Source organism: Aliiroseovarius sp. M344, from assembly GCF_025140835.1.
Classification (GTDB): domain Bacteria; phylum Pseudomonadota; class Alphaproteobacteria; order Rhodobacterales; family Rhodobacteraceae; genus Aliiroseovarius.
In genome coordinates, this window is the sequence record NZ_CP081153.1 from 1 (window position 1) to 112,438 (window position 112,438).

Consider the following 112,438-nt stretch of genomic DNA (forward strand, 5'->3'; position numbering starts at 1 on the left):
ATGACGAACGAAGAATGGGGACTTGTTCGAAACAAGCTGCATAAGGCTGTAGGGCAGAATAACTATACCAACTGGATCGAGCCGCTGGAATTTGCCGACTTGAAGAACGGCGTGGCAACGTTTCTGGTGCCGACCAATTTCATGGGAAATTGGGTTGACCGGAATTTTGGCGACAAGATCATGCGCCAGATGCTGGGCGAAGGCTTGAAGGTCTCTCGGCTTGAATTCTCGGCCCCCTCAAAGGCCGCAAACACGCAACCCACCAAGGTTTCTGCCGATACGTCAGTTGCTCCAGCAACCGCTGGCAAACCCAGCCAGGAAGAACTGCCCGGCGCCCCCCTGTATGACCGTTTCACATTCGACAATTTCGTCGTGGGCAAACCCAACGAGCTGGCGCATGCTGCCGCGCGCCGCGTGGGCGAAGGCGGCCCAGTGACCTTCAATCCGCTTTTCCTGTATGGCGGTGTGGGTTTGGGCAAAACCCATCTGATGCACGCGATCGCGCATGAAATGACCACGCGCAACCCTGATCTGCGCGTCGTTTACCTGTCCGCTGAGCAGTTTATGTACCGCTTTGTGCAGGCGATCCGCGAAAAACAGATGATGGATTTCAAACAGCTGTTTCGATCAGTCGACGTGCTGATGGTGGACGATGTTCAGTTCATCGCCGGCAAAGATTCGACGCAGGAAGAGTTCTTCCACACCTTTAACGCGCTGGTAGATCAGAACAAACAGATCATCATCTCGGGTGATCGGGCGCCGGGTGAAATCAAGGGCATGGAAGAGCGCATCAAAAGCCGCCTGCAATGCGGCCTTGTGGTCGACCTTCACCCAACAGATTATGAACTGCGCCTTGGCGTTCTTCAGAACAAGGTCAATTTGTATCGCGAGCAGTATAACGGACTGGTCATTGCCGACGGAGTGCTGGAATTCGTGGCACATCGGATCTCGACCAATGTGCGGGTGCTTGAAGGGGCTTTGATGCGGTTGTTCGCTTTTGCCTCACTTGTCGGTCGTGAAATCACGCTGGAGCTGGCCCAAGATTGCCTTGGTGACATCCTTCGCGCCTCCGATCGCAAGGTTACCGTCGAAGAGATTCAGCGCAAAGTCAGTGAGCATTACAACATCCGCTTGTCAGACCTAATTGGCCCGAAACGGGTGCGCACCATTGCCCGTCCGCGTCAGGTGGCTATGTATCTGGCAAAGCACATGACCTCGCGGTCGCTTCCCGAAATCGGGCGTCGTTTTGGCGGTCGCGACCACACCACCGTGATGCACGGGGTCAAGCGGATTGACGAGTTGAAGGGGGTCGACGACCAGATCGCCGAAGACCTGGAGCTTCTGCGTCGTGCACTTGAAGCCTGAATAGGCTTGGATTTGGCGGGTTTTAGGGTCCTAAAGCCTTGACCCGCCCGCGAAAGAATCGGACATTCCAAATAACAAATTGAGCCGGGCGGTGAACGTGATATGTTCGCCGCCCCGGTATCTGTCAGGAGTGGGACATGAAGATCAGTATCGAACGCGGCGCGCTTCTTAAGGCCGTGGCACAGGCGCAGTCAGTTGTTGAACGCCGGAACACCATTCCCATATTGGCAAATGTGCTGATCGAAGCCGAAGGCAACAGCGTATCGTTCCGCGCGACTGATCTGGATATCGAGGTTGTCGACAAGGCTGACGCCGTGGTCGAACGCGCGGGCGCGACAACTGTGTCCGCCGTGACTTTGCACGAGATTGTGCGCAAACTGCCTGACGGCGCGCTTGTTCAGCTGACCGATGATGGCGCAACCGGGCGGATATCAGTGGAAGCCGGCCGGTCGAACTTCTCGTTGGCGACCTTGCCCAAAGAAGACTTCCCGGTCATGGCCTCGTCCGAATACGCTGCCAACTTCTCTGCTCCCGCGCCGGTTCTGCGCCGCCTGTTCGACAAATCGAAATTTGCGATCTCTACAGAAGAGACGCGCTATTACCTGAACGGTGTCTACTTGCATGTCTCGGACGCCGATGGTGGCAAAGTGCTGCGCTGCGTGGCCACCGATGGACACCGTCTGGCGCGGATCGACGCAGACTTGCCTGCTGGCGCTGAAGAGATGCCCGGCGTGATCGTGCCCCGCAAAACCGTCGGCGAGATGCGTAAACTGTTGGACGACGATGACGCGGTCATTGCCGTGTCGATTTCTGAAACCAAGATCCGCTTTGCAACACCGGCGATTACGCTGACGTCGAAAGTCATCGATGGCACCTTTCCGGATTACACCCGCGTTATTCCCACTGGAAACACTCGCAAGCTTGAAGTTGACGCGACCGAGTTTGCGCAGGCTGTTGACCGTGTGGCGACCGTCTCCAGCGAAAGATCGCGCGCGGTTAAACTGCAATTGGATGAGGATCGCCTGATCCTGTCGGTAAATGCCCCGGATGCGGGCGCGGCCGAAGAAGAGCTGGCCGTCGCTTATGGTGACGAGCGTCTGGAAATTGGCTTCAATGCCAAGTACCTGCTTGAGATTGCAAGCCAGGTGGATCGTGAGAACGCTGTGTTCATGTTCAACTCGTCCGGCGACCCGACCCTGATGCGCGAGGGCAATGACACCAGCGCGGTCTATGTCGTCATGCCGATGCGTGTGTGATCTGGGCTTCGCAAACAGCTTGTGCCTCCGGCGTTGGATTTTTCAGTAAGAAAATAAGACTGGCTGGGTGATGCTGGCCCTACGCGAACTGACGCTCAGCCATTTCCGAAGCCACCGCGTTGCTCGGTTGTCCCTTGATGGACGGCCTGTGGCGATCCACGGGCGCAACGGCGCTGGCAAAACCAATATACTTGAAGCCGTTTCAATGCTGTCGCCCGGTCGCGGGCTGCGGCGCGCCACAGTTGACGAGATGATACGGCGTCCCGAAGGCGTCGGGTGGAAGGTCACCGCAACCTTACAAAGCCTGCACCAACTGCACGAAGTGGAAACCTGGGTCGAAGCGGGCGGTTCCCGGCAGCTGCGCATCGACGGCAAAACGGCACCCCAGGTTGCGCTGGGGCGCATCGCTCGTATTGTCTGGCTTGTCCCGGTGATGGATCGGTTGTGGGTCGAAGGCGCCGACGGTCGCAGACGTTTTCTGGACCGCATGACTATGAGCTTCGAGCCAAACCATGCCGACGCTGTTCTGACCTATGAAAAGGCGATGCGCGAACGAAACCGCCTGTTGAAAGATGGCCAGCGGGACGCACATTGGTATGCAGCACTTGAGCATCAGATGGCGGTTGCAGCGACCGAGATCATCGCCAATCGAAAGGCCGCCCTGCACCAACTGATCGCAGCGCAGGCCGAAGCGGAAACGGCCTTTCCAACGGCTGAATTGTCTCTAATCCAGCCCGACGATACCGATCTTCCCGAATCCGAGACCGATCTGGCACAGGCATTTACCGAAAATCGCCCGCGCGACCTTATGGCCGGGCGCACGCTGATTGGCCCGCACCGGACGGATCTGGGCGCCATCTATTCCAACAAGGGAATCGCCGCGCGGGATTGTTCGACGGGTGAGCAAAAGGCCTTGCTGGTGTCGTTGATCCTTGCCAACAGTCGCGCATTGGCGCGGGATTTTGGCGCACCGCCCATCCTGCTGCTCGACGAAGTGGCGGCGCATCTGGATGCTGGCCGCCGTGCCGCGCTTTACGACGAGGTCTGCGCCATAGGCGCTCAAGCCTTTATGACGGGCACTGGCCCTGAATTGTTTGCTGAGCTAGGCGACCGCGCCAGCCATATAGAAGTCAGCGAAGCCGATGGAAGCTCGCACATTGAAGAGGTGACAACATGACGACCAACCGCGTGACATTGATTACCCTCGGCGTGAAAGACATCGCCCGCGCCCGCGCTTTTTATGAGGCAATTGGATGGGTTCCCTCTGATGCGCAGGACCAAGTGGTCTTCTACGACATGAACGGGATGAAGTTCGGGCTTTACGCGCTTGAGGGGTTGGCAAAAGACACAAACCACACGGTGGAAGACCTGAAAACCGGCGCGATGACACTTGCGCAATGTTTCCCGACCGAAGCCGATGTGGACCAAGCCTTTGATGAGGCACTTGCCGCAGGCGCTAGCGAAGTCGCGCGTCCAGAGAAGGTCTTTTGGGGTGGATATTCCGGCTATTTCGCCGATCCCGACGGCCATCTGTGGGAATACGCGATGAACCCGTTTTGGGAACTGGATGAAGACGGCCACCTGAAATGACCATCACGCTGACCGAGCTCGGCTTCTACATTGTCGGGCTTTACATCCTGTTTCTGACCCCCGGACCGGTCTGGGTGGCACTGGTCGCACGTGTCATGGCCGGTGGTTTCGCACAGGCTTGGCCGCTGGCTATGGGGGTCGCGATCGGAGACATCTTCTGGTCGGTTCTGGCGGCGCTTGGCATGGGCTGGGTGGCATCCAGCTTCGGGAATGCGATGCTGATCCTAAAAATCGTCGCAGCCCTGTTCTTCATCTGGCTGGGCGTCACGATCATCCGCTCGGCCGATCACAAGATCACCAAAGACCGAAAGCTAACGCGCCCCGGCATATGGGCAGGTTTCGTCGCGGGGCTGATCGTGATCATCGCCAACCCCAAGGCGATCCTGTTTTACATGGGCGTCCTGCCGGGCTTCTTTGACCTTTCACGCCTGACCACGCCGGACATTGTGGCCATCGGCACGGCGTCTTTCATCGTGCCGCTGACCGGCAACCTTGGCATGGCGTTTTTCATCGACCGCGCCCGCAAATTGCTGTCATCGCCGACCGGCCTGCGACGGATGAATATGGCGGCAGGCAGCATGCTGATTCTGGTCGGAATCGTCATTCCGTTTACGTGAGCGGAAAAGCGGTCTGTTTGACACTAAATCTTGTGTCGGCTAGGTGACAACACCCGCGAAAATCACTATATTTTCCGGAACAAATAACAGGAAGTCCTTCATGGCTGATGACGCGCAGACCGGTGCCGAATATGGCGCCGAATCCATTAAAGTTCTCAAAGGCTTAGAGGCGGTCCGCAAGCGTCCAGGCATGTATATCGGTGACACTGATGACGGTTCTGGCCTGCACCACATGGTGTACGAAGTCGTGGACAACGGCATAGACGAGGCGCTGGCCGGTCATGCCGACGCCGTGAACGTCACAATTCACGCCGATAACTCGGTGTCTGTATCCGATAACGGCCGGGGTATTCCAACCGATATCCACCAAGAAGAAGGCGTGTCCGCCGCCGAAGTCATCATGACCCAGCTTCACGCGGGCGGTAAGTTTGACTCGAACTCCTATAAGGTGTCTGGCGGCTTGCACGGCGTGGGTGTGTCGGTGGTGAATGCGCTGTCCGATTGGCTTGAGCTTCGTATCTGGCGTGGCGGGAAAGAGCACGTCGCAAGGTTCGAGCGCGGCGAGACAGTCGAGCACCTGAAGGTTGTGGGTGATTGCGGTGATCGGACGGGAACCGAAGTGCGGTTTCTGGCCTCGACCGACACGTTTTCGAACCTCGAATACCAGTTCAAGACACTGGAGAACCGACTGCGCGAGCTGAGCTTCCTGAACTCGGGCGTGCGGATCATCATCGAAGATGAGCGGCCTGCCGAAAAACTTCATACCGAACTGCATTATGATGGCGGCGTGAAAGAGTTCGTGAAGTACCTTGACCGGTCCAAGACATCCTTGATGGAAGAACCTATTTTCGTTACCGGCGAAAAAGACGGCATCGGGGTTGAGGTCGCGATGTGGTGGAATGATGGCTACCATGAGAATGTGCTGCCCTTCACCAACAACATCCCGCAACGCGACGGTGGTGCGCATTTGGCGGGCTTCCGTGGGGCGCTGACACGCACGCTGAACCTCTATGCCAACTCAAGCGGGCTGGCGAAGAAAGAGAAGATCAATTTTACCGGTGACGACGCGCGCGAGGGGCTGACTTGTGTCTTGTCCGTCAAAGTGCCGGATCCCAAATTCTCATCCCAGACCAAGGACAAGCTTGTCAGTTCCGAAGTCCGCCCGGCTGTCGAAGGGTTGATGAACGAAAAGCTGCAAGAATGGTTTGATGAGAACCCACAGATCGCCCGCATGATCGTTGGCAAAATCATCGAGGCGGCCCTGGCACGCGAAGCTGCCCGCAAGGCGCGCGAGATGACGCGCAAGAAGTCCTCGCTAGATATCGCATCCTTGCCGGGGAAACTGGCCGATTGTCAGGAACGCGACCCCGCCAAGCGCGAACTTTTCATGGTCGAGGGTGACTCGGCCGGTGGATCGGCAAAACAGGGTCGATCCCGCCACAATCAGGCCGTTTTGCCCCTGCGCGGCAAGATCCTGAACGTAGAGCGCGCGCGGTTTGATCGGATGCTGTCCAGTCAGGAAATCGGCACCATCATCACCGCATTGGGCACCGGCATTGGGCGTGATGAATTCGACATTTCGAAGCTGCGCTATCACAAGATCATCATCATGACCGATGCGGACGTCGATGGTGCACATATCCGGACTTTGTTGCTGACCTTCTTCTTCCGGCAAATGCCTGAATTGATTGAAGGCGGCTACCTCTATATTGCGCAGCCGCCGCTTTACAAGGTCGCCCGCGGTAAATCCGAGGTCTATGTAAAAGACCAGATTGGGCTTGAAGATTACCTGATTGATCAGGGCATCGAAGGAACCGTTCTGCGCCTCGCCAACGGCGAGGAAATCGCTGGCGCGGACCTGAGCCGCGTGGTCGAGGCCGCCCGGAACTTCCGTCGCATCCTCGACGCCTTCCCAACGCATTACCCGCGCAACATCCTAGAACAGGCCGCCCTTGCAGGGGCCTTTGATCCCGGCCGGGTGGATGCCGACCTGCAAGCCGTCGCCGAAAGCGTCGCAGCGCGTCTGGACAAAGTGGCCGTGGAATATGAGCGCGGTTGGCAAGGTCGGATTACGCAGGACCACGGTATTCGTCTGGCGCGTATCCTGCGGGGTGTCGAAGAAATCCGCACCCTTGACGGTGCCGTCCTTCGTTCAGGCGAAGCACGCCGCCTGTCATCGGTTTCAAAAGATACGCGCGACGTATATCGCGAAAGCTCAAATCTTGTTCGCAAAGACCGCGAAGTTATGGTGCAGGGGCCAATTGACTTGCTGCAAGCGATCCTTTCCGAAGGCGAGAAGGGCCTGACCCTGCAACGCTATAAAGGACTGGGCGAAATGAACCCCGGCCAACTGTGGGAAACCACTTTGGACCCAGAGGCTCGGACATTGTTGCAGGTGAAGGTGGATGATCTGGCGGATGCTGACGACTTATTCACCAAGCTGATGGGCGACGTTGTTGAACCCCGCCGTGAATTCATCCAGCAAAACGCATTGTCGGTCGAAAATTTGGATTTCTGAAGCTTCGTAGGTTGGAACAAACAATCGCGTTCCATGCAATCTGTCGTTGTTGATCGGATGTTTTTAGTGGTGCCGCTGAAGGGACTCGAACCCCCGACCCCATCATTACGAATGACGTGCTCTACCATCTGAGCTACAGCGGCCCAATTTAGCTGCCGCGCCAAAACAACGCGGCAGCGATCGGGGTTTTAGACGCGGGTTAGGCGCAGTGCAAGCGAATTTCACGCCGGTTGTTTAGGCAAAATGCACATTCACCGGCAGGCAACTGATTGCCTCCGTCCACATGCGATTGCATGAAAACGAAGGCCTGCAGAAAGTCACTTATTGCAGCGGGACGGCTTACGGTTTTTGCGGGTCGTCATCCTGCGCGGCGTCGCGGTCAGCCTCAATGATCTCGGCGTCAGGTACGTCATCCGCAGACTCGATATCCGGGTCTGAAATCTCGACGACTTCTTCCGCACTGTTCGCTTCGCCGACGATCATCGGCAGCATCTCAGCCCCGCCTTGCATGGCATTGTCTGTTTCTGGTGCCGACTTCCATGCCAATGTGTCAAACCCTTTGCACCCGTCGCAGACAGGGGCCCAGGCCGCATGAACGTGATTGCAGTTCTCGCACACCCATTGCGGGCCACGCGGCGCTGTGACGGCGCGGGCCAACAACGCGCGCACGGTTTGATCATCCGCCCCTTCCCCGCGTTCGATCGCGGCCAACAGAGTCAGGGCGCGTTGACTTGGCAGAACGTCGGGCAGGTCGCCCAGCGCTTTGCGGGCTTCGGAGTAATCTTCGGCCGCGATGTTCAACTCGGTCAGCAGCATTCGAGTTTCGGGGTCGCCATCGCGATGTTTTGTCAAAGCCCGGAACCGTTTCAAACGTTCGATCGCGGATTCTTCAGGAGCAATTTCGGCGAAAGCTGCGGCAATATCCGGATGCGGCTGCGCGCTCCACGCCTTTACCAAAACGCGGGTGGCATAGCGCGCTTTTCCGTTCTCAATATAAGTCCGGGCAGCCATAACGGCAGCAGGCACCAGATCTGGCGACAGCCGGTTCGCTTCGATGGCGGCTTCCCGCGCCTTGATGTCGTTGCCCTCGTGCAAAACGCCTTTGGCTTCTGACAGCGCCAGCACGGCGTCCCGCCGTCTGTGCACATCGCGCGGTAACGCACCATATTTCAGCTTCGCGCCCAGCGTCTTGCGCGCGCCAGACCAATCGTTGTGGCGGGCCTGCAAGCCAAGCAACACATCCTGGGTTTCGGTATGCCGCGGCTTCAGGGCAAAGGCCTTTTGCGCCAGCTTCATCGCGGTTTCGGTGTCACCTTCAGCCAACTTGTGTTTCATGATGCCCCGGACGCCAACAAACTGGGTCCGCTCGTCTTTTAACAACCGCTTATAGACCTCGTCAGCTTTGCGTTTATCGCCCGACATCTCGGCCGCTTGGGCGGTCAGCAGGTTGGTCAATTCTGGGCGGCGCAGGTACTTCTCGGCCCGGCTTGCCTTGGACATGGCGGTGCTACCTTCGCCTGATGCCAGCGCGATCATACCTTCGGCTAAAGCCTCGTATCCTTTGCGCTCGCGGGACCGGTCAAAATAGCGTGAAATCGCCGTCTCATCGCCGTTCACAAAGCGCACAAAGGCTATGATCAAGCCAAGCAGAATGATCGCAAGCCAGATCGCAACCACCAAAAGCACACCGGCAATAACAGCTTGCAGTGGCTCCAAGTTGAATTCCATCGATCCGACAGCAATGCGAATTCCGCCATCAGTCTCAAGCAAATAGCCCGCACCAAGCGTCAGCAACGCGATGGCAGTCACGAAAAGAATAATCTTAAAAAGAGACCAGAGCATCGGCGCGTCCTTAGTTGCTGTTTACTTGCTGGGCCAGGGCTTGACCGGCCACCAGCGCGTCATTGCGGGCCGTAGCCTGCGCGATCCATGCTTCAAGCGCAGGTTTGCCAGCATCCGGCATGGCCTCAAGCTCGGTCAGGGCCGCATCAATCCGCCCGTCCTTCAGGGCGGCTTCCGCCCGAGACAGGATTGCGTCTGGATCAGAACCTTCCTTTGGCTCAAGCGATCTGGCGCCCAATTGGGTGCGGAAGAAGGCCGAGACACGATCCATTTGTCCATCCTCAACAGCGGCACGGATCGACGCATCCAGCGCATCACGGGCGGCAGCGGGAAAGCCTGCTTGCAGCGCGGCCAGCGTTACGATGCCTTTTTCAGAATGGTCCGCCAACGCCGCTGGTGCTTCTAAACCTGCGTTTTTGGTCAGATCGAACAAGGCATCGCCAAAGGGTTGGCCGCTTTCAAGCGCAGCCAGTACACGTGACATCGCCGCGCGCGCGGCCGCTGCTTTGGCGGTTTCCGCCGCGTTGACCTCAAGGGTTTGCGCGACATCTTGGGCGCTGCTGATTCTTTCCAGTTCTGCGTCAAGCATCTGGCGCATCTGTTGCAGCTCGCGCTCATATGCGCTGGCGGCCGCGGCTGCGGCCTCCATTCCTGACCCTTCGGGCAATTTCTCAACCGTGTGAACGCGGTTTTCCAGATCTAGCAGTTTCGACGACAGCGCTTCGAATTGCGTGCGCACCTGATCAAGTTCGCCGCCCATCTCGCCACGCAAGCGATCCAGCTCTGTATCGCCCTGCAACTCGGCCAAAGTGGCTGATTGCGACGCTGCCGAACTTTCCAGACCGGATAGGCGATTGCCCATATCGGTCAGCTTTGCTTCGACCGGGTCAACAGCAGGCTGATTTGCAAACGGCCATTGATCCGGATACCGCGCCGCGCCAAAGCCCAGCGCTGCTGCGACAGCACCGCCAAGCAACAGCGGCATAAAGGTTGATCCACCTTGCGATGCTGGGCGTTCCTGTGCCATCGCGCTTTCGGTAGGGTCTGATGTCAGCTTCGTTTCCTCAACGCTGCCTTCGGCATCATCAGCTTCAGAACCGGCATCTGCTGCTTCAATGTCCTGCTGATCGTCTTCTGGTGGAGTCTGGTCAGACTCCTCTGGTGTGGGCTCATCTTCAGCTTTTTTTGAGCCTGCAGTCTCGGGTTCGTCAATGACAACGGCATCCTCTACCGTTTCCGGCTTGTCCTTAGCTGGTTTGCGGGATCTGGCCAATTTCGGAACCTCTCGAATCTCTTAATGAAAAAACGACACGTCGATAGTTTCAGCTTAGCTTGAGACCCATCCGTTCTCAAGCAAGGTCAGTGGCGAAGGGCTGCGACAATCCTGCCCACCATCGCGTCGCCTGTGGGTTGATTGATGACGTCGCATGATCCCCCCGTCACATCCTGCCACGCATCCGCCACAGCATCGCTTATTGCAATGACTTGGAGTCGCTGGCCCGGCTGCACAATAGCCCGCCCAATCAAACGCGCAGAACGGGGCGAGAAAAGGGGAAGGATGGTCGAACCCTCCCCTTCAAGCGCTGTGCTGGCAGCTTCGGTCAGCGGCAGTTCTTCCTGTCGATAGGTATGGATGGCGCTACTTTCGATCGACAACGCACGCAACGCCGCCGGAATATCAGTCGCAACATGGGATCCGCGCAGATACACGGTCCTGCCGGGGTTCGGTTGCGACCGAATCCATGTGATCAAAGCAGCCGCATCAAGCGCACAATGGCGCACCTCGCCGCCTGCTTTCGCCGCAGCCTCAGCCGTGCGCTCGCCGACACAGAAAACTGGTTTGCCTTCCAGTGATCCTTGGATGGCATGAACAGACGTCGCAATCACAACATCAAAGGCGGAAAGGTCGGGCCAGCCGGTCGTCGGAACGATCCGCAGGACAGGCGAAAGCACGGCGCAAACCTTGTCGCCCAAACGTGCCTCGACCTGCGCCAGAAACTGCGCCGAACTTTCGTCGGGGCGGGTAAGAACCAGCGTCTTTTGGGTGGACATAGGAAGCCTGCCGGGATTGTCTCGAACTAACTGTGGTGTTACCCCGACCGAACCCCTGACCGCAAACCAATCCTGCGTGGATGCCAATCGCGATGACCAACACTGTAACCCTTCTTGGGCTGGAAAGCTCTTGCGATGATACCGCTGCGGCGGTGGTGCGTCATACGCCAGGGTCGGCACCAGAAATCCTGTCTTCGGTTGTTGCAGGGCAAACTGCGCTTCATGCTGATTTCGGCGGCGTCGTCCCCGAGATTGCAGCCCGTGCCCATACAGAGAAACTGGATATTTGCGTGGAAGAGGCTCTATTGCAGGCCGATATGCGCCTATCAGATCTGGATGGAATTGCAGTCACAGCAGGACCCGGCCTGATCGGTGGCGTCGTGGCAGGGGTTATGTGCGCAAAGGGTCTGGCGGCGGGATCAGGGCTGCCGTTGATCGGTGTGAACCATCTGGCGGGCCACGCCCTAACCCCGCGACTGACGGATCAAGTGCGGTTTCCTTATCTGATCCTGCTGGTCTCTGGCGGTCATTGTCAGTTTCTGATCGCAAAAGGGCCAGATAGCTTTACCCGCCTTGGCGGCACCATCGATGATGCCCCTGGCGAGGCTTTTGACAAGACCGCCAAGCTTCTGGGTTTGCCCCAACCCGGCGGGCCAGCGGTCGAGCAAGAAGCGAGAGCGGGCGACCCCAAGCGGTTCAGGTTTCCGCGCCCCCTGCTGGATCGACCCGGATGCGACATGAGCTTTTCCGGGTTGAAAACTGCTCTGCTGCGCCAACGCGATAGCTTGGTTGCAGAACATGGCGGCTTGCACCGCGCCGATCGTACGGATCTGTGCGCTGGCTTTCAGGCTGCCATCGCCGATGTTCTGGCAGAGAAATCTCGGCGGGCGTTGTTGGAATATATTCACCTCTCGCCGCAAGCCCCGACACTTGCGGTGGCTGGCGGTGTCGCAGCAAATATGACTATTCGGCACGCGTTAGAGACTATTTGTGAAGAAGAAGGCGCTATGTTCCTTGCGCCGCCCCTTGCCCTTTGCACAGACAACGCGGCGATGATTGCCTGGGCCGGGATCGAACGTTTCCGAGCAGGCGGTCGGGACGATATGTCGTTGCAAGCACGGCCGCGCTGGCCACTGGACCAGAAAGCGCCTGCTATGCTTGGATCAGGCAAGAAAGGAGCAAAGGCATGAGTGTATCAGTTTTGGGCGCAGGCGCGTTTGGCACGGCCCTTGCGATATCCTTGTCGCGCACGGGGCAGCCCGTGACCCTCTGGGCGCGCGATCTAGCGGATATGCCGGCGGCGCGTGAGAACAAACGGCGCCTTCCTGGTTTTTCATTTCCAGATCGTCTGATGGTAACGGACAATCTTGGCAAGGCGACGCAGGCTGACATCTTGTTGTTGGCGACGCCAATGCAGAGTTTAGCTGGATTTGTGACTGACCATGCGTCTGAATTGGACGGAAAAACACTGGTGGCGTGCTGCAAGGGCATAGATTTGAAATCCGGCCTTGGACCCGCCGAGATCATCCGTCGCGCCTGCCCTTCGGCCACCACTGCCATTTTGTCGGGGCCAAGTTTTGCAGTGGATATCGCTGCTGGGCTTCCAACAGCGCTGACGCTGGCAGTTGAAGATGGCCACGCCCTACAGGCCGCGTTGTCTACGCAAAATATCCGCCTGTACCGCAGCGCGGATCTTGTTGGTGTCGAAATCGGTGGCGCTTTGAAAAACGTCGTAGCGATTGCCTGCGGTATTACCATCGGTGCAGGGCTCGGCGAAAGCGCGCATGCTGCGCTGATGACCCGCGGCTTTGCCGAGATGCAGCGCTTTGCTTTGTCTCAAGGTGCTCAACCCGATACGCTGTCTGGCCTGTCCGGCTTCGGCGATCTGGCGCTGACCTGCTCGTCCGAAAAGTCCCGAAATTTTGCCTTTGGGTTGGCCCTTGGTCGCGGCGACCTGCCACCAAAAGGCACCACCGTTGAAGGCAAGTCCACCGCCAAAGCCGTCTCTAACCTAGCCAAGAAGATCGGTTTGGATATGCCGATCGCGGACATGGTTGTGGCCGTATTGGATAATCACCTGACAATCAACGAGGCGGTCGCCATGCTGCTCGCCCGCCCCCTGAAGGAGGAATAAAATGCTCGTAGCCCTCATCTGCACCGACAAGCCCGGCGCAATTGAAACCCGAAAAGCCAACCGCGATGCACATCTGGCATATATCAAAGAAACCGGCGTGGTCGCCCAAGCTGGCCCGTTTCTGGATGCTGATGGTATGATGTGCGGATCGCTGCTGATCCTTGATGTTGCGAACATGGACGCAGCACAGGCATGGGCAAACGGCGATCCCTATGCAAAGGCTGGCCTGTTCGCGGATGTCCGCATCGAACAATGGAATAGGGTGGTCGGCTGATGGCGTTCTGGCTTTTCAAATCCGAAGTATCGACATGGAGCTGGGACCAGCAAGTCGCCAAGGGTGACACGGGCGAAGAGTGGGACGGCGTGCGCAATTATCAGGCGCGCAATCACATGCGAGATATGAAGGTGGGCGACCTTGGCTTCTTTTATCATTCGCAGAAGGAAAAAGAGATTGTTGGTATCGTCGAGGTGATTGCCGAAAGTCATCCAGACAGCACCACTGATGATGAGCGATGGGATTGCGTAGACATCAAAGCTGTGCGGCCCCTGAAAAACGCCGTCACCTTGGCGATGTGCAAAGAGGACGAACGCTTGGCAGACATGGTTCTAGTCAATAATACACGTCTGTCCGTGCAGCCTGTTACGAAAGAAGAATGGGACATCGTCTTGTCACTTTCCGGCGACGCCGACTAAGTTCTGTGGCATAAATTCCTAACCCTAACGCGTACAGGAGAGAAACTATGTTACAGGTTTTGGTCGCAGCAATTGCGGGCTACGCATTTGGTGCCGTCTGGTACATGGCCCTTGCGAAACCGTGGGTCAAAGCCACCGGGATCGCCGTGGATGAGGACGGTCGACCCACAGATAAGTCGCCCTTGCCTTTCATCGTCGCGTTTATCAGCGCCGTTGTTGTCGCTGGGATGATGCGCCACATCTTTGTCATGGCCGGGATAGACAGCGTCGGGAAAGGTCTGACCACTGGCCTTGGGCTTGGCCTATTTGTCGCTGCCCCGTGGATTGTGAACAATGTGATGTTTGGTGATCGCGATAAAAGCCTGATCTGGATTGACGGTGGCTATGCAGCAGGCGGATGCGCAGTAATCGGGCTAGTCCTCGCCCTGTTTTAACGATCTAAAAAACGAGAAAGGAGGGGCTGACGTCTCGGCCCCTCCTTTCCACCCCACGTGCTCCCCAGCACCACAAGCGACTTTGAAATTCGGGTCCGGCCATCCTAGCCTTCAATAGAAACCTAGCGGCAGCGATCGCACTTCGCAAGCATTCTTCCGTTACAAAGATAATAAAAATCAATATGTTAACTGGTCATTAAAAAAGGCGCCGCCAAAAATGGCAGCGCCTTCTGTAATGAACCGTCCCGGCTTAACCGTAGACGGATTCTTTGCCGAAATGCTTGACCAGCATGTAATACACAACGGCGCGATACTTGTTCCGCTCGCTGCGGCCATAGGTGTCGATGACAGCGTTGATTGCTTCCATCAGCTGCGGGCCATCTGCAAGACCAAGCTTCTTAACCAGGAAATTGTCTTTGACGGTTTCCAGCTCGCTGGCCTGCGTGGCAGCGACGGTCGACGCATCATCATTGTAGATCGCCGGGCCACACCCGATGGTCACTTTGGTCAGAAGCGCCATATCCGGTGTCATACCGCATTTTGATTTCAGATCCTCAGCATACTTTGCAATCAGCTCGTCACGTTTACCCATTTTGGTCTCCCATAATTTTTGCCAGCGGGCCGAAGCCCAATTCGACAATGAGACTAGGCGCAATCGTGGATTGGTCAAAGGAAAAGTTTGCCGCGGTATTCCCCCTAGGCTTCGGCAGGAAAATCGCGCAGGATGTACGCCAGTACAATGGTTTTTTAATGGAGGTACCTATGGGTCTTTGGAGTTTTGTTAAGGGCGCAGGAAAATCGCTGTTTGGTGGCGGAGATGACGAAGGCGCATCTGCCGACACCCTGAACAAGGAAGTTGCCGATCTTGGCATCGATACGTCTGGACTGGATATCAAGGTTGATGGCGAAAAGGTCACCGTTTCCGGCGGCGAGAACCTGAGCGCGGAAGATCGTGAGAAAGTCATTCTGGCAGTTGGTAACGTCGAAGGCGTCGCCGAGGTTGAAGCCGATCTGGATAATGACCCGTCTTTCCACACCGTCGAAAAAGGCGACACTCTCTGGGCGATCGCTGAAAAAACTCTGGGTAATGGCGCGCGTTACAAAGAGATCTTCGAAGCAAACAAACCGATGCTGAAAGATCCCGACCTTATCTATCCCGGTCAGAAACTGCGTATCCCGGGCTAATCTGAGCCAGTTCGTTATTGAAGCGGCCCGTTCTTTGGCGGGCCGTTTTCTTTTGTCCAATTGGCCCCTGCGGCAATTTTTACCTTGTTACACAAGGCAAGGCACTGTCTGATCCCAAAAACTTACAAGCGAGGGCCAGACAAAGATGTCATCATATTTGAAATCCACCCCCACCCGAGACGGCATGTTCGGCGACTATGGCGGCGCCATGTTGCCGCCTCCGTTGGAGCCTCATTTCAAGGAAATCCGCGAGGCGTATGACCGCATATCGAAATCCGCCGATTTCATTGCTGAGCTGCGCAGTATCCGCAAGCATTTCCAAGGTAGACCGACGCCAATTTCATATCTCAAGAACCTTTCTAATCTTTCCGGCGGGGCGCAGATTTATGCCAAGCGTGAAGATTTGAATCACACAGGTGCGCACAAACTGAACCACTGCATGGGCGAAGGTCTGTTGGCGAAGTTTATGGGTAAAACAAAGCTGATGGCCGAAACCGGTGCAGGCCAGCATGGCGTTGCGCTGGCAACCGCTGCCGCCTATTTCGGGCTGGAATGTGAAATCCACATGGGCGAGATCGACATCGCGAAAGAAGCTCCGAACGTCACCCGCATGAAACTTCTCGGCGCCGAAGTCGTGCCGGTGGGTTTCGGCGGACGTTCGCTTAAGGAAGCCGTCGACAGCGCGTTTGAAAGCTATATGGGACAGGCAGACACCGCATTGTTTGCCATTGGTTCGGTCGTTGGGCCGCACCCGTTTCCCCTGATCGTGCGTGATTTTCAGCATATTGTCGGCGTCGAAGCCCGCGCGCAATTCTTTGAAATGACCGGTGGCCTGCCCGACATAGTGGCCGCTTGCGTCGGCGGCGGTTCAAACGCGATGGGCTTGTTTTCGGGCTTCATTGATGACGAAGACGTGGCGCTTTATGGCGTTGAGCCGATGGGTACGTCCTCGAAACTGGGCGAGCACGCCGCGACCATTTCGTTTGGCGAAGACGGCGACATCCACGGCTTCCGCACAATGGTGTTGAAGGATGAAAACGGCGACCCCGCACCAGTGCACACCGTGGCCTCTGGTCTGGATTACCCTGGTGTTGGCCCGGAACACGCGCATCTGTATCGCACGGGCAAAGCGAACTACACCGCCGCCAATGACAAAGAGGCGTTGGACGCGTTCTATGCCCTCAGCCGTCATGAGGGGATCATCCCGGCTTTGGAAAGCGCACACGCCGTTGCCTTTGCGATGCGCGAAGCTCCGAAGAACCCCGGCAAGTCGATCCTGATCAACCTTTCGGGCCGCGGTGACAAAGATATCGACTATGTGACCGAAACATTTGGCTTCGGCGACTGAACTAGCTGACCCCGCTCCCATTAAGGTGCGGGGTCTATCTACCGACAGAAGCCCCAACCGGTGTTCTCCAAGTGGAAGTGGTCGGCATGAAGTTGATTGTAATCCGGGCCAAGCACCAACCGGAACCAGTCACACGATCCCTTCCATATCCTATGTAGAAACTCCCCCTCAGCATCTGAGCCGCCCCAGTCGTTCAGCAACGTCAAACGCCGCCCATCCGCCAGTCGAACGCCGGTAATGTCGATTGCGTTGGCCATTGCATGGCTACTCCATCGTCCATTCGATCCACGGCTCGTTCGCATCTTGCGGCAGTTATAGCTGCCAATCTGCGTGATCGCGGAAACGGTCGTGCCCAGAATATCCCGCGCGGCAGGCTGCACGACATGGTGTTCCCACATAACCAATCGCAGCGCTGTGGCACAGCGCGTTTCGACCCTATTCAATCGTGATGCGGTCAAAGCGGCCAGTTGCCCGCGCCCTTCAATCCCGCAATTTTCGTCCACTGAAAGGTCTGGCATCGGCGCGAAGGACACTCCTGCTTGATCCAGCACGGCCTGGCATTCTGAAATGTCGCTCAGCGCGCGCAACATCTGCAACCGGCTGACTAATGTGACCGGAGCGGTCACCGTCAGTTGCTTGGTCGGATTCCAATGATCCGGCAGCGGCCCATCCGGTCGCAGCACCAACCACAGAAGACCCAAACCCAAAAACAGCACAGAAAAGGCGGCCGACAGAACGGACAACACCGCCCGGTGCAATACGGGGCGGTGTTGTTTTTCGTCGCTCATCGGGCGGGATTAGTAACGATAATGCTCGGGCTTGAACGGGCCTTCGGGTGTGACGCCGATATAGGACGCTTGTTCGTTGCTGAGCTTGGACAGCTTCACGCCGATCCGGTCCAAATGCAGGCGGGCGACCTTCTCATCCAGATGCTTGGGCAGGATGTAGACATCGTTGTTATATTCATCACCTTTGGTCCACAGCTCGATCTGCGCCAGAACCTGGTTGGTGAACGATGCCGACATAACGAATGAAGGGTGACCCGTCGCGTTGCCAAGGTTCAGCAGGCGACCTTCGGACAGCAGGATCAAACGGTTGCCAGACGGCATCTCGATCATATCCACCTGTTCTTTGATGTTGGTCCATTTGTGGTTCTTCAAGCTGGCGACTTGGATCTCGTTGTCGAAGTGACCAATGTTGCCAACAATCGCCATGTCCTTCATCGCGCGCATATGCTCGATGCGGATCACGTCCTTGTTGCCTGTTGTGGTGATGAAGATATCCGCATCTGAAACAGCATCTTCCAGCGTCACAACTTCGAACCCGTCCATTGCGGCTTGCAGCGCGCAAATCGGGTCGATCTCGGTCACTTTCACACGTGCGCCAGCGCCGCTTAGCGATGCGGCCGAGCCTTTGCCCACGTCACCATAGCCACAAACCACGGCAACCTTGCCGGCCATCATCGTGTCTGTGGCGCGGCGGATGCCATCCACCAGCGATTCTTTACAGCCGTATTTGTTGTCGAACTTCGACTTGGTGACAGAGTCATTCACGTTGATCGCAGGGAACGGAAGTTGGCCTTGCTTCACCAGATCATACAGGCGGTGAACGCCGGTGGTGGTTTCCTCGGACACGCCTTTGATCTGCGCGCGCATCTTGGTGAACCAACCGGGGCTTGCGGCCATACGTTTCTTGATCTGCGCAAAGACCGCGACTTCCTCTTCCGAACTCGGCGTTTCGATCAAGGCGGTTTCGCCGTTTTCAACGCGCGCGCCCAGCAAGATGTAAAGCGTCGCATCACCACCGTCATCCAGGATCAGGTTCGGCCCTTCGGGGAACATGAACGAGCGGTCGAGGTAATCCCAATGCTCTTCCAGTGTCTGGCCCTTGATCGCGAAAACCGGCGTGCCGCCAGCGGCAATCGCCGCTGCTGCGTGGTCTTGGGTCGAGAAGATGTTGCACGATGCCCAGCGCACGTCTGCGCCCAGCGCGACCAGCGTTTCAATAAGCACGGCGGTTTGAATGGTCATGTGCAACGAGCCTACGATCCGCGCGCCCTTCAAGGGTTTGCTTTCGCCATATTCTGTGCGCAGCGCCATCAGGCCCGGCATTTCGGTTTCGGCGATGTCCAGTTCCTTGCGACCGAACTCGGCAAGGTTGATGTCTTTTACGATATAATCTTTGGTCACGGTGTTTCTCCGGTGCAGAACCCAATACGTTTGGCAGGTGCCGTATCATCCTATTGCCTATCTGGCAATCAAGCCTGATTGACTTGAGCCCCAAAAACACGAGAGTGCGGCCCTGAACACGCAAGGAGGTCGCCCAATGCCCCGCCAACCCCGCGCATGGCAACGTATGCTGTCCGGTCGTCGTCTGGATTTGCTGGACCCAACCCCGATGGACATCGAGATCGAGGACATCGCCCATGGCCTTGCATTTGTTGCGCGCTGGAACGGGCAGACCCATGGTGATTTCCCCTATTCGGTCGCCGAACATTCGTTGCTGGTCGAAGCTCTTTATAGCCGAATGAACCCCAAAGCGCCGGTGAAATGGCGGTTGGCAGCCCTTCTTCATGACGCCCCAGAATATGTAATCGGCGACATGATCTCGCCTGTAAAATCGGCGGTTGGCCCTGCGTATGGAGAGCTGGACGACCGGCTGATGACCGCTATCCACCTCAAGTTCGGCCTGCCTGCCAAACTGCCCGAAACAATCAAGAAGGCGATCAAAAAAGCCGATCGGGTTTCTGCATGGCTTGAAGCAACGCAGATTGCAGGTTTCGCCATCGCAGAATCCAACAAGTTCTTTGGCACCCCGGATCCCTCCCAAATTAAGGGGCTTTCCATTTCGTTGCGCCCGCCGGCAGAGGTACGGCGCGACTTCATGGCCCGCCACAATGCCCTGTTGGATCAGATGAAATGATCACTCTGCGGCCAGCTCAACCGGCGGATGCCCAAGCGATGTGCGACCTGCTGAACCCAATTATCCGCGAGGGCTCCACGACGGCGCATCGATCCCTCTTCGATTCAGAGCGTATGCGATCCACCCATATTGACGCGCCGCTTTTGATCCGAACAACGTTGGCCTTTGACGGTGGTGATCTTTTGGGGTTTCAACTGCTGAAGTGGGCTGACCCGGCTTATGATGGGCCTGAAGCGCTGCCTGAGGGTTGGGCTGTTATCGCCAGCTTTGTCCGCGACGGTCTTCAGGGCCGCGGTCTTGGGCAACTGGTTTGGCGCGAAACATTGATTGCGGCCAAAGCTGCTAATGTGCAGGCAATTGATGCGAGTATTCGCACTGATAATGCGCCGGGACTAGCGTATTATTCGAAGCTTGGTTTCAGAGACTATTCCACTATAAAAGGCATGAAATTGTCTGACGGAACTGTCATCGACAAGATACGCAAACGCTTCGATATCGCCTAAACGCAAACCTGGCCCTGCTGGCCGCTGGTATTGCGCCAACCCACAAATCGTTCCTGCGTGAATGTCAAAACCAGATCGTCCCAACGCAATTGCCGATTTATACTCGCCGGGCAACCGTCAAGCGACAGTACTTCGTGACGGCCAAGCTCTCGGTCCAATGCGGGCAGGACGCCTTTCGGTGACCGCCCGAAGTCGATCCTTTTGCCGATCGGGTCAATCTGAAGCCCCGCCATGTCCGGGCGAATTGCGACGTTACTGCGTTGCTGAGTGGGGGACGGTCCCGGCGACACACAAGCCGACAGGCCGACGGCCACTGCAAGCGCAAGAAACCCCCGCATTACTTTGGGCTTCGCTTTGCCAAAATACGTTGAAGTGTACGGCGGTGCATATTCAACCGGCGGGCTGTCTCGGATACGTTACGATCGCATAGCTCGTAAACCCGCTGGATATGCTCCCATCTTACGCGATCTGCCGACATGGGATTTTCCGGCGGCGGGGGTAGCCCGTCAGCCTTGGCCAACAGTGCGTTGGTGATATCATTGGCGTCAGCAGGCTTTGACAGATAATCGTTCGCCCCCAGTTTTACCGCCGCGACAGCGGTTGCAATGGCACCATAACCGGTCAGGACGACAATGCGCGCATCCGGGCGTTTGTCACGAATGGTCTCAACAACATCCAGGCCGTTGCCATCGTCCAGTCGCAAATCGACGACCGCATAGGCTGGCGGACGGGCCGTCGCGATGGCTTTGCCTGCGGCCACCGAACCAGCTGTTTCGGGTGCAAAGCCCCGTTTTTCCATCGCGCGGGCAAGGCGGCGCAAGAACGGCTCGTCATCATCCACAAGAAGCAGGGTTGCGTCTTCACCGATCGCTTCAAGTTCCTGTGCCGTCATCTGACCAACCTCCGGTTCGCGTCTTATTCAACTTTACCTATGCATTAAGCGCCGTAAGGTCAATTTATACGCGGCGTTACCCGCTATTCACCAGACGCATCGATAAAGCATCCCACGCGGTCTGCCATCGACTCTGGCGTTTCGTCGCGCTTAAAGAAATCGGCAAACCCGGTTTGCGGGAACATCAGATAGGTAAAGGTCGAGTGGTCCATCAGGTAGTATTCTTCCTGACCCTCTTCCGGCTCTTGTTTGCGAAAATAGGTCTTATAGGCTTGGCTGGCAGCCTTGACCTGTTCGGGCGTACCGGTAAGGCCAATCATATCTTCGTGCATATAACTGGTAAAATCCGCCAGTTGCTCTGGCGTGTCCCGCTCCGGATCAATCGAGATAAAGGCCGCTTGGACATCATAGCCACGATCCTGCAGCAACCGCATCGCTTCGGCATTGCGCGCATTGTCCAGCGGGCAAACATCCGGACAGAACGTATACCCAAAATAGACCAGTGTTGGTTTTGTGATCACATCTGTGTCTGTGACCAGCTTGCCAGTCTCGTCCATCAGCTCAAATGGCCCACCGATTGACGCGACACCAGTGCCGACCGCGCCCGCGCGGCATTGTGCGAACTGATCTGTTTGGCCCGTGGTGACATACCAGGTTGCGCCCAGCAATGCAGCAATGGCAACTGCCCCTGTAACGGCATAGACACGCATCATTGGCTTTCTCCTTTATCGGTTGCCGGCATTGATCCGACTTTTGAGCAGGACTAACAAGGGATCAGAATGACGCAACCCAAAACAAGCAAGCGATGGATCACATGATTGACAGCAACAGCGGGTTTCTAAGCCATCGCATGTTCCAGACTGCACCGGATATCCTGCCGGGTCGTTGGGTCCGGTTGCGCACGTTGATTGTTCTGCGCTGGGCGGCGATCTTCGGGCAGATATCGGCCATCGTTGTTTCAACCTACGTTTTCTCGTTGCAGATTAACATCGGGTTGGCGGCGGTAGCTATCGGCTTGGCGATCATCGCCAATCTGGTGTCACTGACCACTTTTCCCAAAAACGCCCGGCTGAACGAACGCCAGGTAACTTGGATGCTGCTGTTTGATACACTGCAGCTTGCCTTTATGGTATTTCTGACCGGCGGGCTTCACAATCCCTTCATGGTGTTAATCGTGGCGCCGGTTACGGTCGCGGCGACCGCCCTGTCGACCCGAGCCACCGTCATCGTCGGAAGTGTGGCAATTGCCGCCACGACAGCGGTGGCTGATTTCAACATTCCACTGCGCACTTTCACGGGTGCCGTCGTCCTCATGCCTGACTTGTTTGTATTCGGCATTTGGGTGGCTGTAGTGACATCAATTGGATTCGTGGGGCTATACACCCGCCGAGTTTCGTCAGAGATGCGGTCAATGTCCGAGGCGCTTTTGGCCACGCAAATGGCCCTGTCGCGGGAACAGAAGTTGACCGATCTTGGCGGTGTTATCGCAGCCGCCGCGCACGAACTTGGCACACCGCTTGCGACTATTAAGCTGGCTGCGTCGGAACTTGCCGATGAACTGGACGACCAAACTGATCTGCTTGAAGACGCGACCCTGATCGGTCAGCAGGCAGATCGTTGTCGCGATATTCTTCAATCCATGGGGCGTGCAGGCAAAGACGATATGCTGATGAAAAGCGTCCCCCTTGTTACCCTGCTTGAGGAGGCCGCCGAGCCCCATATCGACCGCGGTAAAGTGTTGGAGATCTCGGTGGTTTCGAAGCTGAACGACCCGTCAGACGAGCCGATCATCGAACGTCGACCCGAGATCATCCACGGGTTACGCAACCTGATCCAGAACGCTGTCGATTTTGCCATGACCACAGTTTGGATCGAAATCGACTGGACTGCTGATGAGATCAAGCTGCGGATTATCGACGATGGGCGCGGGTATTCACCTCAGGTCATTGGCTGGATCGGCGACCCATTTATCCGTGGCAAGAAGCCTACTCAAGACAAGGGTCAGCGGCGCGAATACAAAGGAATGGGGCTTGGGCTGTTCATCGCGAAGACCTTGCTGGAGCGCACCGGCGCTCGGTTAAGTTTCGCAAACGGAACTGAACCTTATACCGGTCGCCCCCACCCTCGCGAAAAATCGGGAGCGATCGCACAGGTCGTCTGGCCCCGGATTACGGATGGGATCGAGCTCAAGCCATCTGAGGGTGGGTTGGGCGAAAACATCCTGTTTGGATGAGTCGCATGACACCGCGAGACCCAGATTAAGCGTTCATTAACCAACAGGTGATTACCTAGGGGCCGACTGCCAAGCAGGGCGCGACAGGTGCGCCGAGGCAAATGGGTGCGCAAATGTATAACACACTCCTTTCATTCGGGATTGTTCTCGTCGCTTTTTTGACGGCCTTCACCGCGTTGTTGGCTTTGTCAGTTGTCGAAATTCGTCGTCGGAAAAGCCTGCGTCAGGATGCCAAGGCCGCTGATGGATCCATGGTCTTTCTTTTTGATGACGAAGCCATCTGTGACGCAACCCCGGCCGCTCAACAGATGTTGCTGGCTGGCCGCCATACCGGCGCAAGTTCCGACTGGCAGCAATTTGCACAATTGCTTCAATCCCGCTTTCCGAACCTGACAGAACGCATGGGCGAGCTGGCCGATCTTGGCAGGCTTAGCCTGCTGTCGAAAGATGGCAGCAACCGGATCGACGCTGAATGGCGCGATGGCTTGGCCAAGATCGAGCTTGTCGACACTGAAAGCCACACCACCGCCAAAGCCATGGATCGGCTTAGCTTCGAAGCAATGCAGCACGAATTGGAAAGCCTGCGCGCGACGTCAGAACGCCTTCCCTTGATGGTGTGGCGCGAAGACGAGGGCGGCGCAATTACCTGGGCGAACAAGGCCTATCTGGATCTTGCCGAGAAAATGAGCGCGCCAGACGAGATCGCAACTTGGCCGCCGGTGAAGATTTTTCATCGGCGCCTACTTGTCGACGCCGAGGATCTGACCCAACCTGGGCGGGTTGCCGTTCAGTTGCCGGGTGATGAAACGCGCCATTGGTTCGACCTGCATGATGCACAATTGGGTCAAGATAGACTCTATACTGCCGTTCCTGCGGACGAGATTGTTCAGGCAGAAACGTCGCGCACCGAATTCATCACCACTCTGACAAAGACATTCGCCCATCTGCCTATTGGGTTGGCAATTTTTAATCGGAAACGACAGCTGACCTTGTTCAACCCTGCGTTAACGGACCTGATCGCACTACCTGTCGACTTTCTTGTCGCCAAGCCGCTCCTGTTCAGCTTCCTCGACCGCCTGCGTGAAAAGCGCATGATGCCTGAGCCAAAGGACTATATCTCATGGCGGCAGCATATGTCCGACCTTGAAGCCGCCGCTGTGAACGGAACATATGAAGAAACATGGTCCCTGCCGACGGGGCAAACTTACCGCGTCACCGGGCGGCCCCACCCTGACGGGGCCGTCGCGTTTCTATTTGAAGATATCAGTTCAGAAATTTCGCTTTCCCGTCGCTTCCGCTCCGAGTTGGAGATGGGTCAGGCCGCATTGGACTGCATCGACGATGCCCTCGCGATCTTCAGTGCGGGCGGCGTTTTATCTATGTCAAACAAGGCCTATAGCGCGCTTTGGGGTGTCGATCCGTCTGTCACTTTGGCAGACATCCATCTGGGCGACGCTGTGAAAACATGGCGCCAAACCAGCCCTGACACACACATCTGGCAACAACTGAAAGAGTTCGTTGCAGCAAGCGGCGATCGCGAAGCATGGCGCGGGGAGATACCGCTGATAGATGGGCGACAGTTGATCTGTACGGTTACACCAATGATGCGGGGCGCGACCATGGTGCGCTTTGGATCGACCCCGGTGCAGAACCAACCTGTCTTCAGCTCTGACAGGTTACTGACCGCCGAAGCATGATCGGGCTTGCGTCACCCTGACAGAGCGATAAAACTCCTGCCATGTCGCAGGCGTTTTCTCATCAAGTCCATTTTTCCACTGCCGACCAAACCCGCCAGTTTGCCGTTACCCTGTCAGATCACCTGAAACCGGGCGACGTCGTTCTGTTGCAAGGTGAGATTGGCGCGGGGAAGACGCATCTTGCGCGCTCCCTCATTCAAGCCCGGCTGGCAAAAGTTGGGATCGAAGAAGATGTCCCATCGCCAACGTTCACGCTCGTTCAGACCTATAACGTTGGCACTGCCGAGATCTGGCACGCCGACCTGTATCGTCTGACCCATCCGGACGAAATCGAGGAGCTTGGACTGACGCAAGCCTTTGACGACGCGATTTGCCTGATCGAATGGCCCGACCGTCTGGGGGAACTACAACCTGATAACGCTCTGCTGATATCAATTGAATCAACCCCCGATTCCGACCAAGAAGACCATCGTGTGATCACATTTTCCGGAGACGCGGATATCTGGCGAGATCGTGTTCTCGACGCGTTGCCAGCATGAGCGCCCGGACCGAACTCAAGTCGGATTTCCTGACCGCCGCTGGCTGGCCAAATGCCGCTACCTCGCCAATCACCGGCGATGCGTCGTCACGCTCATATCAGAGACTAATGAACCCGGAAACGCAAGAAACTGCCGTTTTAATGGACGCTCCACCCGATCATGCCGGGTCGAGCGCACCCTTTGTCGCGGTTGCGTCCTACTTAGCCGGCACCGGCTTGTCCGCTCCGACCATTTTTGCGCATGATCTAGATCACGGGTTTTTGCTGTTGGAAGATTTTGGAGATAATCTTTTTTCAGATGTGATCACAAAATCCCCAATGTCAGAGCGGCCGCTGTACGAAGCCGCGATTCACGTCATTTGCCACCTGCAAGACCACCCCAATCCTGACCTGCCCCGCTTTGATGCCGTCCGCATGGCGCAAGCATGTGATCTGGCCTTTCTGCATTATCGGCCAATTCCGGCAACGCATCTGGATGACGATGCCCAACGCGCAATCGAGCAACTGTCCGATCAGTTGTCGCAGCTTGACGACTTCAGCAGGGTTTCATTGCGCGATTTCCATGCGCAGAATCTGATGTGGTTGTCAGAGAGAGCAGGCCTTGCCCGTGTTGGGTTGCTGGACTTTCAAGACGCCGTGCAAACCCATCCGTCATATGACCTGATGTCGCTGGTCAAGGACGCGCGGCGTGATGTTTCACCTGAACTCGCTGATCACCTCATACAGCTGTTCTGCCAGATCAGAAGTTATGATGAAACGACGTTCCGTGCCGAGGCCGCTTTGATCTCGGCCCAGCGCAATCTGCGCATTCTTGGTATTTTTGCCCGCCTGTCGCGCAACATGAGCAAGCCGCATTATATCGACATGGTTCCGCGCGTCTGGACCCACCTTCAGACCGATCTCGCGCATCCTGCCCTTGCCAAATTACGCCGTACATTGAACGGTATTTTACCGGAACCAACCCCGGACTTACTGAACAGACTAAGGACGCCATGCCAAACTCAGTCATGATATTTGCGGCAGGCCGCGGCACGCGAATGGGTGCCTTGACCCAGACAATGCCAAAGCCGTTGATCCCGGTGGCCGGCAAGCCTTTAATTGACTATGCGCTAGCGCTCGTTGACGACAGCCCGATTGAACGGACCATCGTCAATTTGCACCACCTAGGGGATCAGTTGATTGATCACTTAGCCGATCGTGACGTTGTCTTTTCCCATGAGGCCGCTCAGCTTCTTGAGACCGGCGGGGGCTTAAAAAAGGCTCTAACGCTGCTTAACCAAGACGATGTTGTGACGTTGAACTCCGACGCCGTTTGGGCCGGTCCGAACCCCATACAGGCGGTTCTGGACGCGTGGGATCCCGACCGGATGGATGCGCTACTGATGCTTGTCGCGCCGCAAAACACCGTTGGTCACAAGGGCAAGGGTGATTTCCTGATGGCTCCCGACGGGCTGCTGCGCCGGGGTGCAGGACTGACATATACCGGATGCCAGATCATCAAAACCGACCCCGTCGCGAGTGTGACCGAGGATGTTTTCTCGCTCAACCTCGTGTGGGATCGGTTGTTGGCTAGTAATCGCGTTTACGGCATCGAATATGCAGGTCAATGGTGCGATGTTGGACATCCCGAAGGGATCACCCTTGCTGAAACAATGCTGAGGGATAATCGTGTTTGAACCCACTGACAAAGCGCGCTTCTTTGGGACGCCGCTGGGCGTTGATTTCCCGCTGGCTTTGGTCGACGGCGTACTAAATCGCACGACACCTGCCGCGCCCGATGCGCTGGCTCGGGTCGAGATTTTCGTAAACACCAGCCGTATGCAAACCCGGGTGCGCGCCCTTTTCGATGGGCAGACGCGGTTCTTGCCGCGACTCCGGCTGATCACAGACCTTGCCCGTGATCCAACCCTGCACGATGTGCCGCAACCCGTCGCGCCCTTGCGTCGTCGGCTTGAGTTGCGCCAGCTGATCGCCGCCTTGGTTGAGCGTGAGCCCGACCTTGCGCCGAAGGCCGCCGCCTTCGACCTTGCCGACAGCCTTGCGGACCTGATGGACGAGATGCACAGCGAAGGCGTCCACCCGCGGGTTCTGCAAACGCTCGATGTTGGCGAAATGTCCGAGCACTGGGCACGCAGCCTGGCATTTATTTCGCTGGTCGAGAGGTATTTCGAGGATGAGGCCCGAGACACACCCGACGTCGAAACGCGTCAACGCATGGCGATTGAGGCGACAATTGCGAAGTGGCGCGAGGCGCCGCCAGACCACCCCATTCTGATCGCTGGGTCTACAGGATCGCGGGGCGCGACGGCGCTGCTGATGGACGCGGTGGCATCCCTGCCGCAAGGTGCGGTTATTTTGCCCGGGTTAGACACTGATATGCCCGCACATACCTGGGCCGCACTTGACGATGCGTTGACTGCTGAAGACCACCCACAATATCGCTTTGCCAAAATATTCAGCCGCAATAACCTGGACCCGGTCGACATTGGTCTTTGGACCACGGCCATACCGCCTGTCCCCGAGCGCAACCGCCTTGTATCGCTTGCCCTTCGCCCCGCCCCAGTCACAGATCAGTGGCAAGTCGAAGGTAAATCCTTTCTTGGCGTCGATGCCGCAACGGATGACCTTACCCTGATCGAAACACGTACCCCCAGGGAAGAGGCGTTGGCGATCGCTGTGGTGTTGCGCCGATCAATTGAAGATGGGGTGCCTGTCGCGCTGATCACGCCGGACCGGAACCTTACACGACAAGTGTCTGCCGCACTTGATCGGTGGCGGATCGAACCCGACGACAGTGCTGGTCGGCCTCTTGCTTTGTCGGCGCCGGGCCGATTTCTGCGCCAGACGGCACAACTTCTATGCGAGGAAACCAGCACCGAGACTTTGCTGGCCCTTCTGAAACACCCCTTGACGCACAGCACCGTTGGTACGCGAGGTGACCATTTGCGCTGGACCCGCGATCTTGAGTTGCAAGTGTTGCGCGGCAGATACGCCAAGATCAGCGCTGCAGACATAGTGGATTGGGCAGACGAGTTTGCCGAAGAACCCGCGCGTGCCGAATGGGCGCGGTGGGTTGGCGAGGCTTTTCTGAACCAAGCCTTCATTGGCGAACACAGCCTGACCTCTCTGATCAGCGCTCATACTGCTATTTCAGAACATATCGCACGCGGTTGCGCACCAGCAGGAGCAGGTGAGCTGTGGGAGAAATCTGCCGGTCGGGTAGCTTTTGATTTAGTCTCTGACCTTGCTGAAAATGCACAGTATGGCGGCAACCTAACTGCATCCGCCTATCTTGACCTGTTCTTGTCCGTGCTGAACAACGGCGTGGTTCGGGATCCAATTGCGCCCCATCCCGGCGTGATGTTTTGGGGCACCCTTGAGGCTCGCGTCCAGGGTGCAGATCGCGTTATTTTGGCGGGTCTGAACGATGGAACGTGGCCCGAACTGCCCGGCCCTGACCCGTGGTTGAACCGAAAGATGAGACTGGACGCGGGTCTTCTTCTGCCCGAACGACGCATCGGCCTGTCCGCTCATGATTTCCAACAGGCCATCGCCACGAAAGAGGTTTTTCTGACCCGCGCCACGCGCGACGAAGACAGCGAAACCATACCGTCGCGCTGGCTCAACAGGCTTTGCAATCTGATGGGCGGCATGTCGGGCGCCGGGAAGGCCGCACTGGCCGACATGCGCGCGCGCGGTACCACATGGATCGAATTGGCATCTCGGTTGGATGCACCTGCTGAGTTGGTCGCGCCGGAGCCTCGCCCGTCGCCTGCGCCGCCTGTCTCGGCCCGCCCAACGAAATTGTCTGTCACTGGCGTTACGAAGCTGATCCGCGATCCATACGCAGTTTATGCCGATAAGGTTCTTCACCTCAGGCCGCTGGATCCCGTGCGACAAAGTGCCGATGCGCGCATCCGGGGCACCGTCCTGCATGCCGTCTTTGAGCGCTATGTCGATGAGGCCACGCCCTCGTCCGACCTGACGGCGGAAGCTGCGCGCTTGATGACTGTCGCTGAGGACGTGCTACAAAATCACGTGCCGTGGCCGTCGGCGCGCATCCTTTGGCTGGCACGGATTGGCCGAATCGCCGATTGGTTCGTTGCCGAAGAACAGGCCCGTCGCGAGAGCGCAGACAACCTTGCCAATGAGGTTTGGGGCCAAGTGACCTTTGAAGAACTTGGCTTCACCTTGGGGGCTAAAGCAGACCGCATCGACCGCAGGCATGATGGGTCGTTGGAGATTTATGACTATAAGTCCGGCCAGCCCCCAAACGAGAAGATGCAAAAACACTATGACAAGCAGCTTTTGCTGGAGGCTGTAATCGCTAAGCTGGGCGGGTTTAGAGACATACCTGCCCAACCTGTCGCGAGCGTTGCCTATATAGGACTAACGCCGCAGAAGACCTCGCCGATTTCTCTGGCGGCGCAGGATATTGACGTCGTTCAAGCCGAGCTCTTGGACCTGATCCGCGCCTACCATCGCCCGGAACAGGGCTTCACGGCCCGGCGCGCAGTGCACAAACAAAGGTTCGACGGTGACTATGATCATCTGGCCCGATTCGGCGAATGGGACGACAGCGCGCAGCCGGTGACTGTGAAGGTGGGCCAATGAATCGCGATGATGCAACGCTTCGCCAAATTCACGCGGCGGACCCAAGCAACTCGACCTGGCTATCGGCCAATGCCGGGTCGGGCAAAACCCGCGTTTTGACGGATCGGGTGGCGCGATTGTTGCTGGATGGCGTATCGCCACAAAACATTCTGTGCCTGACCTATACCAAAGCCGCTGCCAGCGAGATGCAGAACCGTCTATTCAAGCGTCTTGGCGAATGGGCGATGAAGGATGACGACGATCTTTTGGCCGCACTGGACGAACTGGGTCTGGACGGTACGCGCGACCTGTCGCTGGCGCGTCAACTGTTTGCGCGCGCAATAGAAACACCCGGCGGGCTAAAAATCCAGACCATACACGCCTATGCCGCATCTCTGCTGCGCCGGTTTCCGATGGAAGCCGGTGTATCCCCACAATTCACAGAAATGGATGACCGCGCTGGCAAGGACTTGCGGGCCGAGGTTCTTGATCGGATGAGCGAAGGGCCGCTAGCGCATCATGTAGTTGCCCTGTCCCAACATTTCACTGGCGAGGATATGGATCGGCTGACCGCCGAGATCACCGGCAACCGAACCTTGTTTGTTGAGCAACCATCGGATGCTGAGATCGCACAGTGGTTCGGTGTGTCGCCCAAGGCAGACGAGCAATCGATTTTGGGCGCGCTTTTTCAACCCGGCGACTTGCAGATGCTCGGCACCCTATCCGACCTTCTGAAAACCGGAAGCAGCACGGAGCAAAAGGCCGCTGGGATTCTGGAAGGGGCGGATTTCTCCACCCCATCGCTTGACATACTGGCCCGCTGCACACGCTTTATGATCCTGCAATCATCACCGTTTTCCGCAAAGATAGGGTCTTTTCCAACGAAGGCGATGCGGGAAGGCGCATGTGCTGCACTTATGCCCCAACTTGAAGGCTTCATGCAGCGTGTTGAAGACGCCCGAAAGGCGCAGATCGCGCTTGCCAACGTGAAACGCACCCGCGCGCTACATGGTTTTGGGCACCATTATGTCCAGCTTTTCGAAGATGCCAAACTGGCTCGCGGGTGGCTAGACTTCGATGATCTGATCCTAAAGGCCGCCGCGATCCTAACTGACCCATCCATCGCCTCTTGGGTTCTCTTTCGGTTGGATGGCGGAATAGACCACATTCTGGTCGACGAGGCACAAGACACCAGCCCCGTGCAGTGGCGGATCATCGACAATCTGGCACGTGAGTTTACCAGCGGATCGGGCGCACGCGACGATGTTGAGCGCACGATTTTTGTGGTCGGCGACCCAAAGCAGTCGATCTACTCTTTCCAGGGGGCCGAGCCTGCGGCGTTTGGCAGGATGAAGGCCACGTTTTCTGGCCGCCTGTCGCAAATCGGTCGCAACCTTGTTCAGATGCCGTTGGAACACTCTTTCCGGTCCTCCCAGGCGGTCCTGAACTTTGTCGATTTAGCGCTTCAGAAGCGGGGCGGTTTAGGGGGTGACTTCCTGCACCACGCCTTCTTCGACAAAAAGCCGGGGCGCGTCGATCTGTGGCCCGTGATCGACCCTGTGAAACATGATGAAGACCGCGATTGGCACGATCCGGTCGACCTACCGTCCCCGCAGGACCATCGCGTCCAGCTTGCGGAAAGCATCGCTGGCGACATAGACCGTATGATCAGAACAGAGACTATTTCTGCGGAAAACGGTGATATGCGCCCGGTCCACGCCGGTGACATATTGGTCCTTGTGCGGTCACGTAGTGAGCTTTTTCACGAAGTCATTCGAGCGTGTAAAGCCCGCTCCATTCCGATTGCCGGGGCTGATCAATTGAAGATCGGGGCAGAGCTTGCTGTCAAAGATCTGACTGCCCTTTTGTCCTTTCTTGCGACACCTGAAGACGACCTGTCGTTGGCCGCAGCCCTTCGGTCTCCGTTGTTTGGTTGGAGCGAAGATGACTTGTTCCGATTGGCGCACCCGCGCAGCAAGGGGAAGTTTTTGTGGCGCGCCCTGTCCGACAAGGCCGAGAGCCATCCAAACACAATGCATGTCTTGCAAGAATTGCGCGATTCAGCCGACTTTCTGCGACCTTATGAGTTGCTGGAACGAGCCCTGACCCGGCACGGCGGACGCAAAAAGCTTCTGGCCCGGCTGGGACCCGAGGCTGAAGATGGCATCGACGCCCTGTTGGCGCAAGCGATGGGCTATGAACGTTCCGGCACGCCCAGCCTGACCGGGTTTCTGACCTGGCTTCAGACGGACGAGGTCACAATCAAGCGGCAGATGGACTCGGTTGGGAATCAGGTTCGTGTCATGACCGTTCATGGCTCAAAGGGACTTGAAGCGCCGATCGTCATTTTGCCTGATCTTGCGATGCGCAAGGCGTCTTCAATGCCGTCGGTTGCCAAGTTGCCTGATGGCCAAGCCTTCTTTTCGCCCAACAAGGAAGACCGCACCGACATTATCGACGACGTTGCTCAATCCATCAAAGACGCGGAAACCGAAGAGCGGACCCGACTGCTCTATGTCGCAATGACGCGCGCCGAGCAGTGGCTAATTCTGGCTGCAGCGGGCGACATTGGCAAACCCGGGTCCGATGTCTGGTATCGGATATGCGAGGCTGCGATGGACGAAGCGGCTGGCGTCAATTGCGACTTCCCCACAGGCGCTGGCAAGCGGTTCGAGACGGGCGAATGGCCCGCACCAACCCATAATGCTCCGATACCGGAGCAAGCAGCAGCCGAACCCCTGCCAGCTTGGCTTATCAGCCGTGTAGACGCGCCCGCAACGGCCCTCAAGGCGATATCTCCGTCTGACCTAGGGGGTGCGAAGGCTTTACCCGGAGAGGCCGCATTTGGTGGTATTGACGACGCGTTGAAGCGCGGACGGCAGATCCATCTGCTTTTGGAGCATCTGCCGCTTATCCCGCAGGAGAAATGGCCCGACGCCACGCGGTTCTTGCTTGGTGTGGGCGAAGATCTGGCCACGGACGACGAACAAGAAAGCCTGTTGGCTGAATCCGCCTTAGTTTTGAGAGCGCCCGCCCTCGCGCCGATCTTTGATGATGCAGGTTTGGCCGAATTGCCAATTACCGCAAAGCTCGATCAGTTTCCCGGACGCGTTTTGCATGGCGTCATCGACCGATTGATCGTTACCGAAGAAGACGTGCTTGCTGTGGATTTCAAGACCAACCGCGTCGTGCCCGAAACACCCGCCGACGCACCTGATGGATTGCTGCGTCAACTGGGCGCGTACCGAGCCGTGTTGTGCCAGATCTACCCGCAACGAAACGTCAGCACCGCAATCCTTTGGACACAAAGCTGTGAATTGATGCATTTCGATAATGCTTTGGTGGATGTGGCTTTCAGGGCGCTTGACGCAACCTGCCTGCCTACCTAGGTTCACCACAACATATAGTTTTCAGGAGAACACAACATGGCAACTGTAGCTGTCACCGATGCCACATTCGAACAAGAAGTGCGCCAATCAAACCTTCCCGTAATTGTGGATTTCTGGGCTGAATGGTGCGGTCCCTGCAAACAGATCGGCCCCGCTTTGGAAGAGCTGGCGACCGAGTACGAAGGCAAGGTTAAGATCGTAAAAGTCAATGTGGACGAGAATCCGAACTCGCCCGCACAAATGGGCGTTCGCGGCATTCCGGCACTGTTCATGTTTAAAGACGGTCAGGTTGTGTCCAACAAAGTCGGTGCAGCTCCGAAAGCCGCTCTGCAATCTTGGATCGACGAAAGCGTCTGAGCAATAAACTTTCCAAACAGAAAAAGCCCCGCTGTAATGGCGGGGCTTTTTCTGTTTCTAGATGACGCCGTGCTTAGATCAGCAGCACCTGAGTACCGTTTTTGGCATAGCTGAACAGCTCAGCGATATGACGGTTGTAAAGACCTATACAGCCGTTCGACGACTGACGACCAATCTTGCGCGTGTCATGCGTGCCGTGAATGCGGTAATACTGCCAGCCTAGATAAAGCGCGTGGCTTCCCAACGGGTTGTCCGGGCCTGGGCCAACAAAGGCTGGCCATTCGGGGTTGCGCTTTTGCATCGCAGGCGTCGGCGCCCAAGACGGGCCTTCAACTTTGCGGATGACGCTCGTGCGGCCCCGGCGTGTCAAATCCTCGGTCAGCGGCACAGATGTCGGGAACAGTCGATAGACTGACTGATCCTCGGACCAAAAGTGCAAGCAGCGCGAGCTGATGTCGACAAGAATGGCCCCATTGCGGGTGTTGCTGAAATAGGGCTGCCAGTTCAGCGACCGAAAGCTTGAGATGTTGCGTTTCACAACTTCTGTCAGGTCTCGCTCGCCTTGGGTCGTGTTCGCAAATTGTGCAAGCGCGGGCGTGGCCAGCCCGCTCGCAGCGGCAATCGTACCCCCAAGGAATGCGCGTCTGCCCAGTAGGGCATCAGGTTTTTTCCGCATCACTCATCTCCAAAAGTTCACTTGTTCCGTGGCTGTATATTGCGCCAAGGCACCAGTCGCAAATCAAACGGGTGTTATCGGCCCATTATCGCACAGCTGACATTTGCTACTTGGCAATACTCACTATAGGAAGACACAGATACAACGTTTTTTGGATGAGAGACAGATGATGCGTGTGTTTTTAATGGCGATTGCTGCAACAGTGGCCCTGACCGCCTGCGATGTGGGGACTGGCGGTACTGGCGGTGGCGTAAATATTTACCGAATCTCTTCTGCTAAGACGTCGAAAGTCCAATACCGAATGTTGGACAGCATCAACCAGTTGCGCCAAGCCGCAGGTGCACAACCCGTAAGCCTGAACGCTCAGTTGAACGCCGCAGCACTGACCCATGCGCGTGACATGTCAGTTCAAAACCGCCCCTGGCACTTTGGCTCTGACGGCTCGTCGCCGATCGACCGAGCCCGTCGTGCAGGTTACAGCGGCAATTATCTCGGGGAAAACATCTCTGAGACGTTTGAAACCGAACTTCAGACACTGTCAGCATGGATGAACAAGCCAGATACACGGCGCATTATTCTGGATCCTCGCGCCCGTGAGCTTGGGTTCGCCTGGCTTCAGGAAAAGAACGGCAAGATCTGGTGGGTCATGGAGATGGGTGGATAGTCCACCCATCTGTTCAAACCCTTAGGGGTTGATATCAATTACCGTACCCAATCGGATCATCGTGAAAATCTCGCGCATTTCGTGATCTTTGACCGAGATACAGCCAGCAGTCCAATCCGCCCTTTTGGGGTCCTGCGCACGCCTGTCGCCGTGAATAAAGATTTCACCGCCGGGTTTGCGCCCATCTTGCCGGGCTGTTTCAACGTCTTGGCGGTTTGGATATGACACGCCAATCGACAAATAAAACGCGCTTTTCGGATTGCGCCGATCAATGACATAGCGCCCTTCTGGCGTCTTGCCGTCGCCTTCGTATTTTTTCCGGCCCTCAGGCGCGAAGCCCAGCGCGATGCGATAGGTCTTCAAAATCTCTGTACCATGCATCAGGTACATCTTCCGCGCACCCTTGTTGACGATGATCTGAGTCACTTCTGGCCCGTCGTAACTGTATCTTTTGGGGCCGCATGACGCGACGAAGATCAAAGACAGGACGGCTAGGATCGTTAAAACGGCTCTCATTGGATGTCCCACACTACTCGTTTTTGGACATGGTAGATCAGAACGGCCGCAACACAAACCAAATTGCTGCGCGATCGCCTTTTCGGCGAATCTGTCCACCGGTCAGGATCTGGTGAAGCTTGCAACCTGTTCAATATGGGTCGACCAACGAAACTGATCGACAATCTGAACCCAGTTCAGCGTGTAACCGGCATCGATAAGTGTCTTTGCATCACGCGCAAAGCTGACCGAATTGCACGAAACCATCGCGATTCGCGGAATTGTTGAGGCCGCGAGCTGTTCGATCTGCGCCTCCGCCCCTGCACGTGGCGGGTCGATTACGGCCGCATCATATGAGGTCAAATCGTCGGACATAATTGGATTTCGGAACAGATCACGGACTTCGGTGGTGACATGACGCAAACCCTGGGTCTTGCGCCAGCTGCGCGAAAGCGCATCAGTCATCCCAGCGTGGCCTTCGACCGCGTGAACTTCTGACGTCATCGCCAAGGGCAAAGCGAACGTGCCACATCCAGCAAACAGGTCGACGACAGATTTGGCATCTCCTACGATCTCGCGCACGGCGTCAAGTAAAGCCGCTTCTCCCTCGCGTGTGGCCTGGAGGAACGCCCCTGCTGGCGGAACCACAGCCGCGGTTCCAAACATTTGTGCTGGCGGTGTTTCGGTGGCGATTATCTCGCCATTCCAAGTCAGTCGCGCGAAGCCAAAAGTGTGGAGCGCTTGGGCCAAATCAGTCTCTAACACACGGTCAAGAGGCTTGCCGCCTGAAACTGAGACATCCAATCCGGCAGCGGATTGCACGACGTTTATCGACAATTCACCCTTGCGCGACACGCCAAAATTGGCCAGTTCAGCCAGCGATTTAAGGGCGGAAAGAATTTCCGGATGCAAAAGCAGGCAGCTTTCGATCGTGCTGATCGTGTCGGATTTACGCCCATGAAACCCAATCAGCGGACCCTTCTTGCCGCGCTTGGCCGACAGCACGGCGCGGCGACGTGATCGCGGTGGCGAGGTCCTCATTGGGCGAAGTTCAGGCGTCAGCCCATGCGCTGCCAACGCCGTTCTAACCACGTCAGCCTTCCATAAAGCCACGAAATCGTCCGAGGCATGCAGCAACGCGCACCCTCCGCAAGTATTGTAGTGTGGGCACGGCGCTTTCACCCTGTCAGGCGAAGGCACCACAATGCGGGGGGCGGCAATACGACCGTCCACAACCTCGCCCGAGATTTCTTCACCCGGCAAACATCGCGGAGCAAAGATCGGTCCGGGCGCTATGCCATCGCCCAAATGACCCAGCCGTTCGATGCGGAAAGTTTCGGTGGGTTCGGTCACGTCAACAGATCCTCTCGTTTCAACTCAAATCCTGATGCGATCCAAAGGGTTTCCAACCGACGGAGTTCCGCGCCCAGTGCTGGGCCGGTAAACTTCGACGAAAGGTCAGCGGCTCGCACCGGAAACGTCGCCTTTGCGCCTTTTTCAATCTCAACCCAAGCGCCAGTTTCTGGCGAAACACCCATCTGTGCCGCACGCAGAAGCGCTACGTCTGTCGCCACATCGGCCCCATGCCGATAAGCCAACTCGGCTGCTGGCGTCACCGAAGCCATGCCGCGCCGGATCACGTCAAGCCGCTTCTGATCGCGCTTTGACAAACGAAGGCGTTCGGCGACATCCACACCGCCCAGCGCGGCAAGCCGTCGTATTGGATCAGGGGTGCGGTCTTCCTCAAGGTGAATCAGAATGGGAAGGTTTGTTGCGTCGGAAGCAGGCAATACCAGGCCAAGAACACCGGTATGCACCATCGCCGCTATCGACGCGGCTGGGTTCGGCGCGGCCAGCAACTTTACCATTTCAGTACCAACACGTTCGTGGGAAAGAGACTCTAATCCCGCTAAATTTGCGGCTACGCCAGCCAAACCATCTTCATCAATTCCCTTTTCGGGGTCGCCATACCATGCGTGAAACCGAAATAACCGGAGGGTCCGCAGATAGTCTTCGCGTATGCGGTCGCCAGCATCATCGATGAACCGCACGCGACGCGCGTTAAGGTCATCCAGCCCACCTCCCAAGGGATCAACGATGTGCCCATCAGGTGCCGCATAAAGCGCGTTCATAGTGAAATCGCGGCGATGCGCGTCATCCTCCAGATTGTCCGAGAAGGCGACCACGGCGCGCCGACCGTCAGTTTCAACATCTTTGCGATAGGTCGTAACCTCAAGCCCTTCGCCATCCGCAACCACGGTGACTGTGCCGTGTTCGATGCCCGTTGGAACCGCGCGAAGGCCTGCACCCTCGGCGATTTGCATCACTTGGTCAGGCCTTGCATCCGTTGACAGATCAAGGTCCGAAATTGGCGCGCCCAGCAAATCGTTCCGCACACAACCGCCAACAAAAAAGACTTGGTGGCCCGCTTGCGCTATTGCCCTGCACACAGCCTGCGCGGCTGGTGAGTTTATCCAATCCCCGGTTACACGGGTCATTGGAGCAACCGTTCGGCAAGTGCACGCAACATCCGCGCGGTGGCTCCCCAGATATAATATGGCCCGAATGGCACCGTCTCATACATTCGCATCCGCCCCTGCCAGATCCGCCCTTGTTGGCTATATTTAGCAAGGTTAGAGACATGATGAAACGGCACGGAAAAGATTTCCTCGACCTCGCCGACCTCAGCGATGGCGTCGAATGGCTGAGAAATAAACCCAACGACGGGCGTGACAGAAAAGCCGGTTACCGTCTCGTGTTGGGGAAGTTGGCCGATGATTTCGACAAGGCCCGGCGGCAGACCTACTTCTTCCTGCGCCTCACGTAGTGCAGTGGCGACAACGTCTGTGTCAACAGAATCCACCTTGCCACCAGGAAACGCAATTTGTCCGGGGTGATGTTTCAAGGCTGAGGACCGTTTGGTCAAAATCAGCTGCAGAATGCCCTGGTCCCACATCAATGGCACCAGAACACCGGCGGGACGCAGTTTGCGCCCTTCTGGCAGCGTGATGTCGGGGTGCAAGTCAAAGTCCGAGCTGCCGCGCCCCGGCTGGGCAAGGGCTTGTCGGATATCGTCGATCGGGTCAGTCACCTGCGCTGTCCTGGTCAACGGCATCCTTGCCCAACGTCGCTGGATCAAGGTCGTAATGGGCGCCGCAAAACTGGCAATCGGCCGTCACGCGCCCCTCATCTGTTGTCATGTGACCAAGATCGCGCTTCGAATAGATCGATAAGCTTTCGCGCACACGCGCCTCGGAACATGGGCAGCCAAAACTAACCGCTTGCGGGTCAAACACGCGTGGGGTTTCTTCGTGGAACAGTCGCACCAAAAGGTCAGTGGGTTGGACCGAAGGGCCGACCAGTTCAAGTTCTTCAACAGTGTTCAGCAGGATGTTGGCCCGATTCCAGTTTTCAGCATCATCATCCGAAACCAGATCCTGTGCAGACAACAAGCCACCTTCGCCGGACCCTCCCTCGCCCGTAACATGAGGCGAGGCTTTGGGCATATGTTGCAACATGATGCCACCAGCCCGCCAGTTTTCTTCGCCGCCAGCCCATGTCGACTTCCCAAAGGTGAGATGGAACCGGGTTGGCAATTGTTCGGACTGCGCGAAATAGGCTTGCGCGCAATCAGACAGGGACTGGCCAGAGATAGGCGTCATACCGGTATAGGGCTTTTGAGCGCTGCCTTGATGGATCAGAACAGCAAAATATCCTTTGCCAATCTGGGGGAATCCAGGTGCATTAGGCTCTAATCTGTCGGCATCGTAACTGGCATAAGCACGCACCGTCGCCGGGTCGCCTTCCTTCTCGGGGGCATAGTAATCCGTTGCAATCAATCGCGCTGGCCCGTCGCCACGCACTTGCAAGGACAGCTTCCACTCCATCTTGATGGTCTGACCGATCAGCGCCGTCAGCATGGCCGCTTCAGCCACCAGCGCCTCGATCGCTGGCGGGTAATCGTGCTGCGACAGGATCGTGTCCAACGTGCCGTCCAGCCGCAAAACCCGTCCGCGAATGTCGCTGCGGTCCAGTTGAAATGGTAGGATGGTGTCATCCCAGGCGATTTTAGTTCCAAGGGTCATGGGGTTTCCTATCGGCGTTCAGCTTGGCATACCGCGTCTATATGGTGTCGGCAACCGAAGGGAAAAGGGCAGATGCGCAGATTTGGCAAGCCACGCGAGTATGGTCGAAAATACGTCCTGCGTCCGGGCGCCTATGCAATTCTTCTCCGGGGTCGCGATATGCTGATCACTCATCAATCAGAGCCATTCAACGAATTTCAACTGCCGGGCGGAGGGATTGATCCGGGCGAAAGTGCCATCGTTGCCTTGCACCGCGAGGTTCTGGAAGAGACGGGTTGGAAGATTGCTGCTCCAACGCGGTTGGGTGCCTATCGTCGGTTTGGCTATATGCCAGAATACGACATGTGGGCCGAAAAGATCTGCCATATCTTTGTGGCCAGACCATTACGCCAAGTCAGTGCGCCGCTTGAATTGGACCACCAAGCGATCTGGACCGACGCCAAAAGCGCCGCACGCATTCTATGCAACAAAGGCGATCGGCATTTTGTCAGGCATCACCTGTTGTCCGGCTTATAGGTCACCATCACACAAGACAGGTCATCCCCAAGATCCTGCCCGCCAGAATACGCATCAAGATCCCATACCAATGAATCAAACAACGGCTCGTTCGTCAGCGCGTTGTTTTTCTGCAGTATTTCCGCAAAACCGTCTTCGTCTAGCATTGCACCCGTGGCGTTGGCGCATTCTGTGAAACCATCCGAATAGAAAATCAGCCGCTCGCCAGGCGCAAGGGTCAGGTGTTGTCGTGAAAACTCTGCGCCCGCGATCAGGCCGATCGGCAGTCCGCCTTCGCCGAAAAACTGGGCATCGCCATTGATTGGCAGCCGGACAGCATTTGGATGCCCGCATTGAGCCATCTCAACCTCTCCGGTGCGCAGGTTCAAATAGCCAAACAACATGGTGAAGTAATGTTCGGACCGCAGATCATTTAACAAAAGCTGGTTTAACTCTGTTGCAACGGTTTCAGGCGCGCGGCTGCGATAGCGACCGTTCTGACCCATATCAAGCGCGATGTTGTGTGTTGGCGATCCGTCCGAAAAATAGGACGCCAAGCGCGCTGTTAAAAGCGCAGACGCAATACCGTGCCCTGAGACGTCAATGGAATAGAAGGCCAGTGTGTCAGGCCCTGCTTCGAAAAACCCGACAAGATCACCGCCGACATGACCACAGGGCTTGAGCATCAGCGAAACCTCGGCCTCCCCAAAGTCACGATACTTTTCGCGAACCAGTGACTGTTGCATCTTGCGCGCCTCTACTAGGTCACGGTCAAGCGAATCATAAAGCGTCTGGATTTCAGCCAGTGTCGACGAAACGAGACGGTTTTTGTCCTGCAACTCCCGCTCCATCGATAGGATGCGGCCCCCTGCATTGATGCGCGCACGCAATTCATCCGGGTTCACCGGTTTGGCCAGAAAGTCGTCAGCACCGACATCCAACCCCTGCGCGACAGCCCCCTTGTCAGTCTTTGACGTCAACAAAATGAAATAGACATACCCCGCAAGCGGCAGTTTTCGAAAGGCCGCGCACAGTTCAAGCCCGTCCATGCCGGGCATCATCCAATCGCTGAGAATAAGGTCGAAATGTTCTTGCTTACAGATATCCAACGCCTCAACGCCGGTGCCCGCCTCGGTCACTTCATAGCCTTGGCGTGACAAGGATGACGTCAGAATGCGCCGCTGCGCCCTGCTGTCATCGACAACCAAGATCCGGCGCACCGGGTTATCGGCCACCGGTTGCGACGGCACCTGTTGGATCGGCCCATCACATCTTACATATGCATTTACGGCACTCAAACCATTCCCTCGACCTAGGATTCGCGTCGTCCGGTGATGGTTAGCGTCGGGCCTTTAACAGCCATTTAATGTGAAAGTTTTATCAAAACTCCGATGCTTACGGGTTCTTAACCGCTGCGGCCTAATCTGTAAGCGCTGACTCAGGAGGCCTTGATGATTAATTGGAATCGCGTGAACGAGTTGAAAGCTGAAATCGGCGAAGATGATTTCGCAGAAGTGGCCGAGCTGTTTCTGGAAGAGGTCGAGGAGGTTATCTGCCGTTTGAAGTCCGCACCAAAGCCTGCCTTGTTTGAGCAGGACATGCACTTTCTGAAAAGCTCGTCACTGAACCTAGGCTTTGACCAACTTTCAAAGCTGTGCGGTGAGGGTGAGCGGGAAGCCGCGGCCGGCAACTATGACGCCGTGCCCCTTATGCCGGTCTTTCAAGCCTATGACGCCTCGAAGCAAGCGTTTCTAAGCGGTGGTTAGACCACAAACTCGGCGATGGTTTCGTCACCCGTGATGTCTGAATAGACAAAGCCACCCTCATCCAACCGCGCGTAAAGGGTTTCGAAATTCTCTGGGTCGCTGGTTTCGATACCAATAAGAACCGACCCGAAGTTGCGCGCGCTTTTCTTCATGTATTCAAACCGCGCAATGTTGTCGTCAGGACCGAGCACCTGCAGGAAGTCTTTCAAGGCACCGGGCCGTTGGGGTAGCCGCAACAGGAAATATTTTTTCACGCCCGTATACCGCTGACTGCGTTCTTTCACTTCCGGAAGCCGTTCGAAATCGAAATTGCCGCCGGATGTAACACAAACCACGGTCTTGCCTTTGATTTCGGTGCGAAGGTCTTTTAGTGCATCGATGGACAACGCGCCCGCTGGTTCCAAAACAACCCCTTCGACGTTCAACATCTCGAGGATAGTCGAGCAAATGCGATCCTCGGGCACCGCAAGAACCTTTTCGGCAGACACCGTTTTCAGAACATCGAACGTTACCCGCCCGATCTGAGCCACAGCCGCGCCATCCACAAAGTTGTTGACGCGGGCAAGTTTGACGGGCTTGCCCGCGTCCAGGGCTGCTGCCAGGCTTGCCGCTCCAGCTGGTTCAACAAATTTGATGTCTGTGTGGGGGGCGACATCACGCAGATACTTGGTCATTCCAGCGGACAGGCCACCACCCCCGACCGGCAACACAATCATGTCCGGCAGACTTTTTAGCTGCTCGACGATCTCTGCTGCGACGCTTGCCTGCCCTTCGATCACATCAGGATCGTCAAAGGGTGACAGGAAATGCCCCCCAACTTCCGCACAGAACCGCTTCGCTTCGGCCAGCGTGTCATCAAAATAGTCACCAACAAGGCGAATTTCGACGTTGTCGCCGCCAAACATGCGCGTCTTATCGATCTTCTGAAGCGGTGTCGTCACCGGCATGAAGATCACGCCCTTCACATCAAAATGGCGACAGACATACGCCACGCCCTGCGCGTGATTACCAGCCGAGGCGCAGACGAACACACTGGTTTCGGGGCTGTGCGACAACACCTTGGCCATGGCGTTCAGCGCGCCCCTGATCTTGTAGCTGCGGACGGGGCTCAGGTCTTCGCGCTTCAGCCAGATGTCGGCTTCATACACCTCTGACAGGTGATCGTTGCGCTGCAGCGGTGTCGCTGGGAACAGCGTACGCATCAGATGTTCGGCGCTGTGCGCTTTGTCGGTGAAGCTGGTCATAGTATATGCATTGCCTGAATGTCGGTCGGGTGCAATCCCTTGCCGAGATTCAAACCTATAGTTGACGAATAAGGGCTGGATGCCACTATTGTGGCCTAATTCCAGTTTACAGTCGACTTTCTAAAGGAGGCCCACGACATGCCGATCATGAAACACCTAACTGTTGGCGCTTTAGTCGCAGCACTTTCCGTCCCCGCATTGGGAACCGTTGCATTGACCCTGTCGACAGAGCCCGCTTTCGCGAAGAACAAGGATCGGGGAAAGTCGAAAGACCGCGACCGGACCAAAAGGGAACGGCCTGACAAGCGGGACAGCAAATCGCGGGGGTCTGGCCGCACCAAGGAAACCGGACGCACCAAAGCTGCTGTTAAGACGAGCAACGGGTCGGTGCGCAGTGTGCTCAAGGGTGCGAATGCCTCTAACGCAAGCGCTCGTGCCCTTGAAGTGGCAAGTCCCAACAGCCGTGTCGGGAAGGCCGCGCTGTATCGCGATGCGGTTCTGGCTGCAACCACCGCAGACGAGGCAGCCGCCGCTGTCGCGACCATGCTGGAAGAGCTCGAAGCCACCGATCCCGGCTTTACGTCAGAGGAAACACAGGCTGTGATTGATGGTCTGGAAGCAACCAAACAAGGCCTGATGGATCAGGAAACCGCACTGCTGGCCGAACAGGAAGAGCTGAACAGCAAGACGGAACTGACCGAAGAGGAACAGGTCCGCCTAGGTGAGATTGAGGGCGAACTGGAAACAGTCCGCACCCAGCACTCCGAGAACGCGGACGCCTTGGCATCGGCTAACGACGATCTGACTACCGCAACGGAGTACGAGGCCGAGCTTGATCGCCTGCAAGCCGAGTTGACCAAGGCCGAGGAAGCTGCAGAAGGCGCAGAAACCGGGCAACAGGATGCTCTGCTGGCGCTGACCGACGGCCGGGACATTTCCGAGAATGTAGAGGCGATGGCCGAGCTTCATTCCAACCTTGGACTTCCGGCCGAAGAGCCCGAGTTACCCGAGGAAGAAATGCCCGAAGAAACTGACGAGGATTCAGAAGAAGTGACTTCGGATTCGTAACCGAAAGGCGCAGGCGGTCAACGGGCTGCCTGCGCCTTTCTGCTTTTGCCTCTCTTCCTTGCTCTTGCCAACAAAAACAGGTAACTGCGCGCAGACGATACGTAGGAGAAAACGATGTCTGCGCCCAAGAAAGTTGTTCTGGCCTATTCCGGTGGCCTTGATACCTCGATCATCCTGAAATGGTTGCAAACCGAGTACGGGTGCGAAGTGATTACTTTCACCGCTGACCTTGGTCAGGGTGAGGAGCTGGACCCGGCCCGCAAAAAAGCCGAGATGCTGGGCATCAAGCCAGAAAACATCCACATCGAAGACCTCCGGGAAGAATTCGTGCGTGACTTTGTGTTCCCGATGTTCCGTGCCAATGCGCAATACGAAGGTCTGTACCTGCTTGGCACATCAATCGCGCGCCCACTGATTTCAAAGCGGCTGGTTGAAATCGCCAAAGAACACAACGCTGACGCGGTCAGCCACGGCGCGACCGGCAAAGGCAACGATCAGGTGCGCTTCGAACTGGCCGCCTATGCGTTAAACCCCGAGATCAAAGTGATCGCCCCGTGGCGTGAGTGGGATCTGAGCTCTCGCACGCGCCTTTTGGAGTTTGCAGAGCAGCATCAGATTCCGGTTGCGAAAGACAAACGCGGCGAAGCGCCTTTCTCAGTCGATGCGAACCTTCTGCATACCTCGTCCGAGGGTAAGGTTCTGGAAGACCCAGCCGTGGATGCGCCCGACTATGTTTACCAGCGCACCGTACACCCGGAAGATGCGCCCGACACGCCCGAGTTCATCGAGATCGGGTTTGAGAAGGGTGATGCCGTGTCGATCAACGGTGTGGACATGTCGCCCGCAACGATCCTGACTGAGCTTAACGAGTATGGCCGCAAACACGGTATTGGTCGCCTTGATCTGGTCGAAGGCCGCTATGTTGGCATGAAGTCGCGTGGCATCTATGAAACGCCCGGTGGCACGATCCTTCTGGATGCCCACCGCGGGATCGAATCGATCACAATGGACCGGGGCGCGATGCATCTGAAAGACGAGCTGATGCCGAAATACGCCGAGCTGATCTATAATGGCTACTGGTACAGTCCCGAGCGCGAGATGCTGCAAGCCGCCATTGACGCCAGCCAAGAACACGTGACCGGCACCGTGCGCATGAAGCTATACAAGGGTCTGGCCCGTGTGGTTGGCCGCTGGTCCGATCATTCGCTGTATTCAGAAGAGCACGTGACGTTTGAAGAGGACATGGGGGCGTATGATCAGAAAGACGCGGCAGGTTTCATTCAGTTGAACGCCCTGCGACTGAAGCTGATCGCAATGCGCAACAAGCGCGTGGCCAAGTGACCTACGATAACGAAAAAGACGATGAGCTGGAGATGTTCATCGAGGCTCAGGACACCGTGTGGCGCGATGTCCTGAGCGAACTGCAGGCCGGGGAAAAGGAAGGCCACTGGATGTGGTTTGTCTTCCCGCAATTGGCCGAGTTGGGGCAATCCTATATGTCGCAACTGTATGGGCTTGAAAGCCTGACTGAAGCTGAAGCCTATCTTGGCCATGATGAACTGCAACGCCGTCTCCTTGTTGTTTCATCGCTTATGCTTGAACATGCTGATAAGGGCGCCGACAGGGTTTTGGGAAATATCGACGCTCAGAAATTGAAATCCTGCATGACCCTGTTTGCGGCTGTCCAAAATGCTCCACCGATTTTTCAGCAGGTTCTTGACGCGCTGTTCGATGGCGCACCCTGTGCCCACACTGTCGCAGCATTGAACCGGACCTAGCGTCACCGGCCGTTTGGTCAATCTTGCTCTTCCCGCCCTGCCTGCCTAATCGCAAAGCAGAAGGGGGAAAACGATATGCCGCTTAGTAAAATTGCCGAGGATATTCAGGTCGGTCTTGATGGCCGCCGCTTTGATGGGTCACTGAAGTTTGATTGCGGCGACGACGGCGTCGTCATATTGGCCGACAGCGGTGTCAGCACAGTTGACCGTGAAACAGATTGCGCGCTGCGCCTGTCGACAGAGAACCTGCAAAGGCTTTTGGTTGGGAAGCTCAACCCCATGACCGCTGTCATGATGGGGAAGATCAAGATATCCGGCGATATGCCGACCGCGCTCAGGCTCGCAAAGCTGCTGAGTTAGAGCCTTTCGGACAGGAAAGCCTCGACCTCATCCGCCCTTGGCATAACATCCGCGGTGCCTTCCCGCGTAACCTGAATGGCTGACGCAGCCGACGCTTTGCGCAATGATGTTTTAACGTCGTAGCCTTGGTCAAGCGCTGCTGCAAGGTTGCCAATAAAGCAGTCACCAGCCCCAGTCGTATCAACAGGGTCGACCTGAAAAGCTGGCGCGTTGATTTCCTGTCCATTCAGCTGATCACGCCACACTGCACCGTTCGCCCCGCGCGTAATAACCACGACTGGCACATCGATTTCGGCGATTGTGACGCCCAGCGCCTGCGAAAGTTGTTCCGCCTCAACCTCGTTCAGCACAAAAATATCACAAAAAGGCAGCACAGCTTCAACCGCCGCAGCCTCGAATGGTGCTGCAGAATAGACCACCCGCATACCTTTGGCACGCCCCAACTCCGCCGCCTTTTGCACGTGACTGGTTTCGTTTTGCAGCAGAAGTGTGTCGTCAGGGCCGGCCTTCGTAAAGCCCATGCGAACTGCGTCCCACGTCATCGCGCGATTGGCGCCCGGCACAAGCACGATCGAGTTTTCGGCGGAACGATCCACATAGATGTTTGCATGTCCGGTTGGTCCCCCGAGCGAAATAACATGCTGAGTGCCTATGCCCTCGTCAGTCAGAGCCTTCAAGCACCAGTCACCGTCCGCTCCGACCGCCCCAACATGCGTCACAACGCTGCCCGCGCGGCACGCGGCCACAGATTGATTGGCACCTTTGCCCCCCAATTGCCGCGCGTAGCGGTCAGAGTTCAGGGTTTCACCGGGCTGCGGTAAGTGCGGAAGATAGTAAAAATTGTCGATGTTGATCGAGCCGAAGTTGAAGATGGGCATGGGTCCCTCCTGATTGGAAACCCTATCCTTTGACACCGAAGCCGCAACCTGAAATCCTCTGCAATGTGTCTGGGAGTCGTTGTTTCATTCGCCCTTTTGAATGTCACTTTGCAGTTGTATTCCATTGTATACCGTTTATACGAAACCCAGAATTCTGGTTTGTTGAATGCAGGAGTATCCGCCATGACGACCCAAATTGACGCCACGTTGATCCCCGGCGATGGGATTGGACCCGAGATCACAGAAGCTGTCACTGCCATTCTTGATCACATGGGCAGCCCGTTCAAATGGGACGTGCAGCAAGCTGGTATGGCCGGGATCGACGCCACTGGCGACCCCCTTCCGCAAGCAACCATCGACAGCATCCGCCGCACTAAACTGGCGCTGAAGGGTCCGCTGACCACACCCGTTGGCGGCGGCTTCAAGTCGATCAACCTGCAGCTTCGCCAAGCTTTTAATCTGTATGCAAATGTCCGCCCCACCAAGACGATCAAGACCGATGGGCGCTATGACAACATCGACATGGTCATCTTCCGTGAGAACCTTGAAGGTTACTACATCTCAGACGAGGGCTATCAGGAACACAACGGCGACCCAGAGGGTAAAGTCTTCTCGACTGGTTATAACACCAAAGAAGGTGCGCGCCGGATCACGCGCGCGGCGTTTGAATACGCGGTTGCCAATGGCCGTAAGAAGGTGACCATCGTCCACAAGGCCAATATCCTGAAGCTTCTGTCGGGCATGTTCCTTGAAGAGGCCCGCGACGTCGCAAAGGAATATGAAGGTCGCGTTGAATGTGACGAACGTATCGTTGATGCCTGCGCAATGCAGATGGTTATGTACCCGGACGCCTTCGACGTGATTGTCACCACCAACCTGTTTGGTGACATTCTATCTGACCTCGCTGCCGGTTTGATTGGCGGCCTTGGCTTGGCTCCTGGAGCCAACATCGGCGAGGACGCCGCGATTTTCGAGGCCGTCCACGGGTCCGCGCCAGACATCGCCGGTCAACAAAAAGCAAACCCCTGTGCCTTTCTTATGGCCGCCGGTCTGATGCTGGAACATGTCGGGCTGAATGGCGATGCCGATCGTCTGAAGAAGGCTGTCATAGACACTGTTCAAGCCAAAGACCGCGTGACGCCAGATCTTGGCGGTACCGGCAACACGATGTCGATTGCCAACGCAATTATGGATCGACTGTAAAAGACCAAACGCACGAAATGGGCGCGCGGTCAAAGCTGCGCACCCAATTGTTTCAACTGTTAGCGCCCCGCCCTTTTTTTCTGCACCAATCTTGTGTATGTGGGTGGGGAAATTTCACCTTTCACCGTTTGGGAATTGACCCCGTGGTGAAGCTCTCCGCGAAAAAAGAGGTGTCCTGATATGACCGATACATCGCAACCAGACATTCTGTATACCATCGTAGACGAAGCGCCCGAGCTGGCCAGCGCATCGTTCCTGCCAATCATCAAGCGCTTCGCATCGGCGGCTGGCGTAACGGTTGGCACCAAGGATATTTCCCTGGCTGCCCGCATCATTTCGGCGTTCCCAGAAAACCTGACCGACGCCCAACGCCAATCCGATGATCTGGCCGAGCTGGGCAAACTGGTGAAAACGCCTGACGCAAACGTCATCAAGCTGCCGAACGTTTCGGCCTCGGTCCCGCAGCTTGTGGCCGCCGTGGAGGAGCTTCAGTCGCAGGGCTATAAGCTGCCCGATTATCCCGAAGAGCCGAAAACCGACGACGAAAAAGCAATCCGTGCGCGTTACGACGCGATCAAAGGTTCGGCCGTGAACCCGGTATTGCGCGAAGGCAACTCTGACCGCCGCGCGGCCAAGGCCGTGAAAAACTTTGCTCAGAAAAACCCGCATTCGATGGGGGAATGGTCGTCGGACAGCAAGACCAAAGTCTCGTCCATGCCGGGCAATGATTTCTATGCAAATGAGAAGTCCGCCACTATCTCTGCGGCCCAAGCTGGCAATGCGAAGATCGAATTTGTCGCAAAGGACGGCGGCGTTACCGTCCTGAAGGACAGCTGGGCGCTGGACGAGGGCACGATTGCCGATGCGACCTACATGTCCGCGCGTGCGCTGGGCGCGTTCCTGGCCGACGCCATCGCAGACACCAAGAACGACGGCACCATGTTTTCGCTTCACATGAAGGCGACCATGATGAAGGTCTCGGACCCGATCATCTTTGGCCATGCCGTTAAAGCTTGGTTGGCCCCTGTGTTCGACAAGTTTGGCGACAAACTGGACGCGCTGGGTGTCAATCCGAACTCTGGCTTGGGTGACCTGCTGGAGCGTGTCGAAGACGACGCCGATATCATGGCCGCCATCAAAGCTGTGACCGCTGATCGTCCCGCCATGTATATGGTCGACTCGGACAAAGGCATCACCAACCTGCACGTCCCGTCAGATGTGATCATCGACGCCTCGATGCCCGCTGTGATCCGCGCAGGTGGCAAAGGCTGGGATGCCGCGGGCAAGAAGGGCGACACCAATTGTGTGATCCCCGACCGCTGCTATGCGACCGTCTATGACGAATCGATTAACTTCTTCAAAGAAAACGGGGCGCTGGATGTTGCGACCGCAGGTGCCGTCGCCAATGTTGGGCTGATGGCCCAAAAGGCCGAAGAATATGGCTCGCACCCCACCACGTTTGAAGCGCCCGCCGATGGATCGATCCGCGTAGTTCTGGCAAATGGTGACACGCTGCACAGCCACGATGTTGAGGCCGGCGATATCTGGCGCGCCTGCACTGTGAAGAAGGCCCCCATTGAAAACTGGATCGAATTGGCGATGGACCGTCAACGCCTGACCGGATCGGAATCAATCTTCTGGCTGGACGCAAACCGTGCCCATGATGCCGAGCTGATCAAATATGTCGAACCCGCGTTGAAAGCGGCCGGTGTGGCGGACAAATTCCAGATCATGGCCCCGCGCGAAGCCACGCGCCAATCGTTGAAAACCATCACTGCAGGTAACGACAGCATTGCCATCACCGGCAATGTGCTGCGCGACTATCTGACCGACTTGTTCCCGATCCTCGAGCTTGGTACCTCGGCCAAGATGCTGTCGATCGTGAAGCTGATGCAAGGCGGCGGTCTGTTTGAAACCGGTGCTGGCGGCTCTGCACCGAAACACGTGCAACAGCTGGTCGAAGAAAACCACCTGCGCTGGGATTCGATGGGTGAGTTCTGCGCATTGGGTGAAAGCCTGAACTTCCTTGCCGACGCAAAAGGGAACGCCAAGGCCGGTGTTCTGGGTCGCGCCGCCGAGGATGCCACTCAGGGTATTTTGGACAACAACCGCTCGCCGTCACGTAAGGTGGGCGAGCCGGACAACCGCGACAGCCACTATTGGTTCGCCCGCTACTGGGCCGAGGCTTTGGCCGCGCAAACCGACGACACCGCGATTGCAGCAGAATTTGCCCCGGTTGCAAAAGCTCTGGCGGACGGTGAAGGCGCCATCCTGTCCGAAATCGCCGCGGTCCAAGGGCCAGCAGCGGATATCGGTGGCTATTATCACCCGAGCGTAGAGAAGAAAGCGAAAGTGATGCGGCCCAGCGCCACGCTGAACGCCATCATCGGCTAGGCCCGCTTGACAAGACTGCCGAAGCGCCCCGTCAGAAGTTCTGGCGGGGTGTTTTCTTTTTGGCTGCTACGGTTCGGCGGTCAGAACATTTGCGCGCAAAAGCTCGTCTCGCTCAGGAAACCAGATCGACTGGTTCGGGCTGTCATACAGTCGGGATACGAAGTCGGCAGAGACACCCTGCTGACTGAAAAAATCCGCATCGCGCTTCTGCTCGGCATGCACGTCGAACTGCGGCAGTTTAGCTGCGTCCATCAATGCATAGCTATGAAACCCCAGACGCGCATTCAGTTGCAGGGTTCGGCGCGTGCCGGCGATAAAGACAATCGTGCAGGCCGAACTGCAGCTGGTTTCAACATGTGTGTCTAGCCCTGCGGAAACAACCAGTTTTGCCAGCCCACGCGCTTCAAAGATATTTCCTCCGGGGCTATCCAAGTGCAGGGCTGTAAGGTGGGTGTTATCAGCCAAATACGCCGCCAACCGCTTGGTGACTCCATGCGTCAGCTCGCCCTTAAAAGACACCGCCTGACGCGCCTCGTCGATGGACATCGTATACAGCGCGGCGCGCAGCCGATCCATCTTGGCCGAGTAGAGCTCCTCTTTCGGGGGGGCATTTGCCGCCAGCACCAACCCCCACCACTGTGACAGCATCACAGCGACGGCCACGATTAGCGCGACGATCCCACCCCAAAGGGGCAGCATAGAGCTGGAGCCGGAAAGGCTGTGCTCCGCGGCCCGGAAATAGCCGACACTTTGCCAGATCATCAGCAGCATATCTGTTGCAATTGCCGCGTACAAAAGGGCTTTGGGCAGCGGTTGGACCCATGTCAGCAGGGCTATCGCGCCGTATACGGCAAGACGTAACAAAACGCCGTGCACCCAGAATGAGCGGTTCAACGGGTGGTGCCCGTGCCAATGGGTCAAGAAATAACGCATGCCCCACGATAGGGGCATGCACCAAAGTCGGTCAAACGGCTGAGTTTATTTTTCACCCAGCCGCGCGGCTGCCAGAACGGCCATATTCAAAATGTCGTTCGACGTAGAATTGGTCGAACAGATCTGGATAGGCTGGTCAATGCCCGACAAGATCGGGCCGATAACCGTTGCGCCCGCCAGTTCCTGCATCATCTTGACCGAGATCGAAGCCGAGTGCCGCGCAGGCACCACCAGAACGTTGGCCGGACCAGACAAACGGCAGAACGGATAATGCGCCATCACCTCAGCATTCAGGGCTACGTCGACTGTCATCTCGCCGTCGAATTCAAAATCAACACCACGCTTTTCCAAAATAGCGGGGGCTTCGTGCATCTTCTCCGCACGCTCCGACACCGGATACCCAAAGGTCGAAAAGCTAACGAAAGCCACGCGCGGCTCCAACCCAAGCCCACGTGCAACGGCGGCAGCACGTTCTGCGATGTTGGCAAGGTCCTCAGTTTCTGGCCATTCGTGAACCAGCGTATCTGCAATAAGTACAATGCGCCCTTTGTGAAGAAGCACCGTCACGCCAACAGCGCCGTCTGTCGCACGGGCATCAAAGACATGGTTAATACGGTCCAGAACATAAGCCGATTTGCGGGTCGCACCGGTAATCAAACCATCACCATGACCATGCGCCAGCATCAGGGATGCAAAAACGTGCCGGTCACGCGCCGCCAGGCGGTGAATATCATGGTGGTCAAACCCTTTGCGCTGCAGCCGTTCGTAAAGGAAGTCTTTGTAGACCGGCATATGGTCGGTATTTGCCGCATTCACGACGTGCAGCTCGCGCACGGCATCTGCCAGCCCCAAGCCGACCAACCTGGACTTAACCTCTTCCTCGCGTCCGACTACCAATGCGCGCCCATGCCCATTGCGCTGATACTGAACGGCCGCGCGCAGAACCTGAGGCGTATCGCCTTCAGCAAAGATCATCGTCGCCTGGTTCTTTCGTGCCCGCGCAGTGATCCCACGAAGGATGGACGCTGTCGGATCCATTCTCGCCTTCAGGGACATTTCATAACCATCCATATCGATGATCGGGCGGCGCGCGACGCCGGTGTCCATCCCGGCCCGCGCCACAGCCGGCGGGATCACATAGATCAATCGCGGATCAAACGGCGTGGGAATAATGTAGTCCCGGCCAAAGGTCAGTTTCTTGCCGTAAGCCATCGCGACCTCGTCCGGAACATCTTCGCGCGCCAATTCTGCAAGCGCGCGTGCGCAGGCGATCTTCATCTCGTCGTTGATTGCACGTGCGTTGATGTCCAGAGCGCCGCGAAACAGGTATGGGAACCCCAGCACATTATTGACCTGATTGGGATAGTCTGACCGGCCGGTGGCAACGATCGCGTCATTGCGCACCTCGTGTGCCTCCTCTGGTGTAATTTCCGGATCAGGATTTGCCATCGCAAAGATCACCGGATTGTCTGCCATTGACGCAACCATTTCCTGTGTCACTGCGCCTTTGACCGATACGCCAAGAAAGACGTCTGCGCCCTCCATCGCCTCTTCAAGCGTCCGCAATTCTGTATTGGCGGCATGGGCCGACTTCCACTGGTTCATCCCGTCCTTGCGGCCCTGATAAATGACGCCCTTGGTGTCACAGACAATACAATTGTCATGCTTTGCGCCCATTGCTTTGATCAGTTCAATGCAAGCGATCCCTGCGGCGCCCGCACCATTGGCGACGATGCGGCAATCTTCGATTTTCTTACCAGACAGGTGCAGTGCGTTCATCAACCCCGCAGCGCAGATAACCGCCGTGCCGTGCTGATCATCGTGGAAGACGGGAATATCCATCTCTTCCTTCAGACGCTGTTCAATAATGAAACACTCGGGCGCTTTAATATCCTCAAGGTTGATGCCGCCAAACGTCGGACCCATCAGCTTTACGGCATTGATGAATGCTTCCGGGTCTTCGGTGTCGAGTTCAATATCAATCGAATTCACGTCGGCGAAACGTTTGAACAACACCGCCTTGCCTTCCATCACCGGCTTTGACGCCAGCGCACCAAGGTTGCCCAACCCCAGAACCGCGGTTCCGTTCGAGATGACAGCCACTAGATTGCCTTTGTTTGTATAGTCATAGGCCGTCTGGGGGTCCGCTGCGATGGATTCACACGGGACCGCGACGCCCGGGCTATAGGCCAAAGACAGATCGCGCTGGGTTGTCATGGGGACAGAGGGCGTAACCTCGAACTTGCCGGGCACAGGGTCCAAATGGAAGGCAAGCGCCTCCTCCGACGTAATCTTTGCTTTGGGCATATTTGGCGGCCTTTATCATATCGATTTCGACGATAACCCATACAGGGGGTCCGGCGTGGCCTCAACCGTATTTAGAGAAATTTTATGTCGTGAAGGTAGATTGTTTTGTAATTTTACGAAACCAACTGGCGAGGCAACGGCAATAACCCGAATGTCTAAGCGCATTCACCACCCGCCAAGTGTCGTCGCCCATTCTTGCGTGCGTTTTTGGTACAATCGGCCTATATCTCAGACAACGATCATGAGGTTTCACGTGTCTAAGAAGATCCTACTCACTGGCGGCGCGGGGTTTATCGGGTCGCATACCTACGTCGCCCTGAAGGATGCTGGGTATGAGCCGGTCATCCTCGATAATTTTTCGAATGCTCGCAGGGATGTGACGGACAGGCTGGAGATCATTACCGGCGCACCAGTGGTTTGTATCGAAGGCGACGTGCTCGACGGTAACCTTCTGGATCGCATCTTCTCGGATCATAAAATAGACGCGGTCATACATTTCGCAGCCTTAAAGGCCGTTGGTGAAAGCGTCGAGCAGCCGTTCGAGTATTTGAACACTAACATCGCCGGGCTGTATTCGCTTCTGGGCGCGATGCGGCGGGCCAATGTTTTCACACTGGTTTTTTCGTCATCGGCGACTGTTTATGGCCAACCCGATCAGCTTCCGGTGAAAGAGACCGCGCCTCGCAGTTTCAACAACCCCTATGGCTATTCCAAGTTGGTTTGTGAGCAATCGCTGGAACAGATTGCCGCGTCTGATCAGCGGTGGGCTTTTGGTATTCTTCGATATTTCAATCCGGTCGGCGCGCATGAAACCGGGCTGATCGGCGAAGATCCCAACGACATTCCGAACAATCTTGTGCCCTATATTGCCAAAGTCGCAACGGGTGAGCTAAGCCAGCTTTCCGTCTGGGGCGATGACTACGACACGCCCGATGGCACCGGTATTCGCGACTATATCCACGTGGTCGATTTGGCGCGGGGGCATGTGCAATCTGTCGATGCGCTTTTGAAGTCCGGCGAAGGGCATGTTGTGAACCTTGGCACTGGTACAGGCTATTCAGTGCTTGAGATGGTTAAGGCGTATGAACATGCCGCCGGTCGCCAACTACCTTACAGAATAGCGCCTCGTCGTGCCGGCGATGTTGCCTGCGTCTATGGCGACCCTCGCCTTGCCGACGAATTGTTGGGTTTCAAGGCGGAATTGGGTCTGGATGAGATGTGCGCCTCCAGTTGGAATTGGGTCTCGCGCCGCAAAAACTTCTGATGCCCCTTTCACCTCGGATGTGAAGGCCATAGTCTGGCGCAAACCAGACCATGGGGGATCTGAGGTGAGCGATACGACGGCCAAAGTCACGCCGATGATGGCGCAGTTTCTTGAGATCAAGAAAGGCTATCCCGACGCGCTTCTGTTCTATCGCATGGGCGATTTTTACGAACTATTCTTTGATGATGCTGTTGCGGCCTCAGCGGCATTGGACATCGCCCTGACCAAACGCGGCAAACATCTGGGTGAAGACATCCCAATGTGTGGCGTGCCGGTGCATTCTGCCGAAGGCTACCTTCTGACTCTGATCCGTAAGGGGTTTCGTGTCGCGGTCTGCGAACAGATGGAAGATCCGGCCGAGGCCAAGAAGCGCGGGTCGAAATCGGTTGTGAAGCGTGATGTGGTTCGGCTTGTCACGCCCGGCACGTTGACCGAAGAAAGCCTGCTTGATGCCCGTCGTCACAACTTTCTGGCAGCGTATAACGAGGTACGGGACGACGCCGCATTGGCGTGGGTCGATATCTCAACCGGGGCATTTCGGGTGATGCCTTGCACGCGCACCCGGCTGTCGCCCGAACTTGCCCGCTTAGCACCGCGCGAGTTGGTTTTATGCGACGATCTTAGCGCCATGTTAGGTGAATTAGTCACTGAATCAGGCGCCTCGGGCACGGATTTGGGGCGGGCAGCCTTTGACAGTTCTGGAGCAGAGAAACGACTGCTGGAGCTGTTCAAGATTGGGTCGCTTGACGCATTTGGCACCTTTAGCCGCGCCGAGATTGGTGCGATGGGCGCCATCGTCGAGTATCTGGACATAACGCAGAAGGGCAAGCTGCCGCTGCTGCGTCCGCCAGTGCGCGAACTCGCCCATGGCACGATGCAGATTGACGCCGCAACACGCCGCAATCTTGAACTGACGCACAGCCTTTCCGGTGGGCGCGATGGCTCGCTTTTGTCCGTAATCGACCGCACAGTCACCGCCGGGGGTGGCCGGTTGCTAGAGCGGCGGCTGTCCAGCCCGTCTTGCGATCTGCAGGAAATTCACGCCCGGCTGGACACGGTCGCATTCTTCAAAGACGCTCTGCGACTGACCGAGGGCGCGCGCGCTGCGCTGCGCAATGTACCTGATATCGACCGGGCGCTGTCGCGTCTTGGCCTTGAGAGAGGCGGGCCGCGTGATCTGGCCGCCCTGCGCAACGGCATCGAAGCGGCAGCTGAGATCGCCACGATGCTCTCGGACCAGGATATGCCGGACATTCTTTCTAAAGCCGCAAGTGCCCTTGTTGGTCATGAGGCCCTGTCGCACCTGCTGGACGAAGCTTTGGTTGCCGAGCCACCGCTTCTGGCCCGCGATGGTGGCTTTATCGCGCCGGGCTACGACGCCGATTTGGACGAAGCGCGCCAGCTACGCGATGAAGGGCGCGGTGTGATTGCTGGGATGCAGGCGCAATATGCCGAGCACACAGGCATCAGTAGCCTGAAGATCAAGCACAACAACGTGTTGGGGTATTTCATCGAAACGACCGCCACCCATGCGCAAAAGATGTTGGGCGCACAGTTGTCCGAGCACTATATCCACCGGCAAACCACAGCCAATGCGGTGCGGTTCACCACGGTCGCGCTTAGCGACATGGAAACCAAAATTCTGAATGCCGGCAATCGGTCATTAGAGATCGAGAAACGGCTCTATTCCGCCTTGGTTGCGCAAATTTTGGGTCAGGCAGCTGAAATTGCCGCTACCGCCCGTGCGCTTGCTGAGCTGGATGTTGCCGCCGGTTTCGCGGCTTTGGCAAGGTCGGAAAACTGGACGGCACCAAAGGTGGATAGCAGCCGTGTTTTTGACGTGCAGGCCGGACGCCACCCCGTCGTCGAAGCCGCACTCATACGATCCGGCGAGCCATTTATTGCCAATGATTGTGATCTGTCAGATGGCGACCGAAGCGCAAATATCTGGCTTCTAACTGGTCCCAACATGGCGGGTAAATCAACCTTCTTGCGGCAAAACGCGTTGATCGCCCTACTGGCACAAAGCGGCAGCTATGTTCCCGCCAAATCTGCGCATATCGGCATTGTTTCACAGCTGTTTAGCCGGGTGGGTGCCTCGGACGATCTTGCCCGCGGCCGATCGACTTTTATGGTCGAGATGGTCGAAACCGCAGCCATCCTCAACCAAGCCGATGACCGGGCTCTGGTGATTCTGGATGAAATCGGACGCGGCACTGCGACCTATGACGGGCTGTCCATCGCTTGGGCCACACTGGAACATTTGCACGACGCCAACCAATGCCGCGCCCTGTTCGCCACCCACTACCATGAGATGACACAGCTGGCCGCGAAGCTGGACGGCGTCGAAAACGCCACCATCGCCGTGAAAGAGTGGGAGGGCGAGGTCGTGTTTCTGCACGAAGTTCGCAAAGGCGCTGCGGATCGGTCATATGGCGTTCAGGTGGCGAAACTCGCTGGCCTGCCCGACAGCGTGATCGCGCGTGCGAATGTCGTTTTGGAAGCGCTGGAGAAAGGCGAGCGTGAAGGCACCGGCCAGAAGGCGGTCATTGACGATCTACCGCTGTTTGCCGCAACGCCTGCACCGGCGCGAACACCGCCGTCCGGGCCTTCGGACGTTGAGCTGGCATTGGCAGATATTCAACCTGACAGCTTGCGCCCGATTGAGGCACTAAACTTGCTGTATCAGCTCAAGGAAAAGCTGGGCGGTAAATAAGAAACGCCCCCGGAAGCCGGAGGCGTTTTTGTTCGGGTTGGTTTATTTCGGAGTCGAGGACACACCGACCTGCGCGGGGCGCAACAACCGGTCGTGCAGCATGAAGCCTTCGCCCGCCACCTGAATGATGTCGCCCGACTTTGTGCCCGGCAGCGGTGCTTCAAACATCGCCTCGTGCACCTCTGGGTCAAACTTGTCGCCCACCTCCGGTGACAGCAGGCGGATGCCGTGCTTTTCAAAGATGTTCAGCAGCGACCGCATGGTCAACTCGACACCTTCGACAAGCGCTTTGGCGCCGTCGCCAGCATCACCAGCCGCTTCGAGCGCGCGTTTCATGTTGTCATAAATCGGCAACATATCTCGTGCCAGTTTTGAGCCGCCGTACTGTTCGGCTTCACGTCGATCCCGTTCACCACGCTTGCGCGTATTCTCGGCGTCTGCCAAAGCCCGCATGAAGCGGTCCTTGAACTCATCGCGCTCGGCACGCAGTGCCTCAAGCTCGTCGACCACGTCACCTTCGGTCAGGTCAATATTCACTTCCTCGGTCATCAGCTCTTCAATCGCTGCGTCCAAGTTCTCTACTGCATCGTTTTTTGCGTCAGCCATCTCTTCGCCTTTACCTTCGATCCGAGATCATCTTGCCGATCAGTTGCGCAGTGTAATCCACGATGGGAACAATCCGTCCATAGTTCAATCGCGTGGGCCCGATGACCCCAACTGCACCAATGATCTTTCGATCAGAGTTCATATATGGGGAAACCACCAAAGAGGAACCCGAAAGTGAGAAAAGTTTGTTCTCTGACCCAATAAAAATGCGCACACCCTCGCCTTGATCGGCCAGTTCAAGGAATTCTGCGATATCTCGCTTGCGTTCAAGGTCGTCAAACAGGGTTTTTATCTTCTCAAGATCAGCAGCCTCCGCATCCTCGGCCAGAAGATTCGAACGCCCACGGACAATCAGGCGCTCATAAGTCTGACCTTCATTTTCCCAAAGCGCCGCACCGCTTTTCACGAGATCCTGCGCCAGAACATCTAATTCTTGCCGGCGCTTTTTGATCTCATGCGTTACAATGCTTTGAAGCTCTGATATTGTGCGCCCTTCGGCCAAAGCATTCAGGAAATTTGCAGCCTCACGCATTGAAGACGGCGTTTGCCCGATGGGTGGCGTGAAAACACGGTTTTCCACGTGCCCGTCTGCAAAGACCAACACCACTAAGGCCCGATCCGCGCCCAGCGACACAAACTCGATATGTTTGATCGGAGCTTCGTGTTTCGGCGTCAGAACAAGACTAGCCCCTGCTGTAATGCCAGACAGCGCTGATCCGACCCGATCCATCATCGTGTTGATATTGCTATCGGTTTTCCCAACTGTGGCATCGATTTTCTGGCGATCTCCTTGATCCAAGTTGGACACTTCCAACAGCCCATCGACGAACATCCGCAGCCCTAGCTCAGTCGGAATCCGCCCAGCCGAGATATGTGGACTGCCCAACAAGCCCATAAACTCCAGGTCTTGCATGACGTTGCGAATCGTTGCTGCGCTGACCTTTTCGGTCAAGGCGCGAGTCAGGGTCCGCGATCCTACCGGCGCGCCAGTACTCAGGTAACTTTCAACAACACTTCGAAACACCTCACGCGACCGGGTGTTCATGTTGCTCATCAGATCGGGGCCGTCTTCCATGCGCAATCGCCTTGCCTTTTCGCCAGAGCCATGGGTATCACGCCTTTGAACATGAAACAAAGGGGGAAGCCCATGCGCCCGTCAGGTCGGAATCTAGATCAAATGCGCCCGATTTCAATCGAGACCGGAGTCACAAAACATGCCGAAGGGTCGTGCATGATCAAAATAGGCGACACACATGTGCTGTGCACCGCCTCGCTTGAGGAGCGTGTGCCGCCATTTTTGCGCAATTCCGGCAAGGGTTGGGTCACGGCGGAATACGGCATGTTGCCAAGATCGACCGGGTCGCGGATGCGTCGCGAGGCCGCCTCGGGCAAGCAGGGCGGGCGCACCGTCGAAATTCAACGCCTGATCGGCCGTTCGCTGCGTGCGGGCGTCGATCTGGTTGGCCTTGGCGAACGCCAGATTACCGTTGATTGTGATGTCATTCAGGCCGATGGCGGCACGCGCTGTGCCGCGATCACCGGCGGATGGGTTGCGCTTCGCCTTGCAGTCAACAAGCTGCTCAAGGCCAAGGACATCACAGCTGACCCGTTGATGGACCCCGTTGCAGCCGTGTCCTGCGGTATCTATGCCGGTCAACCGGTTCTTGATCTGGATTATCCCGAAGATTCAGAAGCTGGTGTCGATGGCAACTTCGTTCTTTGTGGTCCGAAGCTGATCGAAGTGCAGATGTCTGCAGAGGGCTCGACCTTCACCCGCACCCAGATGAACGAGTTGATGGATCTCGCTGACTTGGGTGTTTCACAACTTGTGACCGCGCAGCTTGAGGCCACGTCCTGATGCGTAAGTTCGAGGGCGACCAGCTCGTTATCGCGACCCATAATGAGGGCAAGCTGCGTGAAATATCTGCGCTGCTAGAACCCTTCGGCGTCAAGGTCACATCAGCGGGCGCTCTCGGACTTGAAGAACCTGAAGAAACCGAAGACACCTTTGTCGGCAACGCCCGGATCAAGGCGCATTTTGCAGCCAAAGCCTCGGGCTTGCCTGCTTTATCTGACGACAGCGGTATTATGGTAGACGGGCTGAACGGGGCGCCGGGCGTATACACGGCAGATTGGGCTGAAACGCGCAACGGGCGCGATTTTCCGATGGCGATGGAAAAAACCTGGGCTTTGCTGGAACAGAAAAACATCCCGCAACCGCGTCTGGCGAAGTTTTGCGCGACCTTGTGTCTGGCTTGGCCCGATGGGCATGACGAAGTGTTTGAAGGCAGCGTCAATGGTCACCTGACATGGCCGATGCGGGGTGATCTGGGTTTTGGCTATGACCCCATTTTTATTCCCGACGGCTATGATATCACCTTTGGTGAAATGGACCCGGATAAGAAACATGAAATAAGCCATCGCGCCGATGCCTTCACCAAACTTGTGCGGGGCGCTTTTGCTTGAGAATTGGCAGATTGGCGGCTTTGGGCTTTATGTCCACTGGCCCTTTTGCCAGGCCAAGTGCCCTTATTGTGACTTCAACAGCCATGTGGTCTCGTCCATCGACCACGATGCCTGGTTGGATGCCTATGTCTCCGAAATCGACCGCTATGCGGCGGAAACACCCGATCGCATCCTGAGTTCGATTTACTTCGGCGGCGGCACTCCCAGCCTGATGGCACCGGAAACGGTGGGCGCTATCATTGAACGGGCTGCGCACCACTGGACCTTCGCCAATAACATCGAGATCACGCTGGAGGCAAACCCAACGTCGATTGAGGCAAAGAACTTTGCAGGCTACAAAGCGGCAGGGGTCAATCGGATCTCTATCGGCATTCAGGCGTTAAACGACGGCGACTTGAAACGGTTGGGGCGGCTTCACACGGCGGCCGAAGCAAAACATGCTCTAACCTTGGCGAAGTCGCTGTTTGACCGGGTTAGTTTCGACCTGATCTATGCGCGCCAGGATCAGAGCTTTGACGAATGGAAGACAGAGCTACAGGCCGCGCTTGACTACGGCCCGGATCATTTGTCGCTTTATCAACTGACCATCGAACCCGGCACCGCTTTCGGCGCGCGGCTTGACGCCGGAAAACTTCATGGTCTGCCTGATGAAGACCTTGCAACGGACATGTATTTTCTAACCCAGTCGATCTGCGACGCCGCCGGCCTTCCTGCGTACGAAGTTTCGAACCACGCCAAGCCCGGTCAGGAAAGTCAACACAATCGCATCTACTGGCGGTCTGGAGATTGGGTCGGTATTGGTCCCGGCGCGCACGGACGCCTAACGCTCGGCGCGGCTCGGTTCTCAACAGAAACCGCCCTTGCGCCCAACAATTGGCTATCCGCAGCAGCGTCGGGGAACGGCGAGAGCGCTAGGGCCCGCATACCACGCGACGAACAGGTGACGGAATTCCTGCTGATGGGGCTGCGTACCGTCGAGGGGGTTGACCTCAAGCGCTTGGAAAAACAACTTTGTACAGACGTAAATATATTAAAAATCAATGACTTACAAAGCCTTGGCCTCATCGAGGTAAAAGACCACATGCTCGTGGCCACTGATAAGGGGCGCCCAGTTTTAAATGGCATTCTCCGCGAACTGATCCCTGGTTAAGTCGACAGCTTCCCGCACAACGTATCCAGATCATCCAGTGAGCTATAGCGAACTGTAACCGTGCCCGATTCTCCACCCGGCGCGTGATCGATCTGAACCTTCATTCCCAGATTCGCCGACAGATCGCCTTCAAGCGCACGAGTGTCGGCGTCTTTCTCGGCTTTTGGCCGGGGCTTTTTGACGCTAGCTGTCTTGGGTGACTTCGCCAACGCTTCGGCAGCACGAACGGAAAGACCCTTTGCGATGATCTGTCGAGCCAGATCAATTGGATTATCGGCCGTCACCAATGTCCGCGCATGACCAGCACTTAGCTTGCCGTCACGCACAAAACTTTGCACCTCTTCAGGCAGGTTCAGCAGTCGCAAAAGGTTTGCAATGTGGCTGCGGCTTTTTCCCAGCGCTTCCGACACTTTTTCTTGCGTATGGCCAAACCGGTCCATCAGGTCGCGGTAGCCAGCGGCCTCTTCAATTGCATTCAGATCAGCACGCTGGATGTTTTCGATAATAGCAACCTCAAGGGCCTCTGTGTCGCTATATTCTCTAACAATAACAGGTAGTTCATGCAGTTTTGCCATCTGAGACGCACGCCAGCGCCGTTCCCCCGCAACAATCTCAAATTCGCCATTACCACCCGCCTTTGGACGAACGATCAACGGCTGGATGACCCCTTTTTCACGGATCGACGCAGCCAGGTCTTCCAATTGCTCTTCTGTAAAACGACGGCGTGGCTGTTCTGGGTTGGGGGTAATCTTTTCGACCGGAACAACAAGATCCGCGCGACGTGGTGTCTGAGCGGTCGTTGTTTCCTCGGTCGTGACATCAGCCATCAGCGCAGACAGGCCGCGACCCAAACCGCGTTGCTTTTGATTCTTGCTCATATCAGCCTCTTACATTTCGTTTCGACAGCTCTTTCGCCAAATCGCGATAGGCTTTGCTGCCTTTTGATAGCGGATCATACATCAAGACAGGAAGGGCGAAAGAGGGCGCTTCGCTGACGCGCACATTGCGCGGGATCATGGTTTTGAACACCAGATCGCCCAAGTTATCGCGCGCATCCGCCTCGACCTGACGAGACAGGTTGTTGCGTGTGTCAAACATTGTCAAAACAACGCCTTCTATCCGCAGGGCGGGATTTGCCGTCTGCCGCACTTCGCGAATGCTTAGCATCAGCTGCGACAACCCCTCCAAAGCAAAAAACTCGCTTTGAAGTGGGATCAGAACACTATCCGCTGCAACCAGAGCATTTACCGTCAACAGGTTTAGCGATGGCGGGCAGTCAATCAGCACATAGTCGAGATTGAGATCACTTAACCCCGAAGCCCGCACGGCATCGTGCAGAAGGTGGCTGCGTTTTTCGTTAGAAACCAACTCGATATCAGCGGATGAAAGGTCAGTGGTGGCTGGAGCAATCAAAAGGTTCTCTACATCTGTCTCCTGCAAGACCTCGATCAACGGCGCCTCTTCCAAGAGCAAGTCATAGGTTGTTAGCTTGCGATCAGCGACCTCGACGCCCAACCCGGTCGACGCGTTGCCTTGCGGATCAAGGTCAATCAAAAGAACCTTTTTTCCCGCTTCAGCCAGCGCCGCGCCAAGATTGATGGTCGTTGTCGTTTTTCCAACGCCGCCTTTCTGGTTGGTTATGGCAATGATTTTTGGACCATGGTCGTTGAAAATATCAGGCACGGCGTAGTTCTCCGATCTTCAAAACAACAGCATCCGGATTGGTCTTGCTGGGGTATGTATCAAGTTCAAACCGCCAAGTTTCAAGCGCTTCTTCCACTTCCGCGTGGTAATTTTTGCCTTTCAGAAACAGCCCCTGACCAGCGGGCGCCAAATGCCGGTCCGCATAGCTCAAAAGCGCCTTCAGGGGAGCAAGCGCGCGTGCCGAAACGATTTCTGCACTCAATGGCGGCACTGACTCGATACGCTCGGACAGGATTTCTGCATTGATCCCCGTTTCGCGTACTACCGTTCGAAGAAACGTAGCCTTTCGAACGTCGCTTTCTATACAGATGGTCTGCCGAAGCGGGTCATGGTCTTTGGCAAGAATCGCTACGATAAGCCCGGGGAACCCCCCACCCGTTCCCATATCGCACCATGTTTTTATGGACTTAGGCGCCAGATCGGCAATCTGGGCCGAATCCAGAAAGTGCCGCGACCAGAGCGCCTCGATCGTTGATGGCGCAACCAGATTGATCGCTGGATTCCACTTCTTCAAAAGAGCGGCATAGGCCTCAAGCCGTTCCATTGTTTCACGTGAAACATCGCTTTCGTCAAGCAGGCCCCTGCCCGTCATGCTGATCGCTTTCGAGCAGTTCGGCGCAACTTGGCAAGTATTAATGTCAACGCAGCCGGCGTGATGCCTTCGACCCGGCCAGCTTGGGCAAGAGTTGCGGGGCGGGCTTGTGTCAGTTTGCTAGCCAGTTCGTTCGACAGACCTTCCAGCTCATCGTATCGGAAGTCGTCGGGAATTGTGTGTGCTTCATCACGCCGCAATGCCTCTACGTCGCGCGCCTGACGTTCAATGTAGTGCGCATACATGGCATCCCGGGAAATCTGTGTCTGGATTTCGAACGGTATCTCTGCAAGAGATTGATCCAATTGCACAATCATTGAATAGTCAACGTTTGGAAACGCCAACAGATCGAACGCGGTGCGTTTGGTTCCATCCTTGCGGACTGTCATCCCAAGCTTTTCCAAATCTTGTGGTGTGAAGGTCCGTTTCGTCAAAGCGTCCTTTGCAGATGCGAGGCCTTCGGTCTTCGTTTCAAAGGCCTTCTTGCGGGTCTGCCCCACCAGACCCAGAGCAACGCCAAGCGGCGTCAGCCGTTGGTCTGCATTGTCGGCACGCAAAGACAGGCGGTATTCGGCCCGTGATGTGAACATGCGATAGGGCTCGGTCACACCACGAGTAATAAGGTCATCGACCATAACGCCCATATACGAATTCGAACGAGAGAAAATGACAGGGTCGCGATCCTGAGCGGCCAATGCAGCGTTTAAGCCCGCGATCAAGCCCTGTGCCGCGGCCTCTTCATAGCCAGTTGTTCCATTGATCTGGCCCGCAAGATAAAGTCCAGGCACATCACGAAGCTGAAGGGTTTCGCTCAATGAGCGCGGGTCAACATAATCGTATTCAATCGCGTAGCCCGGCTGCAGGATTTCGGCACGTTCTAGCCCATAGATTGATCGGACATAGGCGTTCTGAACACCAACTGGCAGCGACGTGCTGATCCCATTTGGATAAACCGTGTGATCATTCAGCCCTTCAGGCTCCAGAAAGATTTGGTGAGACTCTTTGTCTGCGAACCGCACAATCTTGTCTTCGATTGACGGGCAATAGCGCGGGCCGACGCCATCAATGCGGCCACCATACATCGCCGACATCTCTAGATTTTGCCTAATAATATCATGCGTTTGCGTATTTGTATGCGTGATCCCGCAGGAAATCTGGCGGGCAGAAGGCTTGGTGTTTAGAAACGAAAACACCACCGGGTCGTCGTCACCGGGCTGGCTGTCAAGAACGTCCCAGTTGATGGTGCGGCCGTCAAGACGTGGTGGTGTCCCGGTTTTCAACCGCCCCAGTGGAAGCCCAAAACTGTCGATCCGCTCGGCCAGCTTTACGGACGGGCGATCCCCCATCCGCCCACCAGAGGTCTGCTTGTCCCCGACATGAATCACCCCACGCAGGAAAGTGCCGGTGGTAAGGATTACCGCCGCAGACCGAAGCTCGCTTCCATCGTGCAGAACAACACCAGCCGCGCGATTTCCGTCCATCAAAAGATCGACCGCCTCGCCTTCGACGACCTTCAGGTTCTGCGTGCCGGCAATCTCGGACTGCATGGCGGCACGATAGAGCTTTCGGTCAGCCTGCGCGCGCGGTCCTTGTACGGCTGGGCCTTTTCGACGATTCAACAGGCGAAATTGAATGCCCGCCTGATCCGCAACGCGCCCCATCAACCCGTCCAACGCGTCAATCTCGCGGACCAAGTGACCCTTTCCAAGACCGCCGATCGCCGGGTTACAAGACATTACGCCCAAGTCTTCTTTGCGGAGCGTTATCAAGGCGGTGCGCGCGCCAAGGCGCGCAGACGCATGCGCTGCATCTGCACCTGCGTGGCCCCCACCGACCACGATCACATCAAAGTCACGATGTTTCACGTGAAACACTCCATTCCAATTACTGAGCGCCTATTTTCCAAGGCAAAAGCTCGCGAAGATTTCATCAAGCAGATGCTCTACATCAACACGACCTACCAAACTATCAAGGGCTCGTGTTGCGGTTCGGATCTCTTCGGCTGCAATCTCTGCCCGTTCGGGACCGTGTTGTACCTCGATTCGAGCATCTTCCAAAGCACAGAGCGCACGCTCCATCGCAATCCGATGTCGCGCGCGCGTGGCGATTCCCGCCCCTTTGACGCGATCTGCCAAACATTCGCCGATGCGCTCTACCAGCTTGTCCACGCCCTGACCTGTCAGACCTGAGACTGCCAAACGGTCGGTCTCATGAAGGTCTGCCTTGCCTTGCACTACGATATCATCGGTCCGGGGATCTATGAGCAAACCATGGCCGTCATCAGACATCAGGAAAATCCGCAAGTCCGCGGTGTTCGCGCGCGCCAAGGCCCGCTCTACGCCGATGGCTTCAACACTATCCTGCGCTTCTCGAAGCCCCGCGGTGTCCAGTACCGTCACTGGCAGCCCCGCAAGCTCCATCTGCACTTCAATTACATCGCGGGTCGTTCCTGCGATCTCGGAAGTAATGGCCGCATCGCGCCCCGCCAGCGCATTCAGAAGCGTTGATTTTCCCGCATTGGGCGCGCCAACGATAGCGACTTCAAACCCATCACGGATGCGCTCAGCGATCCGCGTTCCGGCGGTTTCTTTCGCAAGCGTTTTTAGAACACCATCCAGAAGGTCGTTCACTTCCGGTGAAACGTCCACCGGTACATCCTCGTCTGCGAAATCTATGGTGGCTTCCAACAAGGCTGCGGCACGGATGAGATCACGCCTCCAGCCCTCAGCAACATCACCCAAAGCGCCGGACAGAATGGCAAAAGCTTGCCGCCGCTGCGCCTCTGTCTCAGCATCGAGAAGGTCGGCCAGGCCTTCGACCTGAGACAAATCTAACCGCTCGTTCTCTAACGCACGTCGGGTGAACTCTCCCGGCTCGGCCAAGCGTAAATCTGGATAAGTCGACAATTCATCCAGAACAGCCCGGACCACGGCCGTCGATCCATGAAGCTGCATTTCAACGACCGGCTCCCCCGTGAAGCTGGCGCCATCGTCAAAACACAGGACCAATGCTTCATCCAGAATGTGGTCGCCCGCACCCTTTAGGCTGCGAAGGCCTGCTTTGCGAATGGGCGGCAATTTCCCCGCCATTCCGCTTGCAGCCGAAAACGCGTGTGGCCCGGAAATCCGGACCACCGCGACACCCGCTTTCCCGCGGGCGCTTGCAAGAGAGTAGATCGTATCCATATCTAACCCATTGTATTTTAACAATAAGTTACGTGTTCATCGAATCAAAGAAATCAGAATTCGACTTGGTCTGCTTGAGTTTTGAGATCAGGAACTCTATGGCATCTGTGGTGCCCATCGGGTTCAGGATCCGGCGCAAGACATAGGTCTTCTGCAGATCTTTTGCGTCCACCAACAGCTCTTCTTTCCGGGTGCCGGATTTCAGAATGTCGATGGCCGGGAACACGCGCTTGTCTGCAACTTTACGATCCAGAACAATCTCGCTGTTACCGGTACCTTTGAATTCTTCGAAGATCACCTCGTCCATGCGCGATCCGGTGTCGATCAGCGCAGTTGAGATGATGGTGAGCGATCCACCCTCCTCGATGTTCCGTGCGGCCCCAAAGAAGCGCTTGGGGCGCTGCAATGCGTTGGCATCCACACCACCCGTCAGAACCTTACCAGAGGAGGGCACAGTCGTGTTGAAGGCCCGTCCAAGGCGGGTGATCGAGTCGAGCAGGATCACAACGTCGCGTTTATGCTCAACTAGACGTTTAGCCTTCTCGATTACCATTTCAGCCACAGCCACGTGACGGGTCGCGGGCTCGTCGAAAGTCGAGGAAACAACCTCGCCTTTCACTGAGCGCTGCATATCCGTCACCTCTTCCGGACGTTCGTCGATCAGCAGAACGATCAGATAGCATTCCGGGTGATTGGTTTCGATCGAATGGGCGATGTTTTGCAACAGCACGGTTTTACCTGTCCGGGGCGGCGCAACGATCAGCGCCCGCTGCCCTTTACCGATCGGCGACACAAGGTCGATGATCCGGGCCGAGCGGTCCTTTATGGTGGGATCTTCGATCTCCATCTTCAAACGCTCATCGGGGTAAAGCGGTGTCAGGTTGTCGAATGCGACCTTGTGTTTCGCCAGTTCCGGATCGCCAAAGTTGATTTCCTCAACCGACGTGATCGCAAAATAGTTTTCGTTCTCGCCAGGCGCCTGAATGATCCCTTCGATCGTGTCACCTGTCCGCAGCGAATACTTGCGGATCATATCGGGTGAGACATAGATATCGTCAGGTCCAGACAGATAGTTCGCTTCCGGGGACCGCAGGAAACCAAACCCGTCTTGTACGACTTCAAGCACGCCATCACCGCCGATGATCCATTCATCATCCGCCAGCTCTTTCAGGATCGAGAACATCATCTCGCCCTTGCGCATCGTTGACGCGTTTTCGATTTCAAGCTCTTCAGCCATATTCACAAGCTCTTTCGGGCTCTTGGCTTTCAGCTCTGCTAGGTTCAGACGGTTATCGGACATGAGGATGCTCTGGGATTGCCTTAGGACGGCATGCAAAGACGCAATGCGGTCAAAGTAGAAATGGGAAACATGCGTCGCCGGACGGCCCGCGTTTCACGTCACATAAGGGTGATGGGCGTGCGAGTCAACGCTGTCAGAATTTCACGACGACTGAAAAGACGATGATCAACATCAGGATTGTCGGAAATTCATTCATGATCCGATATCGTCGACCGGTCAGGGTGTTTGCACCTGCAACAAATTCTTTGCGCCGTGCGCCCAGCCACATGTGAAACCACGTCAACAGAATGACCGACAAGCCTTTCGTCCAAGGCCAAACCATCGACCAATCAACAATTCCTGGCGTAAATACCAACATCACTCCAAATAACCACGTGCTGATCATCGCTGGATTCATGATCGCCTTCAGAAGACGACGTTCCATCGTCTGAAACAATTCATCTGTTTCTGTGCCACTTCCGACCACCTCAACGTGATAGACAAACAGACGAGGCAGATAGAAAATACCAGCCATCCAAGCAATCACCGACACAATGTGAAGGGATTTCGTCCAAGGATAAATATCGGCTAGTATGTCGCCCATTCTCAGCACTCCTGTTCACACGGTTGGGTCCGGCCCTTCTTAAATTAATAAAGAAGAAGAAAGAAAGATGATGTTTATGTAGGAGCTGTGGGTAATGGGGATTAATGAGTTGTCCCAGATGTTATCAACAAGTGGATAAAGAATAACCATGGTCTGGGAAGAACATCACAACTATCTGAATTAGAAACGTAAATATCGACTTTGGTTGGGGATAACCAGTGGGACAAACAGGGGCCGGGCATCGAAGGTTTGCACAAATCAAAAATCACTTTCCACAGTGGAAGAAATCCGAAAACTATCTTAGGAAAGATGAGAGTTTTCCAACGATCCCATATTTTAGGTGGTGTCCACTTTTTGAGGCACCGGAACAAACAGAGCTTTTCCACAGGGTTATCATATGTCCAAGCCTTTGATCCTCGCCTCAGCATCTGAAATTCGTGCTCAGCTTTTACAAAGCGCAGCCATAAAGATCGAGGTTCAGCCTGCCCGAATTGACGAAGTGACAATCCGCGCGTCGTTGGAAGCCGAAGGGGCCAGCCCACGAGATCTGGCTGACGCGCTGGCAGAATTCAAGGCGCGCAAGATCAGCGAAAAAAACCCAGGCCGGCTGGTTCTGGGCTGTGATCAGGTCGCTGAGTTGGGTGGCGAAGTTTTATCCAAGCCGCGTGATAGTGCCGAGGCTGTCGCCCAGTTGACCGCAATGTCCGGCAAGACCCACCGCCTGCTATCCGCCGCCGTTCTTTATGAAGACGGCAAACCATTGTGGCGACATGTCGGCGTGGTTCGCATGCGGATGCGCGAACTTTCACCAGGTTACATCGAAGGCTATGTTATCCGAAACTGGGACAGTATTTGCCATGCTGTCGGCGCCTATAAGTTGGAAGAAGAAGGTGTCCGCTTGTTTGCCAAGGTTGATGGCGATTATTTCAACGTTTTGGGTTTGCCCCTGACCGAGCTGCTGTCATACCTGATCCTGCGAGGAGATCTTGAAATATGACCGAACGACGCATTCCATTGGCCGGTGTGATCGGCGACCCAATTGGACATTCATTGTCCCCCCGACTGCACGCCCATTGGCTGCGGACCAATGGCATCATAGGTCATTATGTGCCGATGCATGTCAGTAACGAAGATCTGGAGGAGGTCATTCGGACTCTGCCAAAAGCAGGTTTTGTGGGGGTGAACGTGACCATCCCACATAAAGAGACGGTTCTGAATCTCGCCGACACAGTGACAGATCGTGCCGCGCTGATTGGCGCTGCGAATACACTGATCTTCCGACCAGACGGGAAAATTTACGCTGATAATACAGACGGTTATGGGTTTATAGAAAATCTTCGCCAAGGAGCCCCAGATTGGGCACCCGAAGCAGGACCGGCAGCCGTTTTTGGTGCGGGCGGCGCTGCGCGTGCGGTCATCGCGTCCCTTATTGAAGTCGGTGTCCCGGAAATTCGTCTGTCAAATCGCACCCGGGCACGCGCTGACGCATTGCGTGCCGAGTTTGGGAACAGGATAAAAGTTTTTGACTGGCTACAAGCCGGAAACATGCTTGATAACGCAGCAACAGCGGTCAACACAACGTCGCTTGGCATGGTCGGAAAACCCGACTTCCGTGTGCCCTTGGATGGGTTCAACCCCAGCGCAGTGGTGACCGATCTTGTCTATACACCCCTACGCACACATTTTCTGGACGAAGCCGAAAAAGCTGGCTGCATCACGGTGGACGGGCTTGGAATGCTGTTGCATCAGGCCGTTCCGGGGTTTGAACGTTGGTTCGGGATGCGGCCGGTTGTTGATGACGCCTTGCGTAATGCGGTGCTTGGCCCATGAGCATCCCGTTCATCATCGGCCTGACCGGGTCGATTGGCATGGGTAAATCCACAACGGCGAAGATGTTCGCGCAGGAAGGTGTTCCGGTCTGGGATGCGGATGCCGCCGTTCATCGGATATATGCCCCCGGTGGTTCAGCGGTTGAACCGCTGCGCGCAATTTGCGCTGATGCGATTGTCGATGGCGCTGTTGACCGCGGCGTGTTGAAAGGGTGGATGGCAAAGGACGCGACTGCATTGAAGCAGATTGAAGAAATCGTCCATCCGCTGGTCGCGCAAGACCGCGCGAAGTTCCTGCAAGAAACCGATGCTGCCATTGTGCTTCTGGATATCCCGCTGCTGTTCGAAACCGGGGCGCATGAGAAAATGGACCTGATTGCAGTCGTATCAACCTCTGCCGAGCAGCAGCGCAAACGGGTTTTGCAGCGTGGCACGATGACGGAAGAGCAGTTTGAGGCAATTTTGTCCAAACAGGTTTCGGATGCAGAAAAACGCGCGCGCGCGGACGTGGTGATTCCCACGGAAACGATGGAAGGTGCCAGTGCGGCGGTGAAGAAAGTATTAGCCCAGGTTAAGGAGCGTTTGTCCCATGCGTGAAATTGTACTGGATACTGAAACGACCGGATTTGACCCGGAAGGTGGCGACCGGATTGTCGAAATTGGGTGTCTTGAACTGTATAACCACATGCCAACGGGCAAGACCTATCACCAGTATATCAACCCCGAACGCGACATGCCGGACGAGGCTTTTGGCGTGCACGGTATCGGCCCCGATCTTCTTTTGTCACCACGTGCGGCGCAGGCGGGCGAAGTCACGCTTCGGGACAAGCCGGTTTTCAGGGTGGTTGGTCAGGCCTTTCTCGATTTCATCGGTGATGCAAAACTAGTTATCCACAACGCGAGCTTCGACATGAAGTTCCTGAATGCCGAACTGAAATGGATGGGCCTGCCGCTGATCCCGTGGGAACAGGCCACCGACACCTTGGCCATCGCACGCAAGAAGTTTCCCGGCGCGCCGGCGTCTTTGGATGCCCTGTGTCGCCGGTTCAGCATCGACAACTCGTCACGCACCCTGCACGGCGCGCTTCTGGACAGTGAAATTCTGGCCGAAGTGTATCTGGAGCTGATTGGAGGTCGTCAGCCCGATCTCGTTCTGGCCGCCAATCAAGGATCATCCTCTGACTCTGGCGGCAGTGGCCCATGGCGGCCAACGGCGCGACCGACACCCTTGCCTGCTCGGATCAGCAAAGAAGAAGCCGCCGCCCATGATGCTTTTGTTGAAAAGCTGGGCGACGGCGCTGTCTGGAAAACCTACCGCTAGGCCTTTCGGTCAGGTTCAGTTGACCTTGGCGCCACCTTGCTCGGCAGCAACGCGGCGTTCGATCTCGTGGCGATACAGCGCAAGGAAATCCACGGTATCAAGGTTCAACGACGGGAAACCACCATCGCGGGTCACGTCAGCCACGATACGGCGGACGAACGGGAACAACATGCGCGGGCATTCGATCATCAGAAACGGGTGCATTTGATCTTCCGGCACGTTTTCAACCTGAAAGATGCCAGAATATTCCAGCTCCATCAGGAACAACTGTTCGCCACCAGTCTTGTTTTTCGACCCGATGGTGTATTTCGTTATCACCTCGAACTGATTGTCTGTCGGACGTTTCTTGGCATCCAAGGCAACCTCGACATTGATGTCGGGCTGAACTTCTCCCTGCACGCCTTTTTGAGCAAGGATGTTTTCAAACGACATGTCGCGAATGAACTGGCCAAGAACCTGCATCTTGGGCTGGACAGGGGCAGTTTGTGCTGTGGCTTCGTCGGCCATGATCTTCTCCTTCGGGAAAAACTGTTGGCATGTCCTTAGCACCTTGACCCGGCGCCCTCAACCAAGGGGTTTCACGTTCGGTGAAATGGCGCTATTTCGGCGCTATGGAAGATATGATCCCTGCCTGGATTGATGGCGCCCTGTCCCCGGTTGATAAGCTAGAGGCCCATGTGAAGGGCCTTAAGCATAAAGCCGTGTCCGTTTTTTTGTTTCACGATGACAACGTGCTGATCCAACAACGCGCACCGGGCAAATACCATACACCGAACATGTGGGCCAACAGCTGTTGCACCCACCCGCACTGGGACGAAGATCCGCGTGAGTGTGCCGAGCGCCGTCTGAACGAAGAGTTGGGAATTACAGGTGTCCAGCCGGTTTGGGTCGAGCAGCTGGAATACCGCGCAGATGTTGGCGGTGGCTTGATCGAGCATGAGGTTGTCGATCTTTTCGTCATTCACACAGATACGCTTCCCCAGATCACCCTGAATCCCGCTGAAGTGCAGGCCATTCAATGGCTAAGCCGGGAGGCGCTGGAAAAACAGATCGCTAACACGCCGGAAATTTTTACACCCTGGCTGAAAATTTATATGACCAAGCACGCAAGCTCAGTGTTTGGTCCAGCCTGATGGTCCTTCCACACCGGGATGGGTTGGTTTTTTGTTTGGCGTGACGTCTGTGAATTCGGCATCGATCACGTCGTCCTGTGGGTGTGGTGGCTGCGGATTCCGGGGATCTTGTGATCCCATGGAAAAACTCTGGACCTGAATGCGCGATCTGGCCCAGTTGTAGACGGCCCGACGCACAGCCGGAATCAGCAATGCGAATCCAACGAAATCGGTGAAAAAGCCGGGGGTCAGCAATAGCGCGCCAGAAAAAAGGATCATCGCACCATGTGCCAATGGTTCGGTCGGATCATTCAACTGACCAAAGCTTTCACGCAGTTGTGACATCGCCAAGGCGCCCTGCGCCCGCATCAGCTGTGTGCCGACAATCGCGGTTAAAACGACGATCGCAAGCGTTGGCCACAAGCCGATTGCGCCCCCAACCTGAATGAACAGGGCGATCTCGATCAGCGGAACTGCGATGAACAGCGCAAAAAGCCACATGGGGCAAGTCTCCTTTTCGTTTCGAACGGTGGACTTGGCCCCGCTCAGCACCTACATATGTCTCCGGTTAGCGCGTTTCCATATGGCGCTTGAAAAGAGGTATAAATGAGCTCACCCCTGATCCAGCTTCTGGTTCTTGCCGGAATTGCCCTGTTTCTGATTTTGCGCCTGCGCGATGTGCTTGGCACACGCGAGGGGTTTGAGAAACCCGTCGTGGCAAAAAAAGACAACCGCCGCTTAGCGCGTGACCAGTTCGAGGTCATCGAAGGCGGTCCTGACAACGATATTACAGAACACGTGCCCGAAGGCAGCTCAGCGGCGAAAGCGCTGGCCGCAATGAAAGGCGCCGAGCCGTCTTTCAATGTCAGCGAATTTCTGGGCGGCGCGGGCGGGGCCTATGAAATGATCCTGATGGGCTTTGAATCTGGCGATCTGGCGCAGATTAAACCCTTCCTTGCCGACGATGTGTACGAGACATTCGCATCGGTGGTCGAAGACCGCGAGAAAAAGGGACTATCAGTTGATGCGAAATTCGTTGGCCTGCGCGAGCTGAAACTTGTGGACGCCGAATTTGACCCCGCGACCCGCGAAGGTGAAGTGACCGTACGGTTTATAGGCGAGCTGACATCAGTCGTGCGCGACAAGGGTGGCGACATCATAGAGGGCAACCCAAATGAAGTGAAACGCCAGAAAGACGTGTGGACGTTTGCGCGCGTTATGGGATCGGACAACCCGAACTGGCAACTTGTCGCCACAGGTGGATGATGCTTCGGGGGCTGGCATTTGCGCTGGCCCTATTGGGCACGCCTGTTCTGGCAGGACTTGAAGACGCTGACGTTACGATTCTGTCTTTTGGCGAATTGGACGGCTGGGACAAAGACGACCATCAAGAGGCTTTGGGTGTTTTTCTGGACACCTGCCGCGATTTGGATGAACCCCTATGGCGTCCGATCTGCGCGGTGGCCGCGCAGCAGGATGACGGCAAAACCTTTTTCGAGCTTTTCTTTCGACCCGTCTTGATCCGCGACGGAAACGACCCACTGTTCACCGCATATTACGAGCCTGAAATTCGCGGCTCTATTACAGAATCCATCCGATATCGATATCCCGTCTATCGTAAGCCCCCTGAATTAAACTCTGGCGAGGTTTGGCTGTCGCGCCGCGATATAGAAGAAGCAGGCGCGCTGCGCGGTCGCGGGCTTGAGATCGCGTGGGTGGAAGACCCGGTAGAGCTTCAGTTTCTGCAAATTCAGGGGTCTGGCCGCATCCGGCTGGCGGAGGGCGGCACGATACGTCTGGGCTATGGCGGCTCCAATGGCCACAGCTTCATGTCGCTGGGGAACGAGCTGGTGCGGCAAGGCGTCTATAACCCGCATCAGGTTTCTCAGAAAGTTATCCAGAATTGGGTGAAACGAAATCCAGAGGCGGGGCACCAACTTTTGATGTCCAACCCGTCCTATGTGTTCTTTCGCCGAATTGGGAAAGTGGCGGCAGACAAGGGACCGCTGGGCGCAATGAACCGTTCGATCACCGCGCATCGTTCGGTGGCGGTTGATCCAAAATACACCCCGCTGGGCGCACCGGTCTGGTTGGAAAAAAGGGGCGAAGAGCCGTTCAGCCGCTTGATGGTGGCGCAAGATACCGGGTCGCGCGTCAAAGGAGCGCAACGCGCCGATATTTTTTGGGGGACCGGCGACAAAGCAGGCCGTTTGGCGGGTCGGATTCGCGATGATGGCCGGATGGTCGTGCTGCTACCCATCCAACGCGCCTTCGCCATATTGCCCGAGGAATAGGGATGGCACGTCGGCCAAGACATTTGAGCGCAGAAGATAAAGCGCTGTGGAAGAAAGTTGCCGATAGCACCGACCGACTGCGACCCAGTCGCTTTATGACGGGTTTTCCACCCCCAGAACTGGCTGATAAAGCGCCAGCGCCACTAAAGGTGAAAACTCCCAAGTTTCAAATTGGCGAACGGTCCGGATCGACGACGAAACCCCATGATATAGCCCCAAGCCTTTCTAGCAGCGTCGCCAGCCAAGCCTTGTCCATGGATCGCAAGGTTTTCGGAAAGATGAAGAAGGGCCGCTTGTCACCAGAGGGGCGGATTGACCTGCACGGCATGACGATCGCGCAGGCTCATCCAGTTCTGACTCGGTTTATTTTGGATGCTGTCGCTATGGATCGACGCCTCGTGTTGGTCATAACCGGCAAAGGGAAGCACCGCGATGACGGCGGACCGATACCCGTCCGTCACGGCGTTCTTCGTCATCAGGTGCCGCACTGGCTGCACACGATGCCACTTCGTCAACACGTGCTTCAGATCGCCGAAGCACACCTGAAGCATGGCGGGCAAGGTGCCTATTACGTTTACCTGCGGCGGCGGCGGTAGTTTCTATTGCGCGATGTTCGGGATGATCAGGCGCGTCGCGTTCTGGACAACCAGAACTGTTCCGGGCAGCAAACCCACCCGGTTGGACGGATCGCCGCCATAAGCCGCCCCAAGGTCTGGCACGCTATTCAAAAGACGCAGGAATGAAGCAGACGCAAGCGCGGTATTGTGGCCAAGATCACCTTCGCTGAAGGCAGAGATATCGACCATGGTCACGTTAAGCTCGGCCAGTTTGTCAACATCCGTCGTATTGCCCAACCGCGCCGTCTGTCCGGTCAGACCTGCAGAAAGACGCAGCGCGATGTCGCGCGTCGATGAGAAGATAAAGAACGGCTGTGGTAGCTTGCCAATCCGATCAGCCTGGGACCGAAAGACGTCTATGTCGATATCGGGTGAAATCAATACCACTCCGCCAATTTTTCGCAAAGCCCGTTGCCCGTCGGCAATGGCCATTTGGCGCAAGGTCTCCATGGTTAAGAGCGCGCCCATTGAATGACCGACCAGCAAAATCTCATCCACCCCGGCGTCGGAAACCGCCCGGATTGTTGCCTCTAGCCCATCACGCGCGATCAGCATCGAGTCGCGATCATATCCATATCCCAATGGGTGCCCGGCGCTGGGCCACGAGTAATGAACCGGGATAAATGGCAGTGCTAGGTCTTCCGAAAGCTGCGCGAAACGGTATAGCCCTTCGGAGAAGTTGTTGTTAAAGCCGTGGACGAAAACAATGGCTGTGCGCTCTTCAGCCCGCCGCGGCCTAAGCTCTTTGCGCAGGGCCGAGCTGAAGTCGTTCTGGGTCGTGATGGGCGAAAAATCGTCAAGCAGGAAGTGCTTCGACGGGTCGATGTTGTTGCGGGTCGGCCATTCGATACTGCCCGGTTCGCGATCTGGCGGAACAGACACATCAAAGCGACCAAAAATAAGGTTCCGGCTTCGGTCGCCACTTGGAAAGCCCTGCCCGTCAATCTCGCGCGTGGTGCCGACATAGATGCGTTGAATGTCGCCGGTCTTGGCGGCGCCAGCAAATAGCGTGATGTGCCCACGAGGTGCGCAGGACACAAGCAACAGGACGATAGCAAGATGATGAATGATACGCACGTGGGGCTCCTCGGGATTGTCCACTGGATACCCGAGGACGCACCTCCTGCATAGCCATCAAAGCATATAGCGGCTCACATCTGTCGAGGTCATCAGCGACCCCAGATTTTGGTCGACGAATTCCTTGTCTACAATGATCTTTTCTCCACCGCGATCAGGGGCTGTGAAGCTGAGTTCTTCGAACACGCGCTCAAGCACCGTATACAGTCGGCGCGCCCCAATATTCTCGACGCTTTGGTTAACCTCGGCGGCGATGCTGGCCAGCGCGGCGATGCCGGCTTCGGTGAATTCAACCGTTACCTCTTCGGTGCCCATCAGCGCTGTGTATTGGCGGGTTAGTGCGTTGTCGGTTTCGGTCAGAATGCGCACGAAGTCTTCTTCCGTCAGGGCGCGAAGCTCGACCCGAATGGGAAGACGGCCTTGAAGTTCGGGCAACAGGTCCGACGGCTTGGCTACGTGAAATGCACCCGAGGCAATAAACAGAATGTGGTCGGTTTTGACGGGACCGTGTTTGGTCGAGACGGTTGTGCCTTCGATCAGCGGCAGAAGATCGCGCTGAACGCCTTCGCGGCTGACATCCGCACCACGTGCATCGGCGCGAGCACACACCTTGTCTATTTCATCCAAAAATACGATGCCATTCTGTTCGACCGCCTCTAACGCGGCACGGGTAACGGTTTCGTCGTCCAGCAGTTTGTCGGCTTCGTCTGAGATCAGCAGTTCATAGCTGTCGCGCACGGTAATCTTGCGTTTCACGGTGCGTTGCCCAAACGCTTTTCCGAACATATCGCCAAGGTTCATCATGCCCATTCCCTGCCCCGGTTGACCCGGAACATCAAACATCTGCATCGGGTTCGAGCTGTCAGCGATGTCAATTTCGACCTCGTGATCATCCAACTCGCCTGCCCGCAGTTTTTTGCGGAACATTTCACGAGTGGCATCGCGCGCATCCGTGCCGGCTATCGCCTCGATCACACGATCTTCAGCGGCGGCCTCGGCGCGTGCTTTCACGTCCTCGCGCATATGCTCGCGGGTTTCCATGATGGCGGAATCGACCAGATCACGCACGATCTGCTCTACATCGCGCCCAACATAGCCGACTTCAGTAAACTTGGTTGCCTCAACCTTTATGAAGGGCGCACGCGCGAGTTTCGCAAGACGGCGGCTGATCTCGGTCTTGCCGACGCCGGTGGGCCCGATCATCAAAATGTTTTTTGGATAAACCTCGTCACGCAGATCATCGGACAACTGCTCGCGGCGCCAGCGATTGCGCAAGGCAACAGCGACGGCGCGTTTTGCGTCCTTCTGGCCGATGATAAAGCGATCAAGCTCGCTGACGATTTCGCGGGGGGTCAGGTCGGTCATTTGCCGATCTCCTCAACAGTCAGGTTGCCATTTGTATAAACGCAAATGTCAGCGGCAATCGCCATGGCCTTGCGCGCAACGCCCTCCGCGTCCAGATCGCTTTCCATCAACCCACGTGCAGCGGCCAATGCAAAATTGCCGCCTGATCCGATGGCGGCCACATCATGTTCGGGCTCCAGCACGTCGCCCGCGCCGGTGATGACCAAAAGCTCTTTTCCATCGGTGACGATCAGCATGGCCTCGAGTTTTTGCAGGTATTTGTCGGTGCGCCAGTCCTTGGCCAGCTCGACCGAAGCGCGGGCCAATTGACCCGGCGTGGCTTCCAGCTTCTTTTCCAGCCGCTCCAAAAGGGTGAAGGCATCCGCCGTTGATCCGGCAAAGCCCGCGACCACCTCAAACCCACCGGGCGACAGCTTGCGCACCTTGCGCGCGGTTCCCTTGATCACCGTTTGACCAAGGCTGACCTGTCCGTCGCCTGCAATGACCACTTTGCCGCCCTTGCGCACGCCGATGATTGTCGTGCCGTGCCAACCAGGGAAATCCGTATCTGCCATGTCGCCTCCGTTTTGCTTCACCCTATATGGACGCGGGGGTCAGGTCAGACAAGCACCTCGGCTTGTTCTTCGTCAGATCGGGGGCTAGCGTGCGGATATGTCGACCGCCAAAATCCTGCGTATCTATCTTGACCCCGAGCCTCTACAGCGCGCCCGGCAAGGGAAGTTCAACTTTGTGAACATGATCGCATCGGCTTTGGAGGGCCGAGGCTTTCGCGTGGAATATCGCAAGAATAGTGACTTAGAACGCCTGGCGTCGGCAGCACGTGGGGGCTATTCGCTGTTTTTGATGGATGACCCCATTCATGCGAATGCGCTGACCATGCGGCGCAGCTATTTCTATCCGTTTTGGCGGATCGAGGCGTCGGGAAAACGATGGGAGTTCGAGGTTGCCCAGAAAAGCTTCGACCCATCCGAGATTGACCACGACGAGGCAAAGGCTTGGGCGGACAAGTGGCGCAAGTGGTTGTTCAAAGGCGCAGCACTGCAGCCAACGACAGATGGTCCGATCTACATTGCGCTGCAAGGGCGGCTCTTAAGTCAGCGCAGCTTTCAAGCAGCCAGCCCAGTCGAGATGATTGAACAGGTATTGATAAAATTTCCTGATATCCCAGTACTTGCCGGGCTTCATCCGGCTGAAGTGTATACCCAGGAAGAGCGTGAGGCTTTGGAGGCGCTCCGCGAACGTTGTCCAAGCCTAACGATAACAACAGGTCAGATGGAACAAGCACTGGCCTCTTGCAGGTTTGTCGTGTCGCAGAACTCGTCCGCGGCGTTTCTTGGGTATTTCTTTGGTAAGCCAGCGGTGCTTTTCGGGCGGATTGATTTCCACCACATCGCCGCAAATGTGCATGATCTGGGCGCGCAGCAAGCGCTCGACGTCGTGCAGAGTATGGCGCCGGAATTCGACCAATACCTCTATTGGTTTACGATGAAAAATGCGATCCGGGCAGATGCGGATGACTGCGAAGAAAAGATATTGAATACTTTGGAAAAACGAGGGTGGCAGGTTGATTAGAGACTATTTTAGCCAACCCCCCAGATTGCGTTCAGCCACACCAAGAAGCGCTTCGATATGGGCGTCGTCATCATTCAGGCAAGGGATATAAGTGAAGCTTTCACCCCCGGCTTCAACAAACGCCTCCTGAATCTCTTCTTGGATTTCTTCAAGCGTCTCGATGCAGTCTGCTGAAAAGGCGGGTGCGATCACGGCGATGTTCTTTTTGCCAGTCTCAGCCAGTCGTGCGACCTCTTTCACGGTGTATGGTTTCAACCACTCTTCAGGCCCGAAAACGGATTGGAAGGTGGTGGTGATGTCTTCATCGCCCCAGCCTAGCCGTTCTTTCAACAGGCGCGTGCCCTTTTGGCACTGGCAATGATACGGGTCGCCCTGCTGCAAATAGCGTTCCGGCATCCCATGGTAAGATACCACCAATAGGTCAGGCCGCTTTTCCATTCCCGCGTATCCACGTTCGACCGACTGGGCCAGCGCGTCGATATAGGCCGGGTCGTCAAAATAGGGCTCGATGGTGCGGCTGGCGGGTTGCCATGTTTCTTCCATGAGCGCGCGGAAGAACTGGTCGTTCGCCGTTCCCATCGTTGCCCCTGCATATTGCGGATACAGCGGGAAGAACAGAATGCGGTCACACCCGGCCGCAACCATTTCCTGCACTTTCGACTTGGTCGATGGATTGCCGTACCGCATACAAAAATCAGTGACTACTTCAGCGCCAAAGCGCTTCTCAAGCGCGGTGCGCAGTTTGACAATCTGCTGTTTGGTGATGGTCATCAGGGGGCTTTCGCCCTGCTCTTCATTCCAGATCGACTTGTACGCTTCACCGGATGAGAACGGGCGTTTTGTCAGGATAATTCCTTGCAAAATCGGCTGCCATTTCCAGGCGGGATAGTCGATCACCCGCTTGTCTGACAGAAACTCGTTCAGATAACGGCGCATCGACCAGTAGTCGTAGCCATCGGGCGTGCCAAGATTGGCAAACAGAACGCCGACCTTGCGGGCGGGCAACACGGGGTGGTTAGCTGGTTTCTTCATGGTTATGATTACGCTCCGTTTCCTACCTTGGATCAATCGCGGTCAGAAGGATGGGTGTCAATCGGGCAATTGGGTTTCGTCAGTGCCCAGCGCATCCGCAAGGCGAGCAGCGGCGGAACCGGGTCGAAGGGGCTTGGGCTGGCTGTCATCTGGCGCCCAACCGGTCAGAAAGACCAGATCAAAACTGGCCATGATGCTCCCATCCTCGGCTGGAAAGTGTTGAGCATAACGGTCATCAATGGCGGCAAGAAACGCGCGTGAAAGCGGCTGCTTTAGTCTCTGTTCCAGCGCATTTCGCTCTCCCATCAGGCGCAGATCACGGATCAGGGTTGTGGCGCTTTGGTAAGTTACCGAGCGCAGATCGCTGTCGGCGACGGTCAATGCAAAACCGGTGCGCTGCAACAATGCACCAAGATCGCGAATCTCGCCCATGGGAAGCACACGGGGCGAAAGGCCTCCGGTGGTTTCGACTTCCACTTCGGATAAGACCGCGCGCAACTCGGCCAGTGTCTGGCCACCGAACATCACGCCAATGAACAACCCGTCGGGCGTCAAGGCACGCTTTGCCTGGATCAGTTGGCCAATCGGATCGTTGGCCCAGTGAAGCGCAAGGCCGTGAATGACCAGATCGTGCGCGCCAACCTCAAGATCCAGCGTATCTTCATCGGATGCGATCACAGCATCGGGAAAGATCTTTCCCCAAACCTGCGGAAAACCTGTCACCACGGCAGGTTTGGTAAACGTTCTGTTAACCTCTGTCAGGCGATCCTTAACTTCATCCGCGGCAAGCGACTGCAGGAACAGCCCATCGGCTGTGGCGCGTTTGCGGTTGCGCATAAGCTGTTCGCGGTCGGTGAGGCGAGGAGGTGTGTTGGCGTCGGTCTGTGTCATGGGCGGCGACCATAGTTGGAAGGATGGAAAATGCAATCAGCGCTTGGCGTGCTTTACCCCCCACAATGTATCAGTTGCGACGCATCGACGGATACGGATTTTGCGCTGTGCGGTGCATGCTGGCGCGCGACACCGTTTATCGAAGGGTTGGTCTGCGACATGTGTGGCGATCCCTTGCCGGGAGAAGATGATGGCGACCCTGTCCATTGCGACGGCTGCATATCTGCCCAGCGACCTTGGATAAAGGGACGCGCGGCTATGGTTTACAAAGACAACGCAAGGCGGCTGGTCTTGGCGCTAAAACACGGCGACCGGCCAGAACTTGCCCGCGCCGCCGCCCCTTGGATGGCCCGCGCGGCGACCCCGTTGCTGTGTACCGATAGCTTGATTGTTCCGATGCCCATCCATTGGACTCGCTTGTTCCGACGCCGGTACAACCAGTCCGCGGAGCTTGCGCGTGCCCTTGCCGCGAACCTGAATGCCGAACATGCGCCAGATGCGCTTGAGCGGCACAAACGTACGCGGGCCCATGACGGAATGGATATCGACGCACGCTTCGCCAATATGAAAGATGCGATCCGGCCACACCCGAAAAATGGTGCCGCCCTTGCGGGCCGGAATGTGCTGCTGGTGGATGATGTTATGACCTCAGGCGCAAGTTTTGATGCCGCGACACAGGCGTGTCTTGATGCGGGCGCGGATCAAGTCCGCGTGCTGGCTCTTGCCCGCGTGACACGGGACGCATAGATTTCGAACGTTCTGGCCGTCTTGGCCCGTCGCGAAACGGAGCACTTCATGCAACCTGTCACCATTTATTCCTCACAGCTTTGTGGCTATTGCCACGCCGCCAAGCGCCTTTTGAACAGCAAGGGTGCCTCGTTTGACGAGATCGATGTGATGATGAACCCAGAAAAGCGGCAAGAGATGATGCAGCGCGCGAACGGTCGCCAAACGGTGCCTCAGATATTCATCGGCGACACGCATGTCGGTGGGTTTGACGATCTCTACGCGTTGGAGCGCGAGGCTAAACTTGACCGTTTGCTGGCAGGATAGAGCATGAGAACAGCGCTGATCCAGATTACTGCAGGCGAAGACCTTGCCGCCAATCTGAACACGGTGCGGGACATGGTTCGGGACGCCGCAAGCGCTGGAGCAGAGTTTGTCTTGACGCCCGAAGTCAGCAATATCCTGTCCAGCAGCCGACGATACCAAGCACAGGTTTTGCACCAGGAAGCGGATGATCCGTTCTTGAGCGCGATGCAAACTGAGGCAAGGGCGCTGGGCATCTGGTTGTTGGTTGGTTCTTTGGCGCTTAAGACGGGTGAGGCCGATGGACGCTTTGCCAATAGGTCTTTTCTGATCTCACCCGATGGTGTCATTCAGGCGCGATACGACAAGATTCACATGTTCGACGTCAAGATAGACGAGACCGAGACCTATCGCGAAAGTGCCGCCTATCGCCCAGGCGCGCGGGCGGTGGTGGCCGAAACACCCTTTGGTAAGATCGGCATGACCATCTGCTATGACATGCGGTTTCCGCACTTATTTCGTAGGCTTTCCAAGGCGGGGGCGACGATCATCACAGCACCGGCGGCATTTTCACCAGTGACCGGCAAAGCGCATTGGGAAAGTCTGCTGCGCGCCCGTGCGATTGAAAACGGCGTGTTCATACTTGCACCGGCACAGTGCGGACAAAATGGACCCAAGCGCGCCACCCACGGGCATTCGCTGGTTATCTCGCCCTGGGGAGAGGTCTTGGCCGATGGCGGGGACACGCCGGGTATCACAATGGTTGATCTTGACCTTGCGGACGTGGGAAGGTCGCGCCGACGCGTGCCGTCACTTGACCATGATCGCGAATTTGAAGGTCCCTGATGTCAGAAAGCTCGGTTGATACCCTTTCGGTCGCCCTGTTCAGTGAAATGTTCATGGCCGATCAACTTGCGCGCAATCGCCTGTCGAAAGCGCTGCCCAAGGGTATGGAGCTGAGCCACTTTTCCGTGCTGAACCATCTGGCACGGCTGAACGAGGAAAAAAGCCCTGCACAGTTGGCAAAAGCGTTTCATGTGACGCGCGGGGCGATGACCAACACGCTGAACAAGCTGGAATGGGCGGGGCATGTGCATATCCGCCCGGATTGGGATGACGCGCGGCGCAAGTTTGTAACGATTTCGCCGTCTGGCCGGTCGGCGCGGGATGCCGCATTGCAGGCGATCACGCCCATTATTGGCAACATGGTCACCAAGATCGGCGCGGACAATGTACGCAATGTCCTGCCAGTATTACGAGAAATGCGGCAGATTCTAAGCGATATGGAATGAAGTCGCTGGAGTTTGCGACAGACCTGATGGCGCAGGCCGGGCAATGTCTTGTTCGCCGCCATTCTGATCGCATTGTTCAAACCACGCCCGCCGAGCCGAATTTCTGGTTTGGCAATCGGGTGGTTTTTGCAGACCCTCCAACCGATGCGGCGACACTGATAACGCAATTCCAAGAGGACATCCCTGCTGCTGACCACATTTGCATTGGCTGGGATGTTCCCAACCTGTCGCGCGCCGAGGTTGTCGCCGTGTTCGATGGGTCTGGGCTGCGCATTGAACAATCTGACACATTGGCGCTGCGCCGGGAATTTCATCGTGTGACAGCCCCCGCAGGCATAATAATTCGCCCCTTATCTGCGGCCGATGAGTGGGCCCAAAGCGAGTCGATCGCTAAGGTAGACCTAATTAAGGATGGGGCGCCTGAGCGTGGTATGGATGACTATTTGAGCCAGAAAACGCAAGCACGACAGGCGCAAATCCAAAAGGGGTTGGGGCAATGGCTTGGCGCATTCGATGGCGACCGGCTGGCGGCAGATATGGGAATTTTCCACGACCAAACCCTGATCCGCTACCAATCAGTTCAGACCCATGAAGACTATCGGCGACGTGGACTATGCTCGGCATTGTTATGCGCCAGTCTGGACTGGGCCAAGTCCCGCGCGCCAAGGGCGCTGCCGGTGATCGTTGCCCATGCTGACAGTGATGCCGGACGGCTGTATCGCCGGGCAGGGTTTGAGCTGGCTGAAACGACGATGAGCGCCTATCGGCCACCGAACGCTTGACGCTAGCCCTTTGGCTTCACGCTTGTGATGGCATAATTCACCGACAGATCGCGGTCCGAGATTGACCATCTCCACCCCAACGGATTGAACACCATGCCTTTGCGGTCAACCACCGACAGGCCGGCTTTGGTGATCAGGTCAGCCAGTTCGTCGGGCGTGATGAATTTTGACCATTCATGTGTGCCTTTGGGCAGCCAGCGCATGACATGCTCAGCGCCAACAATGGCCATCATAAAGCTTTTCGGATTGCGGTTGATTGTTGAAGCAACCATCAAACCGCCCGGCTTCAACAGCTTCTGGCAGGCGGTCAAATAGGCCAATGGGTCGGCGACATGTTCGACGACTTCCATATTCAGAACCACATCAAATTGCTCACCGGCGTCGGCTAATGCCTCGGCAGTGGTGTGGCGATAGTCGATGCACAGCCCCATCTGTTCGGCATGAACCTGCGCAACCGGGATATTGCCCGCGGCTGCATCTGCCCCCACCACCTCGGCACCCAATCTGGCCATGGGTTCAGACAGCAGCCCGCCGCCACAGCCGATATCCAACAGGCGCAGGCCTTTGAACGGCTGAACATCCACCAGATCACGCCCGAACTCTGCCGCGATCTGGTTTGTGATATAGTCCAGACGCACCGGGTTCATCATGTGAAGCGGTTTAAACTTTCCGGTTGGATCCCACCACTCGGCGGCCATTGCTTCAAACTTGGCGACTTCGGCAGGATCAACGGTGGTCTGGGCTTCAGCACTCATGGCAAGCGTCTTTCTTTCTGATAGCGGGCGCGCGCGGGTCATTATATAGAGGACATATGGACAAGGCCGCAGGAAAAAACAACGCCACTGCACGGCTTCATCCGCCGATCGACCCCTTCGATCGGCGTTTGCTGGATGTGGGCGATGGGCACAAAGTGTATGTCGAACAAAGCGGCAATCCCGACGGCATTCCGGTTGTTGTTCTGCACGGCGGGCCCGGCGGCGGATCATCGCCCGCGATGCGCCGGTTTTTTGACCCCGACGATTATCGGATCATCTTGTTTGATCAACGCGGCTGTGGCCGATCGCGCCCCCATGCCTGCATCGAGGCAAACACCACGTGGCATTTGGTTCGGGATATCGAACATATCCGCCTGACCCTTGGTGTTGACCGTTGGGTGGTGTTTGGAGGCAGTTGGGGGGCAACGCTGGCACTGATCTATGCACAAGCGCACCCTGCCCGTGTGGCGTGGCTGGTTCTGCGCGGCGTATTTCTTGCCACGCAGGCCGAGCTAAATTGGTTTTATGGCGGCGGCGCCGGGCGTTTCTGGCCGGAGCTTTGGTCACGGTTTGAAGAGCTGATTCCCGAAGATGAACGTGTCGATATGATCGCGGCCTATAACCGGCGTTTGTTTTCCGGCAATAAGCAAGATGAAGCGCGATACGCCAAGGCCTGGACCGGGTGGGAAAACGCGCTGGCATCGATCCAGAACACCGGCACGATGATTGACAGCCCTGCGGACTATGCACGCGCCTTTGCCCGGTTGGAGAACCACTATTTCACCCACGGCGCATTTCTTGAATCGGACGGCAAGATCCTGCGCGATATGCCAAAGATTGCTCATATACCAGGCACGATTGTACAGGGTCGCCACGATATGATCTGCCCTCCCACCACCGCGTGGCAACTGCATCAACGCTGGCCGTCTTCGGACCTGCGGATGATCCATATGGCTGGCCATGCCTTGTCCGAGCGCGGCATCGCAGATGAGCTTGTGTACACGATGGAAAAATTGGCGCGGCAACGCGATACTTTGGGCGTGTAAGAGACTCGGCTTGCATCCCACCTGCAACTGACCTATATCCTTCTTCAACAGCGGCGCTTCGGCCTCCACCCCCGAAGCTCCACCGGAAATTCCGACGGGCCTGCTGGCCCGTTTTTTTGTTTTGGAGATGCGTGTGAGCAACCTTGTTGCCAAAGCAGCAATAGACCGTCGGCTGGCCGATATCGTCGATCCCGTGATCGAAGGGATGGGCTTTGAGCTGGTGCGTTTGCGTCTGATGGGGGGCAACACGCCCACGTTGCAGATCATGGCGGAACGCCCAGAGGGCGGCATTGAGGTTGACGAATGCGCCGAGATTTCGACCGCGGTCAGCGCCATTCTGGATGTGGAAGACCCGATCGAGGACAACTATACCCTTGAGGTCGGATCACCCGGCATTGATCGCCCACTGACTCGCCTGAAGGATTTTGCAGAGTGGAGCGGCTATGTCGCCAAGATCGAAACGTCCGAGCTGATCGACGGCCGCAAGCGTTTCAAAGGCACATTGGCCGGGGTTGACGGCAACGAGGTTCTGATCGAGATCGAGAACAAGGGTGAAACCGTGACCATCGGGCTCGATTTTGATTGGCTGTCAGAGGCCAAACTGGTCCTGACCGACGACCTTATTCGCCAAGTTCTGAACCAGCGTAAGGATGCTGGCCAGATCGACGAAAAGCAATTTGACGAAATTCAAGAAATCACCGGTTCTGAGGAGGACTGAATCCATGGCAATTACTTCTGCAAACCAGTTGGAGCTGCTCCAGACCGCCGAAGCCGTCGCGCGCGAAAAGATGATCGACCCCGCGTTGGTGATCGAAGCGATGGAAGAAAGCCTCGCGCGGGCTGCCAAGTCGCGCTATGGCGCCGAGATGGACATCCGTGTTGCGATTGATCGCAAAACTGGCCGTGCCACCTTTACCCGCGTACGCACCGTGGTCGAAGAGGAAGAACTGGAAAACTACCAGGCTGAGTTCACAGTCGATCAAGCCAAGCAATATATGGAAGATCCCAAAATTGGCGACACATTCGTTGAAGAGGTGCCGCCAGTTGAGATGGGGCGGATCGCCGCGCAGTCAGCCAAGCAGGTGATTTTGCAGAAGGTGCGCGAAGCCGAGCGTGACCGTCAGTACGAAGAATTCAAAGACCGCGCCGGCACGATCATCAATGGTCAGGTCAAGCGCGAGGAATATGGCAACGTTATCGTTGACGTGGGCACTGGCGAAGCGATTCTGCGCCGTAATGAAAAGATCGGCCGAGAAAGCTATCGCCCGAACGACCGTATCCGCTGCTACATCAAAGATGTGCGTCGCGAAGCCCGCGGACCGCAGATTTTCCTGAGCCGGACCGCGCCGGAATTCATGGCCGAGCTGTTCAAAATGGAAGTGCCGGAAATCTATGACGGCATCATCGAAATCAAAGCGGTTGCCCGTGACCCCGGTTCGCGCGCGAAGATCGCCGTGATCTCGTATGACAACTCGATTGATCCGGTTGGTGCCTGCGTTGGTATGCGTGGTTCGCGCGTGCAAGCCGTCGTGAACGAGCTTCAGGGCGAGAAAATCGACATCATCCCGTGGAACGAAGATCAGCCGACCTTCCTTGTGAACGCGCTTCAGCCTGCCGAGGTGTCGAAAGTGGTTTTGGACGAAGAAGCTGGAAAAATCGAGGTTGTGGTGCCGGATGAACAGCTGTCGCTGGCCATTGGTCGCCGTGGTCAGAACGTGCGCCTTGCGTCACAGCTGACGAACCTCGACATCGATATCATGACCGAGGCCGAAGAAAGTGAACGTCGTCAGGCCGAGTTTGCGACCCGCACCGCTTTGTTCATGGAAACACTGGATCTGGACGAATTCTTCGCGCAGCTTTTGGTGGCCGAGGGTTTCTCGAACCTCGAAGAAGTTGCCTATGTTGAGGTGGACGAGCTTCTCGTCATCGATGGGGTCGATGATGCGACAGCCGAAGAACTTCAGGCGCGTGCACGCGACTATATCGAGGCGCAAAACGCCAAGGCGCTTGAAAACGCACGCGCTCAGGGCGTCGAAGACAGCTTGATTGCCTTCGAAGGCTTGACCCCGCAAATGGTGGAGGCGCTGGCCGAAGATGGTGTGAAGTCTCTTGAAGATTTCGCCACCTGTGCAGACTGGGAACTGGCAGGCGGTTGGACCACCGTTGATGGCGAACGGTCGAAGGACGACGGCTCGCTGGAAAAATTCGGTGTGACGCTGGAGCAGGCTCAGGATATGGTCATGACCGCCCGCATTTTGCTGGGCTGGGTTGATCCTGCGGATCTTGAGTCGGACGAAACCGAAGAAGATGCAGCGGGCGAAACCGCAGTCGAGGAGGCCGAAGCCTGATCGCAGGCTTCGGGAACGACGCATGACGCGTGGTGGCCACAAATCTCGGCCGGAAGAGCCGGAACGTCGCTGTATCGCGACCGGAGAAACCCAACCAAAAGCCGGGTTGATCCGTTTTGTAGTGGGGCCAGACGGAAGTGTGGTGCCCGATCTGTTGGGAAAACTGCCGGGGCGCGGGATATGGGTATCCGCTGACCGCGCTGCGCTTACAAAAGCTGCCACAAAGGGGCTTTTTTTGCGGGCGGCCAAACAGCAGGTGACAGTGCCCCAGGATCTGCTGCCGATGCTTGAGAAAGCGCTGGCGGCGCGTGTGGTCCATCTGATCAGCCTCGCGCGAAAAGCAGGCGGAGCGGTCGCTGGGTTCGAGAAGGTGAAAGACTGGCTTGTTAAGGAACAGGCAGCCGTCTTGATCCAGGCGTCAGACGGGTCAGAGCGGGGCAAGTCCAAGCTTCGCCCGCCGCCCGGCAAGGACCAGTTCTTTACCTGCCTGACGGCAGATGAGCTGGGAATGGCCTTTGGGCGTGAAAATGTGATACATGGCGCGCTTGCGTCTGGTGGTTTGGCATCCCGTGTTGTAGAGGAAGCCAAGAAACTACGGGCGCTGCGCGAGCAAGATAACGACGGTGGCAAGGGTCACCGGAAAGGTACGAAGACCAGATGAGCGATAATGACGGTAAAAAGACCCTGGGACTGCGTGGCGGAGCTCGTCCCGGTCAGGTGAAGCAGAGCTTCAGCCATGGGCGGACGAAGAACGTCGTGGTCGAAACGAAACGCAAGCGCGTTGTCGTACCCAAGCCGGGTGCGGCTTCTGGTGCTGGCGCGGCCACTCCTGCGGCGGGCGATCCGAAGAAACGCCCCGCAGGCATTTCGGATGCCGAACTGGACCGCCGCATGAAGGCGCTGCAAGCCGCCAAAGCGCGCGAGTCCGAAGAAGCAGAAGCGCGCGCCGCCGAAGAAAAGGCTCGCGAAGAAGAGCGCAATCGTCGCCGCGAAGAAGCCGAGACGAAAGAACGCGAAGAGCGCGAGCGCGAAGAAGCACTGAAGGCCAAAGCCGCCGAGGATGACCGCAAGAAGCGTGAAGCCGAAGAGGCCAAGGCCCGCGCCAAGCAACCTGCCCCAGAAGCAGATCCTGCTGCCGCACAAGCTGCGGAACAGCGCGGCCCTGGCAAAGCGCCTTCAGGCCCACGCAAGAAAGATGATCGCGGTGGCGCTGCTGACCGCCAAGCACGCCCGGCCAAAGGTGCCGCCCGTGACGATGGGCGTCGTTCAGGCAAGCTGACACTGAATCAGGCGCTTCGTGGTGGCGACGGGCGTCACCGCTCGGTGGCGTCAATGCGCCGCAAGCAAGAGCGCGCCCGTCAGAAAGCTATGGGCGAGAATGTTGATCGCGAAAAGATCATTCGTGACGTCCAGTTACCGGAGGCCATCGTGGTATCCGAACTTGCCGTCCGCATGGCCGAACGTGCAGCCGATGTTGTGAAATCGCTTATGAACATGGGCATGATGGTTACACAGAACCAGTCCATTGACGCCGACACCGCTGAGCTGATCATCGAAGAGTTTGGCCACAAAGTCGTGCGTGTTTCCGACGCGGACGTCGAAGATGTGATCCATCAGGTTGATGACAAAGAAGAAGATCTTGTTGATCGTCCTCCGGTCATCACCATCATGGGTCACGTTGACCACGGCAAAACCTCGCTTTTGGATGCGATCCGGAACGCGAAGGTTACGGCTGGTGAAGCGGGCGGCATCACGCAGCATATCGGCGCCTATCAGGTGACAACAGATAACGGCGCGGTGTTGTCTTTCCTTGATACGCCCGGCCACGCTGCGTTTACATCGATGCGTGCACGTGGTGCTCAGGTTACGGATATCGTGGTTCTGGTTGTGGCCGCCGATGATGCGGTCATGCCGCAGACCATCGAAGCCATCAACCACGCCAAGGCAGCCAAAGTGCCGATGATCGTGGCAATCAACAAATGCGACAAGCCGGCTGCCAACCCCGATCAGGTGCGCGCAGAACTTCTGCAGCACGAAGTGATTGTCGAAAAGATGTCTGGCGAAGTCCAGGATGTAGAGGTTTCCGCAATCACCGGCCAGGGCCTGGACGAACTTCTTGAAGCCATCGCGCTACAGGCCGAAATCCTTGAGCTAAAGGCCAACCCTGAACGGGCTGCTTCTGGCGCTGTGATTGAAGCTCAGCTTGATGTGGGTCGCGGCCCGGTTGCCACGGTTCTGGTCCAGAACGGCACGCTGAAACAGGGCGATATCTTCGTCGTGGGCGAGCAGTACGGTAAGGTACGTGCTCTGATCAACGATAAGGGCGACCGCGTCGAAGAAGCAGGTCCCTCGGTTCCTGTCGAGGTACTTGGCCTGAATGGCACACCAGAAGCTGGTGATGTTCTGAACGTTGTGGAAACCGAAGCTCAGGCTCGCGAGATTGCCGATTACCGTGAACAAGCGGCGAAAGACAAACGCGCGGCTGCAGGTGCGGCCACCACGCTGGAGCAGATGATGGCAAAGGCGAAAGCCGACGAAGACGTTGCCGAACTGCCCATTCTGGTCAAAGCCGACGTGCAGGGTTCTGCCGAAGCCATCGTTCAGGCGATGGAAAAGATCGGCAACGACGAAGTCCGCGTGCGCGTTCTGCACTATGGTGTGGGTGCGATCACGGAATCTGATATCGGTCTGGCGGAAGCGTCTGGCGCGCCGGTCATTGGCTTCAACGTTCGTGCAAATGCTTCGGCTCGCAATTCGGCCAACCAAAAAGGCGTCGAGATCAGATACTACTCGATCATCTATGATCTTGTGGACGATGTGAAAGCTGCTGCGTCGGGCTTGTTGTCGGCCGAAGTTCGCGAAAACTTCATCGGCTATGCCGAAATTCGCGAAGTGTTCAAAGTTTCTGGCGTTGGCAAAGTTGCCGGCTGTCTGGTCACCGAAGGAGTGGCACGCCGGTCGGCTGGCGTACGTCTGTTGCGCGACAACGTGGTGATCCACGAAGGGACATTGAAAACACTGAAGCGCTTCAAGGACGAAGTAAAAGAAGTTCAATCCGGTCAAGAATGCGGGATGGCGTTTGAGAATTATGAAGACATCCGACCACAGGATGTGATCGAGATCTTCGAACGCGAAGAAGTCGAACGCTCGCTGGACTAGAGCTCTGCGAACAACACAAAGAAAAGGGGACGGATTAACCGTCCCCTTTTTATTTGCCTTGCGGCATATGAAGCTAAGCTAAGATTAAGCGGCTTTGCGCTGCTCAACCGGGCGACCTGAGAACAAACGGTCTTCTACCCGAACGACGATACGTCCATCGGAAAGATCACGTACATACTGACCCTGCACCATTACACAACTTCCAAGTACAATCGTCCGCAACATCTGAATTCTCCCAATTCACAGGCATCGATTCGACGCAACCATAGCAGGTAATCTGCGGCAAATAACGGGTTTGTGATGGGCTGCGCGGTTTATAGCCAGTCGCGCAAAACGGGGATCAGCGGCAAGTCAGCTGGCGGCATCGGATAATCCCGCAATTGATCGACGCGCGCCCAGCTAAGCGATTGACCTTCCTGAGGTTTTGGCTGGCCTTCCCATTTGCGACAGGCAAAGACGGGCATCAGAAGGTGGAAGTCGTCATAGCTGTGGCTGGCGAAAGTCAGTGGCGCAAGGCACGACGCCCACGTGTCAATATCAAGCTCTTCCTTGAGCTCTCGGACCAACGCGTGTTCGGGTGTTTCGCCGGGTTCAACCTTCCCGCCGGGAAATTCCCACAATCCGGCCATGGATTTTCCAGCCGGACGTTGTGCCAAAAGCACCCGCCCATCGCGGTCAATAAGGGCCACAGCTGAGACAAGAACAACCTTCATCCAGACCCCTCCGAACCGGCCTTATGACCGATAATCGGCATTGATCTGGATGTAGCCATGCGTCAGATCGCAAGTCCAGACAGAGGAAGCGCCCCCACCAACACCCAGATCGACAGTGATCACCAATTCTTCCTGCGTCATATACTGCGCGCCGTCTTCCTCGCGGTAATGGGGTGAAACCCATCCGTTCTCGGCCACCAACACATCACCGAACCGGATCGAAAGCTTGTCGCGTTCAGCATAAGCGCCGGACTTCCCAATCGCCATGACAACACGACCCCAGTTTGGATCCTCTCCGGCGATCGCTGTTTTCACCAAGGGTGAGTTCGCAATGGCCAGAGCGTGCACACGGGCGTCAGTGTCAGATTTCGCACCGGTGACGCGGACCTCAACAAACTTTGTCGCACCCTCACCGTCACGAACGACTTGGTGTGCAAGATCCAGCATCACATCGTGCAGTGCTGACTTGAAGGCTTTGTTGCCTTTGGGGACGTCAACACCAGAGGCACCGGTTGCAGCCAGCAAAACGCTGTCCGACGTCGATGTGTCACTGTCCACAGTGATGCTGTTGAAGCTGGTTTCAGTCAGCTCAGACAGCATCGACTGGAGGTCAGTCTGATCAATTCTTGCGTCCGTGAAGATAAACACCAGCATCGTCGCCATATCCGGCGCAATCATGCCAGAGCCTTTGGCGATGCCTGCAATATGAACCGTTCGACCGTCGATCTTTACTTCGGCTTTGGCCCCTTTGGCAAAGGTGTCTGTCGTGCGAATGGCTTGGGCGGCGCCCGCCAGCCCGTCTGGCACCAGCGTACCCTTCAGCTCATCTAATCTTCCAACGATCTTGTCATGAGGCAACGGCACGCCAATAACGCCAGTTGAGGCGGTATAGACCCGGTTTTTGGGTACTGAAAGCGCTTTGGCAACCTGTGTCGTGATGGCATCGACTGACCCGTCACCCGCGGCACCTGTAAACGCATTGGAGTTGCCGGCATTCACCAAAATGGCGGCACCTTCACTGGAATCGGACCCTAGTTTTGCCTGGCAATCGAGCACCGGGGCAGACCGGGTCGCAGATTTGGTGAATACGCCTGCGATGGTCGTGCCGGGCTGTAGCTCGGCCAGCATTACGTCCAGCCGATCTGGGTATTTTACCCCGGCCTTCGCGGACGAAAACCGAGCGCCGCCAATGACCGGCAACTCGGGGAACGCCGCAGGCGCAAGCGGCGCGACGGCATGGGTATGGGTTTTTGCGGCCGCCAAACGGGCCTTTAACTTCTGCAGTTTTTTCTTCAGCTTTTTAATCTTTGCCGACTTGCCCATGCCCATGCCTTTCCGGTGATGGTTTACTGATCTAGAAGCGTCATATCACGCAATGCGGCCGGGTCGATCCCCTCAAGTGCGATACGGTCGATTGTCGCTGCATCCAAAAGAGCCTTTAGCGCTGTTTCGACAGCGTCGGATTCGATTTGGACGGCCAACTCGTCACGCACGTCTTCCAACGCAGGCGCGCCTTTCATGCGGGATTCGTTCAGTTTTATAATGTGCCAGCCGAATTGGGTCTGAACCGGGGCGGAAACCGCGCCGTCTTCCATCGCCATGACAGCGTCTTCGAATGGCTTAACCATCATGCCGGGGCCAAACCATCCCAGCTCACCCCCGTTTGGTCCCGACGGGCCAGTGGAATGTGTTTTCGCCAGCTCTGCAAAGTCGGCGCCGCCCTCCAGCTCGACGATCAGTTCCTTCGCCTTATCTTCGGCCTCAACCAGAATGTGTGAGGCGCTAAACTCTTTTGTGGGTTCAGCGTTGGCATATTGCGCATCATAGGCGGCTTGAAGCGCGTCATCTGTGACGGCGCTCGAAATCACCTCCTCCACCTTATCATTGGCCGCCAGCTCACGGCGTTGGTTTTCCAACCGAATTTCAGCGCGGTGGCTAAGTTCGCCCATTGCTTGGCCCAATACCGCCTGTTGGATCAGCTGTTCTACGATCCCGGGCAACAGAACATCATCGGGCAACGATTGGAACTGCTCAGGCAGGCTCGTCCGTGCGGCAACCACATGCGCCATGGTGATGTCATCCCCATTCACGGTGGCAATGACGGTGTCGCCTGTCACGTCAATCATCTCGACTTTCGGCTCTGTTTCAGGTTCGGTCGTGGCGCCGGTATCCTGAGCGACCAGTGGGTAAGCCAAAACGGCCGACAAAGCGGCGCTAAGAATAATTGCGTTGCGTTTCAACATGTTTTTGTCCTCAAAACGGGCCGGATTCCCCGGCAACATTGACAGTTTTACACCCGACGCTTACATCGCTTGGAGGCTTGAGAGCGCTGGTTCTTGAGCCCTTAGATAGGCGGCTGGACAGGGACGGGCAAGTTCCCTCTGGTCACACCAGCGTCAGAACCGCATTGAGGCAAGAAAACATGCTTGGAAAAATCGCGCGTAAGGTCTTTGGGACACCCAATGATCGAATGATCAAAGCGACCCGCCCGATCGTCGAAAAAATAAACGCGCTTGAAGAAGAGTATGCTGCCCTTTCGGATGATGCCATCATCGCCAAGACGGAAGAATTCAGAAAACGTGTGGCAGACGGCGAGAAGCTGGACGCCATTCTGCCCGAAGCCTTCGCCAACTGTCGCGAAGCTGCGAAACGGGCGCTGGGCTTGCGTGCGTTCGACACCCAGTTGATCGGCGGTATCTTCCTGCACCGAGGAAACATTGCGGAAATGAAGACCGGCGAGGGGAAAACCCTTGTTGCGACCTTCCCGGCCTATCTGAACGCATTGTCCGGCGAGGGTGTGCATATCGTCACCGTCAACGACTATCTGGCCAAACGTGACGCAGAATGGATGGGCAAGGTCTATGGCGCTTTGGGGCTGACCACGGGCGTCGTCTATCCGCATCAGGCGGACGATGAAAAGCGCGCCGCGTACGCCTGCGACGTAACCTATGCGACCAATAACGAGCTTGGGTTTGATTACCTGCGCGACAACATGAAGTCCGACCTGAAGGACATGTATCAGCGTGGGCATAATTTCGCCGTTGTGGATGAGGTCGACTCGATCTTGATCGACGAAGCCCGGACGCCTCTGATCATCTCGGGCCCATCCGAGGACCGTTCGGAGCTTTACGTAACGATCGACGCGCTGATCCCTGAGTTGACCGAAGAGCATTACACGATTGACGAAAAGAACCGCGGCGCAACCTTCACTGAGGAAGGCAACGAGTTTCTGGAAGAAATCCTGCACGCGCGGGGGCTGTTGCCCGAGGGTCAGTCACTTTACGACCCGGAAAGCACCACAATCGTTCACCACGTGAACCAGGGCTTGCGCGCGCACAAGCTGTTTCAGCGGGACAAAGACTATATCGTGCGCGATGGCGAGGTGGTGCTGATTGACGAGTTTACTGGTCGGATGATGGCCGGTCGCCGCCTGTCCGAAGGTTTGCATCAGGCCATCGAGGCCAAAGAAGGCTGCAAGACCCAGCCCGAGAACGTGACGCTGGCGTCTGTGACATTCCAAAACTACTTCCGCCTTTACGGCACGCTCAGCGGGATGACCGGCACGGCGTTGACCGAAGCTGACGAGTTTGCCGAGATCTACGGCTTGGGTGTGGTCGAGATCCCAACCAACCGCCCCATTGCCCGTGTTGATGAACATGACGCCGTCTATCGCACAACCACCGAAAAATACGCCGCTGTTGTCGAGGAAATTCGCACCGCCAACGAAAAAGGCCAGCCGATGCTGGTCGGCACGACCTCGATCGAAAAATCGGAAGAGCTGTCGCGGTTGTTGACCGAAGCTGGCATCAAGCACGATGTCTTGAACGCCCGTCAACACGAACGCGAAGCACAGATTGTTGCGGATGCAGGCAAGTTAGGCTCTGTTACCATCGCCACGAACATGGCTGGTCGCGGGACCGACATTAAGCTGGGCGGCAACGTCGAATTCAAAGTGATGGAGGCGATTGCCGCTGAGCCAGACGGTAACCCCGATGAAATCCGCGCCCGGATCGAAGCTGCCCATGAAGCAGACGAACAGGCCGTAAAGGATGCCGGTGGCCTGTTTGTTTTGGCGACCGAACGTCATGAAAGCCGTCGGATCGACAACCAGCTTCGCGGACGCTCTGGCCGTCAGGGTGACCCCGGAAAATCGTCGTTCTTCCTGTCGCTTGAGGACGATCTGATGCGGATTTTTGGATCCGAACGGCTGGAAAAAGTGCTGTCCACATTGGGCATGAAAGAAGGCGAAGCAATCATTCACCCATGGGTGAATAAGTCGCTGGAGCGCGCCCAAGCTAAGGTCGAAGGCCGCAACTTCGACATTCGTAAGCAGCTGTTGAAATTCGACGACGTGATGAACGATCAGCGGAAAGCGATCTTTGGACAGCGTCTGGAGATTATGGAAGCCGAGGATCTGTCCGAGATTGTGGGCGACATGCGCCATCAGGTGATTGACGATCTGGTTGATACCTATATGCCGCCAAAATCCTATGCAGATCAGTGGAATACTAAAGGGCTTCAGGCCGCTGTAATCGAAAACCTTGGTTTTGAGGTTCCGGTCGTCGACTGGGCCGCAGAAGAAGGCGTCGATGACGACAGCATCCGCGAGCGGCTGTATGACGCGTCCAACGAACATATGGCCAAGAAGGCTGCCGATTTCGGGCCCGAGACCATGCGCTCGATCGAGAAGCAATTGATATTGCAGACCATCGATTCGAAGTGGCGCGAGCACCTTTTGACGCTGGATCATTTGCGGTCGGTTGTCGGCTTCCGAGGATACGCACAGCGTGATCCGCTGAACGAATATAAGAACGAGGCGTTCCAGCTGTTTGAAAGCCTGCTTGATGGCCTGCGTTCCGATGTGACGCAGAAATTGGCTCAGATCCGGCCCATGTCTGAAGAAGAGCAGCAGGCAATGATGCAAAAGATGGTCCAGCAACAGCAGGCGTTGGCACAAGCTGCAGACAGTGCACAGGATGCCAAAGACGGGTTTGATGAAAACAACCCGGCCAGCTGGGGCAACCCATCGCGCAACGATGCCTGCCCTTGTGGGTCAGGCAAAAAGTTCAAACATTGTCACGGCCGTCTGGCATAAGCAGGCATGCCGTCAACATCTGTGGTTGAAATCTTGCGCGCCAATCCGGATGATTGCGCAACGGATACGCAGGGGTTGGGATTTGTCATGAACATTTTGCGCGCGATTGTCGCGGCGGCATGTTTGATGCTTGCGTCGGGTTTTTCGGCGAGGGCGGAAGACGTGACGCTAACGTCGCGCGATGGCTCGATTGAGCTGACAGGAACCTTGCTGACGTTTGACGGCGAGTTCTACCGCGTTGACACCGAGTTCGGCATTCTGACCGTCGACAGCTCCGGCGTAACCTGCGAAGGGCCAGGCTGCCCCAGCCTTGGACCGTTTGTGGCCGAGCTGACCATTTCCGGCGCGTACAGCATGGGTCAGGTGCTGTTCCCGGCCCTTGTTGAGGGATTTGCGCTGCGACAAGGCTACGCTCTGAAACGCGAAGAAGTCTTAGGGATTGGCACGCTTTACACGCTCTATGACGGCGCATCTGGGCAGGAACAGGCTCGAATTACAATCAAATTGACCACCAGCGCGGAAGGCTTCGCTGATCTGCTGGGACAACAGGCTGACATGGTGTTGTCAATGCGCCAGGCGTCCACCCGCGAACGCAGTATGGCGCGCGAGGCCGGGCTGGGCGATTTGCGGATCGCGCGGCAAAGCCGGGTTATTGCGCTGGATGCTTTGGTGCCAATCGTGTCGCCGGGAAATCCAGTGACAAAGATTTCGATCTCGCAGCTTGCCGCCATCTATGCCGGCAAGATCCGCAATTGGAGCGAATTGGGCGGAGAAGACGCGCCTATCACACCCTATCTGATGGATATCGAAGAGGGGTTTGGCCCCGCATTTATGCAGAGCATTATCGCCGCCAGCGGTGTGACGCTGTCCGACCGTGTGCGATTTCATCCTTCCAACAAGGCCCTGACGGACGCGATTGCGCGCGATCCGTTCGGGATAGCGATTACATCTTTCATGCAGCCCGGAAATGGCGAGGTCGTTCAGCTTAGCGGCCCTTGCGGTTTTAAGGTTCAAGCCTCGGCCAACTCCATTAAGTCAGAGGATTATCCGCTGACGATGCCGATGTATCTTTACCTGCCTGAGCGCCGACAACCGCAACTGGCGCGCGATTTCTTATCCTATCTTAGAACTGATAGTGCGCAGTTTGTAACCCGCAGGGCGGGGTTTGTGGACCAGGCGCTCACGCGTATCCCGGTCTACGAACAGGGTGACCGTATGGCAAACGCCATCGCGGCATCGGGGGAAGAGGTTGCGCTGTCAGAGCTTAAGCGCATGGTGGAAAGCCTCGATGGAAAAGACCGTCTGTCGATCAGTTTTCGGTTTGAAGGCGGCTCTACGCTTTTAGATGCGCCATCCCGCTCCAACGTCGCGCTTTTGGCCAGAGCGCTGGAAAGCGGTCGGTTTGACGGCCGTCAGGTTATGTTCGTTGGATTCTCGGACGGTCAGGGCGCTGCCGAACAGAACCTTAACCTCGCCAAAAAACGTGCAGCCGCCGTACGCAATCAAGTGCAGCAACAGCTCGAAGCCTTCGATGAAGCCCGTGTTGATTTGCAGGTCGAAGCATTTGGTGAAGCGATGCCGATGGCCTGCGATGACAGTGCCTGGGGCCGGGGCGTCAACCGCCGGGTCGAAATTTGGGTCGACTGAGGCTATAAGTACCCAGCCCCGCGGAAGCTGAGTTCGGTCGATTTTCCAACAATCAGATGGTCATGCAGCGTTATACCCAACGCTGTTGCGGCGTCATTCACCTGTTTTGTCATTTGGATGTCGCTGTCCGACGGCGTGGGATCACCTGACGGATGGTTGTGCACAAGAATGATCGCCGATGCGTTCAGCTCCAACGCTCGCTTGACCACCTCGCGTGGATAAACCGGCACATGGTCGACCGTTCCGTTGGCTTGCGCTTCGTCTGCGATCAGCACGTTTTTCCGATCCAGAAAAAGCACGCGAAACTGCTCTGTGTCGCGGTGCGCCATGGTGGTGTGGCAATAATCCAGCACAGCATCCCAGGACGAGATGACGTGCCGCTGGATGACCCGGCTGCGCGCCATACGATGCGCTGATGCTTCAACAATTTTCAGCTCTGTGATCACCGCATCGCCAATGCCAGCAACCTCTCGTAGCCGTTGCAAAGGCGCCGTGATGACGCGGTTGAAGTCACCAAATGTGTCCAGCAATGCACGCGCCAAAGGCTTTACGTCTTGCCGTGGGATGGCGCGAAACAGAACCAGCTCCAACAACTCATAATCCGGCATCGCTTGCGCGCCGCCTTCCATAAACCGCTGCCGCAACCGCTTGCGGTGGTCCTTGATATAGGATGGCAGTTTCCCGCCCTTTACCGCGACGGGTCGGGCGGGCGCTTCATCTGTGTCGAACAGCGCCATCGGCATTTCTTGGAACTGGAATTGTCTGCTCTCTGTCATGAGAGCAGACTGCACCAAAATTGGTGAACGAATAGTTAACAGCCTTTAGGTGTTAACCCTTCATTCCATCCCAGAAGCTTTTGACCTTCGAAAAGAAGCTCGAGCTTTCCGGGTTGTTCTCTTCCGACAGCTTTTCGAACTCTTGCAGAAGCTCTTTCTGCTTCGACGTCAGGTTCACAGGCGTTTCAACAGCAAGCTCGATATACATGTCGCCCCGTGGTCCGCCGCGTAGGCCGGGCATCCCCTTTGAGCGCAAGCGCATTTGCCGTCCCGACTGGCTGCCAGCCGGAATTTTCACGCGCGAGCGGCCGCCGTCGATTGTTGGCACCTCTATATCGCCACCCAGAGCGGCCGAAGCCACAGAGACCGGGACACGACAATGCAAATGCACACCTTCACGATCGAAGATCGGATGCTCGGCGACATCGATAAAGATATAAAGGTCACCTGTCGGTCCACCGCGCAGACCAGCTTCGCCTTCGCCAGACAAACGAATGCGCGTGCCGGTTTCTACACCTGCCGGGATGTTCACAGACAACGACCGCTCTTTGTGCTTACGCCCAGCGCCACCGCAGTTCTTGCAGGGGTTCTGGATCATCTGGCCGGTGCCCTGACAGGTCGGACAGGTCCGTTCAACAGTGAAGAATCCTTGCTGCGCTCGCACTTTGCCCATGCCGGAACAGGTCGGGCAGACCGTCGGCTCGGCCCCCGCCTCGGCGCCAGTGCCGCTGCACTCATCGCAGGATACAGACGTTGGGACGTTGATGGTTTTCTGCAGACCGGAAAACGCCTCCTCCAGCGTCACGCGCAAATTATAGCGCAGGTCCGAGCCGCGTTGCGCACGTACGCCACCGCCGCGGCCACCGCCCATGAAGTCGCCGAACAGATCGTCGAAAACGTCTGAAAAAGCACTGGCGAAATCGCCATTGCCACCCGGATGTCCGCCGCCTGGTCGACCGCCCATACCACCTTCGAAGGCGGCGTGACCAAACCGGTCATAGGCCGCCTTTTTGTCGGCGTCCTTCAGAACCTCATAGGCTTCGTTCGCCTCTTTGAACTGAGCTTCGGCATTCGGGTTGTCCGAGTTGCGATCCGGATGCAGCTCTTTGGCCTTCTTGCGATAGGCTTTCTTCAGCTCTTCCGCAGACGCACCTTTTGATGCCCCGAGTACTTCGTAATAATCACGCTTTGACATGGAGAATCTCCCTTTGGGAGGGGGCAGGGCTGCCTGCGCAGCCCCGCCCGTTACCTAAACAGACTTAACGCTTGTTTTCGTCGTCGAGGTCTTCGAAGTCGGCGTCGACAATGTCGTCATCCACCGCCGAGGGGCCGCCGGCGTCCTCGGGCTCTTCTCCAGCCGCTTCTTCCTGCTGCGCCTTATAGATCGCCTCGCCCAGCTTCATGGCCGCTTCGGTAACGTTCTGGATGCCCGACTTGATCTTGTCGGCGTTCTCTTCTTCCATCACGTCCTTCAGCGCGGCAATGGCCAGCTCGATCGCTTCGATCGTGGTCGGGTCGACCTTGTCGTTATGCTCTTCCATCGCCTTCTCAGTCGAATGGATAAGGCTTTCAGCTTGGTTCTTCGCTTCAACCAACTCTTTCCGCTCTTTGTCAGCTTCTGCGTTGGCTTCTGCGTCTTTCACCATGTTCTCGATGTCGTCATCTGACAGACCGCCAGATGCTTGGATGGTGATTTTGTGCTCTTTGCCGGTGCCCTTGTCTTTAGCGCCCACTTCCACGATTCCGTTGGCGTCGATGTCGAAGGTCACCTCGATCTGAGGCAGGCCGCGCGGTGCGGGCGGAATGTCTTCCAGATTGAACTGGCCAAGGATTTTGTTGTCGGCAGCCATCTCACGCTCACCCTGGAACACGCGCAGGGTCACGGCGTTCTGGTTGTCTTCAGCGGTCGAGAAGATTTGCGACTTCTTGGTCGGGATCGTCGTGTTGCGGTCGATCAGACGGGTAAACACGCCACCCAGAGTTTCGATGCCCAGCGACAGCGGGGTCACGTCCAGAAGCACAACGTCTTTGACGTCGCCCTGCAGAACGCCAGCCTGAATGGCGGCACCCATAGCCACAACCTCGTCCGGGTTCACACCTTTGTGCGGGGCTTTGCCAAAGAATTTCGACACTTCCTCGATTACTTTCGGCATACGGGTCATCCCGCCGACCAGAACCACTTCGTCAATGTCATCCTTCGACAAGCCAGCGTCTTTCAAGGCAGCCTGACAGGGTTTCATTGAACGTTTGATCAAGTCGTTAACCAGGCTTTCCAGCTTAGCGCGGGTCAGTTTCATGACCATGTGCAAAGGTGAACCATCCGAGCCCATCGAGATGAAGGGCTGGTTGATCTCGGTTTGCGACGAGCTGGACAGTTCGATCTTGGCTTTCTCTGCCGCTTCTTTCAAACGCTGCAGCGCCATCTTGTCTTTCGACAGATCGACCTGGTTTTCCTTTTTGAACTCATCGACCAGATACTGGACGATGCGCATGTCGAAATCTTCACCACCCAAGAACGTATCGCCGTTGGTGGATTTCACTTCGAACAGACCGTCGTCGATTTCCAGAATGGTCACGTCGAATGTACCGCCACCAAGGTCATAAACCGCGATGGTGTGGGTTTCCGACTTGTCCAGACCATAGGCCAAAGCGGCAGCGGTCGGTTCGTTGATGATGCGCAACACTTCCAGCCCAGCAATTTTGCCGGCGTCTTTGGTCGCCTGACGCTGGGCGTCGTTGAAATAGGCGGGCACGGTGATCACGGCCTGAGTGACTTCCTCACCCAGATAGCTTTCTGCCGTTTCTTTCATCTTACCCAGAATGAAGGCCGAGATTTGCGAGGGGGAATACTTCTGCCCAGCAGCTTCGACCCATGCGTCACCATTGCCACCATCGACGATGGCATAGGGAACCAGCTTCTTGTCTTTCTCGACAGCCGGATCTTTCATGGTGCGGCCGATCAGGCGCTTCACGGCGAAGACTGTGTTGTCGGGGTTGGTGACCGCCTGGCGTTTTGCCGGCTGGCCAACAAGGCGCTCGTCGTCCTTGAAGGCGACGATCGAAGGCGTCGTGCGTGCGCCTTCTGCGTTTTCGATGACTCGCGGTTGCGAGCCGTCCATGATGGCAACACAGGAGTTTGTGGTGCCGAGGTCGATACCAATGACTTTAGCCATGCTCAAAAATCCTCTCGTAGGCGATGTTGAGGGAGCCGACCTTGCAAAGCATCGGCCCCAGATCCCAGATTTCTGACCGGATGGGCGTGCCCCAATCCGGCTTCTCGGGGTATATAAGTAGGGGAATTGGGGCCTGCAAGCTTTCAAAGGGTGGCAGATGGGTAAAAAAGTGAGTCATTTTCGGGGTTTTGGCCATGATTGCGCATAACAGCCCGCCGCTCGATCTGGGTGGGGCGAAGCTTTTCAAGGGGATGCTGACGAGGGCGTCACAGGAAACACTGGTTGACGTGCTGCGCGAGGTTGCGGTCACTGCGCCGTTTTTTCACCCCGTAACACAGTCTGGAAAACAAATGTCAGTGCGCATGACGTCTGCAGGGCGACTGGGGTGGGTGTCTGACCGACGGGGCTATCGTTACGAACCACGCCACCCGAATGGCGCAACCTGGCCCGCCATACCGGACCTGGTAATGGATGTGTGGCGTGCCGTAGCAAACATCGACCGTTGCCCTGATTGTTGTCTGATCAACTACTACGGCGAAGGGGCGCGAATGGGGATGCATCAGGACAAAGACGAGGTAGATTTCTCCTACCCGGTCGTGTCCATCAGCTTGGGTGATGACGCACTGTTTCGGATTGGCGGAACCGTACGGCGAGGCATGACGCAATCGATGTGGCTTCAATCCGGTGATGTGTTGATGATGGATGGCGCTGCGCGGCTGGCCTATCACGGCATTGATCGCTTGCGGTTCGGGTCTTCCGATCTGCTGAAGGGCAACGGGCGGATCAACCTGACGCTAAGGGTGGTGGCTGCCGAACCAACAGATGACACGAACGCCTAGCGGCGAGCATCCCAACTGGCAGAGACGTACCGGCGGCTATAGCTTTCGCCCATCATGCCAAGAAACGCCAACACGATCGACACGATCAGCGGATATTCCCAACTCGAATAATGTGGGAAGTAATTGATGAACGCATAGCCCCTTGCCTGATCAATAATGTGAAAGAGAGGGTTCCAGGAAAACATTGCCAGCATGAAAAAGGGCAGCGAGTTCGCCACGAACATCTTCCCCGACGCGAACATGTTTACGCGCATATAGAACATGGTTGCAGTTGTGGTGAACCGGGGAAACCACGGGCTTAATGCCAGAAAAATGATACCGACGGCCACACCGTTAAACCACCCGAGCAGCAGCATCATAAAAGCGCCGGTGGGGTCTTGGATGTCGACGGGTTTGAACGCAAGACTATAGACGATCAGTACGACGAAGATCGACAAAATCTGCAAATATAGCGACCCCAATGCCGTCGCGATGATCGAGACAAGTGTATTCATCGGTCCATGCAGGTTCATCGAAGACGTCGGACCTGCGGCAGACGATACTGCCTTCATCGTTTTGATGTTCGTCATAAAAATGAATACACCCGACATGATATAAAGCAAAAAATCACCACGAATGGCGCTTGAACGTAGGCCAAGGATGCTCATCATCACGAAAAAGACCGCGACCATCAGCAGGGACTGAAAAATGTTGATCAGAAGTCCAATGATCGCATTTGGGTGTGATTTACGCAGATCAAAAACAGTCGCGTGATAAATCACCGACATCATTGATACGGCTGCCTCTAGCCGCGTTCTGTTCACTTTGACTTCAAACATGGTTCTGCCTTTGCCCGCGTTGGGGAATTATTTGCAGGGAATTCTTGCCGTTCCTTTACCCAAACATCATAAGTGGGCAAAAATATGTAATCAACAGCACCGCGCAATGGCGCTGGTAAGGAGCGATCTCTTGGATTTTACCCGTCTGGAAACTGTAATGCGGACTCTGGCGCTTGAGGCTGGGGACGTGATCATGGATATCTATAATTCGGACGACTTTGATGTGCGGTCAAAATCTGATGACAGCCCGGTGACTGCAGCAGACGAAGCGGCTGATGCATTGATTTCAAAAGGGTTGCGCGCAGCATTCCCGGACGTGCTGTTGGTGACGGAAGAACAAGCCGATAGCCACGAGCAGCGGGCAAGTGCCTTCTTGATCGTCGATCCACTGGACGGCACTAAAGAGTTCATCCACCGGCGTGGGGATTTCACGGTCAATATCGCCTATGTTGTCGACGGAACCCCCGTTCGTGGCGTTGTCTATGCCCCGGCCAAAGGCCGCATGTTCTTCACCCGTGCCGACGGCAAAAGCGTTGAAGAGCAAGGGCCGTTTGACAAGGATGCCGTCGGTAATCTGTCACCTATTTCGGTTTCGTCACCTGACAATGCGGCTTTGATGGTGGTGGCATCCAAATCTCACCGAGATCAGGCCACGGATGACTACATCAACAAATATGCAGTCAAAGATATGAAGTCTGCGGGCAGTTCATTGAAGTTCTGTCTTGTCGCAACAGGAGAGGCCGACATTTACCCCCGTGTGGGTCGCACGATGGAATGGGATACGGCTGCGGGTCATGCAGTTTTGAAGGGCGCAGGTGGCGACGTCGTTAGGTTCGACGATCACACACCCCTTACGTATGGCAAACCGATTTACGAGAACCCGTTTTTCATCGCCTACGCCCCCGGAGTAAAGCTGAGGAAAGCTTGAAGCGATGAGCGTCCTGATCGTCATCCCCGCGCGTTATGCTTCGGTCAGGTATCCGGGTAAAGCATTGGTTCCCTTGCACGGAGCAACGGGACAGGCCAAGTCCCTGATCCAACGCAGCTGGGATGCTGCACAAGCCGTCAACGGCGTCGACCGCGTTGTTATTGCCACCGATGACGCCCGCATTCGGACCGAGGCCGAGGGTTTTGGGGCTGAGGTTGTGATGACCTCATCCACCTGTCGCAACGGCACGGAACGTTGCGCCGAAGCGCTGGATGCGCTGGGCGGTGGCTATGACATTGTGGTGAACTTGCAGGGTGATGCTCCGCTAACCCCGCATTGGTTTGTCGAAGATTTGATTGCCGCCCTTACAAACCACCCAACCGCTGAAGTTGCCACGCCGGTTTTGCGGTGCGATGGTCGTGCCCTGGCTGGGTTTCTGGAAGATCGGCGCGCTGGCCGGGTTGGGGCAACAACCGCCGTGTTTGGGGCGGAAGGCAAGGCACTTTTCTTTTCGAAAGAGGTGATCCCCTATACCACTGGCAACAAGTGGGGCGACCATGATCCTACGCCGGTTTTTCATCATGTGGGCGTGTATGCCTACCGACCATCGGCGCTGGCTGCCTATGCGCGCTGGGCACCCGGCCCACTTGAGCAACTTGAAGGTTTAGAGCAACTGCGCTTTCTGGAACGCGAACGCCCCGTTCAATGTGTAGAAGTCGACGCGCGCGGCCAACAGTTCTGGGAATTGAACAACCCAGAGGATGTCACCAGAATCGAAGGCATCCTGAATGAGCTTGGGATGGACTAGTTCGCATTGCCGCCGCTTAATCTGATAAATTTCTAGCGCAAGAGGCGGGTCGCCTGCCCGTCACCAACAAAAAGTGGAATGGTCTTGAGAAAAAATGCCGATTGACCCACAATCATGAACAATTGCCATGAAGTTGTCAGATTTTTCACGCATTGGTGTTCAATATTATAACTTAATCTGCGCGCGTGGCGCAGGTTCAAGCCCATCGTCTTTCTGTCAGGCGGACCGGTAACTCAGAGGTGTTTGTATGACGCATAAGAAGGTCACGAAGGCCATTTTCCCAGTCGCAGGTCTTGGGACGCGCTTCCTGCCTGCTACAAAGTCGATTCCGAAAGAAATCATGACTCTGGTTGACCGCCCGTTGATCCAGTACGCGATTGATGAGGCCCGCGCCGCTGGCATCAAAGAATTTATCTTTGTCACCTCGCGGGGCAAAGGTGCGCTGGAAGATTACTTCGATAACGCCCCGGTTTTGGAGCAAGAACTGCGCAGAAAAGGCAAAGACGCCCTGCTGGAGATTTTGCAAGACACCAACATGGAAAGCGGCGCGATTGCTTATATGCGCCAGCATAAAGCGCTGGGCCTGGGGCATGCGGTTTGGTGTGCACATCGCTTAATCGCTGACGAACCGTTTGCCGTCATCTTGCCAGACGATGTGATTGCGGCCGAGAAACCGTGCCTGCAACAGATGGTCGAGGCCTATGAAGAAACCGGTGGCTGTATGGTTGCCGCGATGGAAGTGCCCGCCGAAAAAGCCAGCGCCTATGGCGTGCTTGACGTGAAAGAGGATATGGGCGCCATGGTGTCCATAAAAGGCATGGTTGAAAAACCGACGCTAGAGGAAGCTCCCTCGAACCTAGCGGTGATAGGGCGGTATATTCTGACCCCGAATGTGTTGCGTAGCCTGAACAAGATGAAAACCGGCGCGGGCGGAGAGATTCAATTGACCGATGCGATTGCCGCCGAGATTCAAAAGGGTCGCGATGTATTTGGCTATCGCTTCCGCGGACAGCGGTTCGATTGTGGCTCGAAAGCGGGCTTCCTGCAGGCCACAGTTGCCTTCGGCATGGCGCGCGAAGAGTTGCGGGAAGAATTCGCAAGCTATCTGCATGACATCGTTGCTCAGCAAAAGGCCGCAGAGTAATTACCTGTGTCTGCGCAAGGTCTGGATCCCTGGACAGCATATAGAATGCGGCTGAAACGCCGCCGCCTTATCTGGCAGTCGTTCCGCGCGCGCCGCGATCTTGAAGTCGTTGTAGATCGAACTGACAGGATTGCGCAGGGACAGATTCGCGCGTTCACCACGGTCCGCAACGAGCTTGCGCGCCTACCACATTTCCTGTCCCATTATCGGGATCTGGGCGTTGGCCACTTCCTGTTTGTCTTGAACAACAGCGATGATGGGTCCGAAGCTTACTTGACCGATCAGCACGACGTTTCTGTCTGGCGCACCACCGCCAGCTATAAAGCGTCACGCTTTGGTGTCGATTGGACCATGTGGCTGCAGTTTCGATATGGACACAAGGCTTGGTGCCTGTGTGTCGATGCAGATGAGCTGTTGATTTATCCCCACTGCGACAGCCGCGACCTGACTGCAGTGACCAACCGGCTGGACCAGACCGGCGCGACGGCGCTGGGCGCATTGATGTTGGATCTGTTTCCGAAAGGGCCACTGGGCCGGCAGAGGTACTCACCCGAGCAGGATCCGACCGAGGTGTTGCAATGGTTTGATACGGGCCCCTATCGCGCCCAGCGACAGTTGCCCGCGCAAAATCTTTGGGTGCAGGGTGGTCCCCGCGACCGCGTGTTTTTCTTCAATCGACCCGAGCGTGCTCCGACTTTGAACAAGTTCCCGCTTGTCCAGTGGAACAGACGTTTCGCGTATGTGAATTCGACCCATGCGCTTCTTCCGCCGCGCCTGAATCTGGAGTGGGACGGGCCGGAATGTGTGTCGGGCGATACTCGGCTGTCAGGGATTTTGCTGCATACCAAGTTTTTGCCGGGCGTCATTGCGCGTTCGAAAGAAGAGAAAACGCGCAAAGAACATTTTGGACGGCCCGAGGATTTTGATGCCTACTATGATTGGCTGACGACCGGCCCGGACCTGTGGGACGACAAAGCAACGAAGCTTCACGGCTGGCAACAGTTGATGGAAATGGGGCTTCTTTCCAATGGCGGCTGGGACTAAACAAGTGTTAGCGTGATACCGGTCAGATAAGAGGATAGCGTTGGGCGCTTGGACATCATACCGACTGCGGCTGAAACGCAAGCAATGTCACTTTCGGGCTTTGCGCAAGCGCCGCGAGTTGGCAGAGGTTGCAAACCGCACAGATTTGGTCAGGCCAGACGACATTCTGGCCTTCTCAGCGATCCGTAACGAATGCATCCGCCTGCCCTATTTTCTTAAGTACTACCGTGACCTTGGCGTGAACCATTTCTTCATGGTCGATAACGGGTCAGATGATGGCGGCCGCGAATACCTTGCTGACCAGCCTGATGTTTCGCTTTGGACCACAAATGCCAGCTATAAAAACGCAGATTTTGGAGTGAATTGGATTGGCTGGCTGCAACGCAAATATGCGCATGGTCACTGGACCTTGGTGGTCGATCCGGACGAATTTCTGGTTTACCCTTTCTGCGACACGCGGCCTTTGCGGGCGCTGACGGACTGGTTGGATTCATCGCATGTCCGTTCGTTTGGCGCCATGCTGCTGGATATGTACCCAAAGGGGGCGATAAGCTCTGCGTCGTATCTGGCGGGTCAAAACCCGTTCGAAATTGCTAACTGGTTTGATAGTGGCAACTATACCATCACGAAGAATCCAAAATACGGGAACCTCTGGATTCAGGGTGGGCCGCGCGCCCGCGCGTTCTTCCGCGACAACCCGATAAAAGCCCCGGCGTTGAACAAAATCCCGTTGGTCAAATGGGACAAAAACTATGCCTATGTCAGCTCAACGCACGCGCTTCTGCCGCGAGGGTTGAACTTGGTGTATGACCAATGGGGCGGAGAAAAGGCGTCAGGTTGCCTGCTGCACGCAAAGTTCCTGGACACGTTCGGCGCGAAGTCGGCCGAGGAGTTGAAGCGCGGCCAGCACTATGCAAACAGCTATGAGTATCGCGCCTATCACAGCGGGACTAAGGAAGACACGGATCTGTGGTGTAACTGGAGCGAAAAGTACCTGAACTGGCGCCAGCTTGAGATGTTGGGCCTTATGTCTAAGGGGAACTGGGCATGAGTTTAGGGATCGTCATGCTGGTGCACGACGCACTCGATCGGGCCGAACAACTGGTGCGCCATTGGGCGACACATGGGTGCCCCGTGGTGATCCACGTTGATGATTGTGTGACGGGCAAAGACTATACCGATTTTGTGGCGGCCATGAGCGATCTGGACAATGTTCGATTTTGCGAGCGCCGACATTGTGAATGGGGAAGGTGGTCTTTGGTGGCCGCCAGCCAAACCGCATCCGAACTGATGTTGAAGGCCTTCCCGGAGGTGCGCCACATCATGCTCGCGTCGGGCAGCTGTCTGCCGTTACGTCCGGTTTCTGAGATGCTGGCGTATCTAGGCCACCGCCCTCAGACTGACTTTATTGAAAGCGTGACGACCGAAGACGTGCCGTGGACCATCGGTGGGCTGGACATCGAACGGTTCACCCTGCGTTTTCCGTTTTCGTGGAAGCGTCACCGGCGTCTATTTGACCGTTATGTCGAAATCCAGCGCCGCCTTGGTTTCAAACGCAGCATACCGGAGGGGATTGTACCGCATTTGGGAAGCCAATGGTGGTGTCTCACGCGAAAAACACTGTCGGCGATCCTGAAGGACCCAAACCGACTTGAATATGATAGATATTTCAAACGGGTCTGGATTCCTGATGAAAGCTATTATCAGACGTTGGCCCGCCGCCATTCTAACCGGATAGAAAGCCGGTCGCTGACCCTGTCGAAGTTCGATTTTCAGGGCAAGCCGCACATCTTTTATGATGATCATCTTCAATTGTTGCGTCGGTCAGATTGTTTTGTGGCGCGTAAAGCGTGGCGTCACGC

General features: G+C 56.4%; 110 protein-coding genes and 1 tRNA gene (1 of these 111 cut by a window edge). 65 read left to right on the forward strand and 46 right to left on the reverse strand.

Annotated elements, in window-relative coordinates; translation table 11 throughout:
* From dnaA to gyrB, 6 genes are all read left to right on the forward strand, one after another.
* Window positions 1-1,365 (forward strand): chromosomal replication initiator protein DnaA, encoded by a 1,365-nt coding sequence (gene dnaA, locus K3556_RS00005; RefSeq protein WP_260517691.1) that lies wholly within the window; start codon window positions 1-3, stop codon window positions 1,363-1,365.
* Window positions 1,366-1,502: 137 nt separating this feature from the next.
* Window positions 1,503-2,621, forward strand: coding sequence for a DNA polymerase III subunit beta (dnaN, locus tag K3556_RS00010; RefSeq protein WP_260517692.1), 1,119 nt, complete (start codon window positions 1,503-1,505; stop codon window positions 2,619-2,621).
* Between the two features lie 70 nt (window positions 2,622-2,691).
* The gene (gene recF / locus K3556_RS00015) at window positions 2,692-3,798 is read left to right on the forward strand and encodes a DNA replication/repair protein RecF (RefSeq protein ID WP_260517693.1); all 1,107 of its coding nucleotides are present in this window, start codon (window positions 2,692-2,694) and stop codon (window positions 3,796-3,798) included.
* Window positions 3,795-4,211, forward strand: a complete 417-nt coding sequence (locus K3556_RS00020; protein ID WP_260517694.1) for a VOC family protein — start codon at window positions 3,795-3,797, stop codon at window positions 4,209-4,211. The genes recF and K3556_RS00020 overlap by 4 nt, the downstream gene beginning before the upstream one ends.
* Window positions 4,208-4,828: a LysE family translocator gene (locus tag K3556_RS00025; protein WP_260517695.1), complete on the forward strand. Its 621-nt coding sequence runs from the start codon at window positions 4,208-4,210 to the stop codon at window positions 4,826-4,828. Before K3556_RS00020 ends, K3556_RS00025 begins: the two co-directional genes overlap by 4 nt.
* A 100-nt stretch (window positions 4,829-4,928) precedes the next feature.
* Window positions 4,929-7,346: a DNA topoisomerase (ATP-hydrolyzing) subunit B gene (gyrB, locus tag K3556_RS00030; protein WP_260517696.1), complete on the forward strand. Its 2,418-nt coding sequence runs from the start codon at window positions 4,929-4,931 to the stop codon at window positions 7,344-7,346.
* A 67-nt stretch (window positions 7,347-7,413) separates the two neighbouring features.
* On the opposite strand, the gene K3556_RS00035 is transcribed toward gyrB, so the two are convergent.
* The 4 genes from K3556_RS00035 to K3556_RS00050 form a co-directional block, all read right to left on the reverse strand.
* A tRNA-Thr gene (locus tag K3556_RS00035) sits at window positions 7,414-7,489 on the reverse strand.
* Window positions 7,490-7,685: 196 nt separating this feature from the next.
* Complete coding sequence (locus K3556_RS00040) at window positions 7,686-9,188, reverse strand: heme biosynthesis protein HemY (RefSeq protein ID WP_260517697.1); 1,503 nt, start codon at window positions 9,186-9,188, stop codon at window positions 7,686-7,688.
* Between the two features lie 10 nt (window positions 9,189-9,198).
* Entirely contained in the window at window positions 9,199-10,461 is a 1,263-nt protein-coding gene (locus K3556_RS00045; RefSeq protein WP_260517698.1) for a COG4223 family protein, read from the reverse strand.
* Between the two features lie 86 nt (window positions 10,462-10,547).
* Entirely contained in the window at window positions 10,548-11,240 is a 693-nt protein-coding gene (locus K3556_RS00050; protein WP_260517699.1) for a uroporphyrinogen-III synthase, read from the reverse strand.
* A gap of 92 nt (window positions 11,241-11,332) precedes the next feature.
* Here K3556_RS00050 and tsaD point away from each other — a divergent pair, with 92 nt between their 5' ends.
* Genes tsaD through K3556_RS00075 form a run of 5 tightly spaced genes read left to right on the forward strand, consistent with a single transcriptional unit; the run spans window position 11,333 to window position 14,501 of the window.
* A complete protein-coding gene (gene tsaD / locus K3556_RS00055; RefSeq protein WP_260517700.1) occupies window positions 11,333-12,430 on the forward strand; it encodes a tRNA (adenosine(37)-N6)-threonylcarbamoyltransferase complex transferase subunit TsaD in 1,098 nt (365 codons plus the stop codon).
* Entirely contained in the window at window positions 12,427-13,374 is a 948-nt protein-coding gene (locus tag K3556_RS00060; protein ID WP_260517701.1) for an NAD(P)H-dependent glycerol-3-phosphate dehydrogenase, read from the forward strand. The genes tsaD and K3556_RS00060 overlap by 4 nt, the downstream gene beginning before the upstream one ends.
* 1 nt (window position 13,375) lies before the next feature.
* The gene (locus tag K3556_RS00065; protein ID WP_260517702.1) at window positions 13,376-13,648 is read left to right on the forward strand and encodes a YciI family protein; all 273 of its coding nucleotides are present in this window, start codon (window positions 13,376-13,378) and stop codon (window positions 13,646-13,648) included.
* Window positions 13,648-14,067: an EVE domain-containing protein gene (locus tag K3556_RS00070; RefSeq protein WP_260517703.1), complete on the forward strand. Its 420-nt coding sequence runs from the start codon at window positions 13,648-13,650 to the stop codon at window positions 14,065-14,067. Before K3556_RS00065 ends, K3556_RS00070 begins: the two co-directional genes overlap by 1 nt.
* 47 nt (window positions 14,068-14,114) lie before the next feature.
* Window positions 14,115-14,501 (forward strand): DUF1761 domain-containing protein, encoded by a 387-nt coding sequence (locus tag K3556_RS00075; protein ID WP_260517704.1) that lies wholly within the window; start codon window positions 14,115-14,117, stop codon window positions 14,499-14,501.
* 250 nt (window positions 14,502-14,751) lie between these two features.
* On the opposite strand, the gene K3556_RS00080 is transcribed toward K3556_RS00075, so the two are convergent.
* Entirely contained in the window at window positions 14,752-15,093 is a 342-nt protein-coding gene (locus K3556_RS00080; RefSeq protein WP_260517705.1) for a DUF2853 family protein, read from the reverse strand.
* Window positions 15,094-15,263: 170 nt separating this feature from the next.
* Here K3556_RS00080 and lysM point away from each other — a divergent pair, with 170 nt between their 5' ends.
* Both lysM and trpB read left to right on the forward strand, forming a co-directional pair.
* Complete coding sequence (gene lysM, locus K3556_RS00085) at window positions 15,264-15,686, forward strand: peptidoglycan-binding protein LysM (RefSeq protein WP_260517706.1); 423 nt, start codon at window positions 15,264-15,266, stop codon at window positions 15,684-15,686.
* Window positions 15,687-15,831: 145 nt separating this feature from the next.
* Complete coding sequence (gene trpB, locus K3556_RS00090; protein WP_260517707.1) at window positions 15,832-17,034, forward strand: tryptophan synthase subunit beta; 1,203 nt, start codon at window positions 15,832-15,834, stop codon at window positions 17,032-17,034.
* 38 nt (window positions 17,035-17,072) lie between these two features.
* Here the strand turns inward: trpB and K3556_RS00095 are convergent, their stop codons facing one another.
* Together K3556_RS00095 and ahcY are read right to left on the reverse strand one after the other, a co-directional pair.
* Complete coding sequence (locus K3556_RS00095) at window positions 17,073-17,822, reverse strand: extensin family protein (RefSeq protein WP_260517708.1); 750 nt, start codon at window positions 17,820-17,822, stop codon at window positions 17,073-17,075.
* 9 nt (window positions 17,823-17,831) lie between these two features.
* Window positions 17,832-19,223, reverse strand: a complete 1,392-nt coding sequence (gene ahcY / locus K3556_RS00100; RefSeq protein ID WP_260517709.1) for an adenosylhomocysteinase — start codon at window positions 19,221-19,223, stop codon at window positions 17,832-17,834.
* Window positions 19,224-19,359: 136 nt separating this feature from the next.
* Here ahcY and K3556_RS00105 point away from each other — a divergent pair, with 136 nt between their 5' ends.
* Both K3556_RS00105 and K3556_RS00110 read left to right on the forward strand, forming a co-directional pair.
* A complete protein-coding gene (locus K3556_RS00105) occupies window positions 19,360-19,956 on the forward strand; it encodes an HD family hydrolase (RefSeq protein ID WP_260517710.1) in 597 nt (198 codons plus the stop codon).
* Complete coding sequence (locus K3556_RS00110; RefSeq protein WP_260517711.1) at window positions 19,953-20,459, forward strand: GNAT family N-acetyltransferase; 507 nt, start codon at window positions 19,953-19,955, stop codon at window positions 20,457-20,459. Before K3556_RS00105 ends, K3556_RS00110 begins: the two co-directional genes overlap by 4 nt.
* Here K3556_RS00110 and K3556_RS00115 read toward each other — a convergent pair.
* From K3556_RS00115 to K3556_RS00125, 3 genes are all read right to left on the reverse strand, one after another.
* Window positions 20,456-20,797, reverse strand: a complete 342-nt coding sequence (locus K3556_RS00115) for a hypothetical protein (protein WP_260517712.1) — start codon at window positions 20,795-20,797, stop codon at window positions 20,456-20,458. The two genes, K3556_RS00110 and K3556_RS00115, sit on opposite strands and share 4 nt — an antisense overlap.
* Window positions 20,797-21,351, reverse strand: coding sequence for an ActR/PrrA/RegA family redox response regulator transcription factor (locus K3556_RS00120; RefSeq protein ID WP_260517713.1), 555 nt, complete (start codon window positions 21,349-21,351; stop codon window positions 20,797-20,799). The genes K3556_RS00115 and K3556_RS00120 overlap by 1 nt, the downstream gene beginning before the upstream one ends.
* 83 nt (window positions 21,352-21,434) lie before the next feature.
* Window positions 21,435-22,064: an SCO family protein gene (locus tag K3556_RS00125; protein WP_260517714.1), complete on the reverse strand. Its 630-nt coding sequence runs from the start codon at window positions 22,062-22,064 to the stop codon at window positions 21,435-21,437.
* A gap of 137 nt (window positions 22,065-22,201) precedes the next feature.
* Between K3556_RS00125 and regB the strand changes: the two genes are divergently transcribed.
* The 8 genes from regB to trxA all read left to right on the forward strand — a co-directional run bounded on the left by regB (window position 22,202) and on the right by trxA (window position 34,158).
* Window positions 22,202-23,584, forward strand: a complete 1,383-nt coding sequence (regB, locus tag K3556_RS00130) for a sensor histidine kinase RegB (protein ID WP_409557781.1) — start codon at window positions 22,202-22,204, stop codon at window positions 23,582-23,584.
* A gap of 113 nt (window positions 23,585-23,697) precedes the next feature.
* Window positions 23,698-25,281 carry a PAS-domain containing protein gene (locus K3556_RS00135; protein WP_260517716.1) on the forward strand — a complete coding sequence of 528 codons (1,584 nt, stop codon included), beginning with the start codon at window positions 23,698-23,700 and terminating at the stop codon, window positions 25,279-25,281.
* A 41-nt stretch (window positions 25,282-25,322) separates the two neighbouring features.
* Window positions 25,323-25,820: a tRNA (adenosine(37)-N6)-threonylcarbamoyltransferase complex ATPase subunit type 1 TsaE gene (gene tsaE, locus K3556_RS00140; protein WP_260517717.1), complete on the forward strand. Its 498-nt coding sequence runs from the start codon at window positions 25,323-25,325 to the stop codon at window positions 25,818-25,820.
* Window positions 25,817-26,830, forward strand: a complete 1,014-nt coding sequence (locus tag K3556_RS00145) for an aminoglycoside phosphotransferase family protein (RefSeq protein WP_260517718.1) — start codon at window positions 25,817-25,819, stop codon at window positions 26,828-26,830. Before tsaE ends, K3556_RS00145 begins: the two co-directional genes overlap by 4 nt.
* Window positions 26,827-27,495, forward strand: a complete 669-nt coding sequence (locus tag K3556_RS00150) for a nucleotidyltransferase family protein (protein ID WP_260517719.1) — start codon at window positions 26,827-26,829, stop codon at window positions 27,493-27,495. Before K3556_RS00145 ends, K3556_RS00150 begins: the two co-directional genes overlap by 4 nt.
* Window positions 27,488-30,433, forward strand: a complete 2,946-nt coding sequence (gene addB / locus K3556_RS00155) for a double-strand break repair protein AddB (protein WP_260517720.1) — start codon at window positions 27,488-27,490, stop codon at window positions 30,431-30,433. Before K3556_RS00150 ends, addB begins: the two co-directional genes overlap by 8 nt.
* Window positions 30,430-33,801, forward strand: coding sequence for a double-strand break repair helicase AddA (addA, locus tag K3556_RS00160; protein ID WP_260517721.1), 3,372 nt, complete (start codon window positions 30,430-30,432; stop codon window positions 33,799-33,801). The genes addB and addA overlap by 4 nt, the downstream gene beginning before the upstream one ends.
* A gap of 36 nt (window positions 33,802-33,837) precedes the next feature.
* Window positions 33,838-34,158, forward strand: coding sequence for a thioredoxin (gene trxA / locus K3556_RS00165; protein ID WP_260517722.1), 321 nt, complete (start codon window positions 33,838-33,840; stop codon window positions 34,156-34,158).
* A gap of 73 nt (window positions 34,159-34,231) precedes the next feature.
* Here trxA and K3556_RS00170 read toward each other — a convergent pair whose 3' ends face one another.
* Window positions 34,232-34,834, reverse strand: coding sequence for a L,D-transpeptidase (locus K3556_RS00170; protein ID WP_260517723.1), 603 nt, complete (start codon window positions 34,832-34,834; stop codon window positions 34,232-34,234).
* 166 nt (window positions 34,835-35,000) lie between these two features.
* Here K3556_RS00170 and K3556_RS00175 point away from each other — a divergent pair, with 166 nt between their 5' ends.
* Entirely contained in the window at window positions 35,001-35,498 is a 498-nt protein-coding gene (locus K3556_RS00175; protein WP_260517724.1) for a CAP domain-containing protein, read from the forward strand.
* Window positions 35,499-35,519: 21 nt separating this feature from the next.
* Here the strand turns inward: K3556_RS00175 and K3556_RS00180 are convergent, their stop codons facing one another.
* From K3556_RS00180 to K3556_RS00200, 5 genes are all read right to left on the reverse strand, one after another.
* Window positions 35,520-36,014, reverse strand: coding sequence for a murein L,D-transpeptidase family protein (locus tag K3556_RS00180; RefSeq protein WP_260517725.1), 495 nt, complete (start codon window positions 36,012-36,014; stop codon window positions 35,520-35,522).
* Between the two features lie 102 nt (window positions 36,015-36,116).
* Window positions 36,117-37,346 (reverse strand): class I SAM-dependent RNA methyltransferase, encoded by a 1,230-nt coding sequence (locus K3556_RS00185; protein WP_260517726.1) that lies wholly within the window; start codon window positions 37,344-37,346, stop codon window positions 36,117-36,119.
* Window positions 37,343-38,491 carry a CCA tRNA nucleotidyltransferase gene (locus K3556_RS00190; protein ID WP_260517727.1) on the reverse strand — a complete coding sequence of 383 codons (1,149 nt, stop codon included), beginning with the start codon at window positions 38,489-38,491 and terminating at the stop codon, window positions 37,343-37,345. The genes K3556_RS00185 and K3556_RS00190 overlap by 4 nt, the downstream gene beginning before the upstream one ends.
* The gene (locus K3556_RS00195; protein ID WP_409557759.1) at window positions 38,488-39,108 is read right to left on the reverse strand and encodes a CoA pyrophosphatase; all 621 of its coding nucleotides are present in this window, start codon (window positions 39,106-39,108) and stop codon (window positions 38,488-38,490) included. The genes K3556_RS00190 and K3556_RS00195 overlap by 4 nt, the downstream gene beginning before the upstream one ends.
* Complete coding sequence (locus tag K3556_RS00200) at window positions 39,077-40,078, reverse strand: Hsp33 family molecular chaperone HslO (protein ID WP_260517729.1); 1,002 nt, start codon at window positions 40,076-40,078, stop codon at window positions 39,077-39,079. The genes K3556_RS00195 and K3556_RS00200 overlap by 32 nt, the downstream gene beginning before the upstream one ends.
* A 72-nt stretch (window positions 40,079-40,150) precedes the next feature.
* On the opposite strand from K3556_RS00200, the gene K3556_RS00205 reads away from it, so the two are divergent.
* Window positions 40,151-40,594 carry an NUDIX hydrolase gene (locus K3556_RS00205; RefSeq protein WP_260517730.1) on the forward strand — a complete coding sequence of 148 codons (444 nt, stop codon included), beginning with the start codon at window positions 40,151-40,153 and terminating at the stop codon, window positions 40,592-40,594.
* Here the strand turns inward: K3556_RS00205 and K3556_RS00210 are convergent.
* A complete protein-coding gene (locus tag K3556_RS00210) occupies window positions 40,573-41,823 on the reverse strand; it encodes a PP2C family protein-serine/threonine phosphatase (protein ID WP_260517731.1) in 1,251 nt (416 codons plus the stop codon). The two genes, K3556_RS00205 and K3556_RS00210, sit on opposite strands and share 22 nt — an antisense overlap.
* Before the next feature lie 201 nt (window positions 41,824-42,024).
* Between K3556_RS00210 and K3556_RS00215 the strand changes: the two genes are divergently transcribed.
* Window positions 42,025-42,339, forward strand: coding sequence for an Hpt domain-containing protein (locus K3556_RS00215; RefSeq protein ID WP_260517732.1), 315 nt, complete (start codon window positions 42,025-42,027; stop codon window positions 42,337-42,339).
* Here the strand turns inward: K3556_RS00215 and ilvA are convergent.
* The gene (gene ilvA, locus K3556_RS00220; RefSeq protein ID WP_260517733.1) at window positions 42,336-43,583 is read right to left on the reverse strand and encodes a threonine ammonia-lyase IlvA; all 1,248 of its coding nucleotides are present in this window, start codon (window positions 43,581-43,583) and stop codon (window positions 42,336-42,338) included. The genes K3556_RS00215 and ilvA overlap by 4 nt on opposite strands.
* 138 nt (window positions 43,584-43,721) lie before the next feature.
* Here ilvA and K3556_RS00225 point away from each other — a divergent pair, with 138 nt between their 5' ends.
* The 4 genes from K3556_RS00225 to K3556_RS00240 all read left to right on the forward strand — a co-directional run bounded on the left by K3556_RS00225 (window position 43,722) and on the right by K3556_RS00240 (window position 46,789).
* Window positions 43,722-44,651 (forward strand): hypothetical protein, encoded by a 930-nt coding sequence (locus tag K3556_RS00225; protein ID WP_260517734.1) that lies wholly within the window; start codon window positions 43,722-43,724, stop codon window positions 44,649-44,651.
* A 114-nt stretch (window positions 44,652-44,765) separates the two neighbouring features.
* Window positions 44,766-45,992, forward strand: a complete 1,227-nt coding sequence (locus tag K3556_RS00230) for an argininosuccinate synthase (protein ID WP_260517735.1) — start codon at window positions 44,766-44,768, stop codon at window positions 45,990-45,992.
* Window positions 45,993-46,024: 32 nt separating this feature from the next.
* On the forward strand, window positions 46,025-46,429 hold the full coding sequence (locus K3556_RS00235; RefSeq protein ID WP_260519273.1) for a DUF1810 domain-containing protein: 405 nt from the start codon (window positions 46,025-46,027) through the stop codon (window positions 46,427-46,429).
* A 75-nt stretch (window positions 46,430-46,504) separates the two neighbouring features.
* Window positions 46,505-46,789: an SCP2 sterol-binding domain-containing protein gene (locus tag K3556_RS00240; protein ID WP_260517736.1), complete on the forward strand. Its 285-nt coding sequence runs from the start codon at window positions 46,505-46,507 to the stop codon at window positions 46,787-46,789.
* Here the strand turns inward: K3556_RS00240 and K3556_RS00245 are convergent.
* Window positions 46,786-47,667 (reverse strand): ribokinase, encoded by an 882-nt coding sequence (locus K3556_RS00245; RefSeq protein ID WP_260517737.1) that lies wholly within the window; start codon window positions 47,665-47,667, stop codon window positions 46,786-46,788. The two genes, K3556_RS00240 and K3556_RS00245, sit on opposite strands and share 4 nt — an antisense overlap.
* 183 nt (window positions 47,668-47,850) lie before the next feature.
* Here K3556_RS00245 and K3556_RS00250 point away from each other — a divergent pair, with 183 nt between their 5' ends.
* Together K3556_RS00250 and K3556_RS00255 are read left to right on the forward strand one after the other, a co-directional pair.
* On the forward strand, window positions 47,851-48,870 hold the full coding sequence (locus K3556_RS00250) for an isocitrate/isopropylmalate dehydrogenase family protein (protein ID WP_260517738.1): 1,020 nt from the start codon (window positions 47,851-47,853) through the stop codon (window positions 48,868-48,870).
* A 180-nt stretch (window positions 48,871-49,050) separates the two neighbouring features.
* The gene (locus K3556_RS00255; protein WP_260517739.1) at window positions 49,051-51,264 is read left to right on the forward strand and encodes an NADP-dependent isocitrate dehydrogenase; all 2,214 of its coding nucleotides are present in this window, start codon (window positions 49,051-49,053) and stop codon (window positions 51,262-51,264) included.
* Window positions 51,265-51,330: 66 nt separating this feature from the next.
* Here the strand turns inward: K3556_RS00255 and K3556_RS00260 are convergent, their stop codons facing one another.
* Both K3556_RS00260 and K3556_RS00265 read right to left on the reverse strand, forming a co-directional pair.
* Window positions 51,331-52,197, reverse strand: coding sequence for a hypothetical protein (locus K3556_RS00260; protein ID WP_260517740.1), 867 nt, complete (start codon window positions 52,195-52,197; stop codon window positions 51,331-51,333).
* 45 nt (window positions 52,198-52,242) lie between these two features.
* Window positions 52,243-54,504: an NADP-dependent malic enzyme gene (locus tag K3556_RS00265; protein ID WP_260517741.1), complete on the reverse strand. Its 2,262-nt coding sequence runs from the start codon at window positions 54,502-54,504 to the stop codon at window positions 52,243-52,245.
* Window positions 54,505-54,757: 253 nt separating this feature from the next.
* On the opposite strand from K3556_RS00265, the gene galE reads away from it, so the two are divergent.
* Both galE and mutS read left to right on the forward strand, forming a co-directional pair.
* The gene (galE, locus tag K3556_RS00270) at window positions 54,758-55,768 is read left to right on the forward strand and encodes a UDP-glucose 4-epimerase GalE (protein ID WP_260517742.1); all 1,011 of its coding nucleotides are present in this window, start codon (window positions 54,758-54,760) and stop codon (window positions 55,766-55,768) included.
* Window positions 55,769-55,862: 94 nt separating this feature from the next.
* On the forward strand, window positions 55,863-58,484 hold the full coding sequence (gene mutS / locus K3556_RS00275; RefSeq protein ID WP_260519274.1) for a DNA mismatch repair protein MutS: 2,622 nt from the start codon (window positions 55,863-55,865) through the stop codon (window positions 58,482-58,484).
* 42 nt (window positions 58,485-58,526) lie between these two features.
* On the opposite strand, the gene K3556_RS00280 is transcribed toward mutS, so the two are convergent.
* Both K3556_RS00280 and hrcA read right to left on the reverse strand, forming a co-directional pair.
* Window positions 58,527-59,090: a nucleotide exchange factor GrpE gene (locus tag K3556_RS00280; protein ID WP_260517743.1), complete on the reverse strand. Its 564-nt coding sequence runs from the start codon at window positions 59,088-59,090 to the stop codon at window positions 58,527-58,529.
* A gap of 10 nt (window positions 59,091-59,100) precedes the next feature.
* Window positions 59,101-60,165 carry a heat-inducible transcriptional repressor HrcA gene (hrcA, locus tag K3556_RS00285; RefSeq protein WP_260517744.1) on the reverse strand — a complete coding sequence of 355 codons (1,065 nt, stop codon included), beginning with the start codon at window positions 60,163-60,165 and terminating at the stop codon, window positions 59,101-59,103.
* 72 nt (window positions 60,166-60,237) lie between these two features.
* Here hrcA and rph point away from each other — a divergent pair, with 72 nt between their 5' ends.
* The 3 genes from rph to hemW are packed head-to-tail and all read left to right on the forward strand — an operon-like array spanning window position 60,238 to window position 62,706.
* Window positions 60,238-60,948 carry a ribonuclease PH gene (gene rph, locus K3556_RS00290; protein ID WP_260517745.1) on the forward strand — a complete coding sequence of 237 codons (711 nt, stop codon included), beginning with the start codon at window positions 60,238-60,240 and terminating at the stop codon, window positions 60,946-60,948.
* Window positions 60,948-61,556 (forward strand): RdgB/HAM1 family non-canonical purine NTP pyrophosphatase, encoded by a 609-nt coding sequence (rdgB, locus tag K3556_RS00295; RefSeq protein ID WP_260517746.1) that lies wholly within the window; start codon window positions 60,948-60,950, stop codon window positions 61,554-61,556. The genes rph and rdgB overlap by 1 nt, the downstream gene beginning before the upstream one ends.
* The gene (hemW, locus tag K3556_RS00300) at window positions 61,519-62,706 is read left to right on the forward strand and encodes a radical SAM family heme chaperone HemW (RefSeq protein WP_260517747.1); all 1,188 of its coding nucleotides are present in this window, start codon (window positions 61,519-61,521) and stop codon (window positions 62,704-62,706) included. Before rdgB ends, hemW begins: the two co-directional genes overlap by 38 nt.
* Here hemW and K3556_RS00305 read toward each other — a convergent pair.
* The 7 genes from K3556_RS00305 to K3556_RS00335 all read right to left on the reverse strand — a co-directional run bounded on the left by K3556_RS00305 (window position 62,703) and on the right by K3556_RS00335 (window position 70,070).
* Entirely contained in the window at window positions 62,703-63,584 is an 882-nt protein-coding gene (locus tag K3556_RS00305; protein WP_260517748.1) for a ParB/RepB/Spo0J family partition protein, read from the reverse strand. The two genes, hemW and K3556_RS00305, sit on opposite strands and share 4 nt — an antisense overlap.
* A gap of 1 nt (window position 63,585) precedes the next feature.
* Complete coding sequence (locus K3556_RS00310; protein ID WP_260517749.1) at window positions 63,586-64,389, reverse strand: ParA family protein; 804 nt, start codon at window positions 64,387-64,389, stop codon at window positions 63,586-63,588.
* Window positions 64,382-64,954, reverse strand: a complete 573-nt coding sequence (rsmG, locus tag K3556_RS00315) for a 16S rRNA (guanine(527)-N(7))-methyltransferase RsmG (RefSeq protein ID WP_260517750.1) — start codon at window positions 64,952-64,954, stop codon at window positions 64,382-64,384. Before rsmG ends, K3556_RS00310 begins: the two co-directional genes overlap by 8 nt.
* Window positions 64,955-64,998: 44 nt before the next feature.
* Window positions 64,999-66,876: a tRNA uridine-5-carboxymethylaminomethyl(34) synthesis enzyme MnmG gene (mnmG, locus tag K3556_RS00320; protein ID WP_260517751.1), complete on the reverse strand. Its 1,878-nt coding sequence runs from the start codon at window positions 66,874-66,876 to the stop codon at window positions 64,999-65,001.
* Between the two features lie 21 nt (window positions 66,877-66,897).
* Window positions 66,898-68,187 (reverse strand): tRNA uridine-5-carboxymethylaminomethyl(34) synthesis GTPase MnmE, encoded by a 1,290-nt coding sequence (gene mnmE / locus K3556_RS00325; RefSeq protein WP_260517752.1) that lies wholly within the window; start codon window positions 68,185-68,187, stop codon window positions 66,898-66,900.
* 28 nt (window positions 68,188-68,215) lie between these two features.
* Window positions 68,216-69,487, reverse strand: coding sequence for a transcription termination factor Rho (rho, locus tag K3556_RS00330; protein WP_260517753.1), 1,272 nt, complete (start codon window positions 69,485-69,487; stop codon window positions 68,216-68,218).
* A gap of 133 nt (window positions 69,488-69,620) precedes the next feature.
* On the reverse strand, window positions 69,621-70,070 hold the full coding sequence (locus K3556_RS00335; protein ID WP_260517754.1) for a CopD family protein: 450 nt from the start codon (window positions 70,068-70,070) through the stop codon (window positions 69,621-69,623).
* Between the two features lie 397 nt (window positions 70,071-70,467).
* Here K3556_RS00335 and K3556_RS00340 point away from each other — a divergent pair, with 397 nt between their 5' ends.
* From K3556_RS00340 to dnaQ, 4 genes are read left to right on the forward strand one after another with little or no spacing between them, the layout of a single operon-like run.
* Window positions 70,468-71,067 (forward strand): Maf family nucleotide pyrophosphatase, encoded by a 600-nt coding sequence (locus tag K3556_RS00340; protein WP_260517755.1) that lies wholly within the window; start codon window positions 70,468-70,470, stop codon window positions 71,065-71,067.
* On the forward strand, window positions 71,064-71,900 hold the full coding sequence (locus K3556_RS00345) for a shikimate dehydrogenase (RefSeq protein WP_260517756.1): 837 nt from the start codon (window positions 71,064-71,066) through the stop codon (window positions 71,898-71,900). Before K3556_RS00340 ends, K3556_RS00345 begins: the two co-directional genes overlap by 4 nt.
* Window positions 71,897-72,496, forward strand: coding sequence for a dephospho-CoA kinase (gene coaE / locus K3556_RS00350; protein WP_260517757.1), 600 nt, complete (start codon window positions 71,897-71,899; stop codon window positions 72,494-72,496). Before K3556_RS00345 ends, coaE begins: the two co-directional genes overlap by 4 nt.
* Complete coding sequence (gene dnaQ, locus K3556_RS00355; RefSeq protein WP_260517758.1) at window positions 72,489-73,220, forward strand: DNA polymerase III subunit epsilon; 732 nt, start codon at window positions 72,489-72,491, stop codon at window positions 73,218-73,220. The genes coaE and dnaQ overlap by 8 nt, the downstream gene beginning before the upstream one ends.
* Window positions 73,221-73,235: 15 nt before the next feature.
* On the opposite strand, the gene secB is transcribed toward dnaQ, so the two are convergent.
* The gene (gene secB, locus K3556_RS00360; protein WP_260517759.1) at window positions 73,236-73,727 is read right to left on the reverse strand and encodes a protein-export chaperone SecB; all 492 of its coding nucleotides are present in this window, start codon (window positions 73,725-73,727) and stop codon (window positions 73,236-73,238) included.
* Between the two features lie 104 nt (window positions 73,728-73,831).
* Here secB and idi point away from each other — a divergent pair, with 104 nt between their 5' ends.
* A complete protein-coding gene (idi, locus tag K3556_RS00365; RefSeq protein WP_260517760.1) occupies window positions 73,832-74,353 on the forward strand; it encodes an isopentenyl-diphosphate delta-isomerase in 522 nt (173 codons plus the stop codon).
* On the opposite strand, the gene K3556_RS00370 is transcribed toward idi, so the two are convergent.
* A complete protein-coding gene (locus K3556_RS00370; protein WP_260517761.1) occupies window positions 74,333-74,833 on the reverse strand; it encodes an FxsA family protein in 501 nt (166 codons plus the stop codon). The genes idi and K3556_RS00370 overlap by 21 nt on opposite strands.
* A 105-nt stretch (window positions 74,834-74,938) precedes the next feature.
* Here K3556_RS00370 and K3556_RS00375 point away from each other — a divergent pair, with 105 nt between their 5' ends.
* From K3556_RS00375 to K3556_RS16440, 3 genes are all read left to right on the forward strand, one after another.
* The gene (locus tag K3556_RS00375; protein WP_260517762.1) at window positions 74,939-75,598 is read left to right on the forward strand and encodes a Tim44/TimA family putative adaptor protein; all 660 of its coding nucleotides are present in this window, start codon (window positions 74,939-74,941) and stop codon (window positions 75,596-75,598) included.
* Entirely contained in the window at window positions 75,598-76,626 is a 1,029-nt protein-coding gene (locus tag K3556_RS00380) for a murein transglycosylase A (protein ID WP_260519275.1), read from the forward strand. The genes K3556_RS00375 and K3556_RS00380 overlap by 1 nt, the downstream gene beginning before the upstream one ends.
* 254 nt (window positions 76,627-76,880) lie before the next feature.
* Window positions 76,881-77,222, forward strand: coding sequence for a Smr/MutS family protein (locus K3556_RS16440; RefSeq protein WP_312847271.1), 342 nt, complete (start codon window positions 76,881-76,883; stop codon window positions 77,220-77,222).
* 3 nt (window positions 77,223-77,225) lie between these two features.
* Here the strand turns inward: K3556_RS16440 and K3556_RS00390 are convergent, their stop codons facing one another.
* From K3556_RS00390 to hslV, 3 genes are read right to left on the reverse strand one after another with little or no spacing between them, the layout of a single operon-like run.
* Window positions 77,226-78,320 carry an alpha/beta hydrolase gene (locus K3556_RS00390; RefSeq protein ID WP_260517764.1) on the reverse strand — a complete coding sequence of 365 codons (1,095 nt, stop codon included), beginning with the start codon at window positions 78,318-78,320 and terminating at the stop codon, window positions 77,226-77,228.
* A 57-nt stretch (window positions 78,321-78,377) separates the two neighbouring features.
* Window positions 78,378-79,685 (reverse strand): ATP-dependent protease ATPase subunit HslU, encoded by a 1,308-nt coding sequence (gene hslU / locus K3556_RS00395; RefSeq protein ID WP_260517765.1) that lies wholly within the window; start codon window positions 79,683-79,685, stop codon window positions 78,378-78,380.
* Window positions 79,682-80,239 carry an ATP-dependent protease subunit HslV gene (hslV, locus tag K3556_RS00400; RefSeq protein ID WP_260517766.1) on the reverse strand — a complete coding sequence of 186 codons (558 nt, stop codon included), beginning with the start codon at window positions 80,237-80,239 and terminating at the stop codon, window positions 79,682-79,684. The genes hslU and hslV overlap by 4 nt, the downstream gene beginning before the upstream one ends.
* Before the next feature lie 97 nt (window positions 80,240-80,336).
* Between hslV and K3556_RS00405 the strand changes: the two genes are divergently transcribed.
* A complete protein-coding gene (locus tag K3556_RS00405) occupies window positions 80,337-81,257 on the forward strand; it encodes a hypothetical protein (RefSeq protein ID WP_260517767.1) in 921 nt (306 codons plus the stop codon).
* A gap of 3 nt (window positions 81,258-81,260) precedes the next feature.
* Here the strand turns inward: K3556_RS00405 and hemH are convergent, their stop codons facing one another.
* Both hemH and K3556_RS00415 read right to left on the reverse strand, forming a co-directional pair.
* Entirely contained in the window at window positions 81,261-82,289 is a 1,029-nt protein-coding gene (hemH, locus tag K3556_RS00410; RefSeq protein WP_260517768.1) for a ferrochelatase, read from the reverse strand.
* Window positions 82,290-82,346: 57 nt separating this feature from the next.
* A complete protein-coding gene (locus tag K3556_RS00415; protein ID WP_260517769.1) occupies window positions 82,347-83,180 on the reverse strand; it encodes an SAM-dependent methyltransferase in 834 nt (277 codons plus the stop codon).
* A 30-nt stretch (window positions 83,181-83,210) separates the two neighbouring features.
* Between K3556_RS00415 and K3556_RS00420 the strand changes: the two genes are divergently transcribed.
* From K3556_RS00420 to K3556_RS00440, 5 genes are read left to right on the forward strand one after another with little or no spacing between them, the layout of a single operon-like run.
* Window positions 83,211-83,927, forward strand: a complete 717-nt coding sequence (locus K3556_RS00420; RefSeq protein ID WP_260517770.1) for a ComF family protein — start codon at window positions 83,211-83,213, stop codon at window positions 83,925-83,927.
* A gap of 48 nt (window positions 83,928-83,975) precedes the next feature.
* Entirely contained in the window at window positions 83,976-84,233 is a 258-nt protein-coding gene (gene grxC / locus K3556_RS00425; RefSeq protein ID WP_260517771.1) for a glutaredoxin 3, read from the forward strand.
* Window positions 84,234-84,236: 3 nt separating this feature from the next.
* A complete protein-coding gene (locus tag K3556_RS00430; protein WP_260517772.1) occupies window positions 84,237-85,055 on the forward strand; it encodes a carbon-nitrogen hydrolase family protein in 819 nt (272 codons plus the stop codon).
* A complete protein-coding gene (locus K3556_RS00435; RefSeq protein ID WP_260517773.1) occupies window positions 85,055-85,501 on the forward strand; it encodes a MarR family winged helix-turn-helix transcriptional regulator in 447 nt (148 codons plus the stop codon). The genes K3556_RS00430 and K3556_RS00435 overlap by 1 nt, the downstream gene beginning before the upstream one ends.
* Window positions 85,498-86,283, forward strand: coding sequence for a GNAT family N-acetyltransferase (locus K3556_RS00440; protein ID WP_260517774.1), 786 nt, complete (start codon window positions 85,498-85,500; stop codon window positions 86,281-86,283). Before K3556_RS00435 ends, K3556_RS00440 begins: the two co-directional genes overlap by 4 nt.
* A 2-nt stretch (window positions 86,284-86,285) precedes the next feature.
* Here the strand turns inward: K3556_RS00440 and ubiG are convergent, their stop codons facing one another.
* A complete protein-coding gene (gene ubiG, locus K3556_RS00445) occupies window positions 86,286-87,038 on the reverse strand; it encodes a bifunctional 2-polyprenyl-6-hydroxyphenol methylase/3-demethylubiquinol 3-O-methyltransferase UbiG (protein WP_260517775.1) in 753 nt (250 codons plus the stop codon).
* A gap of 56 nt (window positions 87,039-87,094) precedes the next feature.
* Here ubiG and pip point away from each other — a divergent pair, with 56 nt between their 5' ends.
* The 5 genes from pip to infB all read left to right on the forward strand — a co-directional run bounded on the left by pip (window position 87,095) and on the right by infB (window position 93,591).
* Complete coding sequence (pip, locus tag K3556_RS00450; protein ID WP_260517776.1) at window positions 87,095-88,084, forward strand: prolyl aminopeptidase; 990 nt, start codon at window positions 87,095-87,097, stop codon at window positions 88,082-88,084.
* A gap of 133 nt (window positions 88,085-88,217) precedes the next feature.
* Window positions 88,218-88,802, forward strand: a complete 585-nt coding sequence (rimP, locus tag K3556_RS00455; RefSeq protein WP_260517777.1) for a ribosome maturation factor RimP — start codon at window positions 88,218-88,220, stop codon at window positions 88,800-88,802.
* A gap of 4 nt (window positions 88,803-88,806) precedes the next feature.
* Window positions 88,807-90,432, forward strand: a complete 1,626-nt coding sequence (nusA, locus tag K3556_RS00460; RefSeq protein ID WP_260517778.1) for a transcription termination factor NusA — start codon at window positions 88,807-88,809, stop codon at window positions 90,430-90,432.
* A gap of 22 nt (window positions 90,433-90,454) precedes the next feature.
* On the forward strand, window positions 90,455-91,093 hold the full coding sequence (locus K3556_RS00465) for an RNA-binding protein (RefSeq protein ID WP_260517779.1): 639 nt from the start codon (window positions 90,455-90,457) through the stop codon (window positions 91,091-91,093).
* The gene (infB, locus tag K3556_RS00470) at window positions 91,090-93,591 is read left to right on the forward strand and encodes a translation initiation factor IF-2 (RefSeq protein ID WP_260517780.1); all 2,502 of its coding nucleotides are present in this window, start codon (window positions 91,090-91,092) and stop codon (window positions 93,589-93,591) included. The genes K3556_RS00465 and infB overlap by 4 nt, the downstream gene beginning before the upstream one ends.
* A gap of 84 nt (window positions 93,592-93,675) precedes the next feature.
* Here the strand turns inward: infB and K3556_RS00475 are convergent, their stop codons facing one another.
* The 4 genes from K3556_RS00475 to K3556_RS00490 all read right to left on the reverse strand — a co-directional run bounded on the left by K3556_RS00475 (window position 93,676) and on the right by K3556_RS00490 (window position 96,547).
* Window positions 93,676-93,816, reverse strand: a complete 141-nt coding sequence (locus K3556_RS00475; protein ID WP_260517781.1) for a hypothetical protein — start codon at window positions 93,814-93,816, stop codon at window positions 93,676-93,678.
* A gap of 89 nt (window positions 93,817-93,905) precedes the next feature.
* Window positions 93,906-94,304, reverse strand: coding sequence for an 8-oxo-dGTP diphosphatase MutT (mutT, locus tag K3556_RS00480; RefSeq protein WP_260517782.1), 399 nt, complete (start codon window positions 94,302-94,304; stop codon window positions 93,906-93,908).
* A 21-nt stretch (window positions 94,305-94,325) separates the two neighbouring features.
* On the reverse strand, window positions 94,326-95,627 hold the full coding sequence (gene argJ / locus K3556_RS00485) for a bifunctional glutamate N-acetyltransferase/amino-acid acetyltransferase ArgJ (RefSeq protein ID WP_260517783.1): 1,302 nt from the start codon (window positions 95,625-95,627) through the stop codon (window positions 94,326-94,328).
* A gap of 23 nt (window positions 95,628-95,650) precedes the next feature.
* Window positions 95,651-96,547 carry a peptidylprolyl isomerase gene (locus tag K3556_RS00490; RefSeq protein ID WP_260517784.1) on the reverse strand — a complete coding sequence of 299 codons (897 nt, stop codon included), beginning with the start codon at window positions 96,545-96,547 and terminating at the stop codon, window positions 95,651-95,653.
* A gap of 179 nt (window positions 96,548-96,726) precedes the next feature.
* Between K3556_RS00490 and secA the strand changes: the two genes are divergently transcribed.
* On the forward strand, window positions 96,727-99,399 hold the full coding sequence (secA, locus tag K3556_RS00495; RefSeq protein ID WP_260517785.1) for a preprotein translocase subunit SecA: 2,673 nt from the start codon (window positions 96,727-96,729) through the stop codon (window positions 99,397-99,399).
* A 6-nt stretch (window positions 99,400-99,405) separates the two neighbouring features.
* The gene (locus K3556_RS00500) at window positions 99,406-101,046 is read left to right on the forward strand and encodes a phosphate ABC transporter substrate-binding/OmpA family protein (protein ID WP_312847272.1); all 1,641 of its coding nucleotides are present in this window, start codon (window positions 99,406-99,408) and stop codon (window positions 101,044-101,046) included.
* 2 nt (window positions 101,047-101,048) lie between these two features.
* Here the strand turns inward: K3556_RS00500 and radC are convergent, their stop codons facing one another.
* The 3 genes from radC to dnaK all read right to left on the reverse strand — a co-directional run bounded on the left by radC (window position 101,049) and on the right by dnaK (window position 104,995).
* The gene (radC, locus tag K3556_RS00505; RefSeq protein WP_260517786.1) at window positions 101,049-101,822 is read right to left on the reverse strand and encodes a RadC family protein; all 774 of its coding nucleotides are present in this window, start codon (window positions 101,820-101,822) and stop codon (window positions 101,049-101,051) included.
* 52 nt (window positions 101,823-101,874) lie between these two features.
* Entirely contained in the window at window positions 101,875-103,017 is a 1,143-nt protein-coding gene (dnaJ, locus tag K3556_RS00510) for a molecular chaperone DnaJ (protein WP_260517787.1), read from the reverse strand.
* Between the two features lie 64 nt (window positions 103,018-103,081).
* Window positions 103,082-104,995, reverse strand: coding sequence for a molecular chaperone DnaK (dnaK, locus tag K3556_RS00515; RefSeq protein WP_260517788.1), 1,914 nt, complete (start codon window positions 104,993-104,995; stop codon window positions 103,082-103,084).
* Between the two features lie 194 nt (window positions 104,996-105,189).
* On the opposite strand from dnaK, the gene K3556_RS00520 reads away from it, so the two are divergent.
* On the forward strand, window positions 105,190-105,834 hold the full coding sequence (locus K3556_RS00520; RefSeq protein ID WP_260517789.1) for an alpha-ketoglutarate-dependent dioxygenase AlkB family protein: 645 nt from the start codon (window positions 105,190-105,192) through the stop codon (window positions 105,832-105,834).
* Here the strand turns inward: K3556_RS00520 and K3556_RS00525 are convergent.
* Complete coding sequence (locus tag K3556_RS00525) at window positions 105,831-106,652, reverse strand: ABC transporter permease (RefSeq protein WP_260517790.1); 822 nt, start codon at window positions 106,650-106,652, stop codon at window positions 105,831-105,833. The two genes, K3556_RS00520 and K3556_RS00525, sit on opposite strands and share 4 nt — an antisense overlap.
* Window positions 106,653-106,809: 157 nt before the next feature.
* On the opposite strand from K3556_RS00525, the gene cysQ reads away from it, so the two are divergent.
* The 6 genes from cysQ to K3556_RS00555 form a co-directional block, all read left to right on the forward strand.
* Complete coding sequence (gene cysQ, locus K3556_RS00530) at window positions 106,810-107,580, forward strand: 3'(2'),5'-bisphosphate nucleotidase CysQ (protein ID WP_409557782.1); 771 nt, start codon at window positions 106,810-106,812, stop codon at window positions 107,578-107,580.
* 4 nt (window positions 107,581-107,584) lie between these two features.
* The gene (locus K3556_RS00535) at window positions 107,585-108,388 is read left to right on the forward strand and encodes a 3-deoxy-manno-octulosonate cytidylyltransferase (RefSeq protein ID WP_260517792.1); all 804 of its coding nucleotides are present in this window, start codon (window positions 107,585-107,587) and stop codon (window positions 108,386-108,388) included.
* A gap of 247 nt (window positions 108,389-108,635) precedes the next feature.
* Window positions 108,636-109,532, forward strand: a complete 897-nt coding sequence (gene galU, locus K3556_RS00540) for a UTP--glucose-1-phosphate uridylyltransferase GalU (RefSeq protein ID WP_260517793.1) — start codon at window positions 108,636-108,638, stop codon at window positions 109,530-109,532.
* Between the two features lie 45 nt (window positions 109,533-109,577).
* A complete protein-coding gene (locus tag K3556_RS00545; protein ID WP_260517794.1) occupies window positions 109,578-110,576 on the forward strand; it encodes a glycosyltransferase family 2 protein in 999 nt (332 codons plus the stop codon).
* 40 nt (window positions 110,577-110,616) lie between these two features.
* The gene (locus K3556_RS00550; RefSeq protein ID WP_260517795.1) at window positions 110,617-111,627 is read left to right on the forward strand and encodes a glycosyltransferase family 2 protein; all 1,011 of its coding nucleotides are present in this window, start codon (window positions 110,617-110,619) and stop codon (window positions 111,625-111,627) included.
* Window positions 111,624-112,438 carry the start of a beta-1,6-N-acetylglucosaminyltransferase gene (locus K3556_RS00555; protein WP_260517796.1) on the forward strand. The gene runs 883 nt beyond the window's last position, so the window shows 815 of its 1,698 coding nt (coding positions 1-815); the start codon lies at window positions 111,624-111,626; its stop codon lies off the right edge, out of view. The genes K3556_RS00550 and K3556_RS00555 overlap by 4 nt, the downstream gene beginning before the upstream one ends.

What these genes read in the sequence shown, in the direction of transcription:
- dnaA (WP_260517691.1), top strand. Translation starts at nt 1, where the DNA reads ATGACGAACGAAGAATGGGGACTTGTTCGAAACAAGCTGCATAAGGCT.
- dnaN (WP_260517692.1), top strand. Translation starts at nt 1,503, where the DNA reads ATGAAGATCAGTATCGAACGCGGCGCGCTTCTTAAGGCCGTGGCACAG.
- recF (WP_260517693.1), top strand. Translation starts at nt 2,692, where the DNA reads ATGCTGGCCCTACGCGAACTGACGCTCAGCCATTTCCGAAGCCACCGC.
- K3556_RS00020 (WP_260517694.1), top strand. Translation starts at nt 3,795, where the DNA reads ATGACGACCAACCGCGTGACATTGATTACCCTCGGCGTGAAAGACATC.
- K3556_RS00025 (WP_260517695.1), top strand. Translation starts at nt 4,208, where the DNA reads ATGACCATCACGCTGACCGAGCTCGGCTTCTACATTGTCGGGCTTTAC.
- gyrB (WP_260517696.1), top strand. Translation starts at nt 4,929, where the DNA reads ATGGCTGATGACGCGCAGACCGGTGCCGAATATGGCGCCGAATCCATT.
- K3556_RS00040 (WP_260517697.1), bottom strand. Translation starts at nt 9,188, where the DNA reads ATGCTCTGGTCTCTTTTTAAGATTATTCTTTTCGTGACTGCCATCGCG.
- K3556_RS00050 (WP_260517699.1), bottom strand. Translation starts at nt 11,240, where the DNA reads ATGTCCACCCAAAAGACGCTGGTTCTTACCCGCCCCGACGAAAGTTCG.
- tsaD (WP_260517700.1), top strand. Translation starts at nt 11,333, where the DNA reads ATGACCAACACTGTAACCCTTCTTGGGCTGGAAAGCTCTTGCGATGAT.
- K3556_RS00060 (WP_260517701.1), top strand. Translation starts at nt 12,427, where the DNA reads ATGAGTGTATCAGTTTTGGGCGCAGGCGCGTTTGGCACGGCCCTTGCG.
- K3556_RS00065 (WP_260517702.1), top strand. Translation starts at nt 13,376, where the DNA reads ATGCTCGTAGCCCTCATCTGCACCGACAAGCCCGGCGCAATTGAAACC.
- K3556_RS00070 (WP_260517703.1), top strand. Translation starts at nt 13,648, where the DNA reads ATGGCGTTCTGGCTTTTCAAATCCGAAGTATCGACATGGAGCTGGGAC.
- K3556_RS00075 (WP_260517704.1), top strand. Translation starts at nt 14,115, where the DNA reads ATGTTACAGGTTTTGGTCGCAGCAATTGCGGGCTACGCATTTGGTGCC.
- K3556_RS00080 (WP_260517705.1), bottom strand. Translation starts at nt 15,093, where the DNA reads ATGGGTAAACGTGACGAGCTGATTGCAAAGTATGCTGAGGATCTGAAA.
- lysM (WP_260517706.1), top strand. Translation starts at nt 15,264, where the DNA reads ATGGGTCTTTGGAGTTTTGTTAAGGGCGCAGGAAAATCGCTGTTTGGT.
- trpB (WP_260517707.1), top strand. Translation starts at nt 15,832, where the DNA reads ATGTCATCATATTTGAAATCCACCCCCACCCGAGACGGCATGTTCGGC.
- K3556_RS00095 (WP_260517708.1), bottom strand. Translation starts at nt 17,822, where the DNA reads ATGAGCGACGAAAAACAACACCGCCCCGTATTGCACCGGGCGGTGTTG.
- K3556_RS00105 (WP_260517710.1), top strand. Translation starts at nt 19,360, where the DNA reads ATGCCCCGCCAACCCCGCGCATGGCAACGTATGCTGTCCGGTCGTCGT.
- K3556_RS00110 (WP_260517711.1), top strand. Translation starts at nt 19,953, where the DNA reads ATGATCACTCTGCGGCCAGCTCAACCGGCGGATGCCCAAGCGATGTGC.
- K3556_RS00115 (WP_260517712.1), bottom strand. Translation starts at nt 20,797, where the DNA reads ATGCGGGGGTTTCTTGCGCTTGCAGTGGCCGTCGGCCTGTCGGCTTGT.
- K3556_RS00120 (WP_260517713.1), bottom strand. Translation starts at nt 21,351, where the DNA reads ATGACGGCACAGGAACTTGAAGCGATCGGTGAAGACGCAACCCTGCTT.
- K3556_RS00125 (WP_260517714.1), bottom strand. Translation starts at nt 22,064, where the DNA reads ATGATGCGTGTCTATGCCGTTACAGGGGCAGTTGCCATTGCTGCATTG.
- regB (WP_409557781.1), top strand. Translation starts at nt 22,202, where the DNA reads ATGTTCCAGACTGCACCGGATATCCTGCCGGGTCGTTGGGTCCGGTTG.
- K3556_RS00135 (WP_260517716.1), top strand. Translation starts at nt 23,698, where the DNA reads ATGTATAACACACTCCTTTCATTCGGGATTGTTCTCGTCGCTTTTTTG.
- tsaE (WP_260517717.1), top strand. Translation starts at nt 25,323, where the DNA reads ATGTCGCAGGCGTTTTCTCATCAAGTCCATTTTTCCACTGCCGACCAA.
- K3556_RS00145 (WP_260517718.1), top strand. Translation starts at nt 25,817, where the DNA reads ATGAGCGCCCGGACCGAACTCAAGTCGGATTTCCTGACCGCCGCTGGC.
- K3556_RS00150 (WP_260517719.1), top strand. Translation starts at nt 26,827, where the DNA reads ATGATATTTGCGGCAGGCCGCGGCACGCGAATGGGTGCCTTGACCCAG.
- addA (WP_260517721.1), top strand. Translation starts at nt 30,430, where the DNA reads ATGAATCGCGATGATGCAACGCTTCGCCAAATTCACGCGGCGGACCCA.
- trxA (WP_260517722.1), top strand. Translation starts at nt 33,838, where the DNA reads ATGGCAACTGTAGCTGTCACCGATGCCACATTCGAACAAGAAGTGCGC.
- K3556_RS00170 (WP_260517723.1), bottom strand. Translation starts at nt 34,834, where the DNA reads ATGCGGAAAAAACCTGATGCCCTACTGGGCAGACGCGCATTCCTTGGG.
- K3556_RS00175 (WP_260517724.1), top strand. Translation starts at nt 35,001, where the DNA reads ATGATGCGTGTGTTTTTAATGGCGATTGCTGCAACAGTGGCCCTGACC.
- K3556_RS00180 (WP_260517725.1), bottom strand. Translation starts at nt 36,014, where the DNA reads ATGAGAGCCGTTTTAACGATCCTAGCCGTCCTGTCTTTGATCTTCGTC.
- K3556_RS00190 (WP_260517727.1), bottom strand. Translation starts at nt 38,491, where the DNA reads ATGACCCGTGTAACCGGGGATTGGATAAACTCACCAGCCGCGCAGGCT.
- K3556_RS00195 (WP_409557759.1), bottom strand. Translation starts at nt 39,108, where the DNA reads ATGCCGTTGACCAGGACAGCGCAGGTGACTGACCCGATCGACGATATC.
- K3556_RS00200 (WP_260517729.1), bottom strand. Translation starts at nt 40,078, where the DNA reads ATGACCCTTGGAACTAAAATCGCCTGGGATGACACCATCCTACCATTT.
- K3556_RS00205 (WP_260517730.1), top strand. Translation starts at nt 40,151, where the DNA reads ATGCGCAGATTTGGCAAGCCACGCGAGTATGGTCGAAAATACGTCCTG.
- K3556_RS00215 (WP_260517732.1), top strand. Translation starts at nt 42,025, where the DNA reads ATGATTAATTGGAATCGCGTGAACGAGTTGAAAGCTGAAATCGGCGAA.
- ilvA (WP_260517733.1), bottom strand. Translation starts at nt 43,583, where the DNA reads ATGACCAGCTTCACCGACAAAGCGCACAGCGCCGAACATCTGATGCGT.
- K3556_RS00225 (WP_260517734.1), top strand. Translation starts at nt 43,722, where the DNA reads ATGCCGATCATGAAACACCTAACTGTTGGCGCTTTAGTCGCAGCACTT.
- K3556_RS00230 (WP_260517735.1), top strand. Translation starts at nt 44,766, where the DNA reads ATGTCTGCGCCCAAGAAAGTTGTTCTGGCCTATTCCGGTGGCCTTGAT.
- K3556_RS00235 (WP_260519273.1), top strand. Translation starts at nt 46,025, where the DNA reads ATGTTCATCGAGGCTCAGGACACCGTGTGGCGCGATGTCCTGAGCGAA.
- K3556_RS00240 (WP_260517736.1), top strand. Translation starts at nt 46,505, where the DNA reads ATGCCGCTTAGTAAAATTGCCGAGGATATTCAGGTCGGTCTTGATGGC.
- K3556_RS00245 (WP_260517737.1), bottom strand. Translation starts at nt 47,667, where the DNA reads ATGCCCATCTTCAACTTCGGCTCGATCAACATCGACAATTTTTACTAT.
- K3556_RS00250 (WP_260517738.1), top strand. Translation starts at nt 47,851, where the DNA reads ATGACGACCCAAATTGACGCCACGTTGATCCCCGGCGATGGGATTGGA.
- K3556_RS00255 (WP_260517739.1), top strand. Translation starts at nt 49,051, where the DNA reads ATGACCGATACATCGCAACCAGACATTCTGTATACCATCGTAGACGAA.
- K3556_RS00260 (WP_260517740.1), bottom strand. Translation starts at nt 52,197, where the DNA reads ATGCGTTATTTCTTGACCCATTGGCACGGGCACCACCCGTTGAACCGC.
- K3556_RS00265 (WP_260517741.1), bottom strand. Translation starts at nt 54,504, where the DNA reads ATGCCCAAAGCAAAGATTACGTCGGAGGAGGCGCTTGCCTTCCATTTG.
- mutS (WP_260519274.1), top strand. Translation starts at nt 55,863, where the DNA reads ATGATGGCGCAGTTTCTTGAGATCAAGAAAGGCTATCCCGACGCGCTT.
- K3556_RS00280 (WP_260517743.1), bottom strand. Translation starts at nt 59,090, where the DNA reads ATGGCTGACGCAAAAAACGATGCAGTAGAGAACTTGGACGCAGCGATT.
- hrcA (WP_260517744.1), bottom strand. Translation starts at nt 60,165, where the DNA reads ATGGAAGACGGCCCCGATCTGATGAGCAACATGAACACCCGGTCGCGT.
- rph (WP_260517745.1), top strand. Translation starts at nt 60,238, where the DNA reads ATGCGCCCGTCAGGTCGGAATCTAGATCAAATGCGCCCGATTTCAATC.
- rdgB (WP_260517746.1), top strand. Translation starts at nt 60,948, where the DNA reads ATGCGTAAGTTCGAGGGCGACCAGCTCGTTATCGCGACCCATAATGAG.
- hemW (WP_260517747.1), top strand. Translation starts at nt 61,519, where the DNA reads ATGCCTTCACCAAACTTGTGCGGGGCGCTTTTGCTTGAGAATTGGCAG.
- K3556_RS00305 (WP_260517748.1), bottom strand. Translation starts at nt 63,584, where the DNA reads ATGAGCAAGAATCAAAAGCAACGCGGTTTGGGTCGCGGCCTGTCTGCG.
- rsmG (WP_260517750.1), bottom strand. Translation starts at nt 64,954, where the DNA reads ATGGAACGGCTTGAGGCCTATGCCGCTCTTTTGAAGAAGTGGAATCCA.
- mnmE (WP_260517752.1), bottom strand. Translation starts at nt 68,187, where the DNA reads ATGGATACGATCTACTCTCTTGCAAGCGCCCGCGGGAAAGCGGGTGTC.
- rho (WP_260517753.1), bottom strand. Translation starts at nt 69,487, where the DNA reads ATGTCCGATAACCGTCTGAACCTAGCAGAGCTGAAAGCCAAGAGCCCG.
- K3556_RS00335 (WP_260517754.1), bottom strand. Translation starts at nt 70,070, where the DNA reads ATGGGCGACATACTAGCCGATATTTATCCTTGGACGAAATCCCTTCAC.
- K3556_RS00340 (WP_260517755.1), top strand. Translation starts at nt 70,468, where the DNA reads ATGTCCAAGCCTTTGATCCTCGCCTCAGCATCTGAAATTCGTGCTCAG.
- K3556_RS00345 (WP_260517756.1), top strand. Translation starts at nt 71,064, where the DNA reads ATGACCGAACGACGCATTCCATTGGCCGGTGTGATCGGCGACCCAATT.
- coaE (WP_260517757.1), top strand. Translation starts at nt 71,897, where the DNA reads ATGAGCATCCCGTTCATCATCGGCCTGACCGGGTCGATTGGCATGGGT.
- dnaQ (WP_260517758.1), top strand. Translation starts at nt 72,489, where the DNA reads ATGCGTGAAATTGTACTGGATACTGAAACGACCGGATTTGACCCGGAA.
- secB (WP_260517759.1), bottom strand. Translation starts at nt 73,727, where the DNA reads ATGGCCGACGAAGCCACAGCACAAACTGCCCCTGTCCAGCCCAAGATG.
- idi (WP_260517760.1), top strand. Translation starts at nt 73,832, where the DNA reads ATGGAAGATATGATCCCTGCCTGGATTGATGGCGCCCTGTCCCCGGTT.
- K3556_RS00370 (WP_260517761.1), bottom strand. Translation starts at nt 74,833, where the DNA reads ATGTGGCTTTTTGCGCTGTTCATCGCAGTTCCGCTGATCGAGATCGCC.
- K3556_RS00375 (WP_260517762.1), top strand. Translation starts at nt 74,939, where the DNA reads ATGAGCTCACCCCTGATCCAGCTTCTGGTTCTTGCCGGAATTGCCCTG.
- K3556_RS00380 (WP_260519275.1), top strand. Translation starts at nt 75,598, where the DNA reads ATGCTTCGGGGGCTGGCATTTGCGCTGGCCCTATTGGGCACGCCTGTT.
- K3556_RS16440 (WP_312847271.1), top strand. Translation starts at nt 76,881, where the DNA reads ATGGATCGCAAGGTTTTCGGAAAGATGAAGAAGGGCCGCTTGTCACCA.
- hslU (WP_260517765.1), bottom strand. Translation starts at nt 79,685, where the DNA reads ATGACCGACCTGACCCCCCGCGAAATCGTCAGCGAGCTTGATCGCTTT.
- hslV (WP_260517766.1), bottom strand. Translation starts at nt 80,239, where the DNA reads ATGGCAGATACGGATTTCCCTGGTTGGCACGGCACGACAATCATCGGC.
- K3556_RS00405 (WP_260517767.1), top strand. Translation starts at nt 80,337, where the DNA reads ATGTCGACCGCCAAAATCCTGCGTATCTATCTTGACCCCGAGCCTCTA.
- hemH (WP_260517768.1), bottom strand. Translation starts at nt 82,289, where the DNA reads ATGAAGAAACCAGCTAACCACCCCGTGTTGCCCGCCCGCAAGGTCGGC.
- K3556_RS00415 (WP_260517769.1), bottom strand. Translation starts at nt 83,180, where the DNA reads ATGACACAGACCGACGCCAACACACCTCCTCGCCTCACCGACCGCGAA.
- K3556_RS00420 (WP_260517770.1), top strand. Translation starts at nt 83,211, where the DNA reads ATGCAATCAGCGCTTGGCGTGCTTTACCCCCCACAATGTATCAGTTGC.
- grxC (WP_260517771.1), top strand. Translation starts at nt 83,976, where the DNA reads ATGCAACCTGTCACCATTTATTCCTCACAGCTTTGTGGCTATTGCCAC.
- K3556_RS00430 (WP_260517772.1), top strand. Translation starts at nt 84,237, where the DNA reads ATGAGAACAGCGCTGATCCAGATTACTGCAGGCGAAGACCTTGCCGCC.
- K3556_RS00435 (WP_260517773.1), top strand. Translation starts at nt 85,055, where the DNA reads ATGTCAGAAAGCTCGGTTGATACCCTTTCGGTCGCCCTGTTCAGTGAA.
- K3556_RS00440 (WP_260517774.1), top strand. Translation starts at nt 85,498, where the DNA reads ATGAAGTCGCTGGAGTTTGCGACAGACCTGATGGCGCAGGCCGGGCAA.
- ubiG (WP_260517775.1), bottom strand. Translation starts at nt 87,038, where the DNA reads ATGAGTGCTGAAGCCCAGACCACCGTTGATCCTGCCGAAGTCGCCAAG.
- pip (WP_260517776.1), top strand. Translation starts at nt 87,095, where the DNA reads ATGGACAAGGCCGCAGGAAAAAACAACGCCACTGCACGGCTTCATCCG.
- nusA (WP_260517778.1), top strand. Translation starts at nt 88,807, where the DNA reads ATGGCAATTACTTCTGCAAACCAGTTGGAGCTGCTCCAGACCGCCGAA.
- K3556_RS00465 (WP_260517779.1), top strand. Translation starts at nt 90,455, where the DNA reads ATGACGCGTGGTGGCCACAAATCTCGGCCGGAAGAGCCGGAACGTCGC.
- infB (WP_260517780.1), top strand. Translation starts at nt 91,090, where the DNA reads ATGAGCGATAATGACGGTAAAAAGACCCTGGGACTGCGTGGCGGAGCT.
- K3556_RS00475 (WP_260517781.1), bottom strand. Translation starts at nt 93,816, where the DNA reads ATGTTGCGGACGATTGTACTTGGAAGTTGTGTAATGGTGCAGGGTCAG.
- mutT (WP_260517782.1), bottom strand. Translation starts at nt 94,304, where the DNA reads ATGAAGGTTGTTCTTGTCTCAGCTGTGGCCCTTATTGACCGCGATGGG.
- argJ (WP_260517783.1), bottom strand. Translation starts at nt 95,627, where the DNA reads ATGGGCAAGTCGGCAAAGATTAAAAAGCTGAAGAAAAAACTGCAGAAG.
- K3556_RS00490 (WP_260517784.1), bottom strand. Translation starts at nt 96,547, where the DNA reads ATGTTGAAACGCAACGCAATTATTCTTAGCGCCGCTTTGTCGGCCGTT.
- secA (WP_260517785.1), top strand. Translation starts at nt 96,727, where the DNA reads ATGCTTGGAAAAATCGCGCGTAAGGTCTTTGGGACACCCAATGATCGA.
- K3556_RS00500 (WP_312847272.1), top strand. Translation starts at nt 99,406, where the DNA reads ATGCCGTCAACATCTGTGGTTGAAATCTTGCGCGCCAATCCGGATGAT.
- radC (WP_260517786.1), bottom strand. Translation starts at nt 101,822, where the DNA reads ATGACAGAGAGCAGACAATTCCAGTTCCAAGAAATGCCGATGGCGCTG.
- dnaJ (WP_260517787.1), bottom strand. Translation starts at nt 103,017, where the DNA reads ATGTCAAAGCGTGATTATTACGAAGTACTCGGGGCATCAAAAGGTGCG.
- dnaK (WP_260517788.1), bottom strand. Translation starts at nt 104,995, where the DNA reads ATGGCTAAAGTCATTGGTATCGACCTCGGCACCACAAACTCCTGTGTT.
- K3556_RS00520 (WP_260517789.1), top strand. Translation starts at nt 105,190, where the DNA reads ATGATTGCGCATAACAGCCCGCCGCTCGATCTGGGTGGGGCGAAGCTT.
- K3556_RS00525 (WP_260517790.1), bottom strand. Translation starts at nt 106,652, where the DNA reads ATGTTTGAAGTCAAAGTGAACAGAACGCGGCTAGAGGCAGCCGTATCA.
- cysQ (WP_409557782.1), top strand. Translation starts at nt 106,810, where the DNA reads ATGCGGACTCTGGCGCTTGAGGCTGGGGACGTGATCATGGATATCTAT.
- K3556_RS00535 (WP_260517792.1), top strand. Translation starts at nt 107,585, where the DNA reads ATGAGCGTCCTGATCGTCATCCCCGCGCGTTATGCTTCGGTCAGGTAT.
- galU (WP_260517793.1), top strand. Translation starts at nt 108,636, where the DNA reads ATGACGCATAAGAAGGTCACGAAGGCCATTTTCCCAGTCGCAGGTCTT.
- K3556_RS00545 (WP_260517794.1), top strand. Translation starts at nt 109,578, where the DNA reads ATGCGGCTGAAACGCCGCCGCCTTATCTGGCAGTCGTTCCGCGCGCGC.